This window comes from Actinomadura chokoriensis (assembly GCF_041463665.1).
GTDB classification, from domain to species: Bacteria; Actinomycetota; Actinomycetes; order Streptosporangiales; family Streptosporangiaceae; genus Spirillospora; species Spirillospora chokoriensis_A.
The window spans coordinates 113515-225799 of record NZ_JAXCEJ010000005.1; the positions used below are offsets into that span (position 1 = coordinate 113515).

The following is a 112285-nucleotide window of genomic DNA, read 5'->3' on the forward strand; positions in this document are numbered from 1 at the left end:
CTCCGACGCGTCCCACGACCTGCGCAGCCCGATCGCCGCCGCCCGCACCCAGATCGAGGAGGCGCTCCTCTTCCCGGACGAGGTCGACTGGCCGCGGACGGGACAGGCCGTCCTGCAGAGCCTGGAACGCCTCCAGGCGATCGTGACCGACCTTCTGCAGCTCGCCCGCCTGGACGCCGCGGCCTGGAAGGAGGACGAGACGGTCGACCTCGCCGCCATGGTCACCATCGAGATGGCGAGGTCGGAGCGGACGAAGCGGATCGTCCCGCATCTGCAGGAGGGGGTCACGGTGCGGGGGGACCGGCTGCGGCTCGTGCGCCTCTTCACGAACCTGCTGGACAACGCCGAGCGGCACGCCGAGTCGCGCGTCGACATCACCGTGCGGCGCACCGAGGACCGAGCCGTCCTGGAGGTGCTGGACGACGGGGCGGGCATCGCCAGGGAGCATCGCGACATGGTCTTCCAGCGGTTCGCCCGGCTGGAGGACAGCAAGGCGCGCGACCCGGGCGGAACCGGCCTCGGCCTGCCCATCGCACGTGAGATCGCGCGGCTGCACGGCGGAAGCCTCACGATCGAGGACAGCAAGCGCGGCGCCCGCTTCGTTCTGAGGATCCCTCGGAACGTTCCAAAGCACTCCAACCACCAGCTCTGACCGACCCCCCGCGCCCCCGCCCACTGCACCAATATTCGGAGCCCAGATGGAGACGCACGAACGGGACGCGTGGACGGCACGCATGGATGGGACGCATGGATGGGACGCATGGATGGGACGCGAAAAGCCCCGCGGCTTCGTTGCACGCGGGGTCGCGACGGGGATCAGGGGCCCGCGCGGTGACGGGCCGAGGCGGCGGTGCACGCCGGCGATGCGCCGGGCGCGCGTCAGATGGCGGATCGTGCGGGCAGGCCGTGCAGGTGGATCCAGCCTTCGATGTCCGTTTCCTTCACCTTGCAGCCGATGGGCTCGTACTCGGCGGCGTTCACGTAGCCGGGGCTGTGGGCGATGACGGAGTCGTAGACGAAGCGCGACGCGATGACGCCGAGGTCGGCGCCCGTGGCGGCGAGCCTTTCCTTCAGCGGTGCGGCGTCGACCATCCGGGCCGCGGTGATGATCGTCCAGCCGGACACTCCGGGCGGGTCGGGCATCACGGGCCCGACGTCCACCGCGACCCTGAGTTGGATGCGGAGCGCCTCGCTCGACCGGTGGTTGTGCCGCCGCAGCCGCATCCCGAGCACGGCGATGAGGGGGTCGACGACGGCGGCGGTCGGCATCTCGGGCGGGACGACGATCAGCGCGCCGTCGCCGCGGTCCTCGCTGTAGCAGGCGTCCCAGGGCACCCCGGACTCCGCGAAGGACTCCCGCAGGGCGGCGTACATCGCCTGCCGCACTTCGATCCGGTCGCTCTCGTCGCGGACGCGCGAACTGAAACCGGCGATGTCGGTGAACACGACGGTGCAGTTCTGCCCCGCCCATGACGGCCCGGCGACGCCGGGCGAGGCGATGGACCTGGCGTGCAACCTCGGCGCGACGCCGCCACCCCCGGCAGCCTCCGGATCCCAGGACCTGCCGGCCGCCCCCGCCAGGTGGACCCGAGGCTTGCCCGCAGGTCGCATCCCTCCGGCAACGTACGCATCGCCTGCGTTAGGCCCGTTCGCCGCGAGGGGCCCGGCGGTCGCATGCGCGCCGGATCCCGAGTGCGCGCCCGATTCCGAGTACGGGCCGGCCGTCGCGTAAGGGCGCGCCGTCGCGTACGGGTTGGGCGCCACGTGCGAGCCGGATGCCACGAATGGGCCGGTCGCCCCGTACGAGCCGAAATCCGCGTACGGGCTTGATGCCGCATGCGAGTTCGATGCCGTGTGCGAACCGAACCTCGCGTACGGGCCGGTTGGTGTGTATGGGTGGTCCGCTGGGGTCTGGACGGGTGCCGTGTTCGGGTCGAAAGACCATTGGGGAGGCGTCGGTACGTACACCGTCGCGTAAGGCTGGGGTGAGCCGTACTGGACGGCGGCCCCGTACGAGTGCGCGGCCCTGTACTGCTCCATCCCCGTCTCGACGGACTGGGGACCGTGCATGTGCCCCGATTGCTCGGTGAGCCGCTCGTACATCTCGCGTTCCATCACCGCGACCACGCGCGGATGGTTGCTCAGGTAGGTGACGAACTGCTGCGTGGTCACGCGCAGGGCGTGCAGGGGCTCCATCGCGACGATGGTCGCCGAGCGGCGCCGCAGCATCAGCGCGGCGCGCTCGCCGATGATGTCGCCGGGGCCGCGGAAGGCGATGATCCGCTTGCGCCCGTCCCGCTCGATGCTGACCCGCACCGAGCCGAACTTGATCACGATGGTCTGGTCGGCGGCCTGGCCCTCCTCCCACAGCACCGTGCCGGCGGCGTACACGACCTCCTGCGCGGTCGCGAGGAACTCGGCCTTTTCGATGGTGGTGAGGGAGAGCCAGAACCCGGGCCGCTGGGACGATCCACCCGGCAGGCCGGACGCCGGAGGCACCGCCTTCCTGGTCTCGAGGCCCGTGTTCTCGGTCGAGGGTTCGCCGTGCGCCTGCCGCGGGTGGACGGCGGCCTGCGGCTGCGGGCGGACGATCTCATCCGGGTCGTGCCGGCGGGCGTGTTCGTCCATCAGCTCACCCGCCCTGCGATCCAGTGGACGACGGATTTCGTAGGAGTGGTGACGTTCGTGGGGCGGACGTCAAAGGTCGGGGGATGAATCTGCTGTTCTGACATGTCAGGGGACCCCATGCCTCGAGTCGCGACTTCGGTTCCGTGCGCTGTGCCCGGGATCACGTGGCCCCGCTCACGGTGGCCGAAGTCACATCACCTATAGCCCGTACCGCGTGATCGCGGTTAGACTGGGTGAGTCGCAGAAAACGTTTTGGCAGGTCAGCCCAGCTCTTTCTGCGTTTTCGCAGGTGTTCTGCGCAGACCCGCCGGCGCGTTCTCGCGCGGCTCCGGGAGTCGCTCTCCGCTTTCCGTCGATCGTCTTGGCTGCCAACCGGTGATCGGTGGAAAGCGGCGGGCGACTCTGTTGTTGTGGCCGGTTTTGGTCGTTCTCGCTGGCGATGCCGAAGTCTCGTGTACCGGCTGACCTCCCCGTTCGATGCGTGCCCGCCTCGTCCTTCGTGTGGCCGGCGGCGCCCCGTGGCCCGGCCGTGTCCGCCGGTGGCGAGTGCCCGGCCGGGGGACACGCCCGTCCCGTCCAGGCCCTCACCCTGCGTCAAGATCGTCGGTTGCCCTGAGGTGGCACCGCGTCCTGTTGCAAGTCGGCGTCTGCTAATCTGCTACATAGCACATTACAACATAGTCGAGAGGTATGCAGCAGTCTGGCAGCTTCCCTGGCAGGTTTTGGGCGTTATGGCGGGGTCTGGCGTGCGGAGCGAAGATCACATGACCAAGAAATGTAGCGCTCTGGTGGCAAGCGGGATGTCGGGTCCCGGTTTGCCATGTAGCATCCAGGCTGGTGGCACTAACTACTTAGAGTGAGCGAACGCGATGTCCAGTGACCAGGGGCCGATAGTCCAGAGTGCGCTGCTGCGCACCGAGCTCGTCCGCCTGCGTAAAGAGAAGAAGCTGACGCAGGAGCAGGTGGCGCGGCAGCTTGAATGGTCCCCGTCGAAGCTCATCAGGGTGGAGGGCGGGAAGAACGCCATCACCCGAACCGACCTGCAGGCTCTTCTCGGTGTGTACGACGTTACTTCCGAGGGACGCCAGGAGCGGCTACAGGCGCTGGCACGCGGTGCGCGCGAGCCCGCCTGGTGGAACGCCTACCGCGGTGACCTCGACCCCGGTTTCCTCAACTACGTCGGGTATTCGGCGGGCGCGGCCTTCATCCGCCAGTTCCACGGGACGGTGGTCCCGGGGCTCATCCAGACGCCCGAGTACGCCGAGGTGCTGGCTACCGGCAAGGCGTCCGAGCGGGCGCGGGTGCTCGCGGCGAAGCTGCGGATCCAGCGGCAGCAGGAACTCGCCAAGCGGGAGAACCCGCCGCGCCAGCACTACATCATCGACGAGGCGGTCATCCGCCGTCATGTCGGCATCAAGGCCGACCCCGCGATCATGCCGGCCCAGCTCAACCACATCGCCGACGCCGCGGAGAACGACGATTTGCTGACCGTGCGGGTCATCCCCTTCAGCACCGGGGCGCACCTCGGGCTGGAGGGGCCGTTCACGATCCTGGAGTTCGACGGCGACCTCGACGACGTCCTCTACCTGGAGGGACGCCCCGGGACCAGCCTGATGATCAGCGGTGAGAACGACAAGATCACCGAGTATCGCGACACCTTCGAGCTCCTCCTGGAGCAGGCGCTGCCGGCCGACCAGTCCGTCGCGCTGATCCGGAAGGCCGCCGAAGACCTCATGGCCTGACTCAGGCACCGCAACTCGACCGGAGGTGAAGGCCGCAGCGAACATCCGACAAGGCGAGTGGCCGTCATAACACGAAGCGTGATCTTGTGTTCCCTTGTAGGCGGGATAAGTAGAACCGTTTACACTCGTGATCGGGAAATTTTCCACAAGGTCGTGGTTTGCTGTGCCCTGTTCGGTGCTCGTCCGGCGGGTGCCCTCGGCCGAACGATTGGCGAGACGGCACCGCCGGCAATGGACGGAGGTTGCTGGATGGTCTACCGGTCTACTCGCGGAGTCGCGCTGAGCTGGAGAAAGAGCAGCGCGAGCGGCGACGAGAACACGTGTGTCGAGGTGGCGGCGCTCGGCCCGTCGGTTCTGGTCCGCGACTCTCGCGACCACTCCGCCGGTGTCATCACCATCGGCCACGCGCAGTGGAATGCCTTGGTGGACGCCGTCCGGAACGGTGACCTGGACTGGCGCTGAGTCGCATGACTCATTTCTCCCACCCCTTCAGAAATTGTCGACCATTGCGGCTCCTTGACACCTTTACCAGCGATCTTTGACAGCCGCCTCCCGCCGCCCCCGCCGCCCCTCAGGGGACCTTGACGTTCCCCCAACGAGGGCATCCACCGCCCAGGACCTTCTACCTGGCCATGCCCCGCTGCGGCGAGCCCCGCGCTCGCCGCAGCGGGGCATCCTCACTTCCGGCAATCTCCGCATGCATAGAAAGGTCGCAGCTCGCCAGCGGTTTGCGGCCGGTGTACGCGTCCCATCAGGTGATCTTGGGAGCCGTTGTGCCAGTGAAATGTCCCTTGCTCAATAGAGGAAGGGGATTTTGATGGCGGTGGTGCCGGTCAGGGGTGTGCCGTCTGAGCGGCCGAGGAGCCAGGCCAGGAGGGACGCGGCGGGGCCGGTCACCAGATGGTCGCCGTTGCCGTGGTCCTGGCCCGTGTCGGTGGCGTGCAGGCGCAGGTTGGGGCCGTCCTCGCGACGGGCGAGCCAGGCAGTGAGACTGGCCAGAAGGCGGGTGGTGAAGTCGGTCGGCCAGTCACCGGGTGTGAAGCCGGCGTCCAGGTCGACGTGGTGGATGAGCACCTCCGTGAGGCGCGCGTCGGCGGCGCGGGCGGCGGGATGGCGGGCACCCGTGGTCCATTGGACGGTCCGCTCCCATGCCTCGTCCGGCATCAGGGTGTAGGCCTCGGCGAACCTGTCCGCGCTCTGCCGGACGTCGTCCAGGAGGACGCCTGCGGGACGGTTCGCGCCTCCTTCTATCTCGGCGGCGCGTGCGTCCAGGCTCGGGTACTCGTAGGACTCGACGCCGGTGCGGGCCCAGGTGAGCAGGCGGGTGCCGCCGTCGGCGTTGCGGGCGACGTGGGTGAGGACGTGTCCGCGCGTCCAGCCGGGGAGCAGGGACGGCGCGCCGATGTCGGCGTCATCGAGGCGGGCGGCGGTCGCCAGGAGCGCCTGTGTCGCGGCGGTGATCTCGGTGAGCGCGATCATGCGGGGGCGGAGGTCCGCTGGCAGGTCCTGATAGCCGGCTCCTTCGGTCGAGGTGGAAGCGCGGGAGACCCTGCGGTGGGCCGGGGGTCAGCGTACGCCGCGCGGGCGGAACTGGATGCTGATGCGGGGGCCGGTCACGCGGGCGCTCTTCGGGATGGCGTGCTCCCACGTCCGCTGGCAGCTCCCGCCCATCACGATGAGGTCGCCGTGCCCCAGCTCGTGGCGGATCGTCCGGCCACCGCCGCGCGGGCGAAGCAGCAGGTTTCGCGGTGTGCCGACCGAAAGGATCGCCACCATCGTGTCGTGCGTGGCGCCGCGTCCGATGGTGTCGCCGTGCCACGCCACGCTGTCGCGGCCGTCCCGGTACAGGCAGAGGCCGGCGGTGCTGAACGGCTCGCCGAGTTCGTCGGCGTAGTGGTCGTCAAGCGCTGCTTTCGCTTCGTCCAGGACGGGATCGGGGAGCGGTGCGCCCTCGTCGTAGAACGCGAGCAGGCGAGGCACGTCCACGACCCGTTCGTACATGCGTCGCCTTTCGGCGCGCCAGGGGACGGACGTGAGCAGCCGTTCGAACAGTGCGTCGGCGCCCGGAATCCAGCCGCGGAGGACGTCTATCCAGGCGCCGTGGGCGAGCCGCGTCCGCCGCGCCGACGTCAGCGGGTGCGGGCCGCTCTCGTCCGTGCAGTCCAGCAGCGAGCCTTGGAACATGTCGCCACTGTACCCCTTTGGCCAAACATGTGTTCGATGAAGGGTGGGCAACGTGTTCTGTCGGTGGCGGATCGTAACCTTCGCTCGTGATGAGGGATCCGCCGGTAGCCGCTGGTAGACGTCAGAGTTCGTTCAGCAGGTCCTTGAGGAAGGTGGTGGTGCGGGCCGGGCGGGAGGCGCGGATGGCGAGGAGGTCCATGATCTTCTGGTAGCGGGCGGCCTCGTCCCCCTCGGGGTAGCGGGCCCCGGTCAGATGTTCCAGGTAGACCATGTCGTCCAGGGCGTGTTCGGCGAACCGGACGATCGTGATCGGGCCGCCGAGGGCCAGGTGCCCGCCCGCGGAGAACGGCAGGACCTGCAGCCGCACGTTGGGCATGCTCTCCGAGACCTCGATGAGGTGCTCGATCTGGGCGCGCATGGTGACCGGCCCGCCGAACGGCCGGCGCAGCGCCGCCTCGTCGATCACCGTCCACAGCGTCGCCGCGCCGACCGGCCGGTGCAGGATCTGCTGCCTGGTCATCCGGACGGTGAGCCGCCGTTCGAGCCCCTCGTGTGCGGCGTCATGGTGTTCGAGCCCGATGACGGCCCGCGCGTAGTCGCGCGTCTGCAGCAGGCCCGGGACGTACTGCACCTCGTAACTGCGGATCGTCGTCGCCGACTGCTCCAGCCCCAGATACTGCTCGAACCAGTGGGGTATCGCGTCGCCGTAGCTCTGCCACCAGCCGGGCTTCTTCGCCTCCCTGACGAGGTCGATGAAGCTGGCGCGCTCGTCCTCGTCGCGGACGCCGTAGAGGTCGAGCAGGTCAAGGACGTCTCGGAGCTTGAAGCTGTGCCGTCCCAGTTCGAGCCGGCTCATCTTGGACGCCGACGAGCGGATCGCGTCCCCCGCCTCCGACTGCCCGATCCCTTTTTCCTCCCGCATCCGCCGGAGTCGCGCCCCGATCTGCATGCGCAGCGCGGTCGGACTCGCCTGCCGATTGTCCAGCACCAGATCTCCAGCGTCCGTACGCTCCGACAACCATGGGAGGGTCTCACAGGCAATGGCGGACGCGCAGGAAACCTTCGGACATAGATATGTAACTCGCCCGTCGTCCGGTAAAGGATTTAGGACCGTTCCAATTGCGGGATCACCGCGGTGGCACCAGCAGATCCAGATCGGTCCGCGGGACCCGTGCCAGTTCGGCGACCCGGTCGCGGCCGGTACCGGCCTGGCCGACGATCTCGATCGCCCGGGTCAGCATCGTGGGCTGCTCCAGCGGCCGCGGCGCCCCCGGCTCGTGCCGCCGCCAGCCGCGCGAGCTCATCGCGCTCATCGCGTTCCGGTACGCGGTCTCCTTCATGATTCCGAGGGTCCGGGCCCGGTAGAGGAGCGCCGCCATGCTGACACCCCAGGTCGCCTTCAGCTCGCCGAGGCGGTCCCAGTCGGCGGTGCCGGGCAATTCGCTGGCGATGTCCTGCTCGGGCATGAGGAATTCGGCCGCGAACCTGTGCGCCTGGTCCTCGACGACCTTTTCACCGGGTTCGGCGTCGGCGTGCATGACGAGGTGGCCAAGTTCGTGGGCCGCGTCGAATCGATTACGCCAGTAGTCGCCTTTGGCCGGGTTGAAGAAGACCATCGGCCGAGGGTGGACGCCCACGCTGAACGCGTCCACGCGCTCCGCGGCCTGCGGCAGTACGAGGACGATCACGCCGTGCGTTTCGAGCAGCCGGACGACGTGCGGTACCGGGCCGACCTGGTCGAGCAGGGCCTTCCTGGCCAGCCGGGCGGCCTCGACGGGGCCGGGGCCGGCGATCTCGTCCGGCGACACCGGGTATTCGGGCAGGTCGACTTCGGGAAAGTCGACGAGGTCTTCCAGGGCTGCGACGACGTCGGTGGCAATGCGTCCGTAGGCGAGCGCCTGGTCCCGCTCGATCTGGCTGGTAGACCTGAGCGACCGGAAATGAGCGCCGTCCATGGAAACGGGGCTGCGTCCACTCCGGAAGAACTCGACCGGAACGCCGAGCGCGATGGCGAGCCGTTTCAGCGTCAGGTCGTCGGGCCGGTGAACGCCCGCCTCGTACCGTCCGATGGCTTTCGGCGTCGTCCCGACGGCGTCCGCGAGCTGGTTCTTGCGCAACCCTCTGAGCCGCCGGGCCAGCGTCAGCCGCTCGCAGTCGAACAGCACCCTGCGCCACCCTTTGCTAGGCCGTCTTCGTCTCCCCGCGGAGCCGCATGGGGACGTCTTCCTGATCGTCCCAGAGCGGCATCGTCCGCTCGACGAGCTTACGGCGTGGATCGGGCCCGATGGTGTCGTCGAGCTGCTTCACCCAGTGCCAGGCCGTCCCGCCGTCGGCGTTCCACCTGGGGCGGCCCAGGAAGAGCTCCATTTCGAGGGGCTCCTCGCTGGCGCTGTGCGCGAGTACCAAGGTCACGATGCCGGGCGTGTCGTGCGCCTCAAGGCCGAGCGGCAGCGCCAGTTGCGGGTCTTCGACGTACCCCTGTCGCGCCACGGCCTGCTTGGTGGGGCTGTCCCGATCCCAACGGATCCCGCGGACGTTGCCGAACTCGTGCCGCTTGAGCAGGACGCGGTAGGGGCCGTGCCGCCATCCGGGCGAGCCGTTCAGGTCGTCCCGGACGACCTGCTTCGCCAGCTCGCCCTGGCCGAAGACGCGGTCGAGGTGGCTCGCGAGCGTTTCGAACGCGCCGACGCCGTACGTCCGCTCCTTGAACCCCGCCGTACGGCTCAACCCGCCGAACAGGGCAAGCGTCGCATCGCGGTGAGCCTCCCGCACACCGTGCAGGAAGCCCGCCGTCAAGAGCTCGTCCCAAGCAACCCGGTCCTCAGCCACGCGCCCACTGTAGGCAGAGCCACCGACAATAAGAGCAACCCTCGACCCGCTTCCGAGAGCTACCAGGTGCCGGGGAACATCTGGTGTTTGAGGAACAGGTCGATATGCTCGGCGGCCGACTTGGCGTCCCCGCAAGGGCAGAGGTAACCCTGGCGCCCGCGAAGAGCCTCGTAGTAGCCCCAGGTTCCGCCCGCCGTGGCCCGGACGGATACGACGACGCCGATCTCCTTCGCGATACCCGCGTGCACCCACAGCATGGGAAGTGGTGTCGGGAACTCCTCGGGGCGGTAGAGCTTGGTGAAGCGCCACCCCTTCACCTGGAGCGCGACCGCGAGCGCGTCCAGGTGGCGCGTAATGGTCCGCCTGCCCAACCTGGTCCGCAGGCGGAGCACCTGACGTTCGGCCCGGACGCTCAGAGCGCGCACTTGGCCCACGTGACCTTCCCTCCTTCGACGAGTGGGCGCGTGCCCCATTCCGCCGCGAGCGCGGAGACCATGCGGAGCCCGCGCCCGTTGATCGCGGTGTCGCTTTCCGGCTGGACGCGGGGGAGCCCGTCGCCGCCGTCCGCGACTTCGAGGACGGGCAGCCCGTCTGACTCGTCCACCACCACCCGGACGACGATCGGCGCCTGCCCGTGCAGGAGCGCGTTCGTGACCAGCTCGGACACGATGAGCTGCGCGATGTAGGCGTCAGCGATGCCCCGGTCCTGGAACCACTCACCGATGAATCGCCGCGCGGCTCCAGGCGCCTGCATATCCGCCCCCCGAACAAGCAACTCCAGGTCACCCACTTGGACGATCGTCTCTTCGTCCTCTGTGTGGCCGCTCAACGCACTCCGCCTTCCGTGCCCGTCATGGCTCCGGCCGCGTCCGCCCACGCGGAGCCTCGGCCGCCTCGGCGCAGCGACCGCGCGCGGCGGCGCGTGCGTTGCTGACCGGCTGGCCGCCTGTGCCGGGGCCCCGACAGATCACCGCTGGGACGAGCGTCATGACAGGGTCGGACGGCAGGGCTACGCATCGCCATGACCGCATCTGCGAGAGCGGCTGGAGTGGCGGCCTCGACCAGACGGCCCTCGACGAGCGCCCACCAGCGACGGGTGTGGAATCCGAACCACGCCACCACGCCGAAACGGCATTCCAGGTCATTGATCTCGGCGCGAACAATGGGCCCGGTGTCTATTGGGCTGGTCGCGTGATCCAGCACGATCACGCCTCCGCCTCAGACAGCAACGCGTCCAGTTCCTCGACTGTTGTCGCGCGCAGCAGCCGGTGCGGCGACGCGCCCGGCAGGGTTTGGGCGAGCCAGTCACCGTGCCGACCGCTTGGTAGGACTTCACGCCAGATGTCCCACATGTGCCCGTGCCTGGCGCGCAGCACCTCAACTGGTGATGGACGAGGGGGTTCCACAGTGAACGCTCATCTCGGCTTCCCGACTGCTAGGACGCCGAAGACGCTACGTAAAGTAATAGTGTCGGCACAGTCACGCTGCGCAGTCGTTCTTTGCTGCCTGCGCCGGAAGGGATATGGGGCGTAGTCGTTTGAACACTGAACGGATTTGGCGGCGACCCCCGACTTACGCTGAGGACGTCGAGACGCTCAGGGAAGGGCAGGGCTTATGCAGGACGCCAGCATCAGCGACCGCGTCCGGGAACTACGACGCCGACGCGGGATGACGCAGGAGGAACTCGCCGAACGAGCCAGCTTGTCGCTCGCGGTCATCAAGAAGTTGGAGCAAGGTGGTACTTGCCGAATGGAGACGTACCACCACCTCGCCCGCGCACTCGGAGTCACCACCGTATGGTTCGCCTCCGCCGGGCCCCCTGAACCGAGTGAAGCCACCGTCGATGAGGTAGTGCTCGCCGACATGCGTTCGGCGATCAATCCGCCGGTCGGGTTGACCGGGCGTCCCCTTTACGGCACGGCTGACGAAGATCACCCCGACCTCGCGCGACTCGGCGGCGCCGTCGCCGCGGTCGCCGCCAAGTACCACGCCGTTGCTTACGACGATCTCGCGCACTTCATGCCGGCCCTGGTGCGTTCCGCTCACCACCATGTCGATGTCCACGACACCGGAGACCAGCACCGGGAGGCGTTGCGGCTTCGCGCGGACATCCTCGGTCTGACCGGTCGGTACCTCATACAGGTTCGCGCGCATGACCTGGCATTGATCGCGCTGCACGCCTCGTTGCGGGACGCTGTGGAGATCGGTGACATCCCGCTTGCCGCCGCGTCCATCAGCTCACAGGCGTGGGCGATGCTGCGTCAAGGACGCTTCACCGAGGTGGAGCGACTCTGCGTCGACACCGCGGGGCAGATCGAACCCAAGATGAGCAAGGCGTCACCGGACCACCTCTCGGGCTGGGGCTACCTGCTACTGCGTGCCGCGTCGGCCGCCTCCCGCAACAATCGTTCCGAAGAAGCCCGCGAGTACGTTCGCGCTGCCGGGGCGGCTGGCGCCCGCCTCGGCCGACAATGCGAAGATCTCGCGGGCCACGTGGCCTTCGGGCCTCTCACCCCGGCGTTGATGGGGCCTGAGATCGAGTTGCTGGACGGCCGTCCCGACCGCGCCCTGGAGTTGGCACGGGACGTGCCGCGCGACGTCGGCGCCGGGAACACGTCCGGATGGGACCGGCACCGCCTGGACATCGCGCGCGCGAAGGCGCAGACGGGCGACCCGGAAAAGGCAACAGAAATCATGCAAACGATCCGGGCAGAACACCCGGCATGGCTGCGCTACCAGCAGTACGGCCGCGACATCACCCGTGAATTGCTGGAGGCGAGGCCCAGGATGCCCTCGCAGGGAATGCTCGACCTAGCCGACTTCATGGGCGTCCAGCCGTAGGTCATCTAAACGGCGGTCTGGAACTCGCTGTACCGTTGCTCGATTGCTTCCCTGTTCGGATGGTCGAGCTTCCTTTTAGGCAAGTTGAGCTTGCCCCCATCCATCTCCTGGATGCCGTATCTAGATCCCCACCCGGCTGCGTGCTCACGTCACAAGGTCGTACTACCTCGCGGCGCGTTACACCGGTGCACCATCCCGCACGCGCAAGGCCGGGCGTGGTCAACGAGGGGAGATGTTGCTGGCGAGAGGGTTTGTGGGGCTCACGGATTTGTGCATGGAACGTTCCCTTATGTCCTGCGAACCTTGTTGGCAGGACATCCGTGGTGCGGGAGGGCCGATGGAGAAGCGGGGCGGGATGCTCGTTGGGGCGAGCAGTGTGTCTCTGAAGGGCAAGGACTTCGCGGAGCTGGACGCGGCGGCCGGGCCGTTCACGGTTCGGCGGTCGTATGACAGGGGGATCCCGAAGAGCTGGGCCGAGTCGGTCGCGGGCATCGATGTGGGGAAGCGCGTGTCGGTGTGGTCGTGCAAGCCCGACCCGCAGCAGCTTTCGGACAAGGGGCTCGACAAGAGGCTGCGGGAGTTCGTGCGGTCCATTCCCGACTCGCATGCGGCGTTCCTGACCTGCTGGCACGAGCCGGACGGCAAGATGCGGAAGGGGCAGTTCACGCTGGAGGAGTATCTTTCGGCGTTCCGGCGCTTCTGCAAGGTCGTCAAGTCCGTGGGGAAGCCGCGGGTGTACACGGCGCAGATCGTGGAGGCATGGTCGGGGCAGTCCCCGAAGAGGGGCAGTACCTACGCGGAGCTGTGGCCTGGAGACGGCTATGTCGATCTCTATGGCGTGGACGGCTACTCCGACACCGGGGATGGCCGCGAGCTGTGGGGGCCGGCGGTGAGGTTCGCCGCCTCGAAAAACATTCCTTGGGGAATTGCCGAGGTGGGATGCGTCCGGGATATTGATACTTCGTGGATGAAGGCGCAGGTCGCCTACGCCGCCAGGACGCCCGCGGGTGGAACTCGTGAGCGGTGCGCCTTTCTGTGCTGGTTCTCCAACCCGACCGGGGGTGTGGTGCCGACGCCGGGGACGGACGCGGCGGCGCGGGCCGTCGCGAAGAAGATCTCGAAGAAGTACTACACCGATCCCGGTTCCTTCGCGCTCTGACGCGGGCTATCCGCGGGCTCGGGCCAGGTGCGCATGGCCTGGTCGGCCACGTCGGTCAGGGTTCTGCGGGAGGCTCCGTCGCGGGCCTGCTGGGACATGCCCTGGATGATCGCGCCGAAGTAGTGGGCCAGGGCCTCGGGGTCGGCGGAGGCGGGGACTTCGCCGTCGGCCCGGGCGGTTCGCAGGCGGGCCTCGAAGGTTTTGAGGTTGGTGTTGCGCAGGTCGCGAAGGTGCGTCTCCACCTCGGCGTCTTTGAGGGCGACGTTGGTGGCGGCGGTGATCACGAGGCAGCCCGCCGGGTGGGACGGGTCGGGGTAGATCGCGGCGGCCTCGTGCAGGATGCGGGTGAACGCCTTGCGGGCTGTCGGCTCCTCGGCGAGGGCCCTGGCGACGAAGGCGCCCTCGGGGGAGCGTCCGTATGCCGCTACGGCCTCCTTGAACAGGGATTTCTTGTCGCCGAATGCCGCGTAGAGGCTGGCCGGCCTGATGCCCATCGCCTCCGTGAGCTCCCCGACGGACGTCGCCTCGTAGCCGCGCTCCCAGAACAGGCGGGTGGCCGCCGCCAGGGCCGTGTCGCGGTCGAAGGTGCGGGGACGTCCTCGTGCCATGAACCCATTGTAGAGCGAGCGCTCAAGAAGTCGTGCTACGGTTTCTTGAACGATCACTCAACAAATGAGGTGTCATGGGAACGTTGGACGGCAAGGTCGCCCTGGTCACGGGAGGCAGCCGGGGCATCGGACGGGGTATCGCCGAGCGGCTCGGCAGGGACGGGGCCGTCGTGGCCGTGGCCTTCGCGCGGGAGACCGCGGCGGCGGAGGAGGTCGTCGAGCGGATTCGCAAGGACGGCGGCCGGGCCTTCGCCGTCCAGGCGGAGCTGGGTGAGCATGGCGATGCCCGGGCCCTGTGGGACGCCTTCGATGCCCGAGTCGAGCGTCCCGGCGTCGACATCATCGTGAACAACGCGGCCGTCGGGCGGAGTTCGGATCTGGAGTCGCTGACCGAGGACGAGTTCGACCGGCTCTTCGCGGTGAACGTCCGGGCGCCGTTCTTCGTCGTCCAGCAGGGGCTCGGACGGCTCAGGGACGGCGGGCGCGTCATCAACATCTCGAGCGGCGCGGCCAGGCTCGCATTGCCGGAGATCATGGCGTACGGGGCGACGAAGGGGGCGCTCGACACCTTCACGCTGAACCTCGCGAAGCAGCTCGGGCCGCGGGGGATCACCGTGAACTCGGTCGCGCCCGGGATCGTGGACACCGACACCAACGCCGGGTGGCTGAGGGGGAATCCGGAGGCGCAGGCTCAGGCGGCGTCGCAGTCCGCGCTGGGCCGCATCGGGCGGCCCGAGGACATCGCGGGCGTCGTGTCCTTCCTGGCCTCCGATGATGCCCGCTGGGTCACCGGGCGGGTGGTCGACGTGACCGGGGGCGCCGGGTTGTGAGCGCGAGCGCGCTGGAATAGAACCTGTTCTTGTCTTATCGCGTTCCAGTGGCCAGGCTGGGGTGCATGGACCTGGTTGCTCTGGAAGAGATCCGGCGGCTCAAGTACCGGTACCTGCGGTGCGTCGACCTGAAGTTGTGGGACGAGTTCGCCGAGGTGTTCGCGGAGGACGCCGTCGCCGAGTACGACACCCCCGTGCTCGGCAGGACGCTCAGGCTGGAGGGGCGGGACGCGATCGTCCGGTACATGCGGGAGAACCTGGACGACGGGAAGATCAGCGCGCATACGGCAGGGTGCCCGGAGATCGACGTGGACGGGGACCGGGCGACCGGGGTGTGGTCGCTGGACGACACGATCATCATTCCGGAGCACCGCCTGCTGATCCGCGGCGCCGCGTTCTACCACGACGTCTACCGGCGCGGGGAGGACGGGCGCTGGCTGGTCGAGAAGACCGGGCATCGGCGGACGTACGAGTACATGGTGTCGCTGGACGACGCCCCCAGCCTGAAGTTCACGACCTCCCATTGACCGGGACCCGAGCATTGACCCCGGTATAGAACGGGTTCTAGTGTCCGGTCCCCAGTGTCGCGATCACGAGCACGGCGTTCCCGCCCCCCGCGTCCCGAGGAGAGCCCGGTGGCCACCGACTCAACCGAAGGAAAGACCGACAGTTTCGAGGCCGCGACGCGCTCGTTCGCCGACGCGATCGTCGAGGCCGAGCGGATCATCCGTAACGCGCCGCATGTGAAGACCGACCAGGATCTTGCCGAGGGGCTCGACTACCTGGCGGGGAGCATCAAGGCCTCGCTGCACATGGTCGGCGCCTACCAGCAGGACTATCCGTTCTTCGCGTCGTCCACCGGCCCTTACACGAAGTTGGGGCTCGACAACCCGGACACGCTGTACTTTCACGCCTACATCCGGGACGACGCGGAGTACGTCGTGACCGGGCGGCGGGGGAGCACGGCCGACCTCAGCTTCCAGGTCATGAACGGCGACTACTCTCCTACGCAGTCGCCCGACAGTCTCACCGCGTTCGACGACCGGCGGCTCGACATCGCCGAGGACGGGACGTTCCAGTTGCGGTTCGGTCCGCCCAAGCCGGACCCGGGACCGGACTACGTCACGCTTCCCGCCGGGGCGGCGATGCTCATCGTCCGGGAGGTGTTCAGCGACTGGGAGTACGAGCGTCCCGGTGAGATCCGCATTCATCGGGAGGACACGCTGGGGACGTCCCCGCTCTCCGTCCCGTCCGAGAGGATGGCCCGGCGCTATCAGGTGGCGGGCAAGATGCTGGTCTCCAGGATCCGCACTTTCCTGGCCTTCCCCGAATGGCACTACCTGAAGTTGCCCGTCAACACGTTGACCGAGCCGCGGCCGACGCCCGGCGGGCTGGCGACGCAGTTCTCGTCCGTCGGCCATTACGACCTGGACGACGACGAGGTCATGGTCATCACCGCCCCGGCCGCCGACCAGGAAGTGGCGCCCTACCAGGGATTCCAGCTCGGCAGCATGTGGTACATCTCGCTCGACTACATCAACCACCAGACGAGCCTCAGCGCCGACCAGGCCCGGGTGGACGAGGACGGAAAGATCCGCTACATCGTCAGCGAGCGCGATCCCGGGTTGGCCAACTGGATCGAGCGGACGGGGCATCGTCGCGGCTACCTCCAGTTCCGCTGGCAGCGGCTTTCGCGTGACCTCACGCCCGAGGACGGGCCGGACACCGAGATCGTGAAGTTCGATGAGCTGCCCCGCGTCCTGCCGTTCTACGAGAACCAGCGAGTCACCAAGCAGGAATGGGCGGAGAAGATCGCCGCCCGCCAGGTCGCCGTCGCGAAAAGGATGCTCGGCTGATGGCGGGCCTGCTGGAGGGCAGGGTCATCGTCGTTTCCGGCGTCGGCCCGGGGCTGGGGCGCGGTCTCGCCGTCCAGTGCGCCAAGGCCGGAGCGGACGTGGTGCTCGCCGCCCGCAACGAGAGTCGGCTCGCCGAGGTCGCGAAGGAAGTCGAGGACATCGGGCGGCGGGCCGTCGCCGTCCCGACCGACATCAACGACGCGGCGGCCTGCGAGCGGCTCGCGGAGGCGGCACGGGAGGCGTTCGGGCGCGTGGACGGCCTGGTCAACAACGCCTTCGCCACGCCTCCGCTGACCGATCTCACCAAGGTCGACCTGGACGCGGTGCGGGCCGGGTTCGAGACGAACGTGCTCGCGGCACTGCACCTGACCCGGCTGTTCGTCCCCGCGCTGGAAGAACGCGGCGGCTCGGTGGTGATGATCAACTCGGCGGTCCTGCGGCATTCCCGGCGGACGTTCGGCGCCTACAAGATGGCCAAGGCGGCGCTCCTGGCGATGGCGCAGAACCTGGCCACCGAGCTCGGGCCCCGCGGGATCCGGGTCAACACGATCGCCCCCGGATATATCTGGGCCGACAACCTCCAGTGGTATTTCAACCACCTCGCCGAGAAGCGCGGCGTCACGGCGCAGCAGGTGTACGACGAGAACGCCGCGACGACCGACCTGCGGAAACTACCCGAGCCCGATGAGGTCGCCGACGCCGCGGTGTTCATGCTGTCATCGCTGGCCCGTGCGGTCACCGGGCAATGCCTGGACGTCAATTCCGGCGAGTGGCACCACTAGGAAGGGCGTACCGATGAGCGCAGGTCGTGACACCGTCGGAACGGTCGAGGACCTTCACGCGTCCGCCCGCAAGGTCACCGGCACGGACGACTTCGGCGACGACGATTACCTGGACGGGCTGACGGTCCTCCTTGAATCTCTCGTCCAGGAGGCCGGCCTCACGCCCTTCGGCAACAAGGCGCAGCGGTCGATGCTGCGCGGCGCGCTCACCGCACGACAGTTCTCCGAGGCGGCCTGGAAACGGCACCCCGAGTACGCGGAGGTGCCCGTCGAACGGCCCATCTTCGTCACCGGGCTGCCGAGAACCGGGACGACTGCGCTGCACCGGCTGCTCACCGCCGACCCCGCCCACCAGGGGCTCGACCTGTGGCTCGCCGAAGTGCCGCAGCCGCGCCCGCCGCGCGACGCATGGGCGGACGACCCGGTTTTCCAGGCGATCGATGCCGGATATCGGCGGCACCATATCGACAACCCCGAGTTCATGGGCGTGCACTACATCTCGGCGGACTCCGTCGAGGAGTGCTGGCAGCTCCTGCGGCAGAGCATGCTGTCGATCTCCTTCGAATGCCTCGCGCACGTGCCGACGTATTCGTCCTGGCTTGCGGAGCGGGACTGGACGCCCGCCTACCGCAGGCATCGCCGCAATCTGCAGCTCCTCGGCCTGAACGACATCGGACGGCGCTGGGTGCTGAAGAACCCCAGCCACCTCTTCGCCTTGGACGCGCTACTCGACGTCTACCCCGATGCGCTCATCATCCAGACCCATCGCGAGCCCCGCACCGCCATGGCGTCCATGTGCAGCCTCGCAGCGCACGCCACCGCCGGGTGGTCGGACGTGTTCAAGGACGCGACGATAGGCCGTGACCAGCTGGAACTGTGGAGCCGCGGCCTCGATCGATTCCGTGAGGAAAGGGCGCGCCACGATCCGGACCAGTTCGTGGACGTCCACTACGACGATTTCGTCCGCGACCCGGTCGGCACCGTCGAGGCCGTCTACACCCGCTTCGGCCTGCCGTTCACGGACGAAGCCCGCACCGCGATGACGCGGCTCCACGATGAGAGCTCCACCGGCGCCGCCAAGCCGGCCCACCGCTACTCGCTCGAAGACTTCGGCCTGACCGCTGAGCAGGTGGACGAGAAATTCGCCGACTACACGGCCGACCTGCGCACCTGACGCAACGGTCGGCTCTCTCGAGGCCGCGTCCATCCGGTCCGGACCCGCTGCCTGTCATCTCGCCATAAGGCGTCCCCCGGGTGGTGACGATCAGTACGCCGCCACATGACCCTTACTCGCCGTTTTCGGAGAGTAAACGCTGGGAAACTGAGAGTAGTCGAAGGTTGTGCGGACTCGCGCCGTCGCCCTGGGCGGCGTGACCCCTGCGGCGGCCGTTCGCGTCTCTCAGAAGGGTGCTCTGATGACCAGCTTCCCCCAGCCGTCGACGATCGTGCGGCCGGACGACAAGCGGTATCCGTCGCTCAGCCGCGGCTTCAACCAGCGGTGGATCGCCCAGCCCGAATACGTCCGGATGGTTCGGTCGTCCGAGGAGGCCAGGGACGCGCTGGAGGAGGCGGTGCGGGAGACCCCGAGGAACCCCGACCGCACGCGCATCACCGTCCGGTCCGGCGGGCACTGCTACGAGAACTTCGTGTGCGGGGACGACGTGCGGGTGATATTCGACGTCACCCAGATGTGCGGGATGTATTTCGACTCGCATATGGACGCCTACTGCGTGGAGGCCGGCGCCAGCAACTGGCACGCCTACAGTCACCTCTATCCGATGAGCGGGAGGGCCCTGCCGGGGGGCTCCTGCTATTCCGTGGGCCTCGGCGGGCACATCACCGGCGGCGGATACGGCCTGATGTCCCGGCAGTTCGGGCTCACCGTCGACTACCTGTACGCGGTCGAGGTGGCGGTCGTCAGGCAGGACCGCACCGTCGAACTCGTCGTGGCGCGGCGCGACGACTGGAATCACGACCGCCAGGAGCTGTGGTGGGCGCACACCGGAGGCGGCGGCGGCAACTTCGGGCTCATCACCAAGTTCTGGTTCAGGGACCTTCCACAGCCGCCGAGCAGGGTGCGCCTGGCCGGGATCGCCTGGGACTGGGAGGGCTTCACCAAGAGCGACTTCACCGCCCTGCTCGACTCCTTCGGGGCGTACTTCCGCGACCACCAGGACCCGCACACAGCGCCCGGCAAGCTGTTCGCCCTGCTCGCGCTCAACCACCACAGCAACGGCCAGATCGGGCTCACGGCGCAGGTCGACATCGACGACGAGGACGGCGTCGCGACCATGGACGCGTTCCTCGCCCAGATCAACAGCGGGATGACCGCCGAGCCGACCGCGATGCGGACCTTCATGGGGGAACGTCCGTCCCTCGGGCATCTGAAGATCCCGAGGGACATGCCGTGGCTGACGGCGACCCAGGTCCTCGACAGCAGCGGCGAGGACCGGTGCGGAAAGTACAAGTCCGCCTACATGCGCAAGCCGTTCGACACCAAGCAGATCGACGCGATGTGGTCCCACCTCAGCAAGGACGGGCCTTACCGCGACTACAGCAACCCGCAGTCCCTCATCCAGATCGACTCCTACGGCAGCGCGATCAACAGGCCGCCCCGTGACACGGCGGCGCGGCAGCGCGACTCCATCATGAAGATGCAGTACCAGGTCTACTGGACGAAGAACGACCCCCGGGAGTCCAAGTACCTGGACTGGATCCGCAAGACCTACCAGGCGACGTTCGCCGCGACCGGCGGCGTCCCCAAGGTCGGCGCCCCCCATACGAAGGACGCGCTGACCGACGGCTGCTACATCAATTACCCGGACGTCGACCTGGACGACGAAACCTGGAACAAGTCGGGCCAGAAATCACCGACCCTTTACTACAAGGACGCTTATTCCATCCTCCAGAAGGTCAAGCGTCGCTGGGATCCGCTGAACGTCTTCCGCAACAGCCAGTCCATTCGGCCGTAGCAGACGCGGGCCCCCGCCGGGTGCCCCGGGGGTAGGGCGCCCGGCTGCCGGGGTAGGGCACCCATCGCACATGCCGAACGGCTCACGGGGGATGAAACTCAATGACGAAACCGCCGCCGACCAGTAGAAATCGTGCGAGCCTGACCTACAAGCTGCGCTATGCTGCGCAGAATCCGGACAAGATCAAGATTTATCTGTCCAGGATGGCTCGCGACCTGAAATTCCGCGCCGCCCACCGGAGCCATGTGGCCTACTACCGCGCGGTGATGAGATCGGACGCGGCGAAGAGTCCGGAGGCCGCCGTCGGCAGCCCGACCAGGGAACGCTGGCTGAAACTCGGTCAGATGCAGTTCGACTACCTGCTCCAGCACGGGTTGAAGCCCGATGACCGAATGCTGGAGATCGGCTGCGGCAATCTGCGCGCCGGCTGGCGGTTCATCGACTATCTGGACCCCGGCAACTACTACGGTATCGACATCTCGCCCGACATCCTGCTCGCCGCGCAGCACACCCTCGTCCATCAGGAACTCCAGGACAAGCTCCCGCACCTGTCCCTCGTCGACGACCTGAAGCTGCACTTCCTTCCGGCCCAGCACTTCACCGTCGTGCACGCGCACAGCGTGTTCAGCCATTCGCCCATCGAAGTCATCGACGAATGCCTCGCCAATGTCGGCCGCGTCCTCGCCCCCGACGGCTTCTTCGACTTCACCTTCGACCGCACCGAGGGCACCGAACACCACGTCCTGCGCGAAGACTTCTACTACCGCACCGAAACGCTGACCGGGCTCGCCGAACGCCACGGTTTCAAGGCCCGGTTCATGGACGACTGGGAACAGCTCCCGCATGGCCAATCCAAGATCCGCGTCACCAATTCCGGGCGCTGACCATCGACGAACCCGGTCCGCTCCTCAGTGGGGCCGGATCAGGGCGTACGTTCCGGCGGCCAGCGCCGGCAGTGCCGCCCGGCGTACGGTTGCGGTGTTCATGGCTCCTCCCAGTCTTCGCGGCTGCTTCCAGTGTCCGAAGGAAGCCCGCCGCACGTCAGAGGCGAAAGTCCATACCTGGCTCAGCGGCGGATCGCGACCACGGTGTTACCGGGAAGGGTGCGCACGGTGAAGTGCGCGGCATCGAACTGGGCGGGTTGGAACCGGATGTCGCGCCACATCCACCCGGCCGAGCCGGCGCGCAGGATGAACACGTCGATGCGGCCGAACCGGGTCTTGCCTGCGGCGGCCGCGAACCTGGCCGGATCGGGGATGGCCGCGAGGGCGGCCAGGGCGGCGTGGCGGTCGTCCCAGTGGGTCGTGCTGGCCGCGGCGGTGCGGTCGACGGCGATGTAGCCCGGCCACGGCAGGTAGGCGAACAGCCGCTCGTCGTAGGAGAGGGTGCGGGGTGCGGCGCCCCGGCCGAGGACTCCGGTCACCGTCCGGGCGATCGGTGTGACCGGAAACCAGCGGACGGCGGGCTTGTCCGGGGCGTAGCGGGTGTGGCCGCCGCCCCGGAGCGGTTCGGCGTGGGCGAGCGTGGCGTAGCGACGGGTGCCGCCGACGGAAGCGATGCCGCTGGTCGGGGGCGTCCAGGCGTGCCAGTAGGTGAACGCGGACCAGCCGATCAGCACGGCGACGGCGGTGGCGGTGACGGCGTGCGGGATCGACTCGCGGGTGGCGAGGCGGCGGACCAGACCGGGCGCCGCATGGACGATCGTGAGGACGCCCGCGATCGCGAGCACCACCGTGATCATGCGGTCCGTGTGGTAAAAGAGCCCGGTATGCCCCGTGATGATGTAGCGGAAGGCGCCGACGGCCCGGTAGAGGTAGGCGCTGGCGACCAGGCACAGCAGCGGGACGGCCCACCAGGCGGCGCGGCGGTACCAGACGATGCCCAGCAGCCCGATCGTCTGCAGGACGCCGAGCGGTGACGCCGTCAGGAACGGGAACGGACTGCTGGTGATCGCGGGCGCGGGGAACTGGTCGGACACCATCTGCCCGCCCTCGCGAACGAGCGCCCAGCCGTAGGGCAGCACGTACCAGCTCGCGGTCACGGCCGCCACGACGACCACCTTGACCAGGTACGACAGGTAGCGGCGGCGGTCGTCGGAGGCGCGCCAGGTCAGCCAGGCCAGGACGAGGATGCCGGCCGCGCCCCACAGCACGAACCCCAGGTAGGTGGCCACGATGAGGCCGCCGAGGACCCCGGCCGGGAGCCAGTGCAGGCGCCCGCGCGGCGGACGGCCGAACGTCGCCGGAACCCACGGGATGAACACCGCGAGCGCGACGACCTCGTGCGCCTTGCGCGGATCGGCGAACGCCGCCAGCGCGGCGGCGGCGATGGCGAGCGCGGCGGGCGCGGGCACGAGACGCGTCCAGAGCAGGAACGTCAGGAGCACGGCCCCGGAAATGGTCAGGATCTGCGCGTCGCCGAGCAACCGCCACGCGTGGACGTCCAGGAGCGCCGCCGTCCTGCCGACCACCCACGGGAACAGTGGCGGGTACTCGGTGGGCGTCCCGGCGACGATGCCGTCCGAGGGGACGGCGGTGGCGCCGAAGCGGGTCGCCATCGCGCTCATCCGGGCCTCGTCCCCGAGCAGACCCGCGAAGCCGAAGGGGGTGCCGTGCAGGCTGTTCCGCAGGGCGAGCGCCACCCACGCGGCCAGCAGCCCCGCGGACACCCCGGACAGCGCGCCGATGCGGGACGCGCCGCGCCAGGCCGCGGGTACCGACGCGACGGCCAGTCCGGCGGCCAGCGCCAGGCCGCCGGCGGCGATCGGCAGCACCGCGCCCCTGGGGGTGAAAGGGTTCCGGTCGGCCACGTCGGGCAGCAGCATCGCCACGGGGGTCGCCAGCACCCACACCACCAGGGCCAATGCGGCTGGGTTGCGCGCCACGCGCATGCCGGGCCACGTCATGGCGGGCCACGTAATGCTGGATCGTGTGCCGGACCGCGTCATGCCGGACGGTCCGTCAGCCCGGCAGGAGGATGCGGTCGGCGACCCGGCTGGCCGCCTTGCCGTCGTCGAGTTCGCAGAAGCGCCGGGTGAACCGCTCGTAGGGCGCGGCGTAGGCGCGTTCGACCTCGTCGATCGAGCGGAGGGCCTCGATCACCTCGTCGGATGATCCGAGCAGCGGGCCGGGCGCCTCGTTCTCGAAGTCGAAGTAGAAGCCGCGCAGCTCGTCACGGTAGTGCTCCAGGTCGTAGGTGAAGAACAGCATCGGACGGCCGGTGTTCGCGTAGTCGAACATGAGCGAAGAGTAGTCGGTGATGAGGACGTCCGAGACAAGGAACAGTTCGGCGATGTCGGGATACGCCGAGACGTCCCGGACGAAGCCGCCCACGACCTCCGGGACGGTGTCGACCACGTTGGGGTGCCGCCTGACCAGCAGCACATGGTCGTCGCCGAGTTCCGCCGCCGCCCGCTCCAGATCCAGCCGCATGTCGAGCCGGTACTTCCCGGGGCCGTAGTAGCTGTCGTCGCGCCAGGTCGGCGCGTACAGGACGGTGCGCTTGCCCGGCGGCAGGCCGAGCCGCTCGCGCACCCGTTCGGCCAGCATGCGGCGGTCGGGCGAGGCGAGCACGTCATTGCGGGGATACCCGGTCTCGATGAGTTCGCCCTCGTAGCGGAAGGCGCGGCGCAGGATCGGCGTGCTGAAGGCGTTCGGCGAGACCAGGTAACTCCAGCTGGGCGTCTCCTTGGCGACCTTCTCCAGGTAGCGGGCGTTGGCGAACTGCACGTCCGCGATGTCGAACCCGATGTGCTTCAGCGGGGTGCCGTGCCACGTCTGGACGACGATCTGGCCGGGACGGCGGACGAACCATTCGGGCAGATGCGCGTTGGTGATGACGTAGCGGCTCCGGGCCATGGCCTCGTACCACTCGGCTCCCCACAGCCGCACGGGACGTGCCGTCTCGGGCAGCTCCACCTGCGCGTCCCGGACCACCCACAGGTGCTCCACGTCGGCGTCCCGCCGCACGAGTTCCTCGTGGATGGCGCGGGGGCTGTCGGAGTACTGCTTGCCGGAGTAGCTGTCGTAGAGCACCGCCGGGCGCACGGACTTGAGGCGGCGTGGCGCCCGGTAGTGGCGGGCGCGGGTCCGCGCCTGGCGGTAGGCGCCGCGCTCGTCCGGCCGCAGGTCGGAATGGACTTCGACCACCGGGGCGTCATACCCCTGCTCCCGGAAGACGTAGCGCCGGCCGTCCAGCGTGGTCTCCGCCGGGAGCCGGCCCAGCATCGCGTGGTCCATGGGGACGGCGAGGCTCCGCCCGGCCGGGTGCGTCGCGCTCGCGGGCCGCCGGACCCGCACGTCCCATTTGCCGGACGCCAGCGGCAGGAGGCCGCCGAGCGAGAGCAGCCGGTTCAGCGGGAGTTCGGCGCGGAACCGCCCGTCCGCGCGGGACAGCGGGAACGCGCGCTCCTCCTTGCGGTCACGGCTGCGCAGCACCAGCTCGGCAGGGTCGGGCGCGCCGGGCGGGTAGTCGCCGGCGAGGACCAGCGTCCCGTCATCCCGCCAGGACGCGCAGGTGAGCAGCGGACGTGGGGAGCGGGCCTTCAGCCCGGCGTAGCCGTGCCGGGAGCGGTAGACCAGGAACTCCACGCCTGCGGAGGCGTACCGTTCCTCGGCGACGTCGTCGTCGAGGACGATCCGGACCATCTCGTCCGTCGCGGCGGAATCGTCGACCGCGTGATCGTCCGCGGAGGCGGAGTCGTCGGGGGTCGCGGGGTCGCCGGCCGCGTCCGGGGATTCTTCGGCGGCGAAATCGTCCGGCGCTCCGGGCGTGTTCGCCGGCTCCGGATCGTCCGGGGAGCGGAAAGCGTCGCCTGGCGTCGCCCGTCCGCCGGCGAGGGCGGCATCCGTGCTCCCCGCACCGGCCGCATTCCCGGGGCCGTCAACGGCCGTCGCCTCCCCGGTCGTCGCCTCCCCGGTCGTCGCCTCCCCGGTCGTCGCCTCGCCGGTCGTCGTCGCCGGGCCCTTCGGGAAGGTCAGGTCGAGCCGCCAGCCGGTCCCCTCGTCGGCTTCGGCGCCGGACCGGCGGGCCGGATCCTCCTCGTCTCCGGGCATGTCGCCGATCAGCTCGTGCAGCGGGATCCGCACCCGGAACCCGCCGGCGGGGCCGTCGGGCGTCACGGGGTAGCGGTTCAGCAGAGTCCCGGCCCGCCTTCGCACCGCCACCGCGGCGCCGTCCGGGACGCCGCCGGGGATCGTCCCCCGGATCTCCACCGAGTCGTCGATCATCCGGTGGCAGGTGAGGCGGGCCCGCACCGTCTCCACCCGGAGCCGCAGCGTGCCGCCGCGCGTGATCAGCGGCACCACACGGACGTCGTCGGTGACGTAGTGCCAGCGCGGGTGGGCGCCGCTGCCGGAGGGCGCCGCCGCGAGCGCCCCGCGTCGCAGCACCCCGCGGTCGTACACGCCGGCCGCGATCAGCCAGGTCCCGTCGACGTACCGGCCGCCGCGCCGCAGCCGCTTCGGGTCGATCACGGCGGAGAACCCCGACCACGCGTGCGTGCGGTGCGGGTCGCGCGACCCGTCGTCGGCGTCCGGGCAGCGCCGGGTCCACGCGGGGATGACCCTGGTCGCCCCGCTGCCCGTCTCCCGGACCCCCACGACCTTGACGGACGACCAGGGGAAACGCGTCCCGATGTTGGCGATGAACGCGTGCCCGGTGATGTGCAGCCTGCCGTCCCGCCACGTCGCGTCGTGCAGTTGCGCGCGGGCGGCAAGTTCCTCACCGACCCGGAACACCCGGCGCGGGATCCGCAGCCGGCGGTCCCCCCAGAACGGATACCGTGCGTAATGGAACCACAAGCGGCGGGTCACGGGGATCCTCAGGCCGCGGCGCTCGTACTCCAGCACCTTCAGCAACTCCGGAACCAATCCGCGGCCGACAAGATGCCACTTCAGCCGCAGCATCGCGGGCAGATCGTTCAGAGCCGTACGGTCGGCCTGATCGAGAAATCCGCGCGCCAGTTCGACGAATCTGGCCCGGAACTCCTCGTCCGCCTCGGCCAGCACGTTCAGGAAGATCCGCAGGTCGCTGCGCAGCGCCACCTCGTCGTATTCCCGCTTGCACGCGCGCACTTCCGGTTCCGGGCGCGACCCGAGGAACCGGCTGACGGTCTCCACCGCGGAGAAACGGTCGGTGACCGCGGCGATCTCGGTGCGGCGCTGCGTGATCGACAGTGCGCCGCCCATCCGCTGCCGCCAGTAGTAGACCGGCTCGCTCACGACGTCGACGGACGAGGCGAGGAAATGCGCCGGCAGGGTCACCGGGATGTCCTCGTACAGCACGCCCTCGGGAAAGCGGAACGCGTGCTCGTCCCAGAACCGGCGGCGGAAGACCTTGTTGGGCACCAGCCGGTCGTACATCAGCAGGTGGTCGCGGGTGACGTGGGTGCGCAGCCGCGTCGTCCCCATGGGCCGGCGGTGCATCGGCGACTGGACGAGCCCCTCGTCGGTCAGCAGCTGGACGTTGCCCGAGACGATGTCCGACCCCGTCCGCTCCAGGGTTCCGACGAGAAGCTCCAGCGCGTGGTCGGGCAGGAGATCGTCGCTGTCGACGAACGCCAGGAAACGCCCGCGCACGTTCGCCGCCCCCACATTGCGAGCGTGGCCGAGCCCGCCGTTGGACTGCCGGATCAACCGGAATCGGGGATCGCGGTCGGCGAAGGCACGGGCAATCTTCGCGCTCTCGTCCGTGGATCCGTCGTCGACCAGTACGACGTCCAATTCGCGGACCGACTGCCGGGCGATCGAGGCCAAGCATTCCTCCAGATACGGCTCGACGTTGTAAATGGGTACTACAACGCCTACACGCGGCTCCGGCTCGAAAGTCATGAACGGTGCCTCCCGTCCCCCGTCGCGAGTCCCTGCCCGTTAGTAGGACGCTTACCCGGCGTGAATCGAGCACACGAGCCGACGATCAATGAGCCGATCCGGTGCGCCGCCACCCGCCCCTGGCCCTGGGGAAGCCGGATCACGTCGATGATCGAGGGCCGAGGCGCACCCCCGCGTTAACCCCGAACTTGGTCAAGAATTTGCCCGCGATGCCAACGGATTATCCATCTCCGAGCGACCCGCGACGCTCCGCCATCGCGACGACTCCCAGCCGGTCAACCGCGGTCCGGTCAGGTCTCGCAGGGGAGATGCTTGATGCCGTTGATGAGGGTGGAGAGCAGGCGGTCGGGTTCGGCCGTGGAGCGCAGGGCGGGCAGCCGGGTGTAGAGCTCGCGGAACATCACGCTGATCTCGCGGCGGGCCAGGTGCGCGCCCAGGCAGAAGTGCGGGCCCGGCCCGCCGAACCCGAGATGGGGGTTGGGAGAGCGGGTGATGTCGAAGGTGTCCGGGTCGGTGAAGACGTCCTCGTCGCGGTTGGCGGAGTTGTAGTAGAGGACGACCTTGTCGCCCTTGTGGAGCTGCACGCCGTTCATCTCGTGGTCGCGGGTGAGGGTGCGGCGGAACGCGATGACGGGGGTGGCGTAGCGGACGATCTCCTCCACGGCGCCGCCGATGCGGGCGTCGAAGTCCTCCAGGAGGAGCGCGCGCTGGTCGGGGTGGGTGGTGAAGAGGTGCAGGCCGTGCGCCAGGGCGTTGCGCGTCGTCTCGCTGCCGGCGACCAGGAGAAGGATGAAGAACGAGCCGAGCTCCTGATCGGTGAGGTGCTCGCCGTCCACGTTGGCGTTGACCAAGCGGGTGGTCAGGTCGTCCTGGGGGTTCGCGCGCCGCTCCTTGGCGAGGTTCATCGCGAGGGAGTGCAGTGCCCGGCCGGCGCGCAGGTAGCGGACGGCGACGTTGCCGCCGACGAGGAAGCGCTTGAGGAACGGCTTGCGTTCCAGGCCGTCGAGGTCGATGCCGAGGTATTCGGCATCGAAGCCGCTGAGGATCAGGTTGGCGCGGCGGACGACGAACGCGCGCTGCTCGGCGGGGACGCCCATCATGTCGCAGATGATCTGGACGGGCAGGCGCGCGGCGACGTCGGTGACGAAGTCCCCGCCGCCGCGGGCGGCCAGCTCGTCCACGATCTGCGCGGACTGGGTCTCGATGTCCTGCATGGTCGCGCTCAGCATCTTCGGGGTGAAGGCGCGGGAGACGATGCGGCGGAGCCGGGCGTGGCGGGGATCGTCCATGTTGATGAGCGAGCCGAAGTACCGGCCCATCCGGCCCGGCATGTCGGCGATCGACGTGGTGTTCGGCTCGCTGCTGAAGATCTCCGGGTGGTGGCTGGCCTCGGCGACGTCGGCGTGCCGGACGAGGGCGTAGAAGCCACGGCCCTTCGGGATGAACGCCATCGGCGGCTCGTCGCAGAACACCGGCCGTCCGGCCTGGCGGAGCCGCCGGAACGCCGCGTCGCGTTCGGCCTGGGGACGCTTCCAGAACTCCAGGTCACCGAGCTGGGGTCCGGCGGGAACGAGCGGCGTGGACGTCATCGGGTCCCTTCGCGGTGGACGGCGCCAACTCATTAGAACGGTATTCGGTTCCGTGCCTCCGCGCAATGGATCACGTGGTCGCGGAGTGCCGGGAAAGCATCCCGGGGCACGGTTGTCGATCGACTCGCGGGGCTGTCTCGATGGCCCTCCCGCTGACAGACTCTTCGTCCATGGCGAACAGTGGACTGTGGGTCGGCCTCCTCACGGCGCTGACCGCACTCGGAGCCAGCTACGTCACGTCGCGGGCGACGTTGCGCGCGGCGCTGGCCCAGGCTCGGACGACCACACGGGCACAGGTTCTGCGCGAGCAGCACGAGCGACGCCGGTCGACCTATCGGGAGATGATGAGCCGCGCGCACGCGTTCAGCGCGATCACGTGGCAGATCGACGGCGTCGACGCGGCGCACGACCGGGAGACCAAGGACCGGCTCCTGTCGCAGATGTACGAGCGCATCGGCCCGGCCATCGGGGACATGAACTGGGCGATGCACGAGGTCCGGCTCGACGGTCCCGCCGAGGTCTCCGCCGCGGCGGACCAGGTGCGCGATATGGCGCGGCGAGTGCAGGCGCGACTCAAGGCGCTCATCGGTGACGGCAGTCCCGAGCCGCGGGACGCGTACGACGCCGCCTACCGGGATTTCCGGGAGGCCTACGTCGCGTTCATCGGCCTCGCGCGGGAAGCGCTGGAGGTCAAGGACGAGGACGGAGGACGGATCTAGGCCCAGCCGCCGTCCTCGACATCGATGCCTGCCATCAGGATGCAGAACACCGCGAACACCAGCAGCGCGACGGAGAGAAGCAGGCCGACGATGCCGACCGTCACAAGCTCCAATGCCCGTGGCCGCCGCGCGCCCACGTCAGGCCGCCGCGGACCGCAGCGGCGGTGGCGGCCAGGAACGCCAGCGCCGCCGGCGCGAAGAAGATGGGCGTCCAGTCCGCGTGCCTGTGCACCGTGATCCGGTCGGGCCCGATGGCGAACAGCGCGATGGCCAGGACGAGCGGCGCCAGGAGACCGATCACGGCGTGGAAGGCCCAGCAGGGCCGGTCGGGGTGGGGCGCGTCCATGTGTGCCAGCCAACCGTCCGCTGGCCGGCAGATGATCGGCTCAGGTACTCAACCCGAACGACTGCACTACTCATCCCGGCCTGCGTCCGGCCGTTCGTGGCCGTCCGCCAAAAAGATGCCAGTGATGACTGGCATTGTCGACCGGGTGCGGTCATAGTGCCTTCATGAAGCGTGCTCTCATGTGCCTGGCGTTGGCGGCCTCCGTGGCGGTGGCCGGAGTCCCCGAGACCGCGCGTGCCGCCGACACCGGGTGGAACGCCGTGCCGCTGCCCTTCCTGTGGCCGGAGGCGGGGCTGAGCGATGTGACCCCGGACGGCGCGGGCGGTGTGTGGGTCGGCGGGCACCAGGGGGCCTTCTGCGTACCGGTGGTCATCTACGGCTGCGTCGCCCAGAGCCGGGGGAACGCGGTCGTCCGGCGCTGGACGGGGACGTCCTGGACCGAGTACCCCATCAACGGCTGGACGGGGGAAGGGCCGATCAACCGCATCGCCTCGGCGGCGGGCGAGACGTGGGTCGCCGCGATCGGGATCGGGCCGTGGCAGGACTCCCTGGCGCGGTTCGGCGGGACCGCCTTCCAGAAGGTCGACCTGCCGCCCGGCTTCCAGCTCGAGGCGGTCGGCACGGGGCAGGCGGGGACCTGGATCGCCGGGTACACCGACGGACCGCAGGTGTTCCGGATGTTCCGGCGCACCGGCGGCACCTGGACCGAGGTCGACCTCCCCGACGGGATGCGAAGGATCGATGACCTGCGGTCCACGCCGGACGGATCCGGCCTGTGGGCGGTCGGGAACGGGACCTCCGACCCCCTGGGCGTGGCCCGCTTCGACGGGACGTCCTGGAAGAGCGTCCCGACGCCCCCGGGTCTCGGCGGGCTCAGCCGGGTCGTCCCGGTGGCGGAGGACGATGTCTGGGCCACGACCGCAACGGTCGCCGTCCACTGGGACGGCACCGGCTGGACCGAGTTCCCCTTCCCGGACGACCACCCCCGCGGCTTCCTCGAAGACATCGCCGTCAACGCGGCGGGCACGGTCTGGGTGACGGATGGCGGCGAGACCCTCCACAAGTACGAGGACGGCGCCTGGACGGCGGTGGAGTTCGGCCCCTACGGGACGTTCCTCCAGGCCATCACCGCCGTCCCCGGAACGAACACGGTGTGGGTGGTCGGGACGGACGGACCGAAGGCCCTCGCGTTCAGAACACCATGAACAAGCCCAAGAAATCGCGCGCCGGTCAGCGTTCGGCCGCCAGGGTGACGCCCAGGCCGATGAACACGCTCCCGGTCGCGGCGTCGATCCGGCGGCGCACCGCCTGGCGTCCGCGCAGCCAGCCGCCGATCCGCCCGGCCAGGACGCCGACCGTCCCGTCGGCCAGGAACTCCAGGACGATCAGGATGCCGCCGAGGACCGCGAACTGCAGCCAGACAGGGCCCGCCGTGGGATCGATGAACTGGGGGAGGAAGGCGGCCATGAACGTGAACGTCTGCGGGTTGGCCATGGAGGACACCACACCGTTCAGGAAGGCGCGCCGGCCCGGCATTCCGCCGACGGCCGTATCGTCGGCCTGACCGTTGTTGCGGTGGCGGATCATCTGGACGCCGAGGTAGATCAGGTACGCGGCGCCCGCGATCCGTACCACCGTGAACACGACCGGGAACGCCGTCAGCAGCATGGCGAGCCCGGCGGCGGCCGCGACGATGTACAACGCGTCACCCGTGATCACGCCGACCGTGGCGAGCAGCCCGGCGCGGGCGCCGCCCCGCACGCCGCACCCGAGCACGAACAGCATGTCGGGCCCCGGGGTGACCAGAGCGACGATGGTGGTCACCGTGAACACGGCGAGCAGGTGTGGATCGATCAGCATCCGATGATCCTTTCACCGGAGGCTCCGCGCCAGGGTGGGGATCACCACCATCGCGGGGACGAGGTGCAGCCCGAGGAGAGCGGTGGTGGTGGCGGTGTTCGCCCCGGCGATGAGGGGCGGGATCAACGAGATCGCGGTCAGCGACACCGCCGTCCACACGAATCGCGCGGCGGGGCGAGCGCTCCAACGAAGGAGAGCCGCGGCGATGGCGATGCCCACGACCGAGAAGAACCCGGTCACCACGGCGAACCCGGGCAACGGGATCGACTCGCCGCCATCGGGGATCTCGAAGTCGACGCCGACGGCCTGGGCGAGCGCCGCGGCGAGTGTGGTGGCAGCCATCGCCGCGAGCGTGGCGATGAAGCCGGTCCCGGCCAGCCTGCGGAGCCGGTGGGTGTGGCCGGGCCGGCCCGACGCCGGACCTGCGACGACCCCGGTGTCATTCATGCTGCTCATCTCGTCCTCCATCATTCGGTTGTGTTGACCGGCATGTGACGGTCCTGGGGGTGACGATGCGCACCGTCGCCTTGCGACGGCCGGGGTTGCGCAGGGCGCGGACGCCGGTGCCGCGGAGCCAGAACCCGGCGTCGCGTCCGAGGACCGGCCCGGGCTCGCCGTCGCGCAACTCAAGCTGCACCCGCCCGCGGGTGACGACGCCGAACGCGTCGAACCACTCCGCCGGGACCACCGCGACACGCTCACCACCGCGCAGCACGAGCGTCCGCACCGGGACTACTCCGTGCCGTCCGCCGGCAGTCGCTCCGGCAGCCCGAGCCGCGGGAACTGGTCGTCGTGGAAGATGACGATCTCGGTGATCGCCCCGCCGGTGACGCGCAGGACGTCGATCGTCAGCGGCAGGTACGCGGCCTCCCGCTCACGCCAGAGGTAGAAGGCGATGGCGGGCTGCCGGTTCACGGAGGTCCGGACGGCGCGCAGGCCCGTCAATCGTTCGAAGCCGTCCTCGACCCAGTCGTTCACCACCGCGTCTCGGCCGACGTGCAGGCCCGGCGTGGGCGGCATCGAGCAGCGGACGTCGTCGCGCAGCAGTGCGGCGAGCCGCTCGACGTCCGTGGCCACACTGGCGTCGGTGAAGCGGCGCACCAGCTCGCGCGTCCCGGCGTCGTCCTCGCCGCCGGTCCAGTCCTGCCGCTCGGCGGGCAGGTGCTCGCGCATGCCGGCGCGGGCCCGCTGCAGCGCGCTGTTCACGGAGTTGACCGAGTCCCCGAGGAGCTCCGCGACGTCCTTCGCCGGCCAGCCGAGCACGTCCCGCAGGATCAGCACGGCCCGCGGGCGCGGCGCGAGGTGCTGGACCGCGACCAGATACGCCAGCTCGATCGTCTCCCGCGCGACGGCGACGGTCTCCGGCTCGTCGGCGTCGCCCGCGGGCAGCTCGTCCAGCAGCCGGTCCGGGTAGGGCTGGAGCCACGGCACCTCGCCGCCGGTCGCGGGCTCGGGGCGGCGCTTGGCGAGCAGGTCCAGGCAGGCGTTGGTCGCGATTCGGTACAGCCAGGCCCGGAACGTCGACCGTCCCTCGAAGGTCTCCCGCCGCCGCCAGGCACGCAGGAACGTCTCCTGCACGGTGTCCTCGGCGTCCTCGAACGACCCCAGCATCCGGTAGCAGTGCACGTGCAGCTCCCGCCGGTGCCGCTCCGCCAACCCCGAGAACGCCGGCTCGTCGACCTCGCCCAGCCCGCTCACGCCCAGTTCCTCCAGCCTCGTAGCCGCACTCATCACGTCATCCTTCCGCCTCGTCGTGTCCCGTCGCAGGTGTGACGGCTGCGAGCGCGACAACTCATCACTCGGGCTGGTCGGCACGGCTGAGCGTTTCGTCCTCGGTGTTCGACGTGGCGACGACAACCTGCACCAATGCGGTAACGAGTGCCGGTCCGCCCGTGGCCCTCAGGCCACTGGCGGCTCCCAATCCGGGTCCCAAATGAAGCGCGGGAGCGTAACCAGGCGTCCGCTGCCGCCGCGGTCTCCTGCGACCGCCCTGTCGTGCTCGGCGACGCGGCAGGCAGGGGTTAGGGAATGACGAGGTCCCACGAGCTGCCGGCGGCATCCAGAGCATGCAGGAGATCTCCGAACGGGTTCGCGGTGCGGCCCACCCTGTTGAGGATGCTCACGGGATCATGATGCACCCCGAACTCACCTCTACATGACTGTCCGTGCTCACCTGTGCACATCTCTCTGTACGCCGACAGGAGTGGGCCGAAGCGGCGAGGGCGTGCCAGGGGCAGGTCGACGCCTGTGCCCGGTAGGAAAGCACCGCCTACTACGCCGCCAAGTTACGTTCGGCCTGGGCCCCCGGGCTATCCGCAACAGCGGCTCAAGACTGAAATCACCCGCGTTATCCGTTCCGCGTGGACAGGCCCGGCGGTATGTGATCAAAACCTATGCCTCCTGTCGCCGGGCGATGGCCGACGGTTCGCGGCCGGCCAGCAGCCAGCCCGCGACGACGGCGACGAGGGGGAGGGCGAGCACGATGGTCAGCGGGTAGCCCGGCGGCACCCGGCCGAACACCGACAGGTCGTGCCGGTAGATCGCGAACATGGCCAGGCACGCGCCGCCGACCCCGAGGATGACGCCGAGCAGCGCCAGTGCTCCGGCGGTGGTGGCCGCGAGGGCGCGCCGGATCGTGCGGGTGGCGCCGGTCGCGGTGAGCGTGCGCAGGTCGGCGGCCGCCTCGCTGCGGATCAGCCCGACGGTCATGGCCAGGATGCCGAGCGCGAACAGGAAGCCGACGGTCACGCAGCACAGCCTGGTGTTGGTGACGGCGGCCTGGTGGTCCCGGGTCTCGACGGTCAGCCCGTTGCTCACCGCGAAGCTCCGCGCGGCGGACTTCTGCGCCTGGGTGAGCGGCCGGTCCGACTGGACGAACCAGCCGGCCCTGATCGTGGTCCAGCCGTGCCGGGTGAGCGCGGCCGCGGTGATGAGCGTGGTGGGCATCGAGGTATAGGCCGGACCGTGGATCCGGCTGATGTCGGGGTCCTGCGAATCGGGGGGGATGACCAGGCGGCCCGGCCGGGTGGTGACGATGTCGGTGGCCGGGCCGATCCGGGCCGGATCGACGCCCAGCAGCCGATACAGGTGCGGCGAGGCGACGTAGGTGGACACGTCCCTGCTCGCCTCGGCGTTGATCGGGACCCCGACCGAGACGGTCATCCGCGATTGGGCACCGTCCGGTCCGGCGTGTTGCGGCATCTCGGACGATACGGCCTTGTCCAGCGGGATGACGGTCGCACCCGGCACCAGCTGGTTCACGTGGTCGGCAAGGGCGGCCAGTTCGGCGGACGTGTGGGTCTGGACCTGGTTGTCCTCGTCTTCTCCGCTGAGCTGCACCATCATCTGCCGGTCGCCGAGGTTGCCGGTCTTGGGCGTCGACTGGAGTCCGGTGAGGACGATGACCAGTACGGCCGGGAGGCCGAGGGCCAGGCTGATGGCCGCCACCGCCGCACCGGACCGGGCCTGGTGCCGGGCCAGGTCGCGCAGCGCCAGCCGTACCGCGATCGGTGCCCGCGCTCCGGCCATCGCCAGCCCCCGGACCGCGCCCGGGGCGGCGAACAGGATGGCCAGCGCGGTGAGCAGGGTGGCCCCGGCGGCCGGCCACGGATGGGTCTTCCCGGCCCAGGCCAGCACCCCGACCCCGGCGGTGAACAGCGCCGCGGCCAGCAGCGCGGACCGGCGAGCCGACGGCCGGACCGGCGGCCGTTCGGCCAGCGCCAGCGTCACCGGCACCCTGCTCACGGATCGGGCCGGCCACCACGCCGCCCCGGTCGAGGTCACGGTCGCCAGCACGAGAAGCACGCCGATCAGCGTCCACGGCACGTGCGACAGAGCGATCCGATGGCCGACCGTGCTCTCCATCCGGGGTGCGACGAGCGGCCACAGGGCCAGCCCGCCGATCGTGCCGAGGACGGCGGCGAGGACTCCGGTCAGCAGGCCGGTGGCGGTCATGACCAGCCGCACCTGCCGGTCGGTCGCGCCGATCGCGGCGAGCATGCCGAGCTGGCGGAGCCTGCGGTGGGCCAGCACCGCGAACGCGGCGGAGGCCACGAACGCGACGAGCAGCAGCAGGATCGTCGCGCCGCCCAGCACCAGCGTGGCCAGCACGACCGCGTCATTGTCGTCGCCAACGCCACTGACCATCGGGTCGGCGGTGGTCAGGCCCAGGTCGCCCGGCCCTGTCTGGCCCTTCGTCAGGACCGACAACGACTGCGGCTGAGTCGAGGCCGGATCGACGAGCACGAACTGGTCGTCCAGGAAGCTCGGGTTCTCCGCGATGCCGACGATGGTACGGGCGTGGCCGTCCAGCGAGATCGTTCCGCCGAGCCGCAGCCCGAGCAGCTGTGCCACACCGTCGGTGACGGCGGCCTCCCCTGCACGAGCGGGATAGCGGCCCTTGCGGATGGCCAGAAGGGCCCCGGCGAACGGGCCGTTGAGCCGCTGCGACCGGTAGTCCACGGGTGTGGCGATGCCGGGCGCCTTCTCGGAGCTGTGCCCGATCACTTCCGCCTTCTTGGGGCTGGCACGGATCTTCGCCAGGTCGGACGCGACCGCCTGCGGGTCCTTCCCGTTCAGCGTCATGACGGTGTCGGCCGTGCCGAGCCTGGGATCGGCGGGAGGCGGCAGATTGTCGATCGTCGCGGCGCCGCAGACCGCCGCGATCATGGTCACGACGAGCAGCACGGTGACCACGGCCTGGGAGTGCCACTCGCGGCGCAGCAGCCGCCACGACCAGCGGACCAGGGCGCGGCGTGCGGGCAGTCCGGGACGCCCGGCCTCCGGCCGGGGCGGGGCGAGGGCGCTCACGGCTCGGCCAGCAGGGACTCGGGTCCGGCCGGCGGCGCGGTCTGGTCGATGGCCACCCCGTCGCGGACGAACACCACCCGGTCCGCCCACGCGGCGAGCTGGGCGTCGTGGGTGGCGAGGACGGCGGTGGCGCCCTTCTTGCAGAAGGTACGCAGCAGCCGGATGACCGCTTCGCCGGTACGGGTGTCCAGGGCGCCGCTCGGCTCGTCGGCCAGCAGCAGCCGCCGCTCCCCGACCAGCGCCCGGGCGATCGCCACCCTTTGCCGCTGCCCACCGGACAGCTCGTCGGGGAAGCGGGTCGCCTGCTCGGCCAGCCCCACCTGCTCCAGCGCCCGCCGGGCGGCCTCAGCGGCTTTTCGGGCCTTCACACCGTCCAGCTCCAGCGGCAGCGCGATGTTCTCCGCGGCGGTCAGGCCGGGCAGCAGGTTGAAGTCCTGGAAGACGTAACCGACGTGGCGGCGGCGCATCCGGGCCTGCTCGGCCCGCGACATCCCGGCGAGCGGGACGCCCTCGACCAGCACCTCGCCGCTGGTCGGCCGCTCCAGGCTGCCCGCGATGGTGAGCAGCGTGGACTTTCCGGAGCCGGACGGGCCCATGACGGCGACCATCTCGCCCGCCCGTACGGACAGGTTCACCCCGGTCAGGGCGTGTACCTCGGCCGGTCCCGACCCGTACACCTTGGTGATCTCGCGCAGTTCCAGGACGGGGCTCATCGGGCCGCCTCCGCCGTACGCTCGGCCGCAGCGCCTTCCGCGGGCTGCAGGTGCCTGAGCCGGGCATCGGCGGCGTCCAACCAGCGCACGGTCGCCTCCAGCCGGAACAACTCTGCGTCGGCCACCAGCAACAGGCCGACGTCATCCGGCCCCGCCTCCTCCTTGAGCCGGGCATAACGGGACATCGTCTCGATCAGGTGCTTGCGGTGCGCTTGCAGGATCGCGGTCACCCGCACCCCCGGCACACGCAGCGCGACCAGCACCTTGATGACCAGCTCGTCGCGCGGTGGCACGTCCGCCGCGGGCGGGGTGGCGAGCCAGGCCCGCAGTTCCTCGCCGCCCGCCTCGGTGATCCGGTAGCTCTTCTGCGAGCCCGGCTCCTCGGCGTCGTCGGAGACCACGAGGCCGTCGCGCTCCAGCCGCTGCACCGTGGTGTAGACCTGGCCCACGTTGAGCGGCCAGACCTCCCCGGTACGAGCCTCGAACTCCTGGCGCAGTTGCAGTCCGTACTTCGGGCCCTCGCTGAGCAGGGCCAGCAAGGCGTGTCGCACGCTCATGGGCAGCCACCTCGATAGGAATATACCGGGTATAATACTCAGTATAGTTGGCCAGTCCGCAACCGAACTGCGTGTTCGCCGGCGTCCGGCCTCTCGTACGGCAGCATCACCGCCTCCCGATCGCTGGTTCCTGGCACCTGACGTCTTGGTGCATCTCGAACACACCATGGTCATGACAGAGGAGGAGTGGCAGAACGATCCGTGGGCGAGACGATGTCCGGGAACCGCCGCCGACCTCACCTTGCGCGGACGTACCTCGGAATCACTCCATGCCCTGATACCCGCCTTGCCGGATCAATGGTTCGCTTGACGGCATCCCCTTCCTCGGGAGACGCCGCCCTCGGGTGGCGCCTCGTCCGCTGATCGCCTGCCGGACTGTGCAGGGGCGCACGAAGCGTTCACTGCGTCATCCTGTCGCAGGGGAGAGTTGGAGCCGAAAGACGATGCGGTCGACCGTGGGCCCGTCGTAGTCGGCGACGGGCCCGGTGAGCGTGAAACCCATCGCGGTGTGGAAGGCGATGGAACCGCGGTTCTGCGGGGAGGTGATCGCCTTGACCGTCGTGCGATGCTCGGCCGCCACTAGATCGAAAAACCCCTGGTAAAGGCGACGGGCCAGCCCGTTGCCACGAAGGCGGGGGGCAACGCCGACGGCGTGGATGTAGGCGGTGTCAGGCATCGAATGGGACAGGAGCCCGATGAGGAAGCCTGCAAGGCCATCGCCGTCTTCGGCCACCAGGCTGGTGCGATGGAAGTGGTCCAAGAACAGACGGGGCAGGATCGACCCGATCGGCCGCCCCCACCAGTCATCCATCACGCTGACGATGCGGTCGTAATCCTCCGGCTCAGCCGGCCGCAGATGCACGATCATGATCGTCCCGGCAACGCCCGTCCCTGTCCAGAGTCCTTGGCGACTCGTCCTGTTCGGACTTTAAGGCGTCGAGGTGCAGTTGCCGGGGGCCGCGGTGCGTAGGAACTCGGCCGAGGCCCGGGCACCGGCGAACTGGTTCGAGCAGGCCCTGGACTACGCCACGCAGCCGCTGGCCGTGGATGTGGGGGCGGATGGTCAGGGCCGGTGGGACGCGGACCGGGGCCTGCGGATTGGATCGTCCACCACCGAGTGCTTCACCTGCGGAGCCACGCCGCCGCCCAGGCGGCTCGGGTGCCGGTGGCCGATCGCCCGGCCCCGGGGGACCTCCGGGACCGGGCGTACGCTTCGGGGGCGTCAGGTGCTGATGAAGGCGGGGCAGTGGATGCGCCGCGTCGGGCCCCACTGGCGGGCCGTGTTTCCGCTCGTGAGCGTGGCGGACGCCTTGTAGGTGTAGGTGGTGCCGGCGGGGCAGTGGTACTTCACCGTCGCCACGCAGTTGCCGGCCTTGCGCTTGCAGGTGGCGTACGGCTTGAGGCTCTGGTAGCCGTAAAAGCGGCCCCGCCACAGCTTCGCGATCGCGTCGGGCGGGAATTTGGCGCACTTGCCCGCCCACACCTTCGCCATGATCGTGCGCCCCTTCCGGTACGGCTTGCCGACCACGTACTTGCACGGCTTCGCCGGAAACGCCGCAGCCGCCGCCCCCCCGGCCGCCGACGCCGACGGCCCGGCCGCCGACACCGCCGGCGGGGCCGCCTGCGGGGCCGCCTGCGCCGGAGCGGCCAGCCCGAGAACACCCGCGATCATGAACATTCCCGCCAGCACCGCCGCCGGCACCCTGCGTCGTACTGAGCCCATCGAGACCTCCAGTCACTTGAGATGGGCCAATCCCAGCACGTCGGAGCCCGTTCGAGCCCCCCTCCGGCCGTTCGGGATAGTCCCGAACGGCCAGGGACCGCGGCCGGACCGGATCGCTTATCGCGCCGAGCCGGAACACAGCGCCCGGCTCGTTTCGCAACCCCGCACGACTGCCCCCGGCCACCCGGGCGCCGCCGCCCGCCCGGGCACCGCCGGTTAGGACAGGCCAGCACGCCCCGGCCCGCGCCCTGGTCCGGGCGGCCGGTGCGCCGCCGCCCCGCGCCGCGAACGCGCCGTAAGCGTGCCGGGGATGCGGCGGGGGCGGGTCAGGGTGTCACCAGTTCCGGGGGGCGATCAGTTCCTCGCAATCAACCCCGCTGAATCCATAGAAGGCGGCCACGGACCAAAACTCTTCACCGATCATCTCGCGCGCGGTGGTCTCGATTTCGCTGCCGGCCTCACCGAACTCGGTCTCCAGGTCGTTGAACTCCTCGGTCGCCGCATGCGTCAGCCGGTAGAGCCCCGCGAGATCGGTCGGCTGGACGGCCTCGATCCGCTCGCACAGCCGCAGCAGGATCGCTTTGCCCTTGTCGACGAGGTGATCGGGGAAGTATCCGTCGTTGTACATCCCGGTGAGGAAATCGTGGTCGAGCACTTTCTGATTGGTCAATCGCATTGCCGTGTCCTCGTCTTCGTCGGTGATCGTGCTGATTGTGGACGGCGGGACCGACATTGCACTCGCGAGCCGCCTCAACCTGGACCTCGACCGATTTCCCCCTCCCACTCCGGTCAGCCTCACCCGCGCGGTGGGCCGCTGGGACCGGCCCGTCCGTGCGGAAGATCATCAAGAACCGAAGTACACCGGCTACATGTTCGGCCGGAGTAGGGCTACTTGACCCATGGAACGGGCTCCGTGTCTGTGACCCACCCGCTTGTGACCCACCCGCTTGTGCCCCACCCGCTTGTGCCCCACCCGCTTGTGCCCCACCCGCTTGTGAGCCGAACGCGCGGTAGGTACTGCCCCTGATAGGGCAGTTGCGGAGGGTAGTGCCGGTGCGTGAAGCGAATCTGGTCCCTGTCTCGCCTGCTCAGCACGTACCGTGTTGAGCTGAGCACGGTCCTATGCAGAACTTGCCGTGAGTACTGGGACCGTAGCCTCGCGGTCGCGCCGTCGTTGTATCAACTGGATGGGGTGTGGCTCTTCCGCAGTGACCCCAGCAGCACCTATCCACCGGATGGGATCGTTCCCTGAGAACGAGCCGCACCGAACGCCGGGTGGACGCCGTGTCCCTATGGAGCGGGTTCAGTCGAGGCGCTGTGCGGCGGCGGCGCGGACCTCGGACATTTCCATAGGGTCGTCGCGCAGGAAGCGCAGGCGTGCGCAGGTGCGATCGGTGAGCTGGACGTGGGCGGCGGCCAGTTCCCGGACGTCGGCCTCGCAGTCCCACAGTCCCTCGGACAACTGCCATGGGGGCTCTCCCGGGGATGCGAACGCCATGAGCGCCTTGAGGAGGGCAGCACGTTCGTAGGTGTGGGGGGAGAACCACAGTCGCTTGAGCCGCGGCACGATCTGTGCCGCCTCATCGCCTCCGATACGGGTCAGCCCCGCGACCAGGTGCCGGTAGCAGCGGCTGAGGCCCCCATCGCGCGTACGCACGCGGTCCACCGCCTCCAGCAGGGCGGGAACATCACGCTCGTCGCCCGTCCTGGCCAAGACCCAGACGGAAAGCCAGTACTGGGGGTGATCGGGTGTCGCTGCCCACCGGCGGGCCTGCGCCAGTTCAGGATCTGCAGTCGGCTCGGGCAGCGGGCGGGCAGTGGCTTTCCGGGCGTCCTCGATCGCTGCTGCGATGCGCTCGTCACGCTCGGCCCACCGTGTCCACGGCAAGGACCTGCACAGGATCAGGTCGCGGTCGACAGTGGCGATGCGGTCCCGCAAACGCGGATACAGATCGTCCCATAACTCCGCGTCCCAACTGGAGCCCGCCATGTGCAGGGCTCGGAGCCAGTGCGGGCCTTGGACGATGTGGCGGCGCACACCGTCGACCGCCTGGCGATTTCCGGCGCGGCCGAGGACCTCCAGCACCTCCAGGGTCAGGGCCGCGCCGTTCTCGTCGTCCTCGGGTGGGGCCTGATCCAGCCCGGCCAGGAGGCGGTCGATCGGGATCTCCAGGTCACAGACCAGACGAGCCAGATAGACGGCACGCTCATCGACGTCCCACGACCAGCGGTGGTCGCGACGCAGGCAGGACAGCACCGCTTCGACGGCGGCGGCAGGGTCGGCCATCGCTTCGATCACACCGCGGCCCATTCCGCGTTGGAGGGCGCCCAGCAGAGTGTTGGGGTGGGCGTAGAAGTCTTCTTCGTCATCCATCGCCCAGCAGCCTGCCCAGTCGGCCTTCCCAGCGCGAACGATTTTGGGCGAGGCTCGTTCTCACGAAAGAGGCGATCATGAGGGACGGCAACGGGCCAGCGGTGAACTTGCAGCTAGGCGCGTGGTACCCCCTACCGGATTCGAACCGGCGCTACCGCCTTGAAAGGGCGGCGTCCTAGGCCGCTAGACGAAGGGGGCCCGGTGGTGGCGGAGATGGTCGCCACTCGACCTCGTCAGTGTAGAGGACGTGGCGGGGCGGCGTGCAAACGGTTAGCCGGGTTCGGTGGTGCGGGTGGGGGACGGGCGGCGGGCGCCGCTCGGCGTGCTCTCGGTGGGGGTCGGGCTGCGGGACGGCCAGTCGGACGGGAACTCGGTGGGGAACGGGGAGGTCGGGGACGCGGGGGGTGAGGAGGCCGGGGGCTGGGGGCTGACGGTGCGGTCGGGGGCGGGCTCCAGGTGGCGTTCGATCTGGGCGGAGGTGAGGCCGAGGCCGCCGAGGCGCAGGTCGTCCCAGCCCTGGAGGCGGTGGGTGGCGCGGCTGAAGTAGAGGACGGAGAGTTCGATCGGGGTGGGCTCCTCGTGTTCGAGGCCGCGGAGGCCGGCGCCGCCGGTGGAGCCCTGGACGAAGAGGCGGGTGCCGGTCGGGAGGAACCTGGTGGAGCGGGAGTGGGTGTGGCCGGAGAGGATCAGGGGCGTGACGCCGGAGAACGCCTCGCCCTCGGTGGGGTCGTGGGCGACGACGATGTCAGGGGTCGTGCCGGACGCGCGGAGCTTGTTGGCATGGCGGAGGCCCTCGGCGCGTAGCTGGTCGGCGCCGACGAAGTCGTCGCGGGTGCTCTTGTCCGGGGTGAAGCGGGGGTCGCCGACGCCGTAGATGCGCAGGCCCGCGACGTCGCGGGTGTCGTCGTCCAGGACGATGGCGTTCTTCTGCCGGCCGACGGCCTTCTGGGTCTCCTTGGAGTCGTGGTTCCCGCGGACGTAGACGTAGGGGATCTTCAGGTCTTCGATGGAGTCGGCGAACTTGTCCTCTGCCTTGCTGCCGTGGTCCATGAGGTCGCCGCTGTCGATGACGAGGTCGACCTTGAATTGGGTGGAGACGGATTTGATGACGTTCCAGGCGGCGGGGTTGAGGTGGATGTCGGAGACGGCCAGGACGCGGATGGTGGACGGGTCCGGCTCGTAGGTGGGGAGGGTCGAGGTGGTCGTGTACAGCTCGGAGACGTTGCCGACGAGGCGGGCGAGCTGGGCGCGGTAGGCGGAGAAGCGTTCGACGATGCTGCGCGCGTCGCCGACGATCTGCGGGGCGTTGGCGAGCACGCCGGTGTAGCGGGGTTCGGCGATCGACTGCGGGTTGAACGTCGCCCAGGTCAGGAGGGTGACGGCGACGAGGCCGGCGGCGGCGGACGACAGGCCGAGCAGGGCGCGGCGCCAGGAGCGGAAGAGGGCGAGGGACGCGACGAAGCTCGCGGCGAGGGCGATCAGGACGGCGCGGATCAGCAGTTCGATGAGGCCGTGCCGGATCTGGCCGGCGATCCGGTCGGTGAGGCGGTCGAGTTCGGTGTCGTCCTCGATCAGCTTCTTGGCCTGTTCGGGGCGCAGGTCGGTGATGCGGGCCTCGAGGGAGACAGGGCCCTGGTGGGTGTTGAGCTGGAGGGAGCCCAGCGGGGGCAGCCTGAGCGTCGTCCCGCCGTGCAGGGACGGCTGGAGGGTGAGTTGGACGTCGGTGGGGCCGACCGGTGTGACGTAGCGTCCGCCGCCGATGAGTCCGAGGTAGCCGCCGGCCAGGCCGATGACGACGACGAGGGCGATGCGCGTCCAGCGGTGGGTGAGGAACGGGGAGACGCGGGAGCCGTACGCGCGGGCGCGGTCGGCGGTGGCGGCGCCGAGGGCGCGGAGTGTCGCCAGGGCCTTGGTCAACCGGACCTCGGGCACGTGTTCCCCTTCTATCGAGCAGAATCGATGGCGTGATGGAGTTGTCGCGCGATGAGTTCGAGGACCTCGTGGGCGAGGCCCTCGACACCATCCCACCCGAGCTGACCGCCCACATGCGCAACGTCGTCATCGTCGTCGAGGACGATGCGCCCGAGCGAGGCCTTCTCGGCCTGTATCAGGGCGTACCCCTCACTGAGCGCGGCGACTGGTACGGAGCCGTCCTCCCCGATCACATTTCGATCTACCGCAGGGAGATCCTCCGGATTTGCGACACCAGGGAGGACGTAGTGGAAGAAGTCCGGATAACAGTGGTACATGAGATCGCACACCACTTCGGCATGGACGACGAGAAGTTGCACGAACTCGGATACTGACGCAAGGAATTGCGCACTGTAGGTCACGCGACTGCCACGCAGCGTGAGTTAATAAGGGGAGGGCGCCCGGCACCGGGCGGGCTGAACTGGAGCGTGCGTGGCGGGAAGGCAGACCGGCCGGCATCGGCGTCCGGCGGAGGAGCAGGCGACCTATCGCGAGGTGTTCGCGCTCGGAGAGTTCCGCGCCCTCTGGGCGGCGCAGGCGCTGTCGTACATCGGGGACCAGTTGGCGCAGGTCGCGCTGGCCGTCCTCGTGTACGACCACACCCGGTCGACGCTGCTGACGGCGCTGGTGTACGCGCTGACCTACATCCCGCCGATCGTGGGGGGCCCGGTGCTGTCCGGGCTGGCCGACCTGTTCCCGCGCCGCACCGTAATGATCGTCTGCGATGTGCTGCGGGCGGCGCTGGTGGCGGTCATGGCGGTGGTGGCGATGCCGGTGGGGGCGCTGTCCGCGCTGGTCTTCCTCGTCGTCCTGCTGGGCACGCCGTTCTCCGCCGCGCGCGCCGCCGTCATGCCGGACGTCCTGGAGGGCGACAGATATGTGGCGGGCTCGGCGATCGCCAACATCACCCACCAGGTCACGCAGGTGCTCGGCTTCCTGGCGGGCGGCGCGATCGTCGCGATCGTCGGGACGTACGAGGCACTCGCCCTGGACGCGCTGACGTTCGGCGCGTCCGCCGTCATCCTGGTCGGCGGGCTCCGGCGGCGGGCGGCTCCGCGCCGCCGCGAGCGCGAGTCGCTGGGCCTGCTGCGCGGGACGCGCGACGGCGCGCGGCTCGTGTTCGGCGACCCGGTGCTGCGGTCGCTGGTGCTGTTCGCGTGGCTGTGCGCGTTCTACGTGATCCCCGAGGGCCTGGCCGTCCCGTACGCGGCGACGTTCGGCGGCGGCGCGGTGACCGCCGGGCTGCTGCTGGCGGCGATGCCGACCGGGATGGTGGTCGGTTCGCTGCTGTTCAGCCGGTTCGTCCGTCCCACGAACCGGCTGCACGCCATGGGGTGGATGTCGATGCTCGCCTGCCTCCCGCTGATCGGCGCGAGCGTCCACCCGCCGCTGTGGTGGGTGGTCGCGCTGTGGGCGCTGTCGGGCGTCGGCAGCGCCTACCAGCTGGTGGCGAACACGGCGTTCGTCGCGGCGGTGCCGGCGGCCGGCCGGGGGCAGGCGTTCGGGCTCGCCCAGTCCGGCATCCTCGCCGGGCAGGGCGTCGGCATCCTCGTCGGCGGCGCCGCCGCGCAGGTCCTCGGGCCGGAGACCGTGGTGGCGCTCGCGGGCGCCCTCGGCCTGTCGGCCGCGGCGATGCTGACGCTCGGCTGGAACCAGGTCCGCGGCGGCGTCATCGCCGGGACGCGCGCCAGCCCCGTCGTCGTCGCCTCGCCGTCCGGCGCGGGCGGCGACGAGCTGTCGCGTGCCGGCCGTTCGGCGTCCTAGGCGCTGGTGCGGTTCTTGCCGACCGCGTCCTTCGTCTTCTGGACGGCTTCCTGCACCTTCGGGGAGTCGCTCGCCTTCTTGAACAGGTCCTCGGCGATCGACGTCGGCTCGCCCTCCTCGGGGATGAGCACCCAGGCGAGGATGTAGATCCCGATCCCGGCGCCGCCGAACAGCGTGAAGACGGCGAGGCCGAGCCGCAGGATGTTGGGGTCGACGCCGAGGAACCGCGCGGCGCCCGAGCAGACGCCCGCGAGCATGCGGCCCTCGTGGGTGCGGCGGAGCTGTTTGCCTGTGTTCTTCTCCATGTCCATGCCTCGATCATGCCCAGCTGAGCGCCGAACCGACATCGGGATTCGCCCTGATTCGTCCCTGAGCGCATACCCTGGCATCCCAGGGGCGGGCGTGCGTCCGCTCACCGCCGGGCGGCCGTGACCGGGCCGGACGCGTTCCGTTAAGGAACGCTTGAACCCTCCGCGTAGGGTTATTGACTGGATGTCCTGCCATCGACCTGGGCAGACTCGTCCAGGACTAGCGATCTAACAGAGGGAGCGGCATGAGAGTCGGCATCGTCGGGGCCACCGGACAGGTCGGGGCCAAGATGCTCGAAATCCTGGCCGAACGCGGATTCCCGGTCGACGAGCTGCGGCTGTTCGCCTCCGCGCGCTCCGCGGGGCGCAGGCTCCCGTGGGACGGCGCCGAGATCACCGTCGAGGACGCGGAGACCGCCGACTACGCCGGCCTCGACATCGTGCTGTTCTCCGCGGGCAAGACCACGTCCAAGGCGCTGGCGCCGAAGGTCGCCGCCGCGGGCGCGGTCGTGATCGACAACTCCTCCGGCTGGCGGATGGACCCGGACGTCCCGCTCGTCGTCGCCGAGGTCAACCCGCACGCCGCGGCGAACCGGCCGAAGGGCATCATCGCGAACCCGAACTGCACCACCATGGCCGCGATGCCGGTGCTGCGCCCGCTGCACGCCGAGGCCGGGCTGGCCGCGCTCGTCGTCTCCACCTACCAGGCCGTGTCGGGCAGCGGTCTCGCGGGCGTTGCGGAGCTGCACGACCAGGCGTCCAAGGTCGTGCAGGGCGCCGACAGGCTCACCCACTCCGGCTCCGCGGTGGACTTCCCGGAGCCGTCGGTCTACGTGCGCCCGATCGCGTTCAACGTCCTGCCGATGGCGGGCTCGATCGTGGACGACGGCCTCGCCGAGACCGACGAGGAGCAGAAGCTCCGCAACGAGAGCCGCAAGATCCTGGAGATCCCGGACCTGAAGGTGTCGGGCACCTGCGTCCGCGTCCCCGTCTTCACCGGCCACTCCCTGCAGGTCAACGCGCGGTTCGACCGTCCGATCAGCCCGGAGCGGGCGAGCGAGCTGCTCTCCGGCGCGCCCGGCGTCGTCCTGTCGGACGTCCCGACCCCGTTGCAGGCCGCGGGCCAGGACCCGACCCTCGTGGGCCGCATCCGCCGCGACGAGACCGTGGAGAACGGCCTCGCGCTGTTCTGCTCCGGCGACAACCTCCGCAAGGGCGCCGCCCTGAACACCGTCCAGATCGCCGAGCTCGTCGCCGCCGAGTAGGACCTGACGCGCCTGACCTGACGCCTTCGCCTAACGCGCTCGCCCTCCTCGGACCTCCAGGGATTCGAGGAGGGCGGCGGTGCTCTGGGCGATCTCCGCGACGGCCCGGTCGAACGCCTCGGCGTTGTGGGACGCGGGCGCGCGGAACCCGGAGATCTTGCGGACGTACTGGAGCGCGGCCGCCCGGACCTCCTCGTCGGTCACGTCCTCGGCGTACGGCGGGCGGAGCGTCTTGATACTGCGGCACATACCTTCATTGTCGCTCCCGCCTCTGACATCGCCACCTCTGACATCGTCACCTCTGGCAGCGAGGGGCCCCGGGCGGTTCTGCCTGGGAACTCGGGGCAGAACCGCCCGGGGGCCGGCGGGGGGCGGGGACCCCGCCGGCGGGTGCGCGGACCGGGCCGAGATCCGTTCCGCGCCTCCGCCGGGCGTCAGCCCGGATTCTGGGTGGGACGGGCTGACCTGCAGTGCATCGCGGCGGCCGGCCGGGTGTCAACGAATCCATCCGGCACTGGATTTTCAATTGTGTGAACGGCCTCGTGGAAAACCCTGAAACCGGCCTCCGGCCTGCGCTTTCCGTGGTGATCGTCAGGACTGGGTGATCTCGGTGTCGCCGGGCCCGCCCGGACGCCGGAGTTCATCGCGAGAAGTCGTTCAGCAGGACGCCTCGCCGCTCTGTACCGGGACGTTGATCGCGCTCCAGGCCGCCTTCACCGCGTTGCACTCGGTCGCCGAGCCGGGGAACAGCGCCCGCGCCGCGTTGATCGTCTCTACGCGGGCGCGGGCGTGGCTCCAGCTCGTGACCTTGCGGTTCAGCCCGCCCATGAAGATCTGGCCGGCCTTCTTGACGCCGATGCCGGTCACGGTCGAGCCGTTACAGGTCGGGCTGGCCGGTTTGCCGGACGGGTTCGAGCCTTCGGCCAGCAGGTAGAACCAGTGGTTCTGCGGTCCGGCCGCCGCGTGCACCTCGGTGCTCGGGATCGCCGACGAGTAGCAGTTCGGGTCGCCCAGCGCGGACGGGTTGTACATGTTGCGGATCGGGCCGGAGCCGACCAGGTCGACCTCCTCGCCCACCAGGTAGTCCGGCGGGTCGAAGGTGGACGGCTCGTTCATGTAGTGCTCGGTCAGCGCCCCGAAGATGTCGCCGGCCGACTCGTTCATGCCGCCCTTCTCGTTGCCGCTGCCGCCGCTGGCGCCACCGGGGGTGGTGCTGAAGACCGCGTGGCCGTTCTCGTGCCCGACCACGTCCACCGACGTGGCCTGCCTGGTGCCCGCCTGGTTGCGGCCGAAGTTGGTGTAGCTGCCGTTCCAGTAGGCGTTGGCCTGGTTGAGCCCGACGCGCAGGGGGAACCCGCCGCCGCTGCCGTTGATGCCGCTGCGGCCGAGCCAGCTGCCCAGCATGTCCCATTCCTTCTGGACGGCGTACAGGGCGTCCACGCAGGCGGTCTCCAGGTTGGTGCCGCCGCCGGTGCCCCAGGCGCTGTCGCTTCCGGTGTAGGTGGAACCGTTCTGGCCGCCGCAGCGGATGCCGGAGCGCGCCGGGTCCGACATGGACGTGGCGGCGGTGCTGAGGTCGACGGTGCCGTGGTAGTAGCTCTTGTCGTCGGCCGCGTCCCGGACCTCGTCCCAGGTCTGGACGACCTTGCCGGTCTTCGCGTCGACGAACACGTGCAGCTTGGTCGGGGCGTTCTTGCGGGCGCCGCTCACGACGGTCTCGTAGACGAGTCGTCCCGTGCCCTCGGCGAGGACCGTCAGGCGGGGCGCGGACGCGCTGTCGACCCGGGAGACCCTGGCCCGGGAGGTCGCGGCGGCCTTCGCCGCGCTGACCGTCGCCTTCGTCGAGACGTCGAGCTTCCTCGTCTGGCCGACGGAGGTGTCCAGGACGCCGCCGGCGGCGTCGGTCGTGACGACGAAGTCGCCGCCGTAGACGGGCAGGCCGTCATAGGTGCGCTCGTACTGGACGTACTGCAGGCCGCGCAGTCCGGAGGTGACGCCGCTCCGGACGATCTGGTCCTTGGCGGCCTTCTTGAACGCGGCGGGCTTCGCCGCGACCAGCCGGTCGGCCGATGCGGCGGCGACGAGGCGCGGGTCCGGCCTGGCCGGGGCCGCGGGTGCGGTGCGGGATGTCGCACCTGTGGCGGGGGAGGACAGCGCCATGGCGAGGCCGACGGACAGCGCCGTCGCCCCAATCGCGGTCTGGCGTCTCACGGGGGGCTCCTTCCACGTGCCGGACGGTGCGGGGGACACGTGGAGGTCCTTATGGGAGGGCTCCGCGGGGCCGCCGCTCGCCCGGCGGGGGTAGGGATGGGGGACTCATCCGGATGAGCTGCCACGAAGTGCATCCCGAATTGCGAAAAGTGTCAATAAATCCATTTGTTACTGGATTTTCAAGTTCTCTGCGAATGTGAATGAAATCGCGGAGAAATGCCCCGTGGGCAGCGCGGACGGGCCGGGCCGGTCATGCCGGCCCGGCCCGTCCGGTCGGGAACCCTCGCCGTGAGCGTCGCGGCCCTCCCGCCGCCGCTCAGGGGCGCTCGCTCAGGGCTGCTCGCTCAGGGAGACGCTCGCTCAGGGGCGCTCGCTCAGGGGGCGATGCGCCGGCAGAGCCAGGCGAGCGCGAGCGGGTAGCGGTAGTCGATGCCGCCGTGTCCCGCGTCGAACAGCTCGAAACGGATCACGTCCTCCCGCACGCCCGCGTCGAGGAGCGCCTGGTGGAACGCCTGCGCGCCGATGTCCAGGAACCACTCGTCGCGCGTCCCGCCGTCGATCCAGATCGCCCGCTGCGACCGCATCGCCTCGGCGTGCCCCGGCACCATCCGGACCGGGTCGAACTCCAGCCAGCGCTCCCACACGTCCTGCCTGATGACCCCGGTGACCGGGTCGAACGGCAGTTCCGGCGTGCCGTCCTCGCGCGCGGAGTAGCAGACCGCCATGCCGAGGATGTTGAGCAGTTCCATGTCCTCGGGCTTGGTGAAGGAGGTGCGCGAGTTGAAGTCGTTCCACCAGCGCCAGATGTCGCCGTCGTACTTGCGCAGGTGCCGGACGCATTTCGGGAACTCGGGCAGGTAGGAGTATTCGAACAGGGCGTCGCCGGCGTGCGTGGCGAGGGCGCCGAACAGGTCGGGACGGAGCATCGGCGTGATCATCGCGCCGTAGCCGCCGCTGGACTTGCCGCTGATCGCCCGGTGCCCGGGGGCGTCCAGCGCCCGGTAGCGGGCGTCCACCCACGGGACGATCTCGTCGCAGATGTAGGAGTGGTAGCGGCCGGTGCCGGGCGAGTCGACGTACTGGCTGCCGCCGTGCGCGGTCCAGGCGTCCACGAACACGACGATCGCGGGCGGCGCCTCCCCGGAGGCGAACACCGCGTCCGCCGTCTCGGGGAACGGCTGCCGGTAGGGCATCCGGTTGCGCCAGATCCCGACGTGCCCGGTGAACCCGGTGATCACGTACACGGTCGGGTAGCGGCGCTCCGGCTCGTCGTCGTAGCCCGGCGGGAGATACACCAGCACGGGCCGCTCGTGCGGGTCCTTCAGCGGGTTGCCGCGCAGCAGCTCGCTGCTGACGACGTGCTCTTCCAGGCGTCCGGCGAGCTCGGCTGACCATGGCAGCATGGGCGCTCCCTCGTGGCGGGTGGATGATCACCTTGACGCTAACCCACGGACCCGCCGCCTGCGGGATGTCACGATCCGACGGGTCGTCTGGGTCCACAGTCTGAGGGAAGGAGTAACACATGACCGATAACGCCGCACGACTGCGGGAGCTGCACCGGCCCGGTGATCCGCTGCTGCTGCCGAACGTATGGGACGCCGGAAGCGCCAAGACCGTCCAGGAGGCGGGGTTCCCGGCGCTCGCCACCGCCAGCGCCGCCGTCTCCGCGATGCTCGGCTATCCCGATCACGAGGGGGCGCCGGTCGAGGAGATGTTCGCCGCCGCCGGACGCGTGATCCGCGCCGCGACCGTCCCCGTCACCGTGGACGCCGAGGCCGGGTACGGGCTGGAGCCCGCCGAGCTGGTCGAACGGCTGCTCGCCATCGGCGCCGCCGGCTGCAACCTGGAGGACACCTACGCCGGTGAGCTGGCCGAGCCGAAGGCGCAGGCCGAGTACCTGGCCGCCGTCCGGGACGCCGCCGGGGACGCCCTGGTGATCAACGCCCGGGTCGACACGTTCATCGCCAAGGTCTCCGACCCGGTCGAGGCCGCGATCGAGCGGGGCCGGCTGTACCTCGCGGCGGGCGCCGACTGCGTCTACCCGATCACCGCGCCGATGGACGCCGTCCCCGCCCTGGTCAAGGGGCTGCCGGGGCCGGTGAACGCGAACAACTTCCCGGGGACGTCCCTCGACGACCTGGCCGCCGCCGGGGTCGCCCGCGTGTCCTACGGCCCGATGGCCTACCTGCGCACCCTGGAGACCCTGAAGGAGTTCGCGACCCGCGTCAAGGAGAGGGAGGACCCGTACGCCTGAGAAGGTGTGAGGGCGCCCACTCCCGGGCGCCCTTGCAAGTACTCACTTACGCTGGCACAGTGAGACGGAAATCGCCTCTATGTCTCAGGAAGTGAGGCCGGTATGACCGTGACCGCGGAGGAGACGCCCCCGAAAGTCGTCCTCGACTCGATCAGCGGTGTCGCCCTCGCCGCCGCCGCGGCGAACGTCGTCATGCAGCTCAGCCGCCTCCCCATCGGGCATGGCGTCGCCAAGAGCACCGTCGACAGCGGGCGGGTCGACAAGCACCCGGTCAAGCGCGCCCGCACCACGCTCAGCTACATCGCCGTCGCGATGCTCGGCACCGACGGCGAGCGCAAGGCGATGCGCCAGGAGGTCAACCGCGCCCACCGCCAGGTCCGCGGCAAGGAGCCCGTCCCCTACAACGCGTTCGACCCCGAACTCCAGCTCTGGGTCGCCGCGTGCCTCTACTTCGGCGTAGAGATGATCTACGACCTCCTCTACGGGAAGCCGACCCCCGAGCAGGCCGAGGAGATGTACCACTACGGCGCCCGCTTCGGCACCACGCTGCAGATGAAGCCGGACCTGTGGCCGGCCGACCGCGCCGCCTTCGAGGAGTACTGGCAGGACGGCCTGAAGAAGATCCAGATGGACGACCTCACCCGCAGCTACCTGCGCGACCTGGTCGAACTGCGCTTCCTGCACGCCCCGGTGCGTCTCGCGCTGGGTCGCACCCACACCTTCCTGACCCTGGGCTTCCTGCCCCAGCCCTTCCGCGACGAACTCGGCTACGACTGGACGCCCCGCGACCAGCAGCGCTTCGACCGCATCACCCGGGTCCTGGCCCGCACCAACCGCCTCATGCCCCGCCCGGCCCGCGAGTTCCCCTTCAACCTCTACCTGTACGACTTCCGCCGCCGCATCAAATCAGGCCGCCCCGTCGTCTGACCCCGGCCGACGCCCGCACCCTCGCCGACGCCCGCGCCCCGGCCCGGAGCCGCGCTGATCAGTCGGTTGGACGAGATCGTCCAGGATCGTCGGTGAACCCGGTGCCGGGTTCGGCGCCGGGCTGGGTGCCGGACGGGCGGATCTGCAGTTCGAATTCGCCCCGGTGCCGTTGGACGCCGGCGACGACGGCGTCCTCAAGGACCTCCGCACCCTTGCTCTGGCGGCGCACCATCGGGTCGTCGCGGACGTCCTTGGCCAGGGAGAAGCACAGCAGGATCAGGACGATCGTGAACGGCAGCGCGCCGATGAAGGTGATGTTCTGGATGCCGTTGAGGGCCTTGTCGCCGCCGATCACCAGCATGACCGCGGCGACGCCGCCGGTCAGCGCGCCCCAGAAGATCACCATCCAGCGGGCGGGGCTGGTCGAGCCGCGCTGGGACAGCGTGCCCATGACGATCGACGCGGCGTCCGCGCCCGACACGAAGAAGATCGCCACCAGTGCCATCACGACGACCTCGGAGACGGACTCCCACGGCAGATGGCTGAGCACGTTGAAGGTGATCTGCTCCTCCGAGCCGTTCCCGTACGGGTTGCGGCCCGCGCGCTGCTGGCCGATCGCCGTCCCGCCGAAGATCGCGAACCAGACCAGGCTGACGGTGCTCGGCACGATGATCACGCCGGCGACGAACTGGCGGATGGTGCGGCCGCGGCTGATCCGGGCCAGGAACATGCCGACGAACGGCGCCCAGGAGATCCACCACGCCCAGTAGAAGATCGTCCAGCTGGCCAGGAACTTCTCCATCGCCCTGCCGCCCGTCGCGCCGGAGCGGGACGCCATCCCGCCGAAGTTCTGGATGTAGACGCCGATCGAGGTGGGCAGCAGCTCCAGGATGAAGACCGTCGGCCCGACGACGAACACGAAGGCGGCGAGGACCGCCGCCAGCACCATGTTGATGTTGGACAGCCACTGGATGCCGCGCGCGATGCCGGACACGGCCGACACGACGAAGCAGATCGTCAGCACGACGATGGTCAGCACGAGCACGGTGGTGCTGAGGCTCCCGATCCAGCCGGCCTCCTGCATGCCCGTCTGGATCTGCAGCGCGCCGAGGCCGAGGGAGGCGGCCGAGCCGAACAACGTCGCGAACAGCGCCAGGATGTCGATGAGCCTGCCCAGCGGGCCGGTGCTGCGCCGCTTGCCGAGCAGCGGCGCGAACGCCGAGCTGATCAGCTGGTCGCGGCCCCGCCGGTAGTGCCCGTACCCGATCGCGAGGCCGAGGACGGCGTAGATCGACCACGGGTGCAGCGTCCAGTGGAACATCGTGGTGGCCATGGCCGTCTCGATCGCCGGCTCGCTCCGCGGCGCGGCGGTGCCCGGGGGCGGCAGCACGTAGTGCGTGAGCGGCTCGGCGGCGCCGAAGAACATCAGCCCGATGCCCATGCCCGCGCTGAACATCATCGCGATCCACGAGACGGTGCGGAACTCCGGCTCGTCGCCCTCCCGGCCGAGCGGAATCCGCCCGTACCTGCTCACCGCGAGCCACAGCGAGAAGACCACGAACCCGGTCGCGGCGAGGACGAACAGCCAGCCGACGTTCTTCAGCAGCCAGTCCAGCGTCGCCTGCGCGGCGGAGCTCAGGCTGCCGGTGGACGCCCCGCCCCAGATCACGAAGGCCACGGAGATCACGGCGGTCACGCCGTAGACGATCCAGTCGGTGCGGGCGCGTCCGCGCTGGACGAGGGACGCCGGTTCCGTCCCGGGGTACTCGTCGCCGACCCCGGGCTCGCGGTCGCTTTCCATGATCTGGACTCTTGCCCGGTTGATCACTTCTCAGCGACACGGGAAGGTAATGCGTTCACGATCGGCGAGTGCGGCTGCCCGTCCGGCGTGGAACCGGCGCCACGCAGGTCCCGGCCTCAGCGGCTCAGCGTGATCTCCTGTTCCACCCGCGACAGCTTCTCGGGGTTGCGGACGAAGTAGAAGCCGGTGATCAGGCCGGCCTCGACCCGCACCGCCACGACGCCCTCGACCTGCCCGCCGAGCCGCAGGATGAGCCCCGGGCTGCCGTTGAGCTGGACCGGCTCGACCGACAGCGCGGCCCCGAACGCGCGCAGGCCGAGGGTCAGCAGGCGACCCACCTTGTCGGCCCCGACGACGGGGCGCGGCACGGCGCGCTTGAGCCCGCCGCCGTCGGACAGGGCGACGACGTCCGGCGCGAGGATCTCCAGGAGGTTTCGCAGGTCGCCGGTCTCGACCGCCCGCTGGAAGGCCTGGAGCGCGGCTCGGGACTCGGCCGGGGAGACCGCGTCGCGGGGACGGCGCGCGGCGACGTGCGAGCGCGCCCGGTGGGCGATCTGGCGGACCGCGGCCGAGGTCTTGCCGACCGCCTCGGCGATCTCGCCGTAGGGCAGGTCGAACACCTCGCGCAGCACGAACACCGCCCGCTCGGTCGGCGTGAGCGTCTCCAGCACGAGCAGCATCGCCATCGAGACGTTGTCGGCCAGCTCGACGTCCTCGGCCACGTCGGGCGTGGTCAGCAGCGGCTCGGGCAGCCAGGGACCGACGTAGGTCTCTTTGCGGCGCCCGAGCGTGCGCAGCCGGGTCAGCGCCTGGCGGGTGGTGATCCGCACCAGGTACGCGCGCTGATCCCGCACGGTGTCCAGGTCGACGCCCGTCCAGCGCAGCCAGGTCTCCTGCAGGACGTCCTCGGCGTCGGCGGCCGAGCCGAGCATCTCGTAGGCCACGGTGAACAGGAGGTTGCGGTGGGCGACGAACACCTCGGTGGCCACGTCCATGCGCTCGCTCATCGCCGGCTCCCGCCCTCTGGATCCCCACACTGACACACGCACAGGACGCCGGTCCCGGCTGCTTTGTGACACCCGCGAGCGGTGGCGTACGCCACACGACGCCGCCGTCACACGGTCCTCGTCCCCGGCATCTCGTGTTCGTCGGGCCGCGGCGCGGACGGGCCTCGCCGCACGCGACACCGAATCACGCCGACCACGAGTCACGTCAAGCCACACCACGAGTCACGCGACACCGCGAGTGAGGACGAAGTCATGGCAACCACGAAGGCGCAGGCCCCGGGGGTCGCACCGCGCCGCTGGGGCGCGCTGTTCTTCATCGGGCTGGCCCAGCTGATGATCATTCTGGACGGCACCGTCGTGAACATCGCGCTGCCGTCGATCCAGCGGGACCTCGCCATCTCCGACGGCGACCGGCAGTGGATCATCACGGCGTACACGCTGGCGTTCGGCGGCCTGCTGCTGCTCGGCGGCCGGATCGCGGACTACACCGGCCGCAAGCGGGCCTTCCTCATCGCGCTGGTCGGCTTCACCGCCGCGTCGGCGCTGGGCGGCGCGGCGACCGGCTTCGAGATGCTGCTGGTCGCCCGCGCCCTGCAGGGCGGGTTCGGCGCGCTGCTCGGGCCGTCCGCGCTGTCGCTGCTGACGGTGATGTTCACCGGGCCGAAGGAGCGCGCGAAGGCGTTCGGGATCTGGGGCGGCATCGCCGCGGCGGGCGGGACGTTCGGGCTGCTGGCCGGCGGGGCGCTGACCGACTACCTGGACTGGCGCTGGTGCCTGTACGTCAACATCCCGATCGCCCTGGTCGCGGTGATCGGCGGGTACGCGATCCTGACCGAGTCGCGGCGCGAGGGCCGGGCCCGCTTCGACGTTCCCGGCGTGCTCCTGGTCACCGGGGGACTGGTCGCGATCGTGTACGCCACCGGCAGGGCCGAGTCCGACGGCTGGGACTCGGCGACGGTCGTCGGCCTGCTGGCCGCCGGCGCGGTGCTGCTCGCCGCGTTCGCCCTCGTCGAGAGCCGGGTGGCGGAGCCGCTGCTGCCGCCGCGCGTGATCGCCGACCGCACCCGAGGCGCCGCCTACCTGGCCGTGGGGCTGGCCGGCGGCGCGATGTTCGCGGCGTTCCTGTTCATGACCTACTACCTTCAGGTCGCCAAGGGGTACTCGCCGATCAGGACGGGCGTGGCCTTCCTCCCGATGACCCTGGCGGTCCTGGTGTCGGCCGGCGGGCTCGCCACCCGGCTGCTGCCGAGGGCGGCGCCGCGGGCGCTGATCGTCCCCGGCATGCTCCTCGGCGCCGCCGGCATGCTGTGGATGCTCACCCTGGACGCCGGCACCTCCTACGCCGCCGGCGTGCTGGTCGCCCAGCTCCTGTTCGGCCTCGGGGCGGGCCTGATCATGCCGGTGGCCATCGACTACGCCACCCACGGCGTCGACCAGGGCGACTCGGGCGTGGCCTCGGCGGGCGTCAACACCGCGCAGCAGATCGGCAGCTCCATCGGGATCGCGCTGCTCAACACCATCGCCACCGGCGCGACCGCGGACTACCTGGCCTCGCACGGCGGAGGCCCCGGCACCGCCAGGCAGGCGGTGGTGGAAGGCTTCGGGACGGCCAGTGCCTGGGCCGCGGGGATCCTCTTCGCCGGGGCGGTGGTCGTCGCCGTCCTGATGAACACCCCGCGTCCCCGGCAGCAGGCCGGGACCGAGCACGGTGATAAGGCCGGGACCGGCGAGCCGCTGCTCGCCCGTCCCTGAACCCCGGCGGGCGCGGCCTACCGCTGAGCCGGTGGGGCCGCGCCCATGGCGCTGCCGATGTTCGTGGCCGCCGCGAACGCGCCCGGCGGCCCACCGCGGTGAGGTCCCGACGGGCCGCGGTCAGAAGACGGGGGTGCCGTCGCGGGTCAGGCGCCAGTTCTCCACGTGGAACGTCGCGGGGTCGATGGCGCCGGCGGCGGACGCGTACTCGACGATGGCTTCGCGGATGGCCACCTGGGCGTTGTAGACGACCTCGGCGGTGGTGATGTGCGGGAAGCCGCCGCCGCCTGACTGGCGGTAGTTGTTCACCGCGACGACGAACCGCTGGTCGGGCGTGACCGGGGCTCCGTCGTAGGTCATGCCGGTGATCCTGGAGTCGTCCGGTTGGGCTATGTCGACGTCGTAGGCGACGCCCGAGAACTGGTCGTAGTTGTAGTCGGGACGGTTGTTGGCGTTCGTCCAGGCGGCCGGGTCCACCGGGGCGTTCGCGGCGGTCTGCTTGAAGTACCGGGCGGAGTACTCCAGGTAGTCCTTGATCTGGGACCCCGTGAGGACGCAGGCCAGAAGTGTGTTGTCGTAGATGTAGAGGCCGGCGATGTCCCTGATGGTCACCTTCCCGGCGGGGAAGGTGGCCGCCCGGCTGAAGGGGGCCGCGATCGACACCACGGGAAGGGACGCGTGCTCGGTGCCCGCGAGCGCGTCCTTGACCTCGGCCGTCTGGACGAGGTGGATGTAGTCGAGGATCGCGGTGTCCTTCCAGCAGGACTCCGCGGCGGACATCTCCTCGGTCGACGTGGCCACTTCCTTGTTGACGTAGGCCACCACCGCGTCGTGCTGCTTCTTGACCAGGGTGACCAGTTCCGGGTCCTCCTGGACGGTGTTGGTGTTCACGGTCGTCGCGGATCTGCCGGTGACCTTCCAGCGGCCTCGCTCGTGCCGCAGGGTCAGGTCGAAGACGGAGAGGCGTTCGCCCCAGCACTTCGGTTCGCTCATCACGACGGTCTGGCCGGTGACCTCGTTGGTGACGAAACGTTCCGGTATCTCCAGGTGCGCGTGCCCGAACAGGACGGCGTCGATGCCCGGGACCTGCTCGGCCACCAGGGCGGACGCGTTCTCGACGGGGAGGGCGTCGCCGTAGGACGAGGTGCCGCTGTCACCGGAGTGCGCGCTGACGATCACCACGTCGGCGCCCTGGGCGCGGATGACCGGGACCCAGCGCCGGGCCGTCTCGACCAGGTCCAGGAAGTCGAGCTTGCCGGAGACGTTCGCCTTGTCCCAGATGGCGATGCCCGGGTTCGTCAGCCCCAGCAGGCCGACGCGAATCGGCGGGTGCCCCCGGACGTGCAGCCGCTTGATGATGTACGGCCGGTAGGCGGGACGGCGGGTACCCGTGTGGACGGCGTTGGCGGCCAGCACCGGCGCGTCCATCTGGCTGATCCACTCGTCCAGGAACGGGATGCCGTAGTTGAACTCGTGGTTGCCGAGCGCCACGGCGTCATAGCCGATGGCGTTCATCTGGAGGGCGATCGGATGCGTCCTGCCGGTCTCGGTGATCGGCTCGACGGTGGCGTAGTAGAAGCCCAGGGGAGTTCCCTGGATGGTGTCGCCGGCGTCGAAGAGGAGGGTGCGGTCGCGTCCGCGGGAGGCGCGGACCTCGTTGACCAGGCTTGAGACGCGGGCCAGGCCGACCACGTTGCCGTCGCGGTCGCTGTACTCGGCGTCCTTGTAGTAGTCCCAGTCGACCGCGTGGCTGTGGATGTCGGACGTGCCCATCACGGTGATGGTCACCGACTCGCCGTCCGCCGGCCTCGGAGGCGTCGCCGCCGAGGCGGAACCGGGCCAGCCCGCCAGGGCGAGGGCGCCCGCGGCGGTCAGTCCGCCGAGGACCTGGCGGCGGCCGATCTCCTCGGGGACCCGGCACGAACACCAGCGGGGCTGTGGTTTCTGCATGACGCACCCGTTCCTTCCGCAGGGGACGGCAGAACGATAGGCCCGTCGCCCGGGTTCGATGCCGGTGAGATCTTCCGATCCTGGGGGATGTTCGTTGGCAGTCCCCGACAATGCCGGGCTTGTCCGAAACCATCGGCGAGTCGGGTGTGGTCTGGGTCACAGCAGCTCTCGGGTGTCCCTTTAAGTCACTTCTAAACCACCTTCTTTCTGTTTCTGCGGTGTTGCCGGGTATGAGGATTTATGTTCCTCTATTTACGACACTGTCCGATTGCGGGTCGCTCCCGGCCGATTCCGCACCGCCCGCCATCCGCCGGCCGCCTCCGCTCTCCAGCGGCGGGCCGTCCGGCCGCCCAGCCACCGACGACGCACGCCGAACGCAGCGAAAGCGGAGGGTCCGGATGCGCAAGGAGACGCTGGAGAGCTTCGTCCTCGGGGACGTCCTCCGGTCACAGGCGCAGGTTCACCGAAGGCAGACGTTTCTCAAGTTCCGCGACGGCGAGGTCACCTACGGCGAGGTGGACGACGCCGCCGACCGGCTGGCGCGCGCCCTGTCCGGCGCCGGTATCGGACGCGGTGACCATGTGGGCCTGATGCTGCCCAACTGCGCCGACTTCGTCCATCTCGTGTTCGCGCTGGCGCGGCTCGGCGCGGTCGCCGTCCCGATCAACATCGCGTACAAGGGGGAACTGCTCCGGCACGTCCTGGAAAGTTCCGACTCCGGGTGGCTCATCATCGACGGCCCGTACGCGGAAAGGATCGTCGAGGTCGCCGGGCGGCTGCCGAGGCTCCGCGGTGTCCTCGTGCGCGACGCCGCCGCGGCCGGGGTGCTGCTCGACCGGCTCGGCAGGCCCGCGCGAGAGCTGAACGCCCTGCCGGACGAGGGCGGCACGGTCGACGTGCGGGTCGGCTTCGGGGACATGCAGGCGATCATGTACACGTCCGGGACGACCGGGCCGTCCAAGGGCGCCATGGTCCCCCATGCGCTGGCGCTGACCTGCGCGTACGACTCGCTCGACTTCCTCGACCGGTGGGGCAAGACGATCTACTGCCCGCTGCCGCTCTTCCACGCCGCCGCGCTCTGGGACGGCATGCTCTCGGCCCTGCTCGGCGGCGGCTCGATCGCGCTCGTCGAACGGTTCAGCGCGTCCAGGTTCTGGGACGACGTGCGCCGCTTCGACGCCCGGGTCTGCATGAGCGTGTTCTCGATGATCCCGATTCTGCTGAACCGGCCGCCGACGTCGCGGGACCGCGACCACCGGCTGGAGACCTTCTACATGGGCAAGTCCAACCTGGACGAGCCGATGCGGGAGCGGTTCGGCGTCCGGTCGGTCGAGACCTACACCAGCACCGAGGCGGGCATCGCGACCGGCAGCCCGTACGGCGAATGGCGGGTCGGCTCGTGCGGGCAGGCGCACGACGAGCGGTTCCAGGTCGCGGTCGTGGACGAGCACGACCGGGAGCTCGGGCCGGGGGAACCGGGGGAGCTGGTGCTGCGGCCGAAGCAGCCGTTCGTCCTCACGACCGGCTACTACGGCAACTGGGAGGCGACGACCCGCTGCTTCCGGAACATGTGGTTCCACACCGGTGACCGGGTATGGCGTGACGACGACGGGTACTTCTACTTTCTCGATCGGATGAAGGACGCGATCCGCCGGCGAGGGGAGAACATCTCGGCCTTCGACCTGGAGACCGAGATCAACCGGCATCCGGCGGTGCTGGAGTGCGCCGCGATCGGCGTGCCCTCGGAGCTGGAGGACGAGGACATCAAGGTGTCGATCGTCGTGCAACCCGACACCGGGCTCGACCCGGGGGAGCTCGTCGCCTACTGCGAGGAGCGGCTGCCGCGTTCCATGATCCCGCGCTACGTCGAGTTCGTGGACGCCCTGCCGCGCACGCCGACCGACAAGGTCGCCAAGTACAAGCTGCGGGCACAGGGCGAGGCCGGGATCACCGAGACGACCTGGGACCGGGAGGCGGACGCACCGTGAACTGGGACGACACGCCAGAGCAGGCGGCCTTCCGCGAGGAGGTGCGGGCCTTCATCAGGGACGAGTTCCCCGCCTCGTACCGTCCGGCGGGGGAGGAGGAGCAGAGCCTCGAACCCGAGGACGTCGCCGGCTACAACTGGCCCGTCGACCGGGTCGCGGACGATCCGGGACGGCGCGAGGGGGCGCGGGCGTGGGCGGCGGCGCTGGCCGGGCGCGGCTGGATCGCCCCGCACTGGCCGGTGGAGTACGGCGGCGCCGGGCTGTCGCCGCTGGAGGAGTTCGTCCTGCACGAGGAGATGATGCGGGCGCGGGTGCCGACCGTGAACGGCATCGGCGCGTTCCTCCTCGGCCCGACGCTGCTGGTGCACGGCACCGACGAGCAGAAGGCCCGGCACCTGCCGCCGATCGCGACGGGCCGGGCGACCTGGGCGCAGGGCTTCTCCGAACCGGGCTCGGGCTCCGATCTGGCCTCGCTGCGGACGCGCGCCGTCCGCGACGGCGACGACTACGTGGTGGACGGCCAGAAGGTGTGGACGTCCCTCGGCCAGTACGCCGACTGGCTGTTCGTCCTGGTCCGCACCGACCCCGACGCCGAGAAACCTCACCGCGGCATCACGTTCCTGCTCATCGAGGCGGACGCGCCCGGCGTGACGATCCGTCCCATCACCGACATCCGGGGCTCCGCGCCGTTCTGCGAGATCTTCTTCGAGGGCGTCCGGGTGCCGGTGGAGAACCGGGTCGGCGAGGAGAACCGCGGCTGGTACGTGGCGATGTCCGCGCTCGGCTTCGAGCGGGCCGGGATCGGCGCCACGATCAAGTACGAGCAGGCGCTCGCCGAACTGGTCGCGTACCTGCGCTCGCCGGACGGGCGGCGCTTCGCGCGCGACACCCCGGCGCTGCGGCAGGAGATCGCGCGCCGGCGGACCGAGATCCGCGTCCTCTACAACCTTGCCCGCTACACCGTGTCGCGGCAGGCGGCGGGGGACGAACCCGACTTCGAGGCGTCCATCAACCAGCTGTTCGGCGCGGAGCTGCACCAGCGGCTCGCCCGCACCGGCGCCCGCGCGTTCGGCCGGGCCGCCGCGCTCTGGGAGCGGGAGGGCGCTCCCCTGAACGCCGCGTTCACCCACATGCGCCGGGACTCGGTGGCGTCCACCTTCCTGGGCGGCACCACCGAGATCCAGCGCAACGTCATCGCCACCCGGGGCCTGAACCTGCCCCGCACCTGACCACTTCACCGGCCTCACCACCAGGAGGAGAGCGACCTATGCCCGACGAGAACGGCTACGAGACCGTCGACCTGCGGATCGAGGAGCGGGTCGCCTGGCTGACGCTGAACCGGCCGGACAAGCTCAACGCCCTGACGCCCACGACGATGACGGAGCTGCGCGACATCTTCACCCGCGTGGACGACGACGAGGACGTGTGCGTCGTGGTGCTGCGCGGCGCCGGGGAGCGCGCGTTCTGCGCCGGGATGGACCTGTCGTGGTCGGAGAAGCTGACCCCGCGCGAGCGCATCGAGCAGGGCCGGCTCGGCGAGAAGACGTTCGCGATGATGGAGCGGCTGTCGGTGCCGGTGATCGCGGCCGTGCACGGCTACGCGGTGGGCGGCGGCCTGGAGCTGGCGCTCGCGGCCGACTTCATCATCGCCTCCGACAACGCGAAGATGGGGCTCGTCGAGATCACGCTGTCGGCGCGTCCGCCGTACCGGCCGAAGATGACCGAGGACGGCGACCCCGACCAGCCCGAGTTCGGCGGGTCGGCGCCCGGCTGGGGCGGCGTGAAGCGGCTGCCCGAGCGCATCGGCAAGGCCCGCGCCAAGGAGTTGCTGTTCACCGGCGCCCGCATCGACGCGGAACGAGCGCTCCAGGTGGGTCTGGTCAACGACGTCTACCCGGCGGACGAGTTCGACAAGCGGATCGGCGAGCTGGCCGAGCGCATCGCCGCGATGAACCGCTACAACCTGCGGCTCGTCAAGGAACTCGTCACCTACGGCTACGACTGGATCGAGCCGCATCCCAGCTAGGAGGACCCGTGCAGATCTACCGCATCGATCATGTCGCGCAGGTGACCGCCGACCTCGACGCTCAGGTCGCGCTGCTGGAGGGGCTGTTCGGGTTCCGGCGCGTCCGGAGCTGGGACAACCCGGGGGAGGGCGTGCGCGGCGCCCGACTGGAGATCCCCGGCAGCCGGGGGCAGGCGTGGGAGGTCCTCGCGCCGGCCGGCGACGGCTCGTCCCTGCGGACCTGGCTGGACGAGCACGGCGGACGTCCCGGGCTGCACCACGTCGGCGCCGAAGTGCCCGACCTCGAAGCCGTCCAGGCGGAACTCGAAGTGCGCGGCATCAAACCGACCGACGGGGCGCGCGGACACTGGCTGGAGGCGTCGCTCAGCCCGCCCGAGCACGGCCCCGGCGTGCTGTTCCGCCTCCGCGGGCCCGGCGACCTGGACATGTGCGGCGACTCCGCGGCGTCGGCGGCGTCGGCCCCGGCGGCCGGGACCGGTTCGCCGGACGGGCCGTCCCTCGGCATCGTGGCGCTCGACCACATCTGCCAGGCGTTCCCCGACCGCGACGCGCTCGCCCGCTGGTACCACGAGCTGGCGGGCTTCGTGCAGGTGTGGCGGACGGCCGACGACGAGCATCCCGACATGGCCGACCTCGTGCTGAACATCCCCGGCTCGTCGATCTGCTGGGAAGTGATCATGCCGCGCGGCGAGGACTCGTTCATCGAGCGGTTCCTCGACAAGGGCGGCCCCGGCGCCCACCACGTCACCTTCGAGGTGGACGACTGGGACGCGGCCATGGCCGCCTGCGAGCACCACGAAACGCCGACCTTCGACGACGAGGAAGGCAGCACCGACGGCGCCGCCTGGAAGCACACGTTCATCCACCCGAAGCACACCGGCGGCGTCCTCGTCCAGCTGTTCTGGGAGGAACGGCCGGGCGTGTGGGTCCGCTCCGACAAGGTGCCGCCGCCATGGACCTGAGCCTCACCGAGGACCAGGAGATGATCGCCTCCACCGCCCGGGAGGTCCTGGCGTCGCGGGCCGCGACCGCCGGGGCGCGGGCGATGGACGGCGACCCGGCCGGCTACTCGGCCGCGCTCTGGAAGGAGATGGTCGGACTCGGCTGGACCGGCCTCGCCTTCCCCGAGGAGCACGGCGGTGTGGGCGGCGAGTTCCTGGACGTGTGCCTGCTGTTCGAGCAACTGGGATACGCGCAGGCCCCGAGCCCGCTGCTGGCGTCGGTGGCCTGCTGCGGGATGCCGGTGGCGCGGTTCGGGACGTCCGCGCAGAAGGAGCGGTGGCTGACCGCGATCGCTGACGGCCGCGTGGTGACCGCGGCACCGCTGCCCTGGGACCGTCCGGGGGAGGGGCCGGTGGCGTCACGGGACGGCGATGCCTTCGTCCTCAACGGGACCGCGACGTTCGTCCCGTACGCGGCCTCGGCCGAGAACATCCTGGTGGTGGCGCGGCTCGACGGTGAGCCGCACGCCTTCTGGGTGGACGTCCCGGACGTCGTGCTCCAGCCGCTCGGCACGATCGGCGCCGACCGTCCGTGCCACGTCGAGCTGGACGACGTCCGCACCGAGGATGCTCTCGGAGTGGACGCGGCCAACTCGATCACGCTGTTCGGCGCCGCCGCGACCTGCGCGGAGATGGTGGGTGCGGCCCAACGTGTCCTGGACATGACGGTCGAGTACGCGACGGAACGCGAGCAGTTCGGCCGCGCCATCGGGTCTTTCCAGGCCGTCCAGCACCACTGCGCGAACATGGCGATCGACGTGCTCGGCTCCCGGTTCATCGCCTACGAGGCCATCTGGCTGCTGTCGGCCGACAGGGAGGCGGCGCAGGAAGTGGCGATGGCCAAGGCATGGGTGAGCGAAGCGTACGAACGGGTGTGCGCGCTAGGCCACCAGGTACACGGCGCGATCGGCTTCACCCAGGAGCACGACCTGCACCTGTTCTCCGAACATGCCATGACCGCGTCCCTGGCCTACGGCGACGCCGACCACCACTTCGACACCCTCGCCGACGACCTCGACCCGCACTGACACCGAGGGCGCCTGGCCGGGGCCGCCCCCCGGCCAGGCGTTATCGGGTGGCTATTGGGGGATGACGGAGTAGACCATTCGCTTGCCGGGGTGCTCGCCGACGGTCCAGATCGTGCCGAGCGTCGGGCTGGACGCGGCGCCGCCCTGCCAGTGCGACAGGTCCTCCGGGCCGATGCCCAGATCCTGCTGATCCGCGATCTGCAGCGTGACGGTGGACGACGTCGCCGGCTCGGTGGTGTAGAGCGTCCCGGCCTCCTGGTCGTGGCTGCGGCTGAGGTACCAGCGTCCGTTGAAACGGGTCGCGCCCTGGACGTTGCTCTCCGGCAGCTTGTGCGCCACATCGGCGTTCCACCGGTAGGCGGTGTCCATGATCAGGTTGTTGCCGGCGTCGAACGCGCCGGCGATGGGCCAAGCGGCGACCCGTCCGTTGGCCTCCTCGCCACCGGCGCAGTACTCGCCGGAGATGAGGTGGTCGGTGCCGCTGCGGTCGAGCGAGACGTAGGAGAAGTTCGGCGCCTGGTCGGAGGAGCTGCACGTCGTCCCCGTGGCGGCGGTCCGCGTCCAGGAGCCGACCTGCGGCATGACGTAGCGGTAGCCGTAGCCGTAGTAGGTGTCGCCGTGCAGGCCGACCATGTCCGCGCCGCTCGTCGTCCCGTTCTCGGACGCGCCCAGGTCGTATATGCGGCGCATGTCGAACATCCGGAACCCGCGCGCGGTGTCGGCGACGAACAGGTAGTTGCCGTACCAGAGGATGCCGCCGCCGTGCAGCGCCTTGTTGTATTCCGTGTCGGCGGGGTCCTCCGACACCCGGATCGTGTCGTAGTCGCCGTCGGCCCGCGGATACACCAGCAGGACGTGCCGGTAGGCGCCGGTGTACGGGTTGATGAAGCTGATGCGGAGGCCCTTGACCATCCCGTCGGCGTTGTCGTTGTGGTCGTACCAGCTGACCAGGACCGGCTGGTAGCCGTCGCCCCACACGCGGTCGGACTGCATGTCCGCCACCGTGGTGACGCCCTGCGGATACCAGTCGGGGGTGCCGTTGTCACCATCGTCGCCGTTGTCGCCGCCGGTGAAGCAGATGCTCCGTTCGACGTCGACGTGACTTCCCGGCTGGAAGGCGGCGCCGTTGCAGCTCGCGCCCACGGCGACCGGCGTCGTTGTGTTCTGCCGGTTGAGGTCGTTCATGATGCCGGTGACGGTGCCCTTCACCAGCGGGAGGGCGTCGGCGCGGTCTTGGAGATCGGTGCCGTAGGAGTTCGGGCGGAGCTGGAAGTTGGACAGGGACAGCTCGTCCGCGGACGCCGGGGCCTGCAGCGCGGCGACCAGTGGGAAGGCGAGGGACAGGGCTGCGAGGGAAACCAGACTTCGACGGTGGCGCATGCGCACTCCCCACGGCCGGGCCCGGCCGGTGAAGCTGGGGAGCGGCGGGACCTCCGGCCGAGATCGACTATGTCGGCCCGAACAAGATGCCATGAATGCCGCATTTGTTCCATAACGGATCCCGGCGGAAAGTGATCAGCTTCACTTTCCGTACCGCGGGCGGCATAGGTTTGCGGGATGGACGTGGTCGTTGCCGTCGTCGCGACGCTGCTGCTGACCTGGGTTCCGGCGCTGCTGTGGTGGCGGCGGCGCGGACGCGCCGGTGACCTCGGCGGCCCCGCGCGGCGGGCGACGTTCGAGATGCTGCACACCGCGTCCCGCGCGGCGCCCGCGTTCCGCGGCGGGCTGACCGGGCAGGGCGCGCAGAAGGCCGCGCGGCACCTGCGCGCGCTGCTCGACTGCCCCGCGCTGGCGATCACCGACGGCGAGCGGCTGCTGGCCTGGGACGGCGAGCACGACCACCACGCCGCGGACGGCCTGGCGCACGCCGAGGTCACGCTGGGGAACGGGCGCACCCAGGTGCACGACGTGCCCTGCGACCTGATCGACTGCCCCATCCGGCGGGTCGTGGTCGTCCCGCTCGCCACGGGCGACCGGGTCATCGGGACGCTCGCCGCGTACGGGGAGGACGTCCCCGCCGGGCTGATCCGCGCCGCCGAGGAGGTCGCGCAGTGGGTGGACGCCCAGCTCGAACTCGCCGAGCTCGACCACTCGCGGGCCCTGCTGATGGAGGCGGAGATGCGGGCGCTGCGGGCGCAGATCTCGCCCCACTTCATCTACAACTCGCTGACCACGATCGCGTCGTTCGTCCGGTCCGACCCGGAGCGGGCGCGGGAGCTGCTGCTGGAGTTCGCCGGTTTCACGCGCTACTCGTTCCGGCGGCACGGCGACTTCACGACGCTCGCCGAGGAACTGCGCTCGATCGACCGGTACCTGCTGTTGCAGCGCGCCCGGTTCGGCGAGGAACTGCGGGTGACGCTGCGGATCGCGCCCGAGGTGCTCCCGGTGGCCGTCCCGTTCCTGTGCCTGCAGCCGCTCGTGGAGAACGCCGTCCGGCACGGGCTCCAGGACAGGTCGGAGCCCGGACTCATCACGATCGTGGCGGAGGACGCCGGGTCCGACTGCGTGATCAGCGTGGAGGACGACGGGATCGGCATGGACCCAGAGGAAGTCCGGCGGCTGCTCGCGGGAGAGCGGCGCACACCGTCCGGCGGGACGGACGAGGCCGGGATCGGGCTCGCCAACGTCGACGACCGGCTCCGCCAGGTGTACGGGGACGAGTACGGCATCGCCGTGGAGACCGGACCGGGCGCCGGGACGAAGGTGATCGTGCGCGTCCCCAAGTACCGTCCGGGCGTCACGGCCTCTTGATAGGCGTGCCGTGCGCGTCCTGGAGGGGCGGCCCCGGCATCACGGCCTCTTGACTGGCCGCCGCGGGCCTACTGGAATGTGGCGAACGTCGCGGGAAGGGACGAAGCGGTGGGCCTGCGTGTCCTTGCGGTGGACGACGAGCCGCCCGCGCTGGACGACCTCGTCCACCTGCTGGGCGCCGACCCGCGGATCGGCGAGATCCAGACGGCCCGGGACGGCGCCGCCGCGCTGCGCAAGCTCGATCGGGCCCTCGCCGACGGACGTCCCATCGCCGCCGTCTTCCTCGACATCCGGATGCCCGGCCTGGACGGCACCGTGCTCGGCCGCGTCCTCGCCCAGTTCGCCCGCGCGCCGCAGATCGTCTTCGTCACCGCCTACGAGGGGCACGCCGTCGACGCGTTCGAGATCAAGGCGACCGACTACCTCCTCAAGCCGGTGCGGCCGGAGCGGCTCGGCCTGGCGATCACGCGGGTGACCGAGGCCGCCGAGGAGACCGGCTGGGCGGACGCCGCCGACGTCCCGGCCCCCGCCGAACCCGAGCCGATGCCCGTCGAGCTGGGCGGAGTGACCCGGTTCGTCACCCCCGCCGAGGTGCGCTACGTCGAGGCGCAGGGCGACTACGCGCGGCTGCACACGTCCGGCGGCAGCCATCTGGTGCGCATCCCGCTGAACTCGCTCAGCGAGCGATGGAGCGGCGCCGGGTTCGTCCGGGTGCACCGCAGCCACCTGGTGGCGCTGTCGGCGATCAGGGAGCTGCGGCTGGACTCGGGACGCTGCACGATCGTCGTCGGCGACACCGAGCTGCCGGTCGCCCGCAGGCACGTGCGGGAGCTGCGCGACCTGCTCGTCCGCAGAGCGAGGCGGTCCAGCTGAGCGCCGCGCAAGAGCGGCGCCCCGGAGAAGGGCGGCGTCCTGGGGAAGAGCGGCGTCCTGGAGAAGGGCGGCGGGGGATCGCGCCCGGCCGGACGCGGGTGACCGGGCCGCGGACCCGGACCGTCCGGCGCCCCCGCTATCCGGTGACCCGGGAGATCGACGAGCAGACCGGGCTCGGGGAGGCGTACATGCGCTCGCTGGTGCGCGCCCAGCTGCGGCTCGCGGCCCGGCTGTGCCTCGTGCTCGCCGTCGTGGTGATCGGGCTGCCCATGCTGTTCGCGCTGGTCCCCGACGCGCGCGAGCAGAGGGTGCTCGGCCTGCCGCTGCCGTGGGTGGTGCTCGGCGGGCTGATCTACCCGTGGTTCGTCGTCTGCGGCTGGTGGTACGTCCGGCAGGCCGAACGCAACGAGGACGACTTCGCCGACCTCGTCGACCGCGCCGACCAGCCCACCGGGGACCGGCCGTGAACGCCGCCTACGGGCTGGCGGGCGTCCTGCTGGTCGTCGCCGCCACCGTGCTCATCGGCGTGCTCGGGGTGCGGATCTCCCGCACCACGTCCGACTTCTACGTGGCGTCCCGGGCGGTGACGCCGCTGCGGAACGCGTCCGCGATCGGCGGCGAGTACCTGTCGGCGGCCTCGTTCCTCGGCATCGCCGGGCTGGTCCTGGCGTACGGCGCCGACATGCTGTGGCTTCCGGTCGGCTGGACGGGCGGGTACCTGGTCCTGCTCGTCCTGGTGTCGGCGCCGCTGCGCCGCTCCGGGGCCTACACGCTGCCCGACTTCGCCGAGGCGCGGCTGGAGTCGATGGCGGTGCGCCGCGCCGCCAGCGTCCTCGTCGTGCTGATCAGCTGGCTCTACCTGCTGCCGCAGTTCCAGAGCGCCGGGCTGGTGCTGCGGACGGTGGCGGGCCTCCCGGTGTGGACGGGCGGCGTCCTCGTCGCGGTCGTCGTCGCCGCCAACGTGCTCGGCGGCGGCATGCGCAGCGTCACCCTCGTCCAGGCGTTCCAGTACTGGATGAAGCTGACCGCCCTCGCCGTCCCGCTGGTGTTCCTGCTGCTGGCGTGGCGGGGCGACGGCGCGCCCGGCCTGTCGTCGGACGTCCCGCCGCGCTTCGCCGACCGCACGACCGTCGCGGTCGGCGTCGCGGTCACGGTGAACGTCACCACGCCGCTCCAGGTCGTCGTGGACGGGCATGTCGACGGGCGCCGCTACGCGGGCGTCCCGCTGACCCTGGGCCCGGGGCCGCACCGCATCGAGCAGGACACGTCCGTCACCTTCCCGGCCGGCGCCGACGTCCCGCACGTCAGCGGACGTCCCGTCACCACGGACCGGGAATGGGCGATGCCGCTCGACGGGCGCGACCATTCCCTGTACGCGACGTACTCGCTGATCCTCGCCACGTTCCTCGGGACGATGGGGCTCCCGCACGTCCTCGTCCGCTTCTACACCAACCCCGACGGGCGGGCCGCGCGCCGCACGACCGTGATGGTCCTGTCGCTGCTCGGCGCGTTCTACCTGCTTCCCGCGCTGTACGGGGTGCTCGGCCGCCTCTACACCCCCGAGCTGCTGATGACCGGCCGGGCGGACGCCGTCGTCCTCACCCTGCCCGGACGGCTGATCGGCGGGCTCGGCGGCGACCTCCTCGGCGCGCTGGTGACCGGGGGCGCGGTCGCGGCGTTCCTGTCGACGTCGTCCGGCATCACCGTGTCCGTCGCCGGGGTGCTGGCGCAGGACATCCTGCGCGGCGGGGTCCGGTCGTTCCGCGTCGGGACGCTGCTCGCGCTCGTGGTGCCGCTCGCGCTGGCGATCGCCGCGCGCTCCCTCGCCGTCGCGGACGTGGTGGGGCTCGCCTTCGCCGTCGCCGCGTCCACGTTCTGCCCGCTGCTCGTCCTCGGCGTCTGGTGGCGGCGGCTCACCGTCCCGGGCGCGCTCGCCGGGCTCGTCACCGGCGGCCTGCTCGCGGGCACCGCCGTCATCGTGACGATCGCGGCGGGGCCGCCGTCCGGGCTCGCGGGCGCGCTGCTCGCCCAGCCCGCCGCCTGGACGGTCCCGATCGCCTTCACCGTCATGATCGCCGTGTCGCTGTGCACGCAGCGGCGGGTGCCGCCGGGCGTCGCCCGCATGATGGTGCGCCTGCACACCCCCGAGTCCCTGGACGTCGACCGGGGCACCTGGCGGCCCCGCCGGGTGTGACGCGACCCCCTGGGTGTTGTGGCGGGTGCCGCGAGGAGGCGACCGTTCATCGCGCCAGAGCGACCGTTCGTCGACGGGTTCCGCATCCCGTCGATGATGAGCGGCACCTTGCCGCAGGCTTCGCGTCGAACCCTCGTTCCCTCCCAGCTGGCTCTTTACGGTGGCGCGTGATTGGCGTCACAACAGAGGAGGAGCGGTCGTGTCCGTCGATAAGAGCGCCACCGGCACCGTGTACGAACGGTTCCAGGGCAGCGCGGAGTTCCAGGAACTCCGCCTCAGATTCCGCCGATTCGCATTCCCCATGACCGCCGCGTTCCTCAGCTGGTACCTGCTCTACGTCGTCCTGTCCGGATGGGCGCGCGGCTTCATGGGCACCGAGCTGGTCGGCTCCATCAACGTCGCCCTCGTCTTCGGGCTGCTGCAGTTCGTGTCCACGTTCGCCATCGCGTACCTGTACTCGCGGCACGCCGGACGCCGCCTCGACCCGCTCGCCGACAAGGTGCGCGGCGACATCGAGGCCGAAGGGACGCACGCCGCGGAGACCGCCGGGACGACCGGGACCGCCGAGACCGCGGAGGACGCCCGATGAGCGACGAGACCCTGTCCATCACCCTGTTCCTGGTGTTCGTGGCCGCCACCCTCGCGATCACCGTGTGGGCGAGCCGCAACACCAAGAACGCCACCGACTTCTACGCCGGCGGACGCTCGTTCTCCGGCGCGCAGAACGGCCTCGCGATCGGCGGGGACTACATGTCCGCCGCGTCCTTCCTCGGGATCGCCGGGCTCATCGCGCTGTACGGCTACGACGGGTTCCTCTACTCGATCGGGTTCCTCGTCGCCTGGCTCGTCGCGCTGCTGCTGGTCGCCGAGCTGCTGCGGAACTCCGGCCGGTTCACGATGGCGGACGTGCTGGCGTTCCGGATGAGCCCGCGCCCCGTGCGCACCGCCGCCGGCGTCTCCACCATCGTCGTGTCGATCTTCTACCTGCTGGCGCAGATGGTCGGCGCGGGCGCGCTCGTCTCGCTGCTGTTCGGCTTCACCAGCGACTTCGCGAAGGGCGCGACGATCGCGCTCGTCGGCGTCCTGATGATCGTGTACGTGGTGTTCGGCGGGATGAAGGGCACCACCTGGGTGCAGATCGTCAAGGCCGTCCTGCTGATGACCGGCGCGGCCCTCATCACGGTGCTGGTGCTCGGCAAGTTCGGCTTCAACCTCTCCTCGCTGCTGGACGACGCCGCCGCCCAGAGCGGCAAGGGCGACGCGTTCCTGGAGCCCGGCCTCCGCTACGCCACCGAGGACTCCGGCCTCACCGGCAAGCTCGACCTGATCAGCCTCGGCCTCGCGCTCGTGCTCGGCACCGCCGGTCTGCCGCACATCCTGATCCGCTTCTACACCGTCCCGACCGCCCGCGACGCCCGCAAGTCCGTCATGTGGGGCATCGGGCTCATCGGGGTCTTCTACCTGTTCACCCTGGTGCTCGGCTTCGGCGCCGCCGCGCTCGTCGGCTCCAAGGAGATCGCCGAGGTCAACGCGGCCGGCAACACGGCGGCGCCGCAGCTCGCCGAGCGCATCGGCGAGATCGTCTTCGGCTCCGCGGGCGGCACGATCCTCCTCGCGGTGATCGCCGCCGTCGCGTTCGCGACGATCCTCGCGGTCGTGGCGGGCCTCACCCTCGCCTCGTCCTCGTCCTTCTCCCACGACCTGTACGCGCACGTGTTCCGCAAGGGCAAGGCCACCGAGCGGGACGAGGTCCGCGTCGCGCGCATCTCCGCGCTGGTGATCGGGGCCGTCTCCATCGTCCTCGGCATCTACGCGCAGCGCCTCAACGTCGCGTTCCTCGTCGCCCTCGCGTTCGCGGTCGCCGCGTCCGGGAACCTGCCCGCGATCCTCTACAGCCTGTTCTGGAAGCGGTTCAACACCACCGGCGCCGTCTCCGCCATCTACGGCGGCCTCGGCTCGGCGATCTTCCTGGTCGCGTTCTCGCCGGTCGTGTCCGGCGACGAGAAGGCGCTGTTCACCGACCACGACTGGAGCTGGTTCCCGCTCAGCAATCCGGGCCTGCTGTCCATCCCGATCGGCTTCCTGTGCGGGTTCCTCGGAACCATCGTCAGCAAGGAGTTCAACGCGGCCAAGTACGCCGAGATCGAGGTCCGCTCCCTGACGGGCGCGGGCGCCGAACCGGCCGCGAAGGACTAGACCCGCCGCGCGGGCGACCCTCGCCCGGCCCCGTTCAACGTCTGGGGATACAACCGGCGCTCGCCCGGTTCGAGCTGGTCGCGTACCGACCCGGTGTACGACACGCCGCCGCGGCCGCTGCCGGTGGTCGATCCGGCGCGCGGCGTTCACGGCGAGCTGCCGATGCCGTACGCGCCGCTGGTGATGGAGTTCGCCGAGTTCCATCCGGCGGCGCGAGTGGCCGAGTGGCTGAACGCGCTCAAGGCCCGGCATCCCTGGAACTTCCACGGTGAGACCGCCCGCCAGATCGCGGTCATGACGCAGAGCCTCGAAGAACTGCGCGGATTCCTGTTCCGGCAGGCGGACGTCCTCGCGGGCGCCTGGTCGGATCGGGCCTCTCCGCTGGCGCAGGCGAAACTCCAGCAGATCGATGCCACGACCGGAAGCCTGGCCGCCTTCGGCGAGCGGGTGTCGGGCCTGGAGGCGCGGGTGAGCCGGTTCCTCGGCGAGAGCCTGGTGGCGATGCCGTCCGGCGACCTTTCGGCGGGCCGGCATGCGGCGCCGCACTTCAGCTCGGTCTTCCACTCGATCACCAGCCACTACCGGGACGTCATCGGCCTGTATCCGCGGTCCTGGGCCTTCGATCTCCCCTTCGGCGGGATCGAGCCGCCCGACGCGTCCCCCTCCGCCCCGATGCTTCCCCCGCCGGGCCCGGCGCCGGCCCCGGGCCCGCCCGCCTCGCGTCCTCCGCCGGTCATGCCGACGGGCATCTACCAGCCCCCGGCGAACGAGAATCCGGGAACGGTGCCGCCGGTGCTCGGCTGACGCCGCTCCCCGGGTGGGAGTCCTTTCCGCTGGCGGGGATGGGGTTTGATGGAGTGCCGTGCACAAGATCTACCGTTGGAGGTGCACGGTGACTTCGGCGGGGGACGGTCCGGGCCCCGTCCGGCAGGAGGTGCGATGGGGTACGGGAAGTCTGCTAAGCGCGGCATGGTGCTGCTCGCCGGGGGGCTGGTGCTGCTGGCGGGCATCGCGTTGCTGATCCTGCCCGGTCCCGGGATGCTGCTGGTGCTGGCCGGGCTGCTCATCCTCGCGCGCGAGTTCCCGGCCGTGGACCGCTACGTCGAGCCGGTCCGGGACCGGGCGATCCAGGCGGCCGAGGAGAGCGTGCGGTCGTGGTGGAGGCTGACGGGTTCGATCCTGACGGGGCTGGCCCTGATCGGGGCGGGGGTCGCGTGGGGGCTGGTGGAGGAGCTGCCGTTCTCGGGGTGGAGCACGGGCTCGGGTCTCATACTGTCCGGGTTCATCCTCTTCGGGCTGTTGTACTGGAGCCACCGGAGGGTCAAGGCGGGGAAAGCGAAGTGAAGCCGGGCGGCCGGACGAGACGCCGGCGGCCCGCCGCGGTGAACGCGGTGGCCCTGCCGTCGTGGGTCAAGTCGCCCGGGCCGGTCGCGCACGGGATGCGGTGGCGGACGCCGTCATTGTCCGCGATCAGGTGGACGACCGGGGAGCCCTCGTCCACGTCCCGGATCACGACCGTCCCGGTGACGGCCAGATTGGGGCCGTCCCAGGCGACCGCCTTCAGGGCGGACCGCAGCACCGGCAGTAGTAGCAGTCGTAGTCGGCGAGGACGGACACTCCGCTCGCGTTCAGGTACGCGCCCGCCGTGACGGGCTTCCGGGGGGCCTGATCTCCGGGGCGGCGCGCCGGCGCCTCAGCGCGTCCGCCACGGGTCTCGCGAAAAGACGCGGCCCCTTTGATCCGTGGCCCGGGCGTCGCCGTGCAATGGGTATGGGCATCGTTCTTCGTATTCTCGTGGCCGCCGGACTCGCGGCCGACGCCATCGTGCACTGGCAGTTCGCGCCGGACATGGCCCCCGGGCCGAACACCCCGGGCGACGTCATCCCCGGCGACGACCTCTTCCGCGCCCAGGCCGTCGCGGCGGCCGTGGCCGCCGTCCTGGTGCTGGTGTGGGCGCGCAAATGGACCTACGCGATCGCGTTCGTCGTCGCGGCGAGCGCCGCCGGCGCCGTGCTGCTGTACTACTTCGTCGACTTCGGGCAGCTCGGGCCGATCCCGCGCATGTACGACCCGCAGTGGTACGGCGACAAGACGATCAGCTTCGCCGGGGAGGCCGTCGCCGCCATCGCCGCACTGATCGGCTTCTTCACCGTCGGCCGGAGGGAGCCGGTGGAATCGCGTTCCACCGGCGCCCCCGTGGGGTGAGACCCGGTTCGCCGCATGTCACGCGTACTGGGCGCCCGCGTGGACGACGGCCGGCTCCGTCACCCGTCCGCAGTCGCGGCGACGAAACGCTGGGTGAGGCGGCCGACCCCCTCCAGTTCGCTGACCAGCTCCTCGCCCGGACGGATGAAGCGCTTCGGCGAGCGGGCGTTGCCGACCCCCGACGGCGTCCCGGTGAAGACGAGGTCGCCCGGGAACAGGCGGCACACCCGCGACAGCCGGACGAGCAGCTCGGGAACGTCGTAGATCATCGCCGAGGTGCGCGCGCTCTGCACCGTCTCGCCGGACAGGGCGCACGAGATGGCCAGGTCGGACGGGTCGTCGAACTCGTCCGGCGTGACCAGCCAGGGGCCGGTCGGGCCGAAGTTCGGGAACGACTTGGCCAGGCTGAACTGCGGCTTGGCCCCGGCGAGCTGCGACGTCCGTTCGGAGAGGTCCTGGCCGAGCGTGATGCCCGCGACGTGGTCCCAGGCGTCCTCCCGCCGGACGCGGACGGTGTCCCGGGACACCGCGACCACCATCTCGACCTCCCAGTCCACGGTGCCGGACGGCAGCTCGACCTCGCAGACCGGCCCGGCCAGGCAGCCGGGGAACTTGGTGAACGTCACGGGCGCCGACTCCGGCGGGTATCCGGCCTCGCTCGCGTGCGCCGCGTAGTTGATGCCGATCGCGAACACCTGGGGCGGGCGGGGCACGGGCGGCCCCAGCTCCTCGACCGCGAACGGCTTGCCCCGCGCCAGGGCGAGCGACGCGCTCCAGTCGAGCGAAGCGCTCCAGGCGCGGAACGCGTCCCACTCGGCGAAGACGGCCTGCGGATCGGCGGAGAAGCGGCCTTCGCTGGCCTCGGCGACGTCCACCGCCATGGCCCCGGCGACGACGACGAGGCGTCCGCGCAGGTTGGCGAGCCTCACCAGTCGACCTTGTCCGGCGCGGGCTCGCCGTGCGCGTCCTGCCAGGAGACCACCGGGTTGCGCAGCGTCCCGATGCCCTCGATCTCGGCCTCCACGACGTCCCCGGGACGAAGGTAGAAGTCGAACGGGTTCGGCTGGACGGCCGCGACGCCCGAGACGGTGCCCGTCGTGATGATGTCGCCCGCGCTGTAGGTCTGCGGCGAGTGGTAGGCGACCAGGTGCGGGATCGACACCCGCATCTGCTTGGTGTGCCCGGTCTGCCGCACGTCCCCGTTCACCCGCAACTGCATCGCGAGGTCCTGCATGTCGTCGATCTCGTCGGCGGTGACGATCCACGGCCCGATCGGGCAGAACGTCTCGATCGCCTTGCTGAACGAGAACACGCCGGACTCCATCTCGCGGCGCTGGATGTCGCGGGCCGTGATGTCGTTGAACACCGTGAACCCGGCGATGTGCTCCAGCGCCTCCTCGGGCCCGAAGAACTTGCCGGGCTTGCCGATGACGACGGCCAGCTCGAGCTCGTAGTCCAGCTCCCGGGTGAGGTGCTCCGGATAGACGATCGGGTCGTCCGGGCCGATGATCGCGTCCACGTTCTGGAAGAACACGATGCCCTTGTGCACCGGATGCGACCAGTTGACCGCCTGCAGCTCCTCGTGGTGGTCGGCGAAGTTGCCGGCCGTGTGGAAGAACTTCTTCGGCCGGATGGGGGCGCGGAGCCGGACGTCCGCCAGCTTCAGCCGCTCCCCGGTCTCGGCGGCGGTCCCGCCGCGCTCGAAGAACGCCCGCGTGGACGGGACGTCCAGCTCGATGACGTCGTCGCCGTCCAGCCGCCCGACCCGGCCCTCGTCAAAAGTGATCAGTTTCATTCGGCGGTCTCCTCTCAGGCCCCGACCATGTTGAACCCGCCGTCGGCGAGCATGTAGGCGCCCGTGATGTGGGACGCGTCCTCGGTGGCGAGGAAAAGGGCGGTGCCCGCGACCACCTCGGGCGGCGGGATCGTGCCCATCGGGGTCTGTGCGATGAGCTTCTCGCGGCGGCCCGACTTCCAGTCCTCGCGTTCCAGCGTGGCGCCGGTCTCCATGAAGCCCGGGGCGAACGTGTTGACGCGGACGGACGGCGCGAACGCCGCCGCGTACGACTTGGTGATGCCGAGCAGCCCGTACTTGGCGGCGGCGTACTGCGGAGCCCGCGCGCTACCGCGCACGACCACGGTGGAGCCGATGTTCACGATCGCGCCGTGGCCCTGCTCCAGCATCCGGGAGCCGAACTCGTGGGTCATCAGGAGCGTGCCCTTGACGTCCACGTCGATGACGCGGTCGAGGGACTCCTGCGTCAGCTCGCGCCACGACATCTGCTCGGTCGCCACGTCCCCGACGTTGTTCACCAGGACGTCCAGCGTGCCCGCCTGCTCGAACACCTCGTCGGCGAGCCCGCGGATCGCCTCCCAGGACGAGATGTCGGCCTGCACGACGAACGCCTCGGCACCGGCCTCGCGGACGCGCTCGGCCGTCCGCTCCGCGCCCTGCTTCGAGCTGTTGTAGTGGACGCCGACCCGCGCTCCCTCCTGCGCCGCGCGGACGGCGATCTCGGCGCCGAACCCGGTGCCGGCCCCGGTGACCAGCACCGTCTTGCCGGCGAACCGCGGGAAGATCTTCTGTTCCGTGCTCATGAGTTCTCCTAGACCAGCGTGCGGCCGCCGTCGACGTACATGACGTGCCCGGTCATGAACGACGCCTGCGGCGAGGAAAGGAACAGGATCGGGCCGACGACCTCGGCCGCCGTGCCCAGCCGCCCGGCCGGGACCAGGCGCACCAGATCATCGCGGACGCCGGGCCGCGCGAGGTACTCGGCGGTCAGCGGCGTCTCGACGTAGCCGGGCGCGACCGCGTTCACGGTGACGCCGTGGCAGGCCCACTCGGCGGCCATGACCCGCATCATCTGGTTCATGCCGCCCTTGGACGCGGCGTAGGGGCCGTGCTTCTTGTGCGCGAGATGCCCGGACACCGACGACAGGAAGACGATGCGCCCGCCGCCCGCCGCCACCATGTGCCGCCCGGCCTCCTGCGCCGCGCCGAACGCGGTGGACAGGTTGGTGCGGAGCATCGAGTCCCATTCGGCCTCGGTGAACTCCAGGATGGGCCGGCGGTCGTTGACGCCGACGCAGTGGAGCAGCACGTCGAGCCCGCCCATGATCTCCACCGCCCGCCGGACGGCGGCGGCGCCCGCGCCCGGCTCGGTCAGGTCGGCGGACAGGGGGTGCGGGCTCGTCCCGTCCGGGCCCGCGGGCAGGGCGTCGAGCCGCGCGGCGTCGCGGTCGACGACCGTGACGGCGGCCCCGGCGCCGAGATAGCCGCGGACGCACTCCGCGCCGATCCCGCCCGCGCCGAGGACGAGCACCCGTGCGCCGCGCAGGCCCAGCCAGTCGGTCGCCGTGTCCTGGGACGCGTGAGTCGTCGGTGACCCGTCAGCCACTTGCGGTTCCTCGCCTTCGCAGGTACTTTCATTTAGTGAAAGCTACTTTTATCAACCAAGAGTACTGGTTGCGGGGATCATGACGTCAAGCGGCCGGTCGCGGTACCACATCGCGGCGCTCGCGAAGGGGCTGCAGGTGCTGAGCCTGTTCGACGGGCCGACGCTGTCCCTGCGCACCAGCGACATCGCCGCCCTGACCGGCATCCCGATGCCGACGGCGTTCCGGATCGTCGCCACGCTGGAGGACCTCGGCTATCTGGAGCGGCGGCAGGACGGGTCCGTCCAGCCCGGGGTCAAGGTGCTGACGCTCGGCTCGGCGGCGATGCGGGGGTCGAGCCTGGTGCAGCTCAGCGACCGTCCGCTGCGGCTGCTGGCGGAGGCGACGGGGGAGACGGTCAACCTCGGCGTCCTGGTCGAGGACCGCGTCCTCTACCTCGCCCGGCTGCGCAATGCCGACCTGGTCACGGCCAACGTGCACGTGGGCTCGACGCTGCCCGCGCCCTACACGTCCATGGGCAAGCTCCTGCTCGCCTACCTGCCGCAGGACGACCTGGACCGCCGCATCACCGAAGCGTCCCTCACCCCTGGCGCCGGGCCTAACGCCGTCTCGGACGTCACCGAACTACGCGCCCAGTTGGACGAGATCCGCCGCAACGGCTACGCCGTCCAGGACCAGGAACTCGCGCAGGGACTGCGGTCGGTCTCGGTACCGGTGTTCGGGGCGGACGACGCTCCGGCCGCCGCGGTGAACGTGGCCGTGTCCGCGATGCGCCGATCCGAGGCCGACCTGCACGGCGAGATCCTCGACCGGCTGCGCGAGACCGCCGACGACATCAGCACCAGACTCAGGACGCGCTGACCCTGTGCACGTTGACCTGAGTGCGCGATGACCACGAGGACGCGATGACCGCGAGGACCCGATGACCGCGAGGACAGGAGCCGCGATGACGAGGCAGCACGCATTCACGCCCGGAGAGCTCGACGGCGACCGTCTGGCCGTCTACACGTCGATCACCGAAGGGCCGCGCGCCAAGGGGCCGCGGCTGTTCGACCTGGTCTCGGAGTCGGGCACGCTGCTCGGCCCCTTCAACGAGTTCCTGCTGCGGCCCGCGCTGGGGGACGCCCTGCAACGCCTCGGCGCCGCCATCCGCTACGAGGGCTCCCTCAGCGGACGGGCCCGCGAGATGGCGATCCTCGTCGTGGCCGCCGCCTGGGACAGCGAGTTTGAGCGCACCGCCCACGAGGCCGTCGGCCGGTCGGCCGGCCTCACCGAGGCGGAGCTCGCGGCCATCGCCGCCCAGGCCCCCCTCGAACTGGACGACCCGCACGAGGCCGCCGTCCTGCGCCTCGCCCGGGCCCTCGCCGGCGGCGACGTGGACGACGGGACATGGGCGTCCTGCGTCCCGCCCCTGGACCGCGAAACCGTCTTCGAGCTGACCACCCTCGTCGGCTACTACTCCACCCTCGCCCTCCAGATGCGCGCCTTCCGCGTCTGAGTCCCAGCGTGCCGCCGGGGGGTATTGCCCATCGGGTGGCCGGTCGTCTAGAACGGCTGGCAGGGGGAGGAACGCCATGAAGGTGAAGATCGACTCAGCACGGTGCCAGGGGCACGGACGCTGCTACGACCTGGCGCCCGACCTGTTCGGCGAGGACGACGAGGGCTACGGGACGGTCCTCGGCGACGGCGTCGTGCCCGAAGGCCGGGAGCGCGACGCCCGCCTCGCGGTGCAGAACTGCCCGGAACGGGCGATCGACGTCATCGACGTCCTCAGGGAGGCGTGACATGGCCGCCGACGGCCGCTTCGACGAGGAGTACGTGCGGGCCGAGCGGGCCGACCGCCCGCTCGGCACGCGCAGCGAGGTCGTCACGGGCCCGGTCTCCGACTGGGCGACCGACTTCTCCCACCTGGAACCGGAATGGGCCGCCGACCCGTACCCGATCCAGGACGAGCTGCGGCGGCGCTGCCCGGTCGCGCGGACCGAGCGGTTCGGCGGCGGCTGGCTTCCGACCCGCTACGAGGACGTCGCGGCCATCGCCTACGACACCGACCGCTTCACCTCCCGCTCGGTCGTCATGAGCAACTTCCGGCCGCCGCGCGAGGTCGCGCCGGTGGGCGTCACGCCGCCGATCTCGTCCGACCCGCCGTTCCACCGCGACGCGCGCAAGCTGCTGCTGCCGGCGTTCAAGAAGTCCGCCGTCCAGAAGCTGGAGGCGGGGACCAGGGCGTTCTGCCACGCGCTCGTCGACTCGTTCGAGGGACGGGACGTCGTGGACGCCGCCCACGACTACGCGCAGCACATCCCGATGCGGGTCATCGCCGACATGCTGGGCTTCCCGCCCGAGGACGGCCCGCGGTTCCGCGAGTTCGTCGAGAACACCCTCGAAGGCGTCAACCTGCCGCCGGACGAGCGCATCGCCCGGATGGACAGGCTGTTCGCCTACCTCCTCGAACAGATCCGCGACCATGTCGCGAACCCGCGCGACGACCTCACCACCTACCTGATCGACGCGGAGCTGTACGGGCGCAAGCTCGAGCCGTCCCACGTCTCCGGGACGATGGCGCTCCTCCTGATCGCCGGAGTCGACACCACCTGGAGCGCGATCGGCGCGTCGCTGTGGCACCTGGCGAAGTGCCCGGCCGACCGGGAGCGCCTCGTCGCCGACCCGTCGCTGCTGCCGACCGCGATGGAGGAGTTCCTCCGCGCCTACGCGCCGGTCACGATGGCGCGGATGGTGAAGGAGGACATGCACTGGCGCGGCGTCGACATGAAGGCCGACGACTGGGTGCTGCTGTCGTTCCCGGCCGCCAACCGCGACCCGGCGCAGTTCGACCGGGCGGACGAGGTCGCCATCGACCGCGAGGTCAACCGGCACGCCGCCTTCGGCCTCGGCGTCCACCGCTGCGTCGGCTCGCACCTGGCCCGGATGGAACTGCGGGTGGCCCTGGAGGTCTGGCTCGAACGAATCCCGGTCTTCGCCCTGGACGACCCGTCGGCGGTGACGTGGGCGGCCGGGCAGGTGCGCGGCCCGCGCGCCCTCCCCGTCCGCATCGGTTAGTCCCGCTACCAGCGCGCCACGGCTACCAGGGCACCACTCCGGCGTCCTCGAAGAAGCCGCCGGTCGGGCCGCCGTCCGGGAGGCCGGCGAGCCGGATCGCGATCGCCGCGCCCTGCTGCGGTGTGCGGACGCCGCGGAACCCGTTGAGGTCGGTCGCGCAGTAGCCGGGGCATCCGGCGTTGATCAGGATGCCGGTGTCGCCCAGCTCCTTGGCGTACTGGACGGTGACCGCGTTGAGGAACGTCTTGGACGGCGCGTACGCGGCGGAGATCGGGCCGGTCTCGGCGCCGGGGACGCCCTGCCGGGCGAGGGATCCGACGCCGCTGGACATGTTCACGATCCGGGGCGATGCCGAGCGGCGCAGCAGCGGCAGCATCGCGTTGGTGACGCGGATGACGCCGATCACGTTGGTCTCCACGACCGTCCGCACGGTCTCCAGGGCGACCCTGGTCGGCTCCTGCGGCACGCCGCCGGTCACGGCCGCGTTATTGACGAGGACGTCGAGGCGCCCGGCCCGCTCCTCGATCAGCGCGGCGGCGGCCTCCACGCTCGCATCGTCGGTCACGTCGAGGGGGACTCCGAAAGCATCGACACCGTCCGCGCGCAGCTTCTCGACGGCGGCTTCCCGGCGCTCCTCGTCCCGGGCTCCGACGCCGACGCACCAGCCGAGCGCGCCCAGCCCGGCCGCGATCTCGTACCCGATTCCCTTGTTCGCGCCGGTGACCAGCGCGATCGTCTGTTCGCTCATGTCTGCATCCTGTGCGGCCCCGGGCCGGGGACTCCAACACCGTTTGGGTGGCCGGTGATACCCGCCGGGTATCGTGGCGGCATGGAGACGCGGGAGCTGCGGTACTTCGTCGCCGTCGCCGAGGAGTTGCACTTCGGCCGGGCGGCGGAGCGGCTCGGCATCGCGCAGCCGCCGCTCTCCCGGGCCATCCAGCGGCTCGAACGGCGGCTCGGCGTGACGCTGCTGGAGCGCACCAACCGCAGTGTCGCGCTGACCGGGGCCGGGCGCGTTCTCCTGCGCGAGGGACGCGCGGCCCTCGACGCGGTCAGCGCCGCCGACCGCCGCACCCGCCGCGCCGCCTGCGCCGAACCCGGCCTGGTCCTCGTCACGAAGGCCGGAGCGTCCGCGGAACTGCTGCCGAAGCTGCTCGACGCGTACGCCGCCGAACCGGGGGCCGTTCCCGTCGAGGTGCTCCTGTGCGGCCCCGGTGAGCAGGAACGGCTGCTCCGAGACGGCCGCGCCGACGTCGCGCTGCTGCACCGGCCGTTCGACTCGACGTCCGGCTTGGACACCGAGGACCTCCGCACGGAGGGCCAGGTCGTCGTCCTTCCGGCCGGGCACCCCCTCACCACCGAGCCTCACCTGCGCGTGGCCGACGTCTCCGCGCTGCCCGGCCTGCCGCTGCCCCGCTGGCCCGAACCCGACGGCACGTACTTGGACGGCCCCGGTGCGGAGGTTCGCGACCATGTGCAGCTTCTGCAACTGGTCGCTCTCGGCCGTGCCGCCGCGGTCCTTCCGGAGTCGGTCCGGACCCATCTGCATGAGGGCCTCACCGCGGTCCCGCTGCTGGACGCCCCGACGGTGACCACGGTGATCGCCTGGCCCCCGCACAGCCGGTCCCGGCCCCTCGCCACCCTGATCCGAACCGCGACCGCCCTCTGACACTGCGCGGCCGTCCAGGGCGCCACCGGGTCACGGATCAGCCGGGCCTCGGCGCCGGCGCCGCGCAGGATCTGGCCCCGAGCATGCGGTCGCCGATTCCGGGCACACTCCGCTTGAGCTGGCAGTAGCGCCTGTCGCCGCTGTTCAGGCTGATGAGCGGCATCATCGCCCAGGTCCCCCCGACAGTGTCGAAGGGTGGACATCTCATGTCCCATACGAACACGAAGACGTCCGACGTGGCCCGGACCATGCTCAGCGGCCACTTCGTCTCAGGGCCCTACGAGCGCCTCTTCCTGACTCCGGACGAAGAGGTGGAGTACGTCCACAACTACCTGACCCTGCTGGACGGCGTCCTGGAGTACAAGTTCAACATCGCCGAGTACTACAACCTCGGCGTCATCGGACTCCAGTCCGCGCTGGGGAACGTCTCCGCGGTCGTCATCGACCCGGCGGACCTGACGAAGCTCCCGACGTTCATCCAGGAGACGCGCACGATGCACGTCGTCGACTCGATCGACGGGGTCTACGAGCAGGTGGAGAAGCTCGGCGTGCCGATCCTCCAGCCCCGCACCCCGAACATTATGGGCGCCCAGGGCCGCCTGCGGCTCGCGTCCAACTACATCATCGAGATCGTCGAGACGACCAACCGGGAACTGTTCAACCCCGACCCCAAGGAGTTCGGCTACCTCTGACACCGCACCGGCGCCGCCGCACCGGCGAGGCCGGGCCAGGGGCTCGCTCCCGGCCCGGCCTCGCGCGCCTTGGTGGACGCGCGGTCAGGTCACCCGGCGAGCCTTCGGGCCAGGCGTGGCAGGAGGCGGAGCGCGTTGGTCCGGGTGACGGCGCCGCCGGTGACGCGAGCTCTGATGGCACCCGTGAGCTGGGATCCTTGACGGCGGCTGTCGGACGCCTACGCTCACCCTCATGCATGGTCAACTGGCGCGGATCTCGGCCGTCCTGCTCGCCGGAGTCGTCGCGCTCACCGCGCCGGCCGTGCCCGCCGGGGCGTCCGCGCCGGGCGACCTGGGCGGAGACCTCGACGCCGTCCTCGCCGACCCGCGTCTCGACGGCGCCACCGTCGGCGTGGTGGTGCGCGACGCCCGGACCGGTGCCGTCCGCTACTCGCGCGGCGCCGCCACCCCGGTGCTGCCCGCCTCGAACCTGAAGATCTACACCTCCAGCGCGGCGCTGTCGCTGCTCGGCACCGGGTACCGGTTCAGCACCAGCGTGCACGCCCGATCGGTGTCCGGTCCGACCGTCAAGGGGGACCTGTACCTCAGGGGCACCGGGGACCCGACGATGCGGGCCGCCGAGTACGACCGGCTGGCCGCGCAGGTCGCCGCGAGGGGCATCGAGCGCGTCGAAGGCGATCTGGTGGCCGACGACGGCTGGTTCGACGCCGTCCGGACGCCGTCCCACTGGGATCCGACCGACCTGCAGTACTACTACGCCGCGCCGATCTCCGCGCTCAACGTCGCGCCGAACGACGACTTCGACACCGGTTCCGTCAACGTGTCGGTCACTCCGGGCGCCGAGGGCGGGCCCGTCCGCGTCGGGCTCGCCCCCGCCACCGATGTCGTCAAGATCGACAACAGGGCGGTCACCGGGCCGTCCGGCTCGCCGTCGACGGTGTCGGTCGAGCGGGCCGTCGGCAGCGACACGATCGTGGTGAGCGGCTCGTATCCGGCCGGTGGCACGCCCCTCACCGTCCTGCGCACGGTCAGGAAGCCCACGATGTACGCGGCGGACGTCTTCCGTAAGGCGCTGCGAGCGCACGGCGTCCGGGTCAGGGGCACGACCGAGCGCGGCCGGACGCCCCCGCGCGCCGCCCGGATCGCCTCCCGCGCGTCCATGCCGCTGTCGCGGCTCATGGTCCCGTTCCTCAAGCTGAGCAACAACATGATCGCCGAGATCCTGGTGAAGGCGATCGGGCGCAAGGCCGGGGGCGAGGGCAGCTGGGAGGCCGGGCTGCCGGTGATCGAGCGGTACGTCCGTTCCCTGGGCGTCCCGTCCGCGCGGCTGGAGATGGCGGACGGGTCGGGGCTGTCCCGGCTCGACCGCACGACCGCCGGGGACGTCGCCACCCTCCTGCGGAAGGTGCGGAGGGCGCGCTGGTTCCCGGGCTGGTACCGCGCGCTGCCCGTCGCCGGTGACCCCGACCGCATGGCCGGCGGCACGCTGGCCTCCCGGATGCGCGGCACGCCCGCAGCCGGCAACGTCCACGCGAAGACGGGCACGCTGACGGGCGCCACGGCCCTGTCGGGCTACGTGGCGGACCCGTCCGGGCGCCCGCTGATCTTCTCGGTGATCCTCAACGGCTACCGGGGCGGCGCCCCGAAGGACGTCGAGGACAGGATCGCGGTCCGCCTGGCGGGCGGAGCGCCGTCCTCCGTGCTGCGGACCGCGCAGGCGGGCCCGCAACTGGAGTGCTCCTGGGCCGGGCTCTGCTGACCCGCCTCTCCCCGATCCCGGCGTGGCGCGATCAGAGGGGGAACAGCTTGGCGTACGGGGCCATGATCCGCACTTTCTGCGTGCCGAAGTCGACGAGGACCGCGTTGGCCTCGACCTCGACGACCTGGCCCAGGCCGTACTTGTCGTGGGTGACCCGGTCCGCGACGCCGAAGTGCTTGGCGGGCGGAGGCGGGGGTGGTGGTTTGAAGGGACTTGTTGGCAAAGGTCGCCGCCGTGGTTTCATCACTGCCAGTATGCGCCCTCGCGCATGAGCGCGGGCAGACGGGGCACAAGTTCGGCGAGGCAACGACCGCGTTCCGGCCCAGGCGCCCGCCGGCCGGGAGGGCCCGTCGGCCCGGAGCATGTTCGTGATCGGAGAGGCACATGAGCACCGTTCCCGCGCCCGCCGCCCCGGGGGAGCCCCCGCACGCCGGCCGCTGGCAACTGCCCGGCGGGCGGAACGCGGTGGGCAACGTCCGGGGGATCATCCGGGGCGCCCTGCAGTCGTGGGGCCTGGGCCCGGCCGAGGGAGGGCTCGCCGACCGCGTGGCGCCGCTGGTCCAGGACCTCGTCGTGCGGGCCGCCGCCCGCTGCCGCGGCCCCCTCGTCCTGCGGCTCGAACTCCACCAGCCCGCCCGCCTGCTGCTCGGCGAGATCCACGACGCGGCCGCCGACCGGGCCGGGCCCGGCTCCCACATCGCCGCGATCGCCGTCACCTACGGCAGGCGGCGCGCCCGCGGCGGCCCGGGCTGGTACACCCACGCCTTCGTGTGGCCGACCCTCGCCGACCCCCGCGGCTACGCCTGACCGGGCTTCTCCCCGCTGGCGATCATGTTTCGCCGTCCCGGCCCGGGAAAGTGAGCGGAAGCACGCTCACCTGCTGTAGCCGGGAAGGTCATGTCCATATCGCGAGCCGTCCGCTGGGTCCTGCCGGTCGTGCTGCTGCTGGCCTGGCTGGTCATCGGCGGGACGCTCGGCCCGTACGCGGGCAAACTCGGTGACGTCGCCACCAACGAGCAGTCGTCCTTCCTGCCGCAGAGCGCCGAGTCGACGCGGGTGCTCGAACAGGAGGCCGCCTTCCAGCAGAACCAGACGATCCCCGCCATCGTCGTCTGGACGGCCCGGGACGGAACGGTCACGCCCGAACAGCGTGCGGCGGCGCAGCGCGCGCTGGCCTCGATGCAGGGCGTCCCGTACGTCACGGGCGCGGCGTCCCCGGTCGTGCCGTCGCGGGACGGGGCGGCGCTGACCGGGGTCGTGCAGATCCGGTCCGACGTCGGCGAGCACAGCCCCGACACGATCGACGCCATCCGCGGCGCCGCCGGGCAGGTGCCCGGGACCAGCGCCTACGTGGCCGGCCCCGCAGCCACCCAGGCCGACCTCAGCGACGCCTTCTCCGGCATCGACACCCTGCTCGTCGGCGTGGCCGTCGCGGTCGTCCTGCTGATCCTGCTGCTGGTCTACCGGAGCGTGCTGCTCCCCTTCATGATCATTCTCGGTTCGGTGTTCGCCCTCGGGCTGGCCAGCGCGATCGCCTACTACCTGGCCAAGCGCGGCGTGGTGACGGTGGACGGGCAGGTGCAGGGCATCCTGTCGATCCTGGTCATCGGCGCCTGCACCGACTACGCGCTGCTGCTGTCGGCCCGGTTCCGCGAGGAGCTCTCCGCCGGCGAGTCGCGGTCGGCGGCGCTGTGGGCCGCGTGGCGCCGCTCGGCCGGCGCCATCGCCGCCAGCGCCGGCACCGTGGCCATGGGGCTGATCGCCCTGCTGCTCAGCGACCTGTCCAACAACCGGGCGCTCGGGCCCGTCGGAGCCATCGGCATCTCCTGCGCGCTGCTGAGCGCGCTCACCTTCCTGCCCGCGGTCCTGCTCCTGCTGGGACGTGCGGTCTACTGGCCCGCCCGGCCGCACCCGGACCACGACGGGGCGTCCAGGCACCGGATCTGGGAGCGGATCGCGAGCCTGCTGGACCGCCACCCGCGCCGCGCCTGGACGAGCTGCCTGATCGTGCTGATCGCCTGCGCAGCGTTCATGCCCACGCTGCGCACGGACGGGGTACCGCTCAGCGAGACGTTCGTCGGCGAGGCCCCGTCGGTGACGGCGCAGGACGTCCTCAACGCGCACTATCCCGGCGGTTCGGGCAACCCGGCGGTCGTGCTCACCAACGCGCAGGCGCTGCCGCAGGTCGTCTCCGTCGCGGACCGCACCGAAGGCGTGTCCGACGTCCGGCCGCGCACCCGGGCCGGGGCGCCGCTCGTCGTCGAAGGCCGCGCCCTCGTCGACGTCACGCTGAGCGCGGCGGCCGACAGCGAAGCCGCTCGGCAGACCGTCCACCGCCTGCGCGCGAACCTGCACGCCGTTCCCGGCGCGGACGCGCTCGTCGGCGGCTACACCGCCCAGCAGGCCGACACCCTGGCCGCCGCCGAACACGACCGCGCCGTCATCGTCCCGGTCGTCCTCGGCATCATCGTGGTGATCCTGGTGATGCTGCTCCGCTCGCTGGCGATGCCGCTGCTGCTGGTCGCCACCGTCGCGCTCAACTACCTGGCGACCCTCGGCGTCGCCGCGCTCGTCTTCCGGCACCTGCTCGGCTTCACCGCCACCGACCCGTCGGTGCCGCTGTACGGGTTCGTGTTCCTCGTCGCGCTCGGCGTCGACTACAACATCTTCCTGATGACCCGCGCCCGCGAGGAGTCGCTGCGGCACGGGCCGCGCGACGGCGTCCTGCGCGGTCTCACCGCGACCGGCGGCGTCATCACCTCGGCGGGCGTGGTCCTCGCCGCGACCTTCGCCGCCCTCGTCGTCATCCCGCTGGCGTTCATGGTCCAGATCGCCTTCATCGTGGCGTTCGGCGTCCTGATGGACACCCTCCTCGTCCGCTCCCTCCTCGTCCCCGCCCTCGTCCGGGACGCCGGCCCCCGCGCCTGGTGGCCGGGCGTCCTGTCCCGCTCGGAGCCGACGAGGCGAGCGTCGTCGTGATTCCTCCGACGGGCGCCTGCCCTTACGGGGGAGGGGGACATGCGGTGTTCGGGCTGCCCTTCCCCGCCTGTCGCGCGGGGTCGTAGGCGGGGTCGTAGGCGGGGGTCAGCCGATCGGCTGATGGGCGGACGAGCGGCTCGGGCGATGTGCGCGGGCCGCGCGCGAGGCGATGCTCGACGCATGCCGATCATCGAAGTCAGCGGCCTGCGCAAGGTCTACGGCGGCCGTCCCGTGGTGGACGGCGTCGGGTTCGCCGTCCAGGAAGGTGAGATCTTCGGGATCCTCGGCCCGAACGGCGCCGGCAAGACCACGACCGTCGAGTGCCTGGAGGGCCTGCGCGTGCCCGACGCGGGCGCCGTCCGCGTCGCCGGGCTCGACCCGCGCGCCGACCGCGCCGAGCTGACCCGGATCCTCGGCGTCCAGCTCCAGGAGAGCCGGCTGCAGGAGAAGCTGACCGTGCGGGAGGCCCTGGAGCTCTACGCCGCCTTCTACCCGGACCCGGCGGACTGGCGCGAACTCGCCGAGCGCCTCGGCGTCACCGGGCAGCTCGCCACCCCCTTCGGCAAGCTGTCCGGCGGCCAGAGGCAGCGCCTGTTCATCGCACTCGCCCTCATCGGCCGCCCGCGGATCGTCGCCCTGGACGAGCTGACCACCGGCCTCGATCCGCGCGCCCGGCGCGCCACCTGGAAGCTGATCGAGGACGTCCGCGACTCCGGCGTCACCGTCCTGCTCGTCACGCACTTCATGGAGGAGGCCCAGCGCCTCTGCGACCGGATCGCGGTGTTCAAGGAGGGCCGCATCGCCGCCCTCGACACCCCCGCCGGCCTGATCCGCCGCAGCGCCGGCCGCACCGTGCTCTCCTTCACCCCGTCCCGGCCCCTCGACGACGGCGACCTGACCGGCCTGCCCGAGGCCACGACCTTCGAGCGCCGAGGCGGCCGCCTCACCATCCACGGCACCGACACGACCGTCAACGCGGTCATCTCGCTGCTCGCCCGCCACCAGATCACCGCCCACCAGCTGCGGATCACCGATTCCACGCTGGACGACGCCTTCCTCGAACTCACCGCAGAGCAGGAGAACTGACGTGTCCGCGTCCACCGCCGTCCTCAAAGCGGAATTCCGGCTCTTCCGCCGCGAGCCGTCCACGCTGTTCTGGGTCGCCGGCTTCCCGGCCGTCCTGGTGACGATCCTCGGCCTGATCCCCTCGTTCCGGGAACCGGACCCCGCGCTCGGCGGCGACCGGGTCATCGACCTGTACGTGCCGGTCGGCGTGCTGCTCGCCCTGATCATGGCCGGGATCCAGGCGATGCCGCCCGTCCTGTCCGGCTACCGCGAGCGCGGCATCGTGCGCCGCATGTCCACCACGCCGGTGCGGCCCGGCTCGCTGCTGGCCGCGCAGATCGTGCTTCATTTCGCGGCGGCCCTGGGGTCGGCGCTGCTGGTCATCGCCGTCGGCCGGGTCGCGTTCGGTGTGGCGCTGCCCGGCCAGGTGCCCGGCTACCTGCTGGCGCTGCTGCTCTGCGCACTCAGCGTCCTCGGGACGGGCGCCGTGGTCGCCGCCGTCACGCCCACCGTCAGGGCCACCACCGCGGTCGGCTCGATCGTCTTCTTCCCGTCCATGTTCCTCGCGGGTGTCTGGCTTCCCGTCCAGGCCATGCCCGACGCGCTGCGGCGCGTCGTCGAGTGCTTCCCGTTCGGCGCCGCGTCCCAGGCGCTGCACCAGGCCGCCGAGGGCGCGTGGCCCGGCTGGACGCACCTCGGCGTCACCGCGGCCTGGGCCGTCGTCCTGATCGCCGCCGCCGTTCGATGGTTCCGGTGGGAGTAGGGAAAATGGTGCAATGGCGACAGTTCAGGAGCAATGGGAACGGTTCTACCGCTGGGGGCCGTTCGCCCTGCTCCCCCTCGCGACGCTGCTCGCACTGCTCAGTCGCGGGGAGATCATGTCGGCCGCGGAGGAGCGAGCCGCCGCGCCCCTCCTGCTCACCGCGGTGGTCCTCCAGGCACTCCATGCCGCAGGGAAGATCCCGGGGCACTCCTACTACTGGACCCGCACCGTCCTCGCCTTCGCCCTCTCCTGGCTGAATCCGTTCTTCAGCGTGTACGCAGTGCTCGGCTACTTCGACGCACAGCACTACCTGCCCCGGCGGCGCTGGAGCCTGGCCGGGACGCTCGTCACGGCGGTCACCATGTCGGGGGCCCAGTCCGGCGGCCTGCCGCCGGGCAGCCTCGCCCAGGCGGCCGGCCTCGCCGGCCTCTTCGCCCTGAACGCCGGGCTCGTCGTCCTCTTCGGCGGCATCGCCGAGCGGGAGGCCGAGCGCACCCGCGTCCAGGTGGAGACCATCGCCGAACTCGAACGGACCAACGCCCGGCTGGAGCAGGCCCTCGCCGAGAACGCCGGTCTCCAGGCCCAGCTCCTCGTCCAGGCCCGCGAGGCCGGGGTCGGCGACGAGCGCCGCCGGCTGGCCGCCGAGATCCACGACACCATCGCCCAGGGCCTGGCCGGCATCATCACCCAGCTCCAGGCCGCCGAGGACGGCGAGCACGTCCGCCGCGCCACCGACCTCGCCCGCGCGAGCCTGCGCGAGGCCCGCCGATCCGTGCAGGACCTCGCGCCCACGAACCTGGAGCACGACACGCTCCCCGAGGCCCTCAAGAAGATCGCCGAGGGCCGGGCCCACGTCACCATCACCGGGACGGTGGAACCCCTGCACGACCAACTGGAGGCCGCGCTCCTGCGCATCGCCCAGGAGGCCCTCGCCAACGCCGCCCGCCACGCGCACGCCGACCGCGTCGGCGTGACCCTCTCCTACATGGACGACGAGGTGACCCTCGACGTCCGCGACGACGGCCGCGGCTTCACCCGCCCCTCCGGCGGCTTCGGGCTCACCGCCATGCGCGAGCGCGCCGAACGCGTCGCCGGCACCCTGGAGATCGAGTCCGAACCCGGCCGGGGCACGGCCGTCTCCGCCCGCGTACCGTTGATCCGCCATGCCTGACGCCACCGCTGACATCACGCTGCTGATCGTCGACGACCACCCCGTCGTCCGGGACGGCCTGCGCGGCATGTTCGCCGCGACCACCGGTTTCGAGGTCCTGGCCGAGGCCGCCGACGGCCCCGAAGCCGTCGCGCTCGCGGAGGAGCTCCGGCCCGACGTCGTCCTCATGGACCTCCGGATGCCCGGCGGGGGCGGCGTGGAGGCCATCACCGAGCTCGCCCGGCGCGGCCTGCCCTGCAAGGTCCTCGTCCTCACCACCTACGACACCGACACCGACACGATCCCGGCGATCGAGGCCGGCGCCACCGGCTACCTGCTGAAGGACGCGCCGCGCGACGACCTCTTCGACGCCGTCCGGGCCGCCGCGGAAGGCCGCACCGTCCTGTCCCCGGCCATCGCCTCGCGCCTGGTCTCCCGCGTCCGCGCGCCGCGCGGCGGCTCGCTGAGCGCCCGCGAGCTGGAGGTGCTGCGCCTGGTGGCGCGCGGCACCGGCAACCGGGAGATCGCCGCGGAGCTCTTCATCAGCGAGGCCACGGTCAAGACGCACCTCACTCACATCTACGCGAAGCTGGACGTCAAGGACCGTGCCGCGGCGGTGGCCACCGCCTACGAGAAGCACCTGCTGCCGTAACCGGTGCTCCGTTTCCGTCCCGACACTGCGGACGGTTCACCCCGGAATCGCCGGTCGTGTCGATGTAGGGTGTCCGCGCCTAGCGAAACAGCGTTTCCAAAGTGAGGGTGCCCATGTCGGCATTGCTGCGAGCGATGCTCGCCTCGAAGCGTTCGGCGGCCCTCACAGTCGTCCTCTGGATCGCCCTGACCTTCGTCCTCACCGCGCTCGCGCCCGACCTGAAGTCGGTGCAGGACAACGAGTCGGAGAACGGCCCGCCCGCCGCGAGCACGTCGGCGGAGGCGCAGCGGGAGCTGGAGCGGGCCTTCCCGGGCAGCGACGCCCTGCCGGCGGTCGTGGTCGTGAAGGCCGACGACGGCGCCAAGGCCGCCGCCGCCGTCACCCGCGCGGCCCGCGGCACCGGACGGCCGCAGCTCGGCCTGCCGGTGTCGCCCGTCTGCGGCGCCGAAGGGACGAGGCCGGGCGCCGACTGCGTCCCGGGCGGCGCGGGGCTGACCTCCGCCGACGGGCGGACCCGGGTCGTGATCGTCCCCGTCACCGGCGACGTGACGAGCGACGCGTTCAAGGACGCCGTCGCCGGCCTGCGCACCGCCGTCAAGGACGCGGTGCCGGGCGCGCAGGTCGCGGTGACGGGCCCCGCCGGGATCATCTACGACACCGTCAAGGTGTTCTCCAGCGGCGACAAGGTGCTGCTGCTCGGCACCGTCGTGCTCGTCCTGGTGATCCTGCTGGTGGTCTACCGGTCCCCGCTGCTCGCCCTGGTGCCGCTGCTGGCGGTGGGCGTGGCCATGCAGGTCACCCAGTCGATCGGCGCGCTGCTCGCCGACGCGGGCGCCGTCACCATCAGCGCGCAGACCGCCTCGATCATGACGGTGCTGCTGTTCGGGGTGGGCACCGACTACGCGCTGATCATCACCAGCCGGTACCGGGAGGCGCTGACCGGCACCCCGGACCGGTTCGCGGCGATGCGGGCGGCGCTGCGCGGGGTGGCCGAATCCGTGCTGGCCAGCGCGTCCACCATCGTGCTCGCCATGTTCGCGCTGCTGGCCTGCGCGTCCCCGGCCCTGCGCGGGTTCGGGCCGTACCTGGCGCTCGGCGTCGCGGTGATGGCCGTGGTCGCGTTCACCTTCATCCCCGCCGCCGTCCTGCTGCTCGGACGGGCGGTGTTCTGGCCGTTCTCCGAGGAGAGGATGGCCCGCCGCGCGACCGGCGGCGCCGTCTGGCGGCGCGCCGCCGACCTCGTCGTGACCGCCCCGCGCCGGGTCCTCGCGACCACCCTCGTCCTGCTGGCGGTGCTGGGCCTCGGGATGACCGGGTACAAGGAGACCTTCGACCTCGTCGGCGGGTTCCGGGTCGACACCGACTCCGCCACCGGGCGGACGATGATCGACCGGAATCTCGGGCCGGGCGAGATCGCGCCGACCACCCTGCTCGTGCGCGGCGGGAACATCACCCCGGCGCGGGCCGAGGCCGTCAGGGCGGCCGTCGCCCCGCGGGCCGCCCGGACGGCGTTCGACCCGAGCCGCGACCTCAGGTCCGGCGCGGCGCGCATCACGGTCGTCCTGAAGGACAACCCGTACTCGCCGGCCGCCATGGACTCCGTGGACCCGCTCCGCGCCGCCGCCGCCAAGGCCGCGCGGGACGCCGGCATCACCGCCCCCCGCGTCCACGTCGCAGGCCCGACGGCCGAGACCGCCGACACGAAGTCGGCGCTCGACCGCGACATCCTCCTGCTCGTCCCGCTCGTCCTGCTGATCGTCGGGCTGGTGCTGGCCTGGCTGCTGCGGTCCGCGCTGGCCCCGGTCTACCTGCTCGCCACCCTGCTGCTGTCGTGCCTGGCGACGCTCGGCCTGACCGTCGCGATCAGCGTGTGGCTGGGCGGCGACACGGGCATCGGCAACCGCGTGCTGGCCTACGTGTTCATCTTCCTCGTGTCGCTGGGGGTCGACTACAACATCTTCATCATGAGCCGGTACCGGCAGGAGGCGGCGCTCAAGCCCCCCGTGGAGGCGCTGCGGGCGGCCATCACCCGCACGGGCGGCGTGGTGTCGTCGGCCGGACTGATCCTCGCCGGGACGTTCTCGGTGCTGATGACGCAGCCGCTCCGCGAGCTGTACCAGTTCGGCCTGGCCATGGCGATCGGGATCCTGCTCGACACGTTCGTCGTCCGCCCGCTGATGGTGCCCGCGATCGTGCGCCTGCTCGGCGACCGCGCCCTGTGGCCCCGCCGCCCCGCCCCGTCCGCCCCCGAGTCGCACACGGAACCCGTCCCCGGCTGACCGGGGGCGCCGGCGGGTGTCGGCGCGTGTGTCGGTGGGGGGTCGTAGGGTCGGGGGCATGTCGCGGCGGCGTTTCGATCAGGCCATGCAGCTCATGCGGGACGAGGATCCGCGGGTTCGGGAGGGCGCGTTCGACTTCCTGCGCGAGCACGCGGACGCGTACGTCGACGAGCTCATCGAGGAGTTCGCGGCTGAGCGGGACGACCAGGGGCTGCGCTGCTGGCTGCTGGAGCTCGTGGCGGAGGCTCGGTCGGCGGAGGCGCTGGAGGTGTTGGGCGGCCAGCTGGAGAGCCCGGACGAGTCGTTGCGTTTCTGGGCCGTCCGCGGTCTGGAGATGCTCGACAGCCGTGCGGCCGACCGGCTGCTGGAGCAGGCGAGGGACGGCGGCTGGATCTCCTAGGAGGTCCAGCGGCCGGGCCGCCGTCAGCTTTCGGCGGCGGCCCGGCCGAGGCGCTCAGCGGAGGTAGACCAGGCCGTCTATGCCGACCGTGGGACGCCCGGAGGTGCCCGCGACGACGATCTTGATGGTGTGCTTGCCGCTGGTGCTCCAGGTGCGCGTCCACAGGAGCTGCCGGTAGGCCGTGGACGACGAGCGGGTGTCCAGCGTGCCGATCTTGGCGCCGTCTACGTAGACGAGCACGGCGCCGAGGTTGGTGGCGCGCTTGAAGATCAGGCCGGCGGTGCGGCCGGTGAACGTCCAGCTCGCGCTCGCGCCCTTGGAGCCGCTGTACAGGCCGCGTCCACCCAGGTAGGACGTGGTGGTGGTGAGCTTCCACGTGCCGGTACGGCTCGCCGATCCCTCGCTGATGCCGCCCGCGTAGCGGCTGATCGCGCTGGTCGTGGTGTTGCCCGCCGCGTCGGCGGCGGTCAGCGACCACGACTGCGTCGCGAGCGGCTTGGCGCTCGCGGACCAGCTCGTCGTGGTGGTGTAGAAGTTCTTCGCGGCCGGCGAGGTGGCCTTCAGCGAGCTGAGCAGCGCGTTGTCGGTGGCCTTCCAGGTCAGCGAGACCGGGATCGCGGTGCTGTTGACCGTCGCCTTGCGCAGGTACAGCGCCTGGGACGAGATGGCCGGCCGGGTCGTGTCCGCGACGACCGTGAAGACGGGGGAGGCGGAGGTGGTGCCGTCGGCGAAGGCGGCGTGCAGCTGGACGCTGCGCGTGCCCGGCGCGAGGGTCACCGTCGCGGACGACGCACCGGCGTCGGGTGTCGCGGCCGTCGCTCCGTCCACGCTGACGGTGTAGGTCGCGCCCTCGGCCGGCGTCCAGTTCACGGTGGCCGTGCTCTGGGTGTAGTAGCGGCCGCCGGCCGCCTGCGCACCGGTCACGGTGGCGGCGAGGGCCGGAACCGTGGCCTGCTTCGCCGCCGTCCGGACGGCGGGCAGCGCGCTGTAGAGCTGCTCGCCCGGGCACGCGGTCGCGAACCCGTCGCGGTGACCGGAGATCGTGTTGAACACGACCTCCTGCCCGAAGGGGTACTTGCCGCCCGTGCCGTCCGGGGCGGCCGAGGTCAGGGTCGTCTTCGCCGTGGGGTCGACCCCGGTCAGCCCCAGCTTCCAGGCGGCGACCTTCGCGACGCCGTCAAGGGCGGCCTTGGTAGGGGCCACGCCGGGCACGTCGGGGTCGTTCGCGGCCGTGTAGGTGCCGAGGACGGCGATCCCGGTGGTGTCGGTGTTGAACCCGTAGGTGTGGGCGCCGTGGACGGGGCGGTCGACGCCCCCGGCCCGTCCCTCGAAGATCGTGCCGCACTTGTCGACGAGGAAGTTGTAGCCGATGTCGGCCCAGCCCTGGCTCTTCACGTGGTACAGGAACACCGACCGGACCACCGAGGCCGAGTCGGCGCAGGTGTAGCCGTTGCCCGTGTCGGTGTGGTGGACGAACGCCGCCTTGACCGAGCTGTCGTAGGTCGGCGGGCCCTGGACGATGGACTCGTCGGCGCCCCACCCGGCGCGTGCCGTGATGGCCGGCTTCGGCGCGGTGACGGGAGCGGTGAGGGGCGTGGTGGCCGCGACCAGCCGCATGCCGGTGCCCGCGTCCGGTCCGGCGGCCCGCGGCGTGGACGACGCCGCGCGGGCGCCCGGGTCGACCAGGTCGACGCGCAGCCCTGCGGGGAGGGTGCGGCCCTGCCCGGTCACGCGCACCTCGACGCCGTTGGACGGGCCGACCCACAGCCCGTTCGTCCCGCCGCGCCCGCCCTGGTCGGGGGCGTCGGCGAGGTCGGGCTCCAGGGCGCGCCAGCCCGACCACTTGCCGGTCCCGGCGTCCCGCGTGCGGAGCCGGACCGTCCCGCGAAGCTCTTCGCGGGGCCGGTCCCAGGTGACGCCGACGAGGCTGAACGGTTCGGTCGTGGCGGCGGGCAGCCCCGCGGCCTTCCCGCCTGAGGCGGCGCCGGCCAGGTCCTGGAGCGGGCGCGCGTGCACCCGTCCGGCCCCCGGCCCGGTGGCCGACGTCGTCGTCGCGGTCGATCTGGCCGAGACCGTCCAGGTCACCGTCCCCGCGACGGCCACTGCGGCCGCCGAGGCCCCGATCAAAGTGCGCTTGAGCATGCTTCTCCGTTCATGGCCGAAGCCCATGATCAGAGAGCGCCGCGGCCGCGCAAAGTGTCACACGTTTCTGGAAATTTCATGGCATGGACACGCGGGCGGCGGGCGCGGCTCAGAAGAGGCAGCGGACGGGTTTCCGCTCGCCGGCCGGGGCCAGCGCGTTCGTCACCAGTTGCCGGGTGACGGGCGACGCGACGATGAGACCGTGCTCGCTGATCTCGTTGGGGCAGACGTCCTGGACCAGGATGTTGTGCACGCCGTCCCCGGTGAGGAACGACGAGCGGTACGGGGTGACGATCTCGTCGTACTTCGTGGCGATCACCGTGTACTCGACTCCCGGCTCGGTCTGCCCTCCGGCGTTGAGCTCGGTGAGGAACTCCGAGCCCCGCACCTGCTGGTAGCAGGAGTAGCAGACGTATCCGCCCAGGTCGACGATGCCGTAGGCCTTGGCGAGCCGCGTCAGGCCCCACACGTCCGTCCCGTCGTTGGACGGGGCGATGCCGACGAGGTGCCGGACGTACTGCGCGCCGCCGAGGTTCTTCAAGTAGTAGCGCGGCATCATGCCGCCCTGGGAGTGCCCGACCAGGTCCACCTTGGCGGCTCCGGTGGCCGACCGGACCTCGCGGACGAAGGCGGCGAGCTGCTGCGCGGACACCCTGATGTCGCCGGTTCCTTGGACGACCCCGTTCGGGGCGCCGCCGTAGTTGAAGGCGTACACGCAGTGGCCGGCCGCCTTCAGCGCCGGGACCGTCGCGAACCAGTTGACCAGGGCGTTGCCCCACGTTCCGTGGACGAGGATCAGCGGTACCGGACGGGACGCGGAACGGCAGTTCCAGTCGTTGACGCCGGCCGGGAGCGGGCCGGGCACCGGGGCGTCCGGAGGCGAGTCGCTGGTGGGGGGCGGCGGCGGTATCTCGACGTCGGCCCGGGCCGGAGCGGCGAAGCCGAGGGCGAGCACCAGTGCGAGCAGCGTGACGGCGAGGCGCATCGATCCACCCTTCAACCGATGTAAGTAAGTACTTGTGTACGTATCACGAAACGGGAGCGGTGAGAAGAAGGGGCCGGGACGCCCCCGGGGCCCGGAATCGCGGGGATTCCGGGCCCCGGGCGGCCCTCGGCGCGGGTCGGTCAGTAGTTCGGGTTGTTCGTCACGGGGATCTGGATGCTGATCGGGTAGTCGGCCCCGGACAGCACGAGCAGGACCATCTGGCGGATGATCTCGTCGAAGACCCAGTAGACGTCCCGCAGCTGCGGCGGCGCGTCGGTCAGGTCGAGGATCCCCTCGCGGACGGCGACGAAGGGCTCCCAGAGGTTCGCGAAGATCGGGTCCCACACCAGTTCCCGGGGGATCTTCAGCCAGTTGGCGATCTCGTCACCGAGCACGTAGCGGGTGAGCGCGCGGAGGACGGGCTTGGACAGGATGCCCAGGTCGATGAACGACGCCAGGTTGAGGAGCATGTCGGCGAGCTTGATGCCCTCGGGCGTGGGAGCCAGGATCGGGTCGAGGACCTGCGCGGCCTGGGAGTTGGCCTCGGCCCAGGAGTTCGGGATGTACTCGTCCCGGATGCCGAGCATGTGCGCGGTCAGCTGCCAGGAGTGCAGGAAGGCCGCGGACTCGTCGGCGGGGATCGGCACCTTCCACTTGGTCAGCTGCTTCATGACCGTCGTGGGCAGGCTGTGCCAGGTGACCATCATGTCGGCCTGGCTGATCGGGATCTCCTCGTCGGCGGCCTTCTGCCAGTACGGGGACTGGGGCAGCAGGTGCCGCACGCCCGCGTGGGCCAGCCGCGTCTTGACGCAGGTCACGATCATCTCGCCGTCGGCGTCGAAGGCCTTCTCGGTGCCGATGTCGTAGCCCAGCTTGGCGGTCTTGGTGATGCGGTCGCGCATGTCCGCGCCGCCCTTGGAGTAGTAGACCGCGCGCGCCTCCTTCGGGATGACCGTGCTCATCATCCCGCTGGCGAAACCGTAGGTGACGCCGAGGTAGAGCCCGCGCTTCTGGTTGAACTCGAACGCCTTGGCGAGTTTGGCCTTGTCGGTCCAGGACGGGAGCTGCCTGGCGTTCTCGATGAAGGTGCGCAGCTCCGCCGGCAGCCCGGCCGGCAGCGCCTGGCCGTTCTTGGTCCAGGTCTTGAGCAGCTTGTTGACATTGGGCACCTGGCCGCTGTCGAGCAGTGAGGCGACCAGCTCGTCGCACTCGGGGTCCCACACCCACCGCGGGTCGGCGCCTTCGCCGGCGCCCGCGACCGATCCCTTGGGCGACCACGTCCACAGTGGTGCCGCCTGCGCCGACGCTGCAAGGCTCATCGCGCCGTACGCGCCCAGCGTCCCGCCCGCCATCAACATTTGGCGTCTGGTGGGTTTTTCCATGCCTACGCTCCTCCTCGGGGTGAGAGCGTCGCCGAAGATACGCTGAAACGTGACCCGTCTCCGTGTATCATCGGTGACAGCGATAATGAGAGCACAAGGTGACGGCCACCACAAGACCCTCCGTGACGATCAACGGTCATCGCGGGAGAAATCGGTCACCTCGGGAGGAGACCGTGGATTCAGTCCTGTCCTTCCTCATGACGGCATCGAGCGGGGAGGAGTCGGTGCTCGAACGCGCCTACACCGACGCCGTCGAACAGGTCGACGAGATGGACGACGCCCGGACGCGCGTCCTCGACGCCGCCTACGAGCAGTTCTCCCGTATGGGCGTCCAGCGGTCGACCATGGAGGACGTGGCCCGGCGGGCCGGAGTCTCCCGCATCACGGTCTACCGGCGGTTCGCCACGAAGGACGCGCTGGTCGAACACGTCGTGCGCCGGGAGTTCCGCCGGTACTTCGACCAGTTCCGCATCGACATCGGGGAGGCCGAGACCGCCGCCGACCGGGTGGTGCTGGGCTTCGTGAGCGCGCTGCGCGCCATCCGGCGCAACCCGCTGATCGGCGGCCTGATCGCCACGGAACCGGACCTGGTCGTGCCGTCCATGATCAGTGACGGGGGGCGGACCCTGGCCACCGTCCGGCAGTTCGTCGCGGGCCAGCTCCGCCACGAGCAGCGCGCGGGCCACGTGTCGGGCGACCTGGACGCCGACCTCGTGGCCGAGATGATGGTCCGGATATCCGCCTCCTTCCTGGCGATACCCAGCCGGCTCGTGGACCTCGACGACGACGACCAACTCGCCGCGCTGGCCCAGCGCTTCCTCGTCCCCATGCTGGATCCCCCGACCCGACGCCCCTGACTCCGAGCGGCCAGGGCGGCGTCCAGACGGCCCTCGCCTTCGCCGTCGTCGGGGTTCGCGTCCGGCGGCTCTGCGCCGTTCAGCCGATGGGGCCGTTCAGTCGATGAAGCCGTTCAGTCGATGAGGCGGACGTCGGGGTGCCGGGGCGAGGGACGGTCGAGGATCGGACGGTGCCGGCCTGACAGCGCCCGATCGAAGAACGCCGTGATGTAGGCGCGCATCGACGCGGTCATGCGGGTGGGGTCGACCGTTCCGATGAGGGCGGCGCGGTCCTGCTCGGGGATGTCGAGCCTGCCGTCCAGCGCGGGCAGGATGGCCTGGACGTCGCTGTAGGAGTAGTGGCTCGCGGTGGGCACGTTGAGGTCGCGCTTCCAGCCGGTGGTGTGCTTCCAGAACGAGGTCCAGGACGGGCTGGTCCGGTGGGTCTGCGGGGTTCCGCCGGTCGCGGCGCCCATCAGCATGAACGGCCGGTTGAGTCCGGTACGGGCGACCTCGACCAGGTCGTCGTCCGCGTACTGCAGGGTGCCGTCCATGTCGATGCCCGCGTCGAGGCGCCGGTCGGTGCGCATGGCTTCGGCGGCCTGGATGCCTCCGGCCGAATGCCCGAACATGCCCACCTTCGACAGGTCGAGGGTCTTCCCGAGATCGCGCGGGAGGTCCCGTCCCTCCGCGTCGGGGTTGCGTCCGCTCCGCAGTTCGGCGAGCCGGTCCAGGACGAGCCGGGTGTCCTTCGCACGGGCGTCCAGCGCGGTCTTCAGCCGTTCGGGCCCCGGCTCGGGGAGGCGCTGGTTCTCCACGCGGCCGCGGGGGAACTCGACGGGCGCCGTCTCGAAGGTGTGGTCCATGGTGACGACCACGTATCCGCGGCTGACCAGTTCCTCGGCGACGGTCGTGCCGAGCGCGCGCGGGACGCCGAAGCCCGGCGAGTAGAGGACGACGGGCCGCGCGCCGCGCCGCGTGTCGGCAGGGGCGGACTCGATGGCGTGCGTGCGCGCCCCCGCCCAGTCGACCGTCCCGGCCTTGAACACGCCGAGCGCATCGGCTTGAGCGAGCACCTCGGCGACCCCGGGACGCAGGTAGGGCGCGATGCGCCCTACCGGTGCGGCCGCCGGGTACCAGACGCTGACCATCAGCTCGCGGGTCCGGCCGGGGACCCACGGGTCGGGACGGGCCCGGTCGGCCAGGTGCAGCTCGGTCGTGCCGATGCCCTGGTGCGGGCCGGTCGGGCGGGGGAGGGAGAAACCGGCCGGCGCCTCGGCGGACGTCCGGGCCGCCTGGGCGGACGTCCCGCAGGCGGCCATCGGCAGGACGAGGGGCAGGACGGCCGCGGCGGTGCGCGCCCGGCGGCGCGGTGTTGATCGCATGCGGTCCACCCTCGCGACCGCCGCCGTGGGCGTATCATGATCGAAAGTCGTCGGTCCACCCTGGCTTTCGACAGGGCCGGGCAGTCACGGTGGCGCGTTTTCGAGTCCCCTGAGTCCCCCTCCCAGGAAGCGAGCTTGATGAGCGAGAGCCCACCTTCCGCGGACCTGCGCACCGACGAGCCTCACCCGGCGCGCGTCTACGACTTCTACCTGGGCGGGAAGGACCATTACGCCGCCGACCGCGAGTTCGGCCAGCGGATATTGAGCATCTGCCCCCAGTTGCGGCCGCTGGCGCGGGCCAACCGCAGGTTCCTGGCGCGTTCCGCCGCGCTGCTCGCTCGGGAACACGGGATCCGGCAGTTCCTGGATCTCGGTACCGGACTGCCGACCTCGCCCAATCTGCACGAGGTCGCCCAGGGCGTCGCCCCCGAGTCCCGGGTGGTGTACGTCGACAACGACCCGATCGTGCTCGTGCACGCCCGTGCGCTGCTGACCAGCCGTCCGGAGGGCGCCACCGCTTACATCGACTCGGACGTGGTCGACATCGACCGCATCCTGGAGCAGGCGACCCGGACGCTCGATTTCAGCCGCCCGGTGGCGGTCAGCGCGCTGGCCCTCTTCCATTTCCTGCCCGACCCCCAGCCCGCCGAATTGCTGGCCCACCTCCGCGAGCGGCTCGTCCCCGGCAGTTTCCTGACGATCAGCCATGTCCTGCCGGCGCTCCAGGAGGTCGCCGACGCCTACCAGGGGACGATGGGCCTCGGCACCCTGCGCGACAAGGACGAGATCACCGCGCTGTTCGGCGGCTTCGAACTCCTCGACCCGGGCCTGGCCGACCCGCACCACTGGCGGCCCGAGTTGAATCCGGCCGAGCAGGGGAGCGGCGCCGAGATCGAGAACCTGGGCGCCTGCGGCGTCGCCCGCAAACCCGGAGCGTGACCCATTCCGGGCCGCCCACCTGCAACGATGCGGAAGCACCCGCTCCATCCCCCCACCTCGCGGCGCCGGGCTGCATCACGACCGTGCCTGACTTTCAGGGGCTGGTGACAGGTGGGCCCGGAACCGGGGTGGTTCCGGGCCCTTTTCTGGGGGTGTTCAGGCGCTCTGCTCGGCGGCGGCCACGGCGTCGATGCGTTGTGCACTCTGCGCACGGAACGTGGCACGGGACGGGTCGGCGGGCCGGCGCCAGTGCCAGTCCGTGACGGCCTGGTAGGCCGCGACCACCTCCAGCAGGCGGTCCTCCTCGTACGGGCCGCCGCCGAGGATCGTGCCGACCGGGACGCCCGCGTCGAACCCGATCGGGAAACCGATCTCGGGCAGCCCGAGGATGTCGAACGGGACGGGGCCGGTCTGCAGGACGACGTCGCAGTCGTCCAGGATCCCGTCGAGGACCTGGCCGAGCAGGTGGGTCTTGGCGCGCTGCCCGGTGACCCACTCGTCGCTCGACAGCATCAGGCCGCCGAGCCAGCTCAGGACCGAGACGCCGAACAGTTTCAGGTCCTGCTGCAGCCAGGGCCGGAACGGCTCGGTCCGCTCGGCCAGGCGCACGTCGTTGAACGCCCCCGTCAGCAGGGACCAGTCGTCGGGGTAGGAGATCTGGACCAGGCGCACCCCGGGGATCGCCTCCAGCGCGGCGAGGAACTGCCGGCGCAGCGCGATCACCGGAGCGCTCGCCCCGGTGAGGTAGTCCGGGGGGACGCCGATGCGCGTCGTGCGCCGCAGCCGGACCTTGCCGTCGCGGCGTACGGGCGTGGCCGCGCGGACGAGGTCGGGCACCGCGGGCAGGCCGAGCGTCCGCACGTCGTGCGGGTCGGGGCCGGCGAGCACCTCCAGCATGATCGCGGCGTCCAGCGCGTCGCGGGCGATCGGCCCGCCGTGGTCGCGGGTGAACGACAGGGGGACGACGCCGTAGATCGAGACGCGGCCCATGGTCGGCTTGAGGCCGGTCAGGTTCTGCTGGTTGGCCGGCAGCACGATGCTTCCGCCGGTCTGCGTGCCGATCGCGGACGCGGCCAGCCGCGCGGCGACGGCGGTGGCGGGCCCGGTCGAGGAGCCGCCGGGATCGACCGACGGGTCGGCGGGCGTCCACGCGTTGACGGTCGTGATCCGGCCGTCGGGAGTGGTCGCGCGGGTGGTGGCCAGCGGACCCATCTGCCCCTTGCCGACGACGATCCCGCCGGCGGCCTTCAGCCGGGCGACGGCCGTCGCGTCATGGCCGGGGACGAACTTGTCGAAGATGAAGGAGTTCGCGGTCGTCCGGACGCCGGCGGTGAAGTAGTTGTCCTTGATGCAGAGGGGGATTCCGGACAGCCGTCCGCCGCCTTGCCGATCCGCCTTCCGCGCCTCGGCCAGCGCCTGCTCCCCCGTGACGGTGACGAACGCCTGGTACGTGCCGTCGTGCGCGGTGATGCGGTCCAGGTACGCCTGGACGAGCTTCACGGCGCTGGTCTTGCGGCGGCGGAGCAGCGTGGCGGCCTCCGCGAGGGTCGCCTCGGTGAGGTCGGCCGTGGCCTCCGGGCGCACGGGGACGTCCGGGAGGGCCGGGCGGCGGGGGGCGGCGCCGGCCTGCGCGACGCCGGGCGCGGCCGCCACGGCAGCGGCGGCGGTCACCGCGCCCGAGCGGGCGAGGAACAGCCGGCGGGAGAACGTGCGGCTCATCGCTTCCCCGTCCAGGCCGCCGTGATGGAGGGGTACTCCAGCGGCGGGTCGGCCTGCTGCGCCAGCGCGGCGGAGTCCGGGCCGTCCGCCGGGGGCCGCCAGGTGTTGATCGCCGCGGGCCGCCCGCCGGGCCGGGCGCCGTCGCGCTTGGCGCCGGCGAGGAACGTCCGCAGGTACTCCATGGCCTGCGCGCGTGACGGCGAGCCCGTCGTGGCGTCGGGTGACTCGGGAAGCTGGTTCAGGTCGACGCCCGCCAGCGCCAGCCGCGCCGTGATGTAGGCGTCGAGATCATCGTCCGAGGGCAGGCCCACGGGTCCTCCTCCGCTTGTGGATCAGAGCGCCGAGGAAATCGGATGTCCGTTTCGGTCATATTTCTGCGGTGTCGTAACCAGGTAAACGTGCGGCCGCCGTCCGGGTCCGTGACCGCCCGGCACCGGGCGTTCACGCGGATGATCAAGATCGTCGTCTTGCTTGAGCGAAGGCCGTGGCGCTGTTAACTTCGCCCGGTGGACGACAAGCGTGCACAGGCGGAGGCGATCGCGGACTTCGCGGCGTCGCTGCGAGAGCTGCGCAGATCAGTCGGCGACCCGCCTTTCCGAGAGATGTCGGGCCGGTCGGGCGCCATCTCGCACACGACGCTGCACGAGGCCACGAAGGGCAACAGGCTCCCGAGCTGGGGGACCACCGTCGAGTTCGTCAAGGCGTGCGGCGCCGACCCGGACGCGTACCGCGAACGCTGGGAGAGGGCGAACCAGGCGGTCAGATCGGCGAGCTCCGGGGAGCCGTCGACCGTCGAGCGCGCCTCGGCGGTCCGTCCGGCCAAGGCGATCGTGCCTTCCGCCGCGAGCACCGCGGAACGGCATGCCGCGCGCATCAACATCGAGACCCCGGCGTCCGTGCCCCCGCCACCCCCGCCCGCGAACGACGTCAAGGCCACCCTTCCCCAGCCCATGCCCGTGTTCGAGCCGGAGCCTGCGGGCCGAGGGCGAGCCAGGCGGGCCCGCCTGGTCGCGGTCGCTCTGGTGACGGCGGCCATCGGCGTGGGGACGGTGGTCTTCATCGTGGTCGCCGTCGATCGCGGCTCCGACCCGGGCGAGGGAGCCCGGAAGCCCTCCAGCCCCCCGAAGGCCGCGCCGGCACCGGCCGACTGCCCGGTGCCCGTGACCAACCCGGCGCCGGCCCCGCCGACGCACCGGGGCGACGCGGCCACGTTCGTCGCGGACGTCACGCTGCCCGACTGCACGCGCGTCGGCGCCGGCAGGACCATGACAAAGGTGTGGCGGATCAAGAACGCCGGGAAGGTGCCGTGGGCGGGATACTCGCTGCGCCGCCTCGACGTCCCGCAGCAGGCCGACCAGTGCCAGACGATTTCCGACGTGCCGATCAGGGACACGCGACCGGGCGCCATGGTCGACATCCGGGCCGCCATCACCACGCCGAGGAAGCCGGGCCTGTGCTACGTGCGGTTCAAGATGGTGGACGCCGCCGGAAGGGTCGCGTTCCCCGGGAGCCGGCCGGTCAACTTCCAGATCATCGTTCAATGAGGCTGGCCCCCCGCCGTGGCGGGCACGGCGGGGGACCAGGGTCCGGCGGTTCGCGGGTTCAGGAAAGAGCGGGCCCGCTGCGGTGCTACTGGACGTTGTAGCCCTGGGCGTTCCAGAAGGAGGTCGGGTTCGGGTTGTCCAGGGTGGGGTCGTTGACGCTCTTGGCCGCGAGTGTCTGCTTGCCGAGCCGCATCTCGACGTGGGTGTGCGCGGCCGAGCTGGACGAGACGCCCCGCCACGCCTCGTCGGCGATGACCTGGCCGCGGCTGATCTGCTGGCCGACGGCCAGGGCGGACTTGGGAGCGGAGTGCAGGTAGATCACGGTCTTGTTCAGTGAGGAGTTGTAGATGGAGATCGTGGAGAGCCCGCTGCTGCCGTTGGCCCCGCGCGCGATGTAGATGACCTGGCCGCTCACGAGGGCGTGGACGTCCGAGCCGATGCCGCGGGCGATGTCGATGCCCTCGTGCCGGCCGGGCGTGGTGGTGTAGCCGTCGAAGCCGCAGGTGATCCGGCCGCCGCTCAGCGTGTAGAGCCCGTACGACATGTTCGTGCGCGACGACGGCGAGAACTGGTGCGAGGCGTTCTGGTTCTTCAGGCTGGAGTTCAGATTGCCCTTGGCGTTCGCCGCGAAGTCCTGGTAGGTGCCGCCGTAGTTGCTGTTGTAGTAGACGCGGACGGTCTTGCCGCTGCGGTTCCAGACCGAGGCGGCGTTGTTCTTGATGCAGAGGCCCTTGCCGGCGCCCTCGCCCTTGAAGTCGTAGCAGGACGGCTGCTCGGTGCCGTAGTCGGCGACCGATCCGGTGAAGTCGGAGATCGACCCTTGGTTGTCGCTGTTGTAGTAGTAGCAGAACTCGCCGCTGTCGCAGACGCCGTCGCGGCTCGCCGCCGAGGCGGGGGACAGCAGGGCTGTCGCGGCCCCGCCTAGCGCTATCGCGGCGGTCGTCACGGCAAGGGCCTTGTTGAGGGTGCTTATGTCGTTCTCCTGGTCGCGGGGAGCTGGGCGGAGAAGCCCACGGCGGAATCCACCGTCACCGATCGCTTGCCCGTCCGCAAGAGATCGGTGTTGTCAGCTTGTTCGCCGAATGCGTCCGTACAGGAGAATGCGCGATCTGACAGGTGATGGGCGGCGGTTCAGGGGCACCGTCTCATCGCGTCAGACCAGCGCGTCGGCGACCGTGCGCAAGGTGCCGACCAGTTTCGGTGGGGCGTCAGGCGGCCTTGAGCGGAACGGGCAGCCGGTCGCGGAGGTCGTCGATCGTGACGCCGAAGGTTTCGCGGACCGACGCCCCGTCCGGGCCCACGTCGATGACGGCGACGTCGGTGTAGACCCGGCAGACGCAGCCGACGCCGGTCAGCGGGTAGGTGCATTCGGGCACCAGCTTCGACCGTCCCTGCTTGTCGAAGAGCGTCATCATCACGAAGACCTGCTTGGCGCCGATGGCGAGGTCCATCGCGCCGCCGACGGCCGGGATGGCGTCGGGGGCGCCGGTGTGCCAGTTCGCGAGATCCCCGGTGGCCGAGACCTGGAACGCGCCGAGCACGCACACGTCGAGATGGCCGCCGCGCATCATGGCGAAGGAGTCCGCGTGGTGGAAGTACGACGCCCCCGGAAGCTCCGTCACCGGGACCTTGCCGGCATTGGTGAGATCGGGGTCGATCTGCTCGCCGACCGCGGCCGGACCCATGTTGAGCATGCCGTTCTCGGTGTGCAGCACGATGCCCGAGTCGGCGGGGAGATGGTCGGCGACCCTCGTGGGCCGGCCGATGCCGAGGTTGACGTAGGACCCGGCCGGGATGTCCCGGGCGACGACCGCGGCGAGTTCGTCCATGGTGAGGGGCCCCGTGGTGGGAGACGTGGTGGGAGACGCGGTGGAAGGCGTGGTGGAAGGCGTGGTGGGAGACATGGTCAGCGCGCTCCTTCGACGGTGTAGTGCCGCTCCTCGACCCGGACCACCCGGTCGACGTAGATGCCGGGCGTGACGACCGCCTCCGGGTCGAGTTCCCCGGCGGGGACGACCCCGCCCACCTGCACGATCGTGCGAGAGGCGGCCGTGGCCATGACGGGCCCGAAGTTGCGGGCGGTCTTGCGGTAGACGAGATTGCCCATCGTGTCGGCGCGGTGGGCGCTGATCAGCGCCACGTCCGCCTTGATCGGGTACTGCAAGACGTGGACGCGCCCGTCGATCGTCCGGGTCTCCTTGCCCTCGGCGAGGGGGGTGCCGACGCCGGTCGGGCAGTAGAAGGCGCCGATGCCCGCACCCGCCGCGCGCATCCGCTCGGCGAGATCGCCCTGCGGCACGATCTCCAGGTCGATCTTCCCGGCGCGGTAGAGCCCGTCGAAGACGTGGGAGTCGCTCTGCCGCGGGAAGGAGCAGATCACCTTCCGCACGCGCCCGGACTTGAGCAGCGCGGCCAGCCCGACCTCCCCGTTGCCGGCGTTGTTGGACACGATGGTGAGGTCCTTCGCGCCCTGCCGGATCAGCCCGTCGATGAGGTCGAACGGCATTCCGGCGAAGCCGAAGCCGCCGACCATGACGGTGCTGCCGTCCTCGATCCCGCGGACGGCCTCGTCGACGCTTTCCAGGATCTCCGTTCGGCTCACGCTCCGGCCCCCGTGTTCTTCGTGCCGCTGTTCTTCAGGCTGGTGTCGTCCGGTGCGACGTTCTCCAGGACGACGGCCAGGCCCTGCCCGACGCCGATGCAGATGGCGGCGACGCCCCAGCGCTCGCCGCGCTCGCGGAGCACCTTCGCGAGCGTGCCGAGGACGCGGGCTCCGCTGGCCCCCAGCGGGTGGCCGATCGCTATCGCGCCGCCCCTGGTGTTGACGATCTCCGGGTCGATCCCCCAGGCGTCGACGCAGACCAGCGACTGCACGGCGAAGGCCTCGTTGAGCTCGACCGCGCCGACCTCGTCCCAGCCGATCCCGGCCCGGGCGAGGGCGCGGTCGGCCGCCTCCACCGGGGCGTAGGAGAAGTCCTGCGGGTCGAGCGCGAACGCGCCGCGCCCGGCGATGCGCGCGAGCGGGTCGAGGCCGATCCGGTCGGCGGCGGCGGCCGAGCCGAGCAGCAGCGCGGAGGCGCCGTCGCTCAGCGGGGAGGCGTTGCCGGCGGTGATGGTGCCGTCCGCGCGGAAGCTCGGCTTGAGCCCGGCCAGTTTCTCCATCGAGGAGTCGGCGCGGATGCCCTCGTCCCGGTCCAGCTTTCCGGCGGGGACGACCAGGTCGTCGTAGAAGCCCTCGTCCCAGGCGGCGGCGGCGAGCTTGTGGGAGCGCAGTGCGAACGCGTCCTGACGCTCGCGGCCGACGTCGTACTTCTCCTTCAGCAACTCGTTGGCCTCGCCGAGCGAGACGGTCCACTCCCGCGGCATGCGCGGGTTCACCAGCCGCCAGCCGAGCGTGGTCGAGACGGCGGCGAGGTCGCCGGGCGGGAAGCCCTTGGCGGGCTTAGGCAGCACCCAGGGCGCCCGGGTCATCGACTCGACCCCGCCGGCCAGGACGACGTCCGCGTCCCCCGACTCGATCGTCCGGGAGCCGATCATCGCGGCGTCGAGGCTGGAACCGCACAGCCGGTTGACGGTCGTGCCCGGCACGCTCGTCGGCAGCCCCGCGAGCAGCGCGGCCATCCGGCCGACGTTGCGGTTCTCCTCGCCCGCGCCGTTCGCGTTGCCCCAGACGACCTCGCCGATCAGGGCCGGGTCCAGCCGGGGCGCCCGGTCCAGCAGCCCGGTGATCACCACGGCCGCGAGGTCGTCCGGCCGCACGCCGGACAGGGCGCCGTTGAAGCGGCCGAACGGCGTCCGGACGGCGGAGTACAGGTAGGAGCTCATGACGTCGAGGTTAGATGGCCTGCCTTGATACAGTGAAGTATCAATATCCGCTCCTATTGAGACGTTCCTCATATGGATCTACGCCAGTTGCGGTACTTCGTCGTCGTCGCGGAGGAACTCCACTTCGGACGGGCCGCCGAGCGGCTCAACATGGCCCAGCCGCCGCTGTCGCAGGCGATCCGCAGGCTGGAGAACGATCTGGGCGTCGACCTCCTCCACCGGACGACGCGCAGGGTCGAGCTCACCGACGCGGGCCGCGGCTACCTCGCCCGCGCCCGGCGGATCCTCGGCGAGGTCGACGAGGCCGCGCACGAGGCCCGCCGGGTCGCGGCCGGCGCGGTCGGCCATCTCGCGATCGGCTGCGTGGGCTCGGCGACCTACAGCCTGCTCCCCGCTCTCTCCCGCGGCCTCGCCCTGGAGTTGCCCGGCGTCGATTTCTCGTTCCGCGGCGAGATGCTGGTACCCGACCAGGTCGCGGCGCTGCGCACCGGCGAGATCGACCTGGCGCTGCTGCGGCCCCCGATCGCGGACCCGTCGCTCACCGTCCTGCCGCTGCGCCGGGACCGGCTCGTCGTCGCCGTTCCCGCCGACCACCCCCTGGCCGCCCTGCGGCAGGTAGGGGTCACCGACCTGGCGGACGTCGATCTCATCGTGCATTCCGCGGACCGCCGCTCGGTGATGTACGACGTCGTGCTCGGGCTGTTCCGCGACACCGGCGCGGAGCCCCGGATCCGCCACGAGGTCGGCGAGACGTCCACGCTGATCACCCTCGTCGCGGGCGGTCTCGGTGTGGCCGTCGTCCCGGAACCGGTGATGGTCCTGGCCCTTGACGGCGTCGCCTACCGGCCGCTGGTCCGGCCCGCCGTGCACGTCGACCTCGCGATCGGCCACCGGACCGAGCGGACGGAGGCGCACCTGGCCCGAGCCGTCCCGGTCATCCGGCGGATCGTGCGGGACGCCCGGCACCCACCTCGTTGACCTGCGGCGTGTTGTTGCTTTCGCCGCGCTCATAACAACAACATGCCGCAAGTCAACGGACGGCGTTTACGATGTGGGCATGGCCGAGATCAGCCGATCGTTCATGCCCGCCGACGGGACGCCGCACGAGCCGACCGCGACACCCCGGCCTGCGGAGCCGCTGTGGCGCGACGCGCTCGGCCAGTGCCTGCGGCGGCTGCGCCTGGAGCGCGGCGAGATACTGGTCGAGACCGCCAGCCGGGCCGGGGTCTCGCCGCAGTACCTCTCCGAGATGGAGCGCGGTGTCAAGGAGCCGTCGAGCGAGATGATCGCCGCGGTCGCCGGCGCCCTGGACGTGACGCTCGGCGACCTGACGCTCGCGGTCGCGACGAGCCTCCTGGCGGCGCCGGCCGGAACCGCTCCGGCGGGCCCGACGTGCCAGGTCGCCTACGCTCTCGCCGCGTAGCCGCGTTTCCCGTCTCCTACACGCGCATCGGCTGCCGTTCCTCGATCACGTGGTCGATGAGGCCGTAGTCCAGTGCCGTCTGCGCGGTGAACACGCGGTCGCGATCGGTGTCGGCGCGCAGCGTTGCGGTGTCCTGCCCGGTGTGCCGCGAAAGGATTTGCTCGATGTCCGCGCGCACACGGACGACCTCGTCCGCTTGCAGGATGAGGTCCGGGATCGCTCCGCGACTCTGCCCTATCGGCTGGTGCAGGACGACGCGGGTGTGGGGCAGCGCGGCACGCTTGCCAGGCGTGCCCGCGGAAAGGAGCACGGCGCCGACGGCGACCGCTTGCCCCACGCACGTCGTCGCCACCTGCGGGCGGATGTAGCGCAGCGTGTCGTACACGGCGAGCATCGCGCTCGGGTCTCCGCCCTCGCAGTTGATGTACAGCTGGATGTCCTGGTCGGGGCTGTCGGATTCCAGGTACAGCAGCTGCGCGACGAGAGCGTTCGCGACACCGGCGTCGATGGCGGTGCCGAGATAGATGATCCGCTCCGTCAGCAGGTGCGAGTAGACGTCCATGATGCGTTCGCCGCGAGGATGCTGCGCGATGACGTTCGGGATCGTGTAGGTGCTCATCGGGCGTCCCCCTCGGACGGAACCCGCAGCCCGACGGGCCGGTGGGAGATCGGTGCGACTTCGTCGAAGGTGCTGACGATCGCGTCGACGAACCCGTATTCGAGCGCTTCCCGCGCGGAGTACCAGCGGTCGTGCAGCGAATCCTCGAAGACCCGGTCCAGGGGCTGGCCGGTGTCCTCGGCGATGAGCCCGAGAA

The 112285-nt window shown here is 70.8% G+C and carries 108 protein-coding genes and 1 tRNA gene (2 of these 109 running past the window's edge); 55 read left to right on the forward strand and 54 right to left on the reverse strand.

Annotated elements, in window-relative coordinates:
* Positions 1–652: the end of a sensor histidine kinase gene (locus SM418_RS11030; protein WP_371940703.1), read on the forward strand. It extends 680 nt beyond the left edge of the window; only the last 652 of its 1332 coding nucleotides appear in the window; its start codon lies off the left edge, out of view; its stop codon occupies positions 650–652.
* 227 nt (positions 653–879) lie between these two features.
* Here SM418_RS11030 and SM418_RS11035 read toward each other — a convergent pair whose 3' ends face one another.
* On the reverse strand, positions 880–2628 hold the full coding sequence (locus SM418_RS11035; RefSeq protein ID WP_371940702.1) for a cyclic nucleotide-binding domain-containing protein: 1749 nt from the start codon (positions 2626–2628) through the stop codon (positions 880–882).
* An 869-nt stretch (positions 2629–3497) separates the two neighbouring features.
* Here SM418_RS11035 and SM418_RS11040 point away from each other — a divergent pair.
* Together SM418_RS11040 and SM418_RS11045 are read left to right on the forward strand one after the other, a co-directional pair.
* Complete coding sequence (locus SM418_RS11040; RefSeq protein ID WP_371940701.1) at positions 3498–4370, forward strand: helix-turn-helix domain-containing protein; 873 nt, start codon at positions 3498–3500, stop codon at positions 4368–4370.
* Between the two features lie 249 nt (positions 4371–4619).
* Positions 4620–4832: a DUF397 domain-containing protein gene (locus SM418_RS11045; protein WP_371940700.1), complete on the forward strand. Its 213-nt coding sequence runs from the start codon at positions 4620–4622 to the stop codon at positions 4830–4832.
* Between the two features lie 333 nt (positions 4833–5165).
* Here SM418_RS11045 and SM418_RS11050 read toward each other — a convergent pair whose 3' ends face one another.
* The 7 genes from SM418_RS11050 to SM418_RS11080 form a co-directional block, all read right to left on the reverse strand.
* Positions 5166–5849: a maleylpyruvate isomerase family mycothiol-dependent enzyme gene (locus SM418_RS11050; RefSeq protein WP_371940699.1), complete on the reverse strand. Its 684-nt coding sequence runs from the start codon at positions 5847–5849 to the stop codon at positions 5166–5168.
* Positions 5850–5936: 87 nt separating this feature from the next.
* Complete coding sequence (locus tag SM418_RS11055) at positions 5937–6554, reverse strand: alpha-ketoglutarate-dependent dioxygenase AlkB (RefSeq protein ID WP_371940698.1); 618 nt, start codon at positions 6552–6554, stop codon at positions 5937–5939.
* Between the two features lie 121 nt (positions 6555–6675).
* Positions 6676–7542, reverse strand: a complete 867-nt coding sequence (locus tag SM418_RS11060; RefSeq protein ID WP_371940697.1) for a Sco1979 family transcriptional regulator — start codon at positions 7540–7542, stop codon at positions 6676–6678.
* Between the two features lie 139 nt (positions 7543–7681).
* Positions 7682–8719: an XRE family transcriptional regulator gene (locus SM418_RS11065; protein WP_371940696.1), complete on the reverse strand. Its 1038-nt coding sequence runs from the start codon at positions 8717–8719 to the stop codon at positions 7682–7684.
* 16 nt (positions 8720–8735) lie between these two features.
* On the reverse strand, positions 8736–9383 hold the full coding sequence (locus tag SM418_RS11070; protein WP_371940695.1) for a hypothetical protein: 648 nt from the start codon (positions 9381–9383) through the stop codon (positions 8736–8738).
* A 59-nt stretch (positions 9384–9442) separates the two neighbouring features.
* Positions 9443–9817 (reverse strand): hypothetical protein, encoded by a 375-nt coding sequence (locus SM418_RS11075; RefSeq protein ID WP_371940694.1) that lies wholly within the window; start codon positions 9815–9817, stop codon positions 9443–9445.
* Complete coding sequence (locus SM418_RS11080) at positions 9796–10137, reverse strand: ATP-binding protein (RefSeq protein WP_371940693.1); 342 nt, start codon at positions 10135–10137, stop codon at positions 9796–9798. The genes SM418_RS11075 and SM418_RS11080 overlap by 22 nt, the downstream gene beginning before the upstream one ends.
* A gap of 860 nt (positions 10138–10997) precedes the next feature.
* On the opposite strand from SM418_RS11080, the gene SM418_RS11085 reads away from it, so the two are divergent.
* Together SM418_RS11085 and SM418_RS11090 are read left to right on the forward strand one after the other, a co-directional pair.
* Complete coding sequence (locus SM418_RS11085; RefSeq protein WP_371940692.1) at positions 10998–12224, forward strand: helix-turn-helix domain-containing protein; 1227 nt, start codon at positions 10998–11000, stop codon at positions 12222–12224.
* A 337-nt stretch (positions 12225–12561) separates the two neighbouring features.
* Positions 12562–13383: a glycoside hydrolase family 26 protein gene (locus tag SM418_RS11090; RefSeq protein WP_371940691.1), complete on the forward strand. Its 822-nt coding sequence runs from the start codon at positions 12562–12564 to the stop codon at positions 13381–13383.
* Here SM418_RS11090 and SM418_RS11095 read toward each other — a convergent pair.
* Positions 13353–13991 carry a TetR/AcrR family transcriptional regulator gene (locus tag SM418_RS11095; protein ID WP_371940690.1) on the reverse strand — a complete coding sequence of 213 codons (639 nt, stop codon included), beginning with the start codon at positions 13989–13991 and terminating at the stop codon, positions 13353–13355. The two genes, SM418_RS11090 and SM418_RS11095, sit on opposite strands and share 31 nt — an antisense overlap.
* Before the next feature lie 74 nt (positions 13992–14065).
* Here SM418_RS11095 and SM418_RS11100 point away from each other — a divergent pair, with 74 nt between their 5' ends.
* The 7 genes from SM418_RS11100 (at position 14066) to SM418_RS11130 (ending at position 21315) form a co-directional block, all read left to right on the forward strand.
* Complete coding sequence (locus tag SM418_RS11100) at positions 14066–14821, forward strand: glucose 1-dehydrogenase (RefSeq protein WP_371940689.1); 756 nt, start codon at positions 14066–14068, stop codon at positions 14819–14821.
* 65 nt (positions 14822–14886) lie between these two features.
* The gene (locus tag SM418_RS11105; protein WP_371940688.1) at positions 14887–15348 is read left to right on the forward strand and encodes a nuclear transport factor 2 family protein; all 462 of its coding nucleotides are present in this window, start codon (positions 14887–14889) and stop codon (positions 15346–15348) included.
* Positions 15349–15456: 108 nt separating this feature from the next.
* On the forward strand, positions 15457–16677 hold the full coding sequence (locus tag SM418_RS11110; protein ID WP_371940687.1) for a hypothetical protein: 1221 nt from the start codon (positions 15457–15459) through the stop codon (positions 16675–16677).
* On the forward strand, positions 16677–17459 hold the full coding sequence (locus SM418_RS11115; protein ID WP_371940686.1) for an SDR family oxidoreductase: 783 nt from the start codon (positions 16677–16679) through the stop codon (positions 17457–17459). Before SM418_RS11110 ends, SM418_RS11115 begins: the two co-directional genes overlap by 1 nt.
* Positions 17460–17472: 13 nt before the next feature.
* Positions 17473–18633, forward strand: a complete 1161-nt coding sequence (locus SM418_RS11120; protein ID WP_371940685.1) for a sulfotransferase family protein — start codon at positions 17473–17475, stop codon at positions 18631–18633.
* Between the two features lie 241 nt (positions 18634–18874).
* The gene (locus tag SM418_RS11125) at positions 18875–20431 is read left to right on the forward strand and encodes an FAD-binding oxidoreductase (RefSeq protein ID WP_371940684.1); all 1557 of its coding nucleotides are present in this window, start codon (positions 18875–18877) and stop codon (positions 20429–20431) included.
* A 101-nt stretch (positions 20432–20532) separates the two neighbouring features.
* Positions 20533–21315, forward strand: a complete 783-nt coding sequence (locus tag SM418_RS11130) for a class I SAM-dependent methyltransferase (protein ID WP_371940683.1) — start codon at positions 20533–20535, stop codon at positions 21313–21315.
* 182 nt (positions 21316–21497) lie between these two features.
* Here the strand turns inward: SM418_RS11130 and SM418_RS11135 are convergent, their stop codons facing one another.
* From SM418_RS11135 to SM418_RS11145, 3 genes are all read right to left on the reverse strand, one after another.
* Complete coding sequence (locus SM418_RS11135; RefSeq protein ID WP_371940682.1) at positions 21498–23336, reverse strand: arabinofuranosyltransferase; 1839 nt, start codon at positions 23334–23336, stop codon at positions 21498–21500.
* A 55-nt stretch (positions 23337–23391) separates the two neighbouring features.
* Positions 23392–27261: a bifunctional glycosyltransferase/CDP-glycerol:glycerophosphate glycerophosphotransferase gene (locus SM418_RS11140; protein WP_371940681.1), complete on the reverse strand. Its 3870-nt coding sequence runs from the start codon at positions 27259–27261 to the stop codon at positions 23392–23394.
* A gap of 290 nt (positions 27262–27551) precedes the next feature.
* Positions 27552–28850: a cytochrome P450 gene (locus SM418_RS11145; protein ID WP_371940680.1), complete on the reverse strand. Its 1299-nt coding sequence runs from the start codon at positions 28848–28850 to the stop codon at positions 27552–27554.
* Positions 28851–29020: 170 nt separating this feature from the next.
* On the opposite strand from SM418_RS11145, the gene SM418_RS11150 reads away from it, so the two are divergent.
* Positions 29021–29569 carry a hypothetical protein gene (locus tag SM418_RS11150; RefSeq protein WP_371940679.1) on the forward strand — a complete coding sequence of 183 codons (549 nt, stop codon included), beginning with the start codon at positions 29021–29023 and terminating at the stop codon, positions 29567–29569.
* A 100-nt stretch (positions 29570–29669) separates the two neighbouring features.
* Here SM418_RS11150 and SM418_RS11155 read toward each other — a convergent pair whose 3' ends face one another.
* Positions 29670–29915, reverse strand: coding sequence for a hypothetical protein (locus tag SM418_RS11155; protein ID WP_371940678.1), 246 nt, complete (start codon positions 29913–29915; stop codon positions 29670–29672).
* Positions 29916–30079: 164 nt separating this feature from the next.
* On the opposite strand from SM418_RS11155, the gene SM418_RS11160 reads away from it, so the two are divergent.
* Positions 30080–31120 carry an NHL repeat-containing protein gene (locus SM418_RS11160; protein ID WP_371940677.1) on the forward strand — a complete coding sequence of 347 codons (1041 nt, stop codon included), beginning with the start codon at positions 30080–30082 and terminating at the stop codon, positions 31118–31120.
* A gap of 25 nt (positions 31121–31145) precedes the next feature.
* On the opposite strand, the gene SM418_RS11165 is transcribed toward SM418_RS11160, so the two are convergent.
* The 10 genes from SM418_RS11165 to SM418_RS11210 all read right to left on the reverse strand — a co-directional run bounded on the left by SM418_RS11165 (position 31146) and on the right by SM418_RS11210 (position 40253).
* Complete coding sequence (locus tag SM418_RS11165) at positions 31146–31775, reverse strand: LysE family translocator (RefSeq protein ID WP_371940676.1); 630 nt, start codon at positions 31773–31775, stop codon at positions 31146–31148.
* Positions 31776–31787: 12 nt separating this feature from the next.
* Complete coding sequence (locus SM418_RS11170; protein WP_371940675.1) at positions 31788–32231, reverse strand: DUF6069 family protein; 444 nt, start codon at positions 32229–32231, stop codon at positions 31788–31790.
* Positions 32215–32502 (reverse strand): hypothetical protein, encoded by a 288-nt coding sequence (locus SM418_RS11175; protein WP_371940674.1) that lies wholly within the window; start codon positions 32500–32502, stop codon positions 32215–32217. Before SM418_RS11175 ends, SM418_RS11170 begins: the two co-directional genes overlap by 17 nt.
* Before the next feature lie 5 nt (positions 32503–32507).
* The gene (locus SM418_RS11180; protein WP_371940673.1) at positions 32508–33506 is read right to left on the reverse strand and encodes an RNA polymerase subunit sigma-70; all 999 of its coding nucleotides are present in this window, start codon (positions 33504–33506) and stop codon (positions 32508–32510) included.
* A gap of 660 nt (positions 33507–34166) precedes the next feature.
* Positions 34167–36584, reverse strand: coding sequence for an FtsX-like permease family protein (locus SM418_RS11185; protein WP_371940672.1), 2418 nt, complete (start codon positions 36582–36584; stop codon positions 34167–34169).
* Positions 36581–37297, reverse strand: coding sequence for an ABC transporter ATP-binding protein (locus tag SM418_RS11190; RefSeq protein WP_371940671.1), 717 nt, complete (start codon positions 37295–37297; stop codon positions 36581–36583). Before SM418_RS11190 ends, SM418_RS11185 begins: the two co-directional genes overlap by 4 nt.
* Positions 37294–37854, reverse strand: a complete 561-nt coding sequence (locus tag SM418_RS11195; RefSeq protein ID WP_371940670.1) for a PadR family transcriptional regulator — start codon at positions 37852–37854, stop codon at positions 37294–37296. The genes SM418_RS11190 and SM418_RS11195 overlap by 4 nt, the downstream gene beginning before the upstream one ends.
* Before the next feature lie 406 nt (positions 37855–38260).
* A complete protein-coding gene (locus tag SM418_RS11200; RefSeq protein ID WP_371940669.1) occupies positions 38261–38722 on the reverse strand; it encodes a GNAT family N-acetyltransferase in 462 nt (153 codons plus the stop codon).
* Between the two features lie 354 nt (positions 38723–39076).
* Entirely contained in the window at positions 39077–39577 is a 501-nt protein-coding gene (locus SM418_RS11205) for a hypothetical protein (protein WP_371940668.1), read from the reverse strand.
* 334 nt (positions 39578–39911) lie between these two features.
* The gene (locus SM418_RS11210; RefSeq protein ID WP_371940667.1) at positions 39912–40253 is read right to left on the reverse strand and encodes a DUF5713 family protein; all 342 of its coding nucleotides are present in this window, start codon (positions 40251–40253) and stop codon (positions 39912–39914) included.
* A gap of 22 nt (positions 40254–40275) precedes the next feature.
* Between SM418_RS11210 and SM418_RS11215 the strand changes: the two genes are divergently transcribed.
* Positions 40276–40473: a hypothetical protein gene (locus tag SM418_RS11215; protein WP_371940666.1), complete on the forward strand. Its 198-nt coding sequence runs from the start codon at positions 40276–40278 to the stop codon at positions 40471–40473.
* A gap of 407 nt (positions 40474–40880) precedes the next feature.
* Here the strand turns inward: SM418_RS11215 and SM418_RS11220 are convergent, their stop codons facing one another.
* The 3 genes from SM418_RS11220 to SM418_RS11230 form a co-directional block, all read right to left on the reverse strand.
* Entirely contained in the window at positions 40881–41951 is a 1071-nt protein-coding gene (locus SM418_RS11220) for a hypothetical protein (RefSeq protein WP_371940665.1), read from the reverse strand.
* A 122-nt stretch (positions 41952–42073) separates the two neighbouring features.
* A tRNA-Glu gene (locus SM418_RS11225) sits at positions 42074–42149 on the reverse strand.
* A gap of 72 nt (positions 42150–42221) precedes the next feature.
* Positions 42222–43883 carry a metallophosphoesterase family protein gene (locus SM418_RS11230; protein ID WP_371940664.1) on the reverse strand — a complete coding sequence of 554 codons (1662 nt, stop codon included), beginning with the start codon at positions 43881–43883 and terminating at the stop codon, positions 42222–42224.
* 32 nt (positions 43884–43915) lie between these two features.
* On the opposite strand from SM418_RS11230, the gene SM418_RS11235 reads away from it, so the two are divergent.
* Both SM418_RS11235 and SM418_RS11240 read left to right on the forward strand, forming a co-directional pair.
* A complete protein-coding gene (locus SM418_RS11235) occupies positions 43916–44257 on the forward strand; it encodes a metallopeptidase family protein (protein WP_371940663.1) in 342 nt (113 codons plus the stop codon).
* A 97-nt stretch (positions 44258–44354) separates the two neighbouring features.
* Entirely contained in the window at positions 44355–45686 is a 1332-nt protein-coding gene (locus SM418_RS11240) for an MFS transporter (RefSeq protein ID WP_371940662.1), read from the forward strand.
* Here the strand turns inward: SM418_RS11240 and SM418_RS11245 are convergent.
* A complete protein-coding gene (locus SM418_RS11245) occupies positions 45683–45997 on the reverse strand; it encodes a PspC domain-containing protein (RefSeq protein WP_371940661.1) in 315 nt (104 codons plus the stop codon). The genes SM418_RS11240 and SM418_RS11245 overlap by 4 nt on opposite strands.
* Before the next feature lie 242 nt (positions 45998–46239).
* On the opposite strand from SM418_RS11245, the gene SM418_RS11250 reads away from it, so the two are divergent.
* Positions 46240–47259, forward strand: a complete 1020-nt coding sequence (locus tag SM418_RS11250; protein ID WP_371940660.1) for an aspartate-semialdehyde dehydrogenase — start codon at positions 46240–46242, stop codon at positions 47257–47259.
* A 30-nt stretch (positions 47260–47289) separates the two neighbouring features.
* Here the strand turns inward: SM418_RS11250 and SM418_RS11255 are convergent, their stop codons facing one another.
* The 3 genes from SM418_RS11255 to SM418_RS11265 all read right to left on the reverse strand — a co-directional run bounded on the left by SM418_RS11255 (position 47290) and on the right by SM418_RS11265 (position 50873).
* Complete coding sequence (locus SM418_RS11255) at positions 47290–47508, reverse strand: DUF2277 domain-containing protein (protein ID WP_371940659.1); 219 nt, start codon at positions 47506–47508, stop codon at positions 47290–47292.
* A gap of 408 nt (positions 47509–47916) precedes the next feature.
* Positions 47917–49470 carry a M4 family metallopeptidase gene (locus SM418_RS11260; protein WP_371940658.1) on the reverse strand — a complete coding sequence of 518 codons (1554 nt, stop codon included), beginning with the start codon at positions 49468–49470 and terminating at the stop codon, positions 47917–47919.
* Between the two features lie 374 nt (positions 49471–49844).
* Complete coding sequence (locus SM418_RS11265) at positions 49845–50873, reverse strand: alpha/beta hydrolase (protein ID WP_371940657.1); 1029 nt, start codon at positions 50871–50873, stop codon at positions 49845–49847.
* 119 nt (positions 50874–50992) lie between these two features.
* On the opposite strand from SM418_RS11265, the gene SM418_RS11270 reads away from it, so the two are divergent.
* Positions 50993–51724 (forward strand): isocitrate lyase/PEP mutase family protein, encoded by a 732-nt coding sequence (locus tag SM418_RS11270; protein ID WP_371940656.1) that lies wholly within the window; start codon positions 50993–50995, stop codon positions 51722–51724.
* Between the two features lie 102 nt (positions 51725–51826).
* Positions 51827–52651, forward strand: a complete 825-nt coding sequence (locus tag SM418_RS11275; RefSeq protein ID WP_371940655.1) for an oxygenase MpaB family protein — start codon at positions 51827–51829, stop codon at positions 52649–52651.
* 58 nt (positions 52652–52709) lie between these two features.
* On the opposite strand, the gene SM418_RS11280 is transcribed toward SM418_RS11275, so the two are convergent.
* Together SM418_RS11280 and SM418_RS11285 are read right to left on the reverse strand one after the other, a co-directional pair.
* A complete protein-coding gene (locus SM418_RS11280) occupies positions 52710–54452 on the reverse strand; it encodes a BCCT family transporter (protein WP_371940654.1) in 1743 nt (580 codons plus the stop codon).
* A 116-nt stretch (positions 54453–54568) separates the two neighbouring features.
* Positions 54569–55459, reverse strand: a complete 891-nt coding sequence (locus SM418_RS11285) for an RNA polymerase sigma-70 factor (RefSeq protein WP_371940653.1) — start codon at positions 55457–55459, stop codon at positions 54569–54571.
* A 252-nt stretch (positions 55460–55711) separates the two neighbouring features.
* Here SM418_RS11285 and SM418_RS11290 point away from each other — a divergent pair, with 252 nt between their 5' ends.
* A complete protein-coding gene (locus SM418_RS11290; RefSeq protein WP_371940652.1) occupies positions 55712–57211 on the forward strand; it encodes an MFS transporter in 1500 nt (499 codons plus the stop codon).
* A gap of 120 nt (positions 57212–57331) precedes the next feature.
* Here the strand turns inward: SM418_RS11290 and SM418_RS11295 are convergent, their stop codons facing one another.
* The gene (locus SM418_RS11295) at positions 57332–59161 is read right to left on the reverse strand and encodes a bifunctional metallophosphatase/5'-nucleotidase (RefSeq protein WP_371940651.1); all 1830 of its coding nucleotides are present in this window, start codon (positions 59159–59161) and stop codon (positions 57332–57334) included.
* A gap of 398 nt (positions 59162–59559) precedes the next feature.
* Between SM418_RS11295 and SM418_RS11300 the strand changes: the two genes are divergently transcribed.
* From SM418_RS11300 to SM418_RS11320, 5 genes are read left to right on the forward strand one after another with little or no spacing between them, the layout of a single operon-like run.
* Entirely contained in the window at positions 59560–61149 is a 1590-nt protein-coding gene (locus tag SM418_RS11300) for an AMP-binding protein (protein ID WP_371940650.1), read from the forward strand.
* Positions 61146–62378, forward strand: a complete 1233-nt coding sequence (locus tag SM418_RS11305; RefSeq protein ID WP_371940649.1) for an acyl-CoA dehydrogenase family protein — start codon at positions 61146–61148, stop codon at positions 62376–62378. Before SM418_RS11300 ends, SM418_RS11305 begins: the two co-directional genes overlap by 4 nt.
* A gap of 38 nt (positions 62379–62416) precedes the next feature.
* Positions 62417–63175 (forward strand): enoyl-CoA hydratase/isomerase family protein, encoded by a 759-nt coding sequence (locus SM418_RS11310; protein ID WP_371940648.1) that lies wholly within the window; start codon positions 62417–62419, stop codon positions 63173–63175.
* 8 nt (positions 63176–63183) lie between these two features.
* On the forward strand, positions 63184–64137 hold the full coding sequence (locus SM418_RS11315; RefSeq protein ID WP_371940647.1) for a VOC family protein: 954 nt from the start codon (positions 63184–63186) through the stop codon (positions 64135–64137).
* Positions 64128–65204 carry an acyl-CoA dehydrogenase family protein gene (locus tag SM418_RS11320; protein WP_371940646.1) on the forward strand — a complete coding sequence of 359 codons (1077 nt, stop codon included), beginning with the start codon at positions 64128–64130 and terminating at the stop codon, positions 65202–65204. The genes SM418_RS11315 and SM418_RS11320 overlap by 10 nt, the downstream gene beginning before the upstream one ends.
* Positions 65205–65255: 51 nt before the next feature.
* Here the strand turns inward: SM418_RS11320 and SM418_RS11325 are convergent, their stop codons facing one another.
* Positions 65256–66584, reverse strand: a complete 1329-nt coding sequence (locus SM418_RS11325) for a hypothetical protein (protein ID WP_371940645.1) — start codon at positions 66582–66584, stop codon at positions 65256–65258.
* Positions 66585–66761: 177 nt separating this feature from the next.
* Here SM418_RS11325 and SM418_RS11330 point away from each other — a divergent pair, with 177 nt between their 5' ends.
* From SM418_RS11330 to SM418_RS11365, 8 genes are all read left to right on the forward strand, one after another.
* Positions 66762–67955, forward strand: coding sequence for a sensor histidine kinase (locus SM418_RS11330; protein WP_371940644.1), 1194 nt, complete (start codon positions 66762–66764; stop codon positions 67953–67955).
* A gap of 108 nt (positions 67956–68063) precedes the next feature.
* Positions 68064–68828 carry a LytR/AlgR family response regulator transcription factor gene (locus SM418_RS11335; protein WP_371940643.1) on the forward strand — a complete coding sequence of 255 codons (765 nt, stop codon included), beginning with the start codon at positions 68064–68066 and terminating at the stop codon, positions 68826–68828.
* A gap of 98 nt (positions 68829–68926) precedes the next feature.
* Positions 68927–69295 carry a DUF485 domain-containing protein gene (locus tag SM418_RS11340; RefSeq protein ID WP_371940642.1) on the forward strand — a complete coding sequence of 123 codons (369 nt, stop codon included), beginning with the start codon at positions 68927–68929 and terminating at the stop codon, positions 69293–69295.
* Positions 69292–71022 (forward strand): sodium/solute symporter, encoded by a 1731-nt coding sequence (locus SM418_RS11345; RefSeq protein ID WP_371940641.1) that lies wholly within the window; start codon positions 69292–69294, stop codon positions 71020–71022. Before SM418_RS11340 ends, SM418_RS11345 begins: the two co-directional genes overlap by 4 nt.
* 199 nt (positions 71023–71221) lie before the next feature.
* Entirely contained in the window at positions 71222–71611 is a 390-nt protein-coding gene (locus SM418_RS11350; protein ID WP_371940640.1) for a DUF485 domain-containing protein, read from the forward strand.
* The gene (locus tag SM418_RS11355) at positions 71608–73218 is read left to right on the forward strand and encodes a monocarboxylic acid transporter (protein WP_371940639.1); all 1611 of its coding nucleotides are present in this window, start codon (positions 71608–71610) and stop codon (positions 73216–73218) included. The genes SM418_RS11350 and SM418_RS11355 overlap by 4 nt, the downstream gene beginning before the upstream one ends.
* 93 nt (positions 73219–73311) lie before the next feature.
* Positions 73312–74022 (forward strand): hypothetical protein, encoded by a 711-nt coding sequence (locus SM418_RS11360; RefSeq protein ID WP_371940638.1) that lies wholly within the window; start codon positions 73312–73314, stop codon positions 74020–74022.
* A 135-nt stretch (positions 74023–74157) separates the two neighbouring features.
* Complete coding sequence (locus SM418_RS11365; protein WP_371940637.1) at positions 74158–74562, forward strand: PGPGW domain-containing protein; 405 nt, start codon at positions 74158–74160, stop codon at positions 74560–74562.
* Here SM418_RS11365 and SM418_RS11370 read toward each other — a convergent pair.
* Positions 74540–74797: a hypothetical protein gene (locus tag SM418_RS11370; protein ID WP_371940636.1), complete on the reverse strand. Its 258-nt coding sequence runs from the start codon at positions 74795–74797 to the stop codon at positions 74540–74542. The two genes, SM418_RS11365 and SM418_RS11370, sit on opposite strands and share 23 nt — an antisense overlap.
* A gap of 215 nt (positions 74798–75012) precedes the next feature.
* Between SM418_RS11370 and SM418_RS11375 the strand changes: the two genes are divergently transcribed.
* Positions 75013–75423 (forward strand): hypothetical protein, encoded by a 411-nt coding sequence (locus tag SM418_RS11375; protein ID WP_371940635.1) that lies wholly within the window; start codon positions 75013–75015, stop codon positions 75421–75423.
* A 59-nt stretch (positions 75424–75482) separates the two neighbouring features.
* Here the strand turns inward: SM418_RS11375 and SM418_RS11380 are convergent, their stop codons facing one another.
* From SM418_RS11380 to SM418_RS11395, 4 genes are read right to left on the reverse strand one after another with little or no spacing between them, the layout of a single operon-like run.
* A complete protein-coding gene (locus SM418_RS11380; RefSeq protein WP_371940634.1) occupies positions 75483–76352 on the reverse strand; it encodes a fumarylacetoacetate hydrolase family protein in 870 nt (289 codons plus the stop codon).
* The gene (locus SM418_RS11385; RefSeq protein WP_371940633.1) at positions 76349–77218 is read right to left on the reverse strand and encodes a fumarylacetoacetate hydrolase family protein; all 870 of its coding nucleotides are present in this window, start codon (positions 77216–77218) and stop codon (positions 76349–76351) included. The genes SM418_RS11380 and SM418_RS11385 overlap by 4 nt, the downstream gene beginning before the upstream one ends.
* 14 nt (positions 77219–77232) lie before the next feature.
* Positions 77233–78021, reverse strand: a complete 789-nt coding sequence (locus SM418_RS11390; RefSeq protein ID WP_371940632.1) for an SDR family NAD(P)-dependent oxidoreductase — start codon at positions 78019–78021, stop codon at positions 77233–77235.
* Positions 78022–78029: 8 nt separating this feature from the next.
* Complete coding sequence (locus SM418_RS11395) at positions 78030–78824, reverse strand: SDR family NAD(P)-dependent oxidoreductase (RefSeq protein WP_371940631.1); 795 nt, start codon at positions 78822–78824, stop codon at positions 78030–78032.
* Positions 78825–78903: 79 nt separating this feature from the next.
* Here SM418_RS11395 and SM418_RS11400 point away from each other — a divergent pair, with 79 nt between their 5' ends.
* From SM418_RS11400 to SM418_RS11415, 4 genes are all read left to right on the forward strand, one after another.
* Positions 78904–79683 carry an IclR family transcriptional regulator gene (locus tag SM418_RS11400; RefSeq protein WP_371940630.1) on the forward strand — a complete coding sequence of 260 codons (780 nt, stop codon included), beginning with the start codon at positions 78904–78906 and terminating at the stop codon, positions 79681–79683.
* An 85-nt stretch (positions 79684–79768) separates the two neighbouring features.
* Positions 79769–80320 (forward strand): carboxymuconolactone decarboxylase family protein, encoded by a 552-nt coding sequence (locus SM418_RS11405; RefSeq protein WP_371940629.1) that lies wholly within the window; start codon positions 79769–79771, stop codon positions 80318–80320.
* A 76-nt stretch (positions 80321–80396) separates the two neighbouring features.
* Positions 80397–80606: a ferredoxin gene (locus SM418_RS11410; RefSeq protein ID WP_371940628.1), complete on the forward strand. Its 210-nt coding sequence runs from the start codon at positions 80397–80399 to the stop codon at positions 80604–80606.
* 1 nt (position 80607) lies between these two features.
* Positions 80608–81882: a cytochrome P450 gene (locus SM418_RS11415; RefSeq protein WP_371940627.1), complete on the forward strand. Its 1275-nt coding sequence runs from the start codon at positions 80608–80610 to the stop codon at positions 81880–81882.
* 22 nt (positions 81883–81904) lie between these two features.
* Here SM418_RS11415 and SM418_RS11420 read toward each other — a convergent pair whose 3' ends face one another.
* On the reverse strand, positions 81905–82630 hold the full coding sequence (locus SM418_RS11420; RefSeq protein WP_371940626.1) for an SDR family oxidoreductase: 726 nt from the start codon (positions 82628–82630) through the stop codon (positions 81905–81907).
* Between the two features lie 81 nt (positions 82631–82711).
* On the opposite strand from SM418_RS11420, the gene SM418_RS11425 reads away from it, so the two are divergent.
* Positions 82712–83551 carry a LysR family transcriptional regulator gene (locus SM418_RS11425; RefSeq protein WP_371940625.1) on the forward strand — a complete coding sequence of 280 codons (840 nt, stop codon included), beginning with the start codon at positions 82712–82714 and terminating at the stop codon, positions 83549–83551.
* Positions 83552–83588: 37 nt separating this feature from the next.
* Here the strand turns inward: SM418_RS11425 and SM418_RS11430 are convergent, their stop codons facing one another.
* Positions 83589–83801 (reverse strand): winged helix-turn-helix transcriptional regulator, encoded by a 213-nt coding sequence (locus SM418_RS11430; RefSeq protein ID WP_371966064.1) that lies wholly within the window; start codon positions 83799–83801, stop codon positions 83589–83591.
* Here SM418_RS11430 and SM418_RS11435 point away from each other — a divergent pair.
* Together SM418_RS11435 and dacB are read left to right on the forward strand one after the other, a co-directional pair.
* Positions 83758–84243: a hypothetical protein gene (locus tag SM418_RS11435; protein WP_371940624.1), complete on the forward strand. Its 486-nt coding sequence runs from the start codon at positions 83758–83760 to the stop codon at positions 84241–84243. The two genes, SM418_RS11430 and SM418_RS11435, sit on opposite strands and share 44 nt — an antisense overlap.
* 232 nt (positions 84244–84475) lie before the next feature.
* The gene (dacB, locus tag SM418_RS11440) at positions 84476–86002 is read left to right on the forward strand and encodes a D-alanyl-D-alanine carboxypeptidase/D-alanyl-D-alanine endopeptidase (protein WP_371940623.1); all 1527 of its coding nucleotides are present in this window, start codon (positions 84476–84478) and stop codon (positions 86000–86002) included.
* A gap of 31 nt (positions 86003–86033) precedes the next feature.
* Here the strand turns inward: dacB and SM418_RS11445 are convergent, their stop codons facing one another.
* Positions 86034–86225, reverse strand: a complete 192-nt coding sequence (locus tag SM418_RS11445; RefSeq protein ID WP_371940622.1) for a hypothetical protein — start codon at positions 86223–86225, stop codon at positions 86034–86036.
* 161 nt (positions 86226–86386) lie between these two features.
* Here SM418_RS11445 and SM418_RS11450 point away from each other — a divergent pair, with 161 nt between their 5' ends.
* The 8 genes from SM418_RS11450 (at position 86387) to SM418_RS11485 (ending at position 95290) form a co-directional block, all read left to right on the forward strand.
* Entirely contained in the window at positions 86387–86809 is a 423-nt protein-coding gene (locus SM418_RS11450) for a hypothetical protein (protein ID WP_371940621.1), read from the forward strand.
* Positions 86810–86899: 90 nt separating this feature from the next.
* Positions 86900–88981 carry an MMPL family transporter gene (locus SM418_RS11455; protein WP_371940620.1) on the forward strand — a complete coding sequence of 694 codons (2082 nt, stop codon included), beginning with the start codon at positions 86900–86902 and terminating at the stop codon, positions 88979–88981.
* 180 nt (positions 88982–89161) lie between these two features.
* A complete protein-coding gene (locus tag SM418_RS11460; RefSeq protein ID WP_371940619.1) occupies positions 89162–90067 on the forward strand; it encodes an ABC transporter ATP-binding protein in 906 nt (301 codons plus the stop codon).
* Between the two features lies 1 nt (position 90068).
* On the forward strand, positions 90069–90809 hold the full coding sequence (locus SM418_RS11465; protein ID WP_371940618.1) for an ABC transporter permease: 741 nt from the start codon (positions 90069–90071) through the stop codon (positions 90807–90809).
* Positions 90810–90822: 13 nt separating this feature from the next.
* Positions 90823–91980 (forward strand): sensor histidine kinase, encoded by a 1158-nt coding sequence (locus tag SM418_RS11470; RefSeq protein WP_371940617.1) that lies wholly within the window; start codon positions 90823–90825, stop codon positions 91978–91980.
* On the forward strand, positions 91973–92611 hold the full coding sequence (locus SM418_RS11475; protein ID WP_371940616.1) for a response regulator: 639 nt from the start codon (positions 91973–91975) through the stop codon (positions 92609–92611). The genes SM418_RS11470 and SM418_RS11475 overlap by 8 nt, the downstream gene beginning before the upstream one ends.
* Before the next feature lie 113 nt (positions 92612–92724).
* Complete coding sequence (locus SM418_RS11480) at positions 92725–94890, forward strand: MMPL family transporter (RefSeq protein ID WP_371940615.1); 2166 nt, start codon at positions 92725–92727, stop codon at positions 94888–94890.
* A 58-nt stretch (positions 94891–94948) separates the two neighbouring features.
* Positions 94949–95290, forward strand: coding sequence for a HEAT repeat domain-containing protein (locus SM418_RS11485; protein WP_371940614.1), 342 nt, complete (start codon positions 94949–94951; stop codon positions 95288–95290).
* Positions 95291–95344: 54 nt separating this feature from the next.
* On the opposite strand, the gene SM418_RS11490 is transcribed toward SM418_RS11485, so the two are convergent.
* The 3 genes from SM418_RS11490 to SM418_RS11500 all read right to left on the reverse strand — a co-directional run bounded on the left by SM418_RS11490 (position 95345) and on the right by SM418_RS11500 (position 99799).
* Entirely contained in the window at positions 95345–97432 is a 2088-nt protein-coding gene (locus tag SM418_RS11490) for an N-acetylmuramoyl-L-alanine amidase (RefSeq protein ID WP_371940613.1), read from the reverse strand.
* A gap of 109 nt (positions 97433–97541) precedes the next feature.
* Complete coding sequence (locus tag SM418_RS11495) at positions 97542–98417, reverse strand: esterase/lipase family protein (protein WP_371940612.1); 876 nt, start codon at positions 98415–98417, stop codon at positions 97542–97544.
* A 140-nt stretch (positions 98418–98557) separates the two neighbouring features.
* The gene (locus SM418_RS11500) at positions 98558–99799 is read right to left on the reverse strand and encodes an oxygenase MpaB family protein (RefSeq protein WP_371940611.1); all 1242 of its coding nucleotides are present in this window, start codon (positions 99797–99799) and stop codon (positions 98558–98560) included.
* 173 nt (positions 99800–99972) lie between these two features.
* Here SM418_RS11500 and SM418_RS11505 point away from each other — a divergent pair, with 173 nt between their 5' ends.
* On the forward strand, positions 99973–100656 hold the full coding sequence (locus SM418_RS11505) for a TetR/AcrR family transcriptional regulator (protein WP_371940610.1): 684 nt from the start codon (positions 99973–99975) through the stop codon (positions 100654–100656).
* Positions 100657–100769: 113 nt separating this feature from the next.
* Here the strand turns inward: SM418_RS11505 and SM418_RS11510 are convergent, their stop codons facing one another.
* Positions 100770–102020, reverse strand: a complete 1251-nt coding sequence (locus SM418_RS11510) for an alpha/beta hydrolase family protein (RefSeq protein WP_371940609.1) — start codon at positions 102018–102020, stop codon at positions 100770–100772.
* Between the two features lie 138 nt (positions 102021–102158).
* On the opposite strand from SM418_RS11510, the gene SM418_RS11515 reads away from it, so the two are divergent.
* Entirely contained in the window at positions 102159–102959 is an 801-nt protein-coding gene (locus SM418_RS11515) for an SAM-dependent methyltransferase (RefSeq protein ID WP_371940608.1), read from the forward strand.
* A 156-nt stretch (positions 102960–103115) separates the two neighbouring features.
* On the opposite strand, the gene SM418_RS11520 is transcribed toward SM418_RS11515, so the two are convergent.
* Positions 103116–104678 carry an amidase gene (locus tag SM418_RS11520; protein ID WP_371940607.1) on the reverse strand — a complete coding sequence of 521 codons (1563 nt, stop codon included), beginning with the start codon at positions 104676–104678 and terminating at the stop codon, positions 103116–103118.
* A complete protein-coding gene (locus SM418_RS11525; protein WP_371940606.1) occupies positions 104675–104989 on the reverse strand; it encodes a hypothetical protein in 315 nt (104 codons plus the stop codon). Before SM418_RS11525 ends, SM418_RS11520 begins: the two co-directional genes overlap by 4 nt.
* A gap of 195 nt (positions 104990–105184) precedes the next feature.
* Here SM418_RS11525 and SM418_RS11530 point away from each other — a divergent pair, with 195 nt between their 5' ends.
* Positions 105185–106222 (forward strand): NBR1-Ig-like domain-containing protein, encoded by a 1038-nt coding sequence (locus SM418_RS11530; protein WP_371940605.1) that lies wholly within the window; start codon positions 105185–105187, stop codon positions 106220–106222.
* Between the two features lie 85 nt (positions 106223–106307).
* On the opposite strand, the gene SM418_RS11535 is transcribed toward SM418_RS11530, so the two are convergent.
* The 4 genes from SM418_RS11535 to SM418_RS11550 form a co-directional block, all read right to left on the reverse strand.
* Complete coding sequence (locus SM418_RS11535) at positions 106308–107168, reverse strand: peptidase inhibitor family I36 protein (RefSeq protein WP_371940604.1); 861 nt, start codon at positions 107166–107168, stop codon at positions 106308–106310.
* A 262-nt stretch (positions 107169–107430) separates the two neighbouring features.
* A complete protein-coding gene (locus SM418_RS11540) occupies positions 107431–108051 on the reverse strand; it encodes a 3-oxoacid CoA-transferase subunit B (protein WP_371940603.1) in 621 nt (206 codons plus the stop codon).
* A gap of 77 nt (positions 108052–108128) precedes the next feature.
* Positions 108129–108824 (reverse strand): 3-oxoacid CoA-transferase subunit A, encoded by a 696-nt coding sequence (locus SM418_RS11545; protein ID WP_371940602.1) that lies wholly within the window; start codon positions 108822–108824, stop codon positions 108129–108131.
* Complete coding sequence (locus SM418_RS11550) at positions 108821–110047, reverse strand: thiolase family protein (RefSeq protein WP_371940601.1); 1227 nt, start codon at positions 110045–110047, stop codon at positions 108821–108823. Before SM418_RS11550 ends, SM418_RS11545 begins: the two co-directional genes overlap by 4 nt.
* A gap of 72 nt (positions 110048–110119) precedes the next feature.
* Between SM418_RS11550 and SM418_RS11555 the strand changes: the two genes are divergently transcribed.
* Both SM418_RS11555 and SM418_RS11560 read left to right on the forward strand, forming a co-directional pair.
* Entirely contained in the window at positions 110120–111025 is a 906-nt protein-coding gene (locus tag SM418_RS11555) for a LysR family transcriptional regulator (protein WP_371940600.1), read from the forward strand.
* A 79-nt stretch (positions 111026–111104) separates the two neighbouring features.
* Positions 111105–111470 carry a helix-turn-helix domain-containing protein gene (locus SM418_RS11560; RefSeq protein ID WP_371940599.1) on the forward strand — a complete coding sequence of 122 codons (366 nt, stop codon included), beginning with the start codon at positions 111105–111107 and terminating at the stop codon, positions 111468–111470.
* A gap of 16 nt (positions 111471–111486) precedes the next feature.
* On the opposite strand, the gene SM418_RS11565 is transcribed toward SM418_RS11560, so the two are convergent.
* Both SM418_RS11565 and SM418_RS11570 read right to left on the reverse strand, forming a co-directional pair.
* Positions 111487–112089 carry a ClpP family protease gene (locus SM418_RS11565; protein ID WP_371940598.1) on the reverse strand — a complete coding sequence of 201 codons (603 nt, stop codon included), beginning with the start codon at positions 112087–112089 and terminating at the stop codon, positions 111487–111489.
* Positions 112086–112285: the 3' end of a ClpP family protease gene (locus tag SM418_RS11570; RefSeq protein WP_371940597.1), read on the reverse strand. Its footprint extends 430 nt past the window's final position; the window shows 200 of its 630 coding nt (coding positions 431–630); the start codon falls outside the window, past its right edge — the gene reads right to left on this strand; its stop codon occupies positions 112086–112088. The genes SM418_RS11565 and SM418_RS11570 overlap by 4 nt, the downstream gene beginning before the upstream one ends.

What these genes read in the sequence shown, in the direction of transcription:
- SM418_RS11410 (WP_371940628.1), top strand. Translation starts at nt 80,397, where the DNA reads ATGAAGGTGAAGATCGACTCAGCACGGTGCCAGGGGCACGGACGCTGC.
- SM418_RS11515 (WP_371940608.1), top strand. Translation starts at nt 102,159, where the DNA reads ATGAGCGAGAGCCCACCTTCCGCGGACCTGCGCACCGACGAGCCTCAC.
- SM418_RS11320 (WP_371940646.1), top strand. Translation starts at nt 64,128, where the DNA reads ATGGACCTGAGCCTCACCGAGGACCAGGAGATGATCGCCTCCACCGCC.
- SM418_RS11160 (WP_371940677.1), top strand. Translation starts at nt 30,080, where the DNA reads ATGAAGCGTGCTCTCATGTGCCTGGCGTTGGCGGCCTCCGTGGCGGTG.
- SM418_RS11560 (WP_371940599.1), top strand. Translation starts at nt 111,105, where the DNA reads ATGGCCGAGATCAGCCGATCGTTCATGCCCGCCGACGGGACGCCGCAC.
- SM418_RS11310 (WP_371940648.1), top strand. Translation starts at nt 62,417, where the DNA reads ATGCCCGACGAGAACGGCTACGAGACCGTCGACCTGCGGATCGAGGAG.
- SM418_RS11105 (WP_371940688.1), top strand. Translation starts at nt 14,887, where the DNA reads ATGGACCTGGTTGCTCTGGAAGAGATCCGGCGGCTCAAGTACCGGTAC.
- SM418_RS11140 (WP_371940681.1), bottom strand. Translation starts at nt 27,261, where the DNA reads ATGACTTTCGAGCCGGAGCCGCGTGTAGGCGTTGTAGTACCCATTTAC.
- SM418_RS11485 (WP_371940614.1), top strand. Translation starts at nt 94,949, where the DNA reads ATGTCGCGGCGGCGTTTCGATCAGGCCATGCAGCTCATGCGGGACGAG.
- SM418_RS11245 (WP_371940661.1), bottom strand. Translation starts at nt 45,997, where the DNA reads ATGGACATGGAGAAGAACACAGGCAAACAGCTCCGCCGCACCCACGAG.
- SM418_RS11200 (WP_371940669.1), bottom strand. Translation starts at nt 38,722, where the DNA reads ATGATCGTGCATCTGCGGCCGGCTGAGCCGGAGGATTACGACCGCATC.
- SM418_RS11165 (WP_371940676.1), bottom strand. Translation starts at nt 31,775, where the DNA reads ATGCTGATCGATCCACACCTGCTCGCCGTGTTCACGGTGACCACCATC.
- SM418_RS11250 (WP_371940660.1), top strand. Translation starts at nt 46,240, where the DNA reads ATGAGAGTCGGCATCGTCGGGGCCACCGGACAGGTCGGGGCCAAGATG.
- SM418_RS11510 (WP_371940609.1), bottom strand. Translation starts at nt 102,020, where the DNA reads ATGCGATCAACACCGCGCCGCCGGGCGCGCACCGCCGCGGCCGTCCTG.
- SM418_RS11255 (WP_371940659.1), bottom strand. Translation starts at nt 47,508, where the DNA reads ATGTGCCGCAGTATCAAGACGCTCCGCCCGCCGTACGCCGAGGACGTG.
- SM418_RS11275 (WP_371940655.1), top strand. Translation starts at nt 51,827, where the DNA reads ATGACCGTGACCGCGGAGGAGACGCCCCCGAAAGTCGTCCTCGACTCG.
- SM418_RS11195 (WP_371940670.1), bottom strand. Translation starts at nt 37,854, where the DNA reads ATGAGCGTGCGACACGCCTTGCTGGCCCTGCTCAGCGAGGGCCCGAAG.
- SM418_RS11050 (WP_371940699.1), bottom strand. Translation starts at nt 5,849, where the DNA reads ATGATCGCGCTCACCGAGATCACCGCCGCGACACAGGCGCTCCTGGCG.
- SM418_RS11285 (WP_371940653.1), bottom strand. Translation starts at nt 55,459, where the DNA reads ATGAGCGAGCGCATGGACGTGGCCACCGAGGTGTTCGTCGCCCACCGC.
- SM418_RS11460 (WP_371940619.1), top strand. Translation starts at nt 89,162, where the DNA reads ATGCCGATCATCGAAGTCAGCGGCCTGCGCAAGGTCTACGGCGGCCGT.
- SM418_RS11145 (WP_371940680.1), bottom strand. Translation starts at nt 28,850, where the DNA reads ATGACGTCCACGCCGCTCGTTCCCGCCGGACCCCAGCTCGGTGACCTG.
- dacB (WP_371940623.1), top strand. Translation starts at nt 84,476, where the DNA reads ATGCATGGTCAACTGGCGCGGATCTCGGCCGTCCTGCTCGCCGGAGTC.
- SM418_RS11470 (WP_371940617.1), top strand. Translation starts at nt 90,823, where the DNA reads ATGGCGACAGTTCAGGAGCAATGGGAACGGTTCTACCGCTGGGGGCCG.
- SM418_RS11390 (WP_371940632.1), bottom strand. Translation starts at nt 78,021, where the DNA reads ATGAGCACGGAACAGAAGATCTTCCCGCGGTTCGCCGGCAAGACGGTG.
- SM418_RS11115 (WP_371940686.1), top strand. Translation starts at nt 16,677, where the DNA reads ATGGCGGGCCTGCTGGAGGGCAGGGTCATCGTCGTTTCCGGCGTCGGC.
- SM418_RS11055 (WP_371940698.1), bottom strand. Translation starts at nt 6,554, where the DNA reads ATGTTCCAAGGCTCGCTGCTGGACTGCACGGACGAGAGCGGCCCGCAC.
- SM418_RS11125 (WP_371940684.1), top strand. Translation starts at nt 18,875, where the DNA reads ATGACCAGCTTCCCCCAGCCGTCGACGATCGTGCGGCCGGACGACAAG.
- SM418_RS11150 (WP_371940679.1), top strand. Translation starts at nt 29,021, where the DNA reads ATGGCGAACAGTGGACTGTGGGTCGGCCTCCTCACGGCGCTGACCGCA.
- SM418_RS11480 (WP_371940615.1), top strand. Translation starts at nt 92,725, where the DNA reads ATGTCGGCATTGCTGCGAGCGATGCTCGCCTCGAAGCGTTCGGCGGCC.
- SM418_RS11265 (WP_371940657.1), bottom strand. Translation starts at nt 50,873, where the DNA reads ATGCTGCCATGGTCAGCCGAGCTCGCCGGACGCCTGGAAGAGCACGTC.
- SM418_RS11155 (WP_371940678.1), bottom strand. Translation starts at nt 29,915, where the DNA reads ATGGACGCGCCCCACCCCGACCGGCCCTGCTGGGCCTTCCACGCCGTG.
- SM418_RS11430 (WP_371966064.1), bottom strand. Translation starts at nt 83,801, where the DNA reads ATGGTCCGGGCCACGTCGGACGTCTTCGTGTTCGTATGGGACATGAGA.
- SM418_RS11540 (WP_371940603.1), bottom strand. Translation starts at nt 108,051, where the DNA reads ATGGACGAACTCGCCGCGGTCGTCGCCCGGGACATCCCGGCCGGGTCC.
- SM418_RS11035 (WP_371940702.1), bottom strand. Translation starts at nt 2,628, where the DNA reads ATGGACGAACACGCCCGCCGGCACGACCCGGATGAGATCGTCCGCCCG.
- SM418_RS11455 (WP_371940620.1), top strand. Translation starts at nt 86,900, where the DNA reads ATGTCCATATCGCGAGCCGTCCGCTGGGTCCTGCCGGTCGTGCTGCTG.
- SM418_RS11450 (WP_371940621.1), top strand. Translation starts at nt 86,387, where the DNA reads ATGAGCACCGTTCCCGCGCCCGCCGCCCCGGGGGAGCCCCCGCACGCC.
- SM418_RS11495 (WP_371940612.1), bottom strand. Translation starts at nt 98,417, where the DNA reads ATGCGCCTCGCCGTCACGCTGCTCGCACTGGTGCTCGCCCTCGGCTTC.
- SM418_RS11045 (WP_371940700.1), top strand. Translation starts at nt 4,620, where the DNA reads ATGGTCTACCGGTCTACTCGCGGAGTCGCGCTGAGCTGGAGAAAGAGC.
- SM418_RS11300 (WP_371940650.1), top strand. Translation starts at nt 59,560, where the DNA reads ATGCGCAAGGAGACGCTGGAGAGCTTCGTCCTCGGGGACGTCCTCCGG.
- SM418_RS11180 (WP_371940673.1), bottom strand. Translation starts at nt 33,506, where the DNA reads ATGAGTGCGGCTACGAGGCTGGAGGAACTGGGCGTGAGCGGGCTGGGC.
- SM418_RS11170 (WP_371940675.1), bottom strand. Translation starts at nt 32,231, where the DNA reads ATGAGCAGCATGAATGACACCGGGGTCGTCGCAGGTCCGGCGTCGGGC.
- SM418_RS11400 (WP_371940630.1), top strand. Translation starts at nt 78,904, where the DNA reads ATGACGTCAAGCGGCCGGTCGCGGTACCACATCGCGGCGCTCGCGAAG.
- SM418_RS11385 (WP_371940633.1), bottom strand. Translation starts at nt 77,218, where the DNA reads ATGAAACTGATCACTTTTGACGAGGGCCGGGTCGGGCGGCTGGACGGC.
- SM418_RS11555 (WP_371940600.1), top strand. Translation starts at nt 110,120, where the DNA reads ATGGATCTACGCCAGTTGCGGTACTTCGTCGTCGTCGCGGAGGAACTC.
- SM418_RS11330 (WP_371940644.1), top strand. Translation starts at nt 66,762, where the DNA reads ATGGACGTGGTCGTTGCCGTCGTCGCGACGCTGCTGCTGACCTGGGTT.
- SM418_RS11190 (WP_371940671.1), bottom strand. Translation starts at nt 37,297, where the DNA reads ATGAGCCCCGTCCTGGAACTGCGCGAGATCACCAAGGTGTACGGGTCG.
- SM418_RS11475 (WP_371940616.1), top strand. Translation starts at nt 91,973, where the DNA reads ATGCCTGACGCCACCGCTGACATCACGCTGCTGATCGTCGACGACCAC.
- SM418_RS11490 (WP_371940613.1), bottom strand. Translation starts at nt 97,432, where the DNA reads ATGCTCAAGCGCACTTTGATCGGGGCCTCGGCGGCCGCAGTGGCCGTC.
- SM418_RS11210 (WP_371940667.1), bottom strand. Translation starts at nt 40,253, where the DNA reads ATGCGATTGACCAATCAGAAAGTGCTCGACCACGATTTCCTCACCGGG.
- SM418_RS11565 (WP_371940598.1), bottom strand. Translation starts at nt 112,089, where the DNA reads ATGAGCACCTACACGATCCCGAACGTCATCGCGCAGCATCCTCGCGGC.
- SM418_RS11220 (WP_371940665.1), bottom strand. Translation starts at nt 41,951, where the DNA reads ATGGATGACGAAGAAGACTTCTACGCCCACCCCAACACTCTGCTGGGC.
- SM418_RS11500 (WP_371940611.1), bottom strand. Translation starts at nt 99,799, where the DNA reads ATGGAAAAACCCACCAGACGCCAAATGTTGATGGCGGGCGGGACGCTG.
- SM418_RS11405 (WP_371940629.1), top strand. Translation starts at nt 79,769, where the DNA reads ATGACGAGGCAGCACGCATTCACGCCCGGAGAGCTCGACGGCGACCGT.
- SM418_RS11420 (WP_371940626.1), bottom strand. Translation starts at nt 82,630, where the DNA reads ATGAGCGAACAGACGATCGCGCTGGTCACCGGCGCGAACAAGGGAATC.
- SM418_RS11270 (WP_371940656.1), top strand. Translation starts at nt 50,993, where the DNA reads ATGACCGATAACGCCGCACGACTGCGGGAGCTGCACCGGCCCGGTGAT.
- SM418_RS11205 (WP_371940668.1), bottom strand. Translation starts at nt 39,577, where the DNA reads ATGGGCTCAGTACGACGCAGGGTGCCGGCGGCGGTGCTGGCGGGAATG.
- SM418_RS11550 (WP_371940601.1), bottom strand. Translation starts at nt 110,047, where the DNA reads ATGAGCTCCTACCTGTACTCCGCCGTCCGGACGCCGTTCGGCCGCTTC.
- SM418_RS11355 (WP_371940639.1), top strand. Translation starts at nt 71,608, where the DNA reads ATGAGCGACGAGACCCTGTCCATCACCCTGTTCCTGGTGTTCGTGGCC.
- SM418_RS11435 (WP_371940624.1), top strand. Translation starts at nt 83,758, where the DNA reads ATGTCCCATACGAACACGAAGACGTCCGACGTGGCCCGGACCATGCTC.
- SM418_RS11090 (WP_371940691.1), top strand. Translation starts at nt 12,562, where the DNA reads ATGGAGAAGCGGGGCGGGATGCTCGTTGGGGCGAGCAGTGTGTCTCTG.
- SM418_RS11085 (WP_371940692.1), top strand. Translation starts at nt 10,998, where the DNA reads ATGCAGGACGCCAGCATCAGCGACCGCGTCCGGGAACTACGACGCCGA.
- SM418_RS11040 (WP_371940701.1), top strand. Translation starts at nt 3,498, where the DNA reads ATGTCCAGTGACCAGGGGCCGATAGTCCAGAGTGCGCTGCTGCGCACC.
- SM418_RS11290 (WP_371940652.1), top strand. Translation starts at nt 55,712, where the DNA reads ATGGCAACCACGAAGGCGCAGGCCCCGGGGGTCGCACCGCGCCGCTGG.
- SM418_RS11080 (WP_371940693.1), bottom strand. Translation starts at nt 10,137, where the DNA reads ATGCAGGCGCCTGGAGCCGCGCGGCGATTCATCGGTGAGTGGTTCCAG.
- SM418_RS11425 (WP_371940625.1), top strand. Translation starts at nt 82,712, where the DNA reads ATGGAGACGCGGGAGCTGCGGTACTTCGTCGCCGTCGCCGAGGAGTTG.
- SM418_RS11325 (WP_371940645.1), bottom strand. Translation starts at nt 66,584, where the DNA reads ATGCGCCACCGTCGAAGTCTGGTTTCCCTCGCAGCCCTGTCCCTCGCC.
- SM418_RS11520 (WP_371940607.1), bottom strand. Translation starts at nt 104,678, where the DNA reads ATGAGCCGCACGTTCTCCCGCCGGCTGTTCCTCGCCCGCTCGGGCGCG.
- SM418_RS11280 (WP_371940654.1), bottom strand. Translation starts at nt 54,452, where the DNA reads ATGGAAAGCGACCGCGAGCCCGGGGTCGGCGACGAGTACCCCGGGACG.
- SM418_RS11365 (WP_371940637.1), top strand. Translation starts at nt 74,158, where the DNA reads ATGGGGTACGGGAAGTCTGCTAAGCGCGGCATGGTGCTGCTCGCCGGG.
- SM418_RS11100 (WP_371940689.1), top strand. Translation starts at nt 14,066, where the DNA reads ATGGGAACGTTGGACGGCAAGGTCGCCCTGGTCACGGGAGGCAGCCGG.
- SM418_RS11095 (WP_371940690.1), bottom strand. Translation starts at nt 13,991, where the DNA reads ATGGCACGAGGACGTCCCCGCACCTTCGACCGCGACACGGCCCTGGCG.
- SM418_RS11135 (WP_371940682.1), bottom strand. Translation starts at nt 23,336, where the DNA reads ATGACGTGGCCCGGCATGCGCGTGGCGCGCAACCCAGCCGCATTGGCC.
- SM418_RS11130 (WP_371940683.1), top strand. Translation starts at nt 20,533, where the DNA reads ATGACGAAACCGCCGCCGACCAGTAGAAATCGTGCGAGCCTGACCTAC.
- SM418_RS11415 (WP_371940627.1), top strand. Translation starts at nt 80,608, where the DNA reads ATGGCCGCCGACGGCCGCTTCGACGAGGAGTACGTGCGGGCCGAGCGG.
- SM418_RS11120 (WP_371940685.1), top strand. Translation starts at nt 17,473, where the DNA reads ATGAGCGCAGGTCGTGACACCGTCGGAACGGTCGAGGACCTTCACGCG.
- SM418_RS11295 (WP_371940651.1), bottom strand. Translation starts at nt 59,161, where the DNA reads ATGCAGAAACCACAGCCCCGCTGGTGTTCGTGCCGGGTCCCCGAGGAG.